This window comes from Nonomuraea sp. NPDC049141 (assembly GCF_040648415.1).
Classification (GTDB): Bacteria; Actinomycetota; Actinomycetes; order Streptosporangiales; family Streptosporangiaceae; genus Nonomuraea.
The window spans coordinates 342,468-455,967 of record NZ_JBEZDR010000002.1 but is presented as its reverse complement, the minus strand read 5'-3'; the positions used below and the strand labels follow the sequence as shown (position 1 = coordinate 455,967).

At 69.7% G+C, this 113,500-nt stretch carries 103 protein-coding genes and 2 pseudogenes (2 of these 105 only partly in view); 52 read left to right on the top strand and 53 right to left on the bottom strand.

Annotation, left to right across the window (positions count from 1 at the left end; genetic code table 11):
- From AB0B91_RS06935 to AB0B91_RS06915, 5 genes are all read left to right on the top strand, one after another.
- Positions 1–396: the 3' portion of a carbohydrate ABC transporter permease gene (locus AB0B91_RS06935; protein WP_219526893.1), read on the top strand. 408 nt of this gene lie to the left of the window's left edge; 396 of the gene's 804 nt are visible here — the last part of the coding sequence; its start codon lies beyond the left edge, outside the window; it ends in the stop codon at positions 394–396.
- Positions 393–1,763 (top strand): GH1 family beta-glucosidase, encoded by a 1,371-nt coding sequence (locus tag AB0B91_RS06930; protein WP_358316850.1) that lies wholly within the window; start codon positions 393–395, stop codon positions 1,761–1,763. Before AB0B91_RS06935 ends, AB0B91_RS06930 begins: the two co-directional genes overlap by 4 nt.
- Before the next feature lie 65 nt (positions 1,764–1,828).
- A complete protein-coding gene (locus tag AB0B91_RS06925; protein WP_358316847.1) occupies positions 1,829–2,824 on the top strand; it encodes a LacI family DNA-binding transcriptional regulator in 996 nt (331 codons plus the stop codon).
- A 296-nt stretch (positions 2,825–3,120) separates the two neighbouring features.
- Entirely contained in the window at positions 3,121–4,359 is a 1,239-nt protein-coding gene (locus AB0B91_RS06920; protein ID WP_358316844.1) for an AAA family ATPase, read from the top strand.
- Positions 4,360–4,400: 41 nt separating this feature from the next.
- Entirely contained in the window at positions 4,401–5,042 is a 642-nt protein-coding gene (locus tag AB0B91_RS06915) for an RloB family protein (protein WP_358316841.1), read from the top strand.
- A 181-nt stretch (positions 5,043–5,223) separates the two neighbouring features.
- On the opposite strand, the gene AB0B91_RS06910 is transcribed toward AB0B91_RS06915, so the two are convergent.
- Together AB0B91_RS06910 and AB0B91_RS06905 are read right to left on the bottom strand one after the other, a co-directional pair.
- Positions 5,224–6,390: an erythromycin esterase family protein gene (locus AB0B91_RS06910; RefSeq protein ID WP_358316839.1), complete on the bottom strand. Its 1,167-nt coding sequence runs from the start codon at positions 6,388–6,390 to the stop codon at positions 5,224–5,226.
- Between the two features lie 104 nt (positions 6,391–6,494).
- Positions 6,495–7,094 (bottom strand): dihydrofolate reductase family protein, encoded by a 600-nt coding sequence (locus AB0B91_RS06905; RefSeq protein ID WP_358316836.1) that lies wholly within the window; start codon positions 7,092–7,094, stop codon positions 6,495–6,497.
- Between the two features lie 175 nt (positions 7,095–7,269).
- Here AB0B91_RS06905 and sigJ (AB0B91_RS06900) point away from each other — a divergent pair, with 175 nt between their 5' ends.
- Both sigJ (AB0B91_RS06900) and AB0B91_RS06895 read left to right on the top strand, forming a co-directional pair.
- Entirely contained in the window at positions 7,270–8,163 is an 894-nt protein-coding gene (gene sigJ / locus AB0B91_RS06900; RefSeq protein WP_358316833.1) for an RNA polymerase sigma factor SigJ, read from the top strand.
- Positions 8,160–8,984 (top strand): NAD(P)H-binding protein, encoded by an 825-nt coding sequence (locus AB0B91_RS06895; protein WP_358316830.1) that lies wholly within the window; start codon positions 8,160–8,162, stop codon positions 8,982–8,984. The genes sigJ (AB0B91_RS06900) and AB0B91_RS06895 overlap by 4 nt, the downstream gene beginning before the upstream one ends.
- Before the next feature lie 15 nt (positions 8,985–8,999).
- Here the strand turns inward: AB0B91_RS06895 and AB0B91_RS06890 are convergent, their stop codons facing one another.
- From AB0B91_RS06890 to AB0B91_RS06850, 9 genes are all read right to left on the bottom strand, one after another.
- The gene (locus AB0B91_RS06890) at positions 9,000–9,776 is read right to left on the bottom strand and encodes a hypothetical protein (RefSeq protein WP_358316827.1); all 777 of its coding nucleotides are present in this window, start codon (positions 9,774–9,776) and stop codon (positions 9,000–9,002) included.
- A 216-nt stretch (positions 9,777–9,992) separates the two neighbouring features.
- Positions 9,993–11,162 carry a hypothetical protein gene (locus tag AB0B91_RS06885; RefSeq protein ID WP_358316824.1) on the bottom strand — a complete coding sequence of 390 codons (1,170 nt, stop codon included), beginning with the start codon at positions 11,160–11,162 and terminating at the stop codon, positions 9,993–9,995.
- Positions 11,163–11,270: 108 nt separating this feature from the next.
- On the bottom strand, positions 11,271–11,615 hold the full coding sequence (locus AB0B91_RS06880) for a hypothetical protein (RefSeq protein ID WP_358316821.1): 345 nt from the start codon (positions 11,613–11,615) through the stop codon (positions 11,271–11,273).
- A 118-nt stretch (positions 11,616–11,733) separates the two neighbouring features.
- Positions 11,734–12,261 carry a carboxymuconolactone decarboxylase family protein gene (locus tag AB0B91_RS06875; protein ID WP_358316818.1) on the bottom strand — a complete coding sequence of 176 codons (528 nt, stop codon included), beginning with the start codon at positions 12,259–12,261 and terminating at the stop codon, positions 11,734–11,736.
- On the bottom strand, positions 12,258–13,772 hold the full coding sequence (locus tag AB0B91_RS06870; RefSeq protein WP_358316815.1) for a glycoside hydrolase family 13 protein: 1,515 nt from the start codon (positions 13,770–13,772) through the stop codon (positions 12,258–12,260). Before AB0B91_RS06870 ends, AB0B91_RS06875 begins: the two co-directional genes overlap by 4 nt.
- Before the next feature lie 3 nt (positions 13,773–13,775).
- On the bottom strand, positions 13,776–14,705 hold the full coding sequence (locus tag AB0B91_RS06865; protein ID WP_358316812.1) for a carbohydrate ABC transporter permease: 930 nt from the start codon (positions 14,703–14,705) through the stop codon (positions 13,776–13,778).
- Entirely contained in the window at positions 14,702–15,568 is an 867-nt protein-coding gene (locus tag AB0B91_RS06860; protein ID WP_358316809.1) for a sugar ABC transporter permease, read from the bottom strand. Before AB0B91_RS06860 ends, AB0B91_RS06865 begins: the two co-directional genes overlap by 4 nt.
- A gap of 5 nt (positions 15,569–15,573) precedes the next feature.
- Positions 15,574–16,923, bottom strand: coding sequence for an extracellular solute-binding protein (locus AB0B91_RS06855; RefSeq protein ID WP_358316806.1), 1,350 nt, complete (start codon positions 16,921–16,923; stop codon positions 15,574–15,576).
- A 143-nt stretch (positions 16,924–17,066) separates the two neighbouring features.
- A complete protein-coding gene (locus tag AB0B91_RS06850; RefSeq protein WP_358316803.1) occupies positions 17,067–18,053 on the bottom strand; it encodes a LacI family DNA-binding transcriptional regulator in 987 nt (328 codons plus the stop codon).
- A gap of 238 nt (positions 18,054–18,291) precedes the next feature.
- On the opposite strand from AB0B91_RS06850, the gene AB0B91_RS06845 reads away from it, so the two are divergent.
- Positions 18,292–21,555: a discoidin domain-containing protein gene (locus tag AB0B91_RS06845; RefSeq protein WP_358316800.1), complete on the top strand. Its 3,264-nt coding sequence runs from the start codon at positions 18,292–18,294 to the stop codon at positions 21,553–21,555.
- Here the strand turns inward: AB0B91_RS06845 and AB0B91_RS06840 are convergent.
- Positions 21,552–22,424, bottom strand: a complete 873-nt coding sequence (locus AB0B91_RS06840; protein ID WP_358316797.1) for a sugar kinase — start codon at positions 22,422–22,424, stop codon at positions 21,552–21,554. The genes AB0B91_RS06845 and AB0B91_RS06840 overlap by 4 nt on opposite strands.
- 192 nt (positions 22,425–22,616) lie before the next feature.
- On the opposite strand from AB0B91_RS06840, the gene AB0B91_RS06835 reads away from it, so the two are divergent.
- Together AB0B91_RS06835 and AB0B91_RS06830 are read left to right on the top strand one after the other, a co-directional pair.
- Positions 22,617–23,354: a hypothetical protein gene (locus AB0B91_RS06835; RefSeq protein ID WP_358316794.1), complete on the top strand. Its 738-nt coding sequence runs from the start codon at positions 22,617–22,619 to the stop codon at positions 23,352–23,354.
- A 134-nt stretch (positions 23,355–23,488) separates the two neighbouring features.
- The gene (locus tag AB0B91_RS06830) at positions 23,489–24,193 is read left to right on the top strand and encodes a maleylpyruvate isomerase family mycothiol-dependent enzyme (protein ID WP_358316791.1); all 705 of its coding nucleotides are present in this window, start codon (positions 23,489–23,491) and stop codon (positions 24,191–24,193) included.
- Between the two features lie 38 nt (positions 24,194–24,231).
- Here AB0B91_RS06830 and AB0B91_RS06825 read toward each other — a convergent pair whose 3' ends face one another.
- The 3 genes from AB0B91_RS06825 to AB0B91_RS06815 all read right to left on the bottom strand — a co-directional run bounded on the left by AB0B91_RS06825 (position 24,232) and on the right by AB0B91_RS06815 (position 25,586).
- Positions 24,232–24,465: a DUF3040 domain-containing protein gene (locus AB0B91_RS06825; protein WP_358316789.1), complete on the bottom strand. Its 234-nt coding sequence runs from the start codon at positions 24,463–24,465 to the stop codon at positions 24,232–24,234.
- Positions 24,466–24,550: 85 nt separating this feature from the next.
- A complete protein-coding gene (locus AB0B91_RS06820) occupies positions 24,551–24,796 on the bottom strand; it encodes a type B 50S ribosomal protein L31 (protein WP_225290234.1) in 246 nt (81 codons plus the stop codon).
- A gap of 28 nt (positions 24,797–24,824) precedes the next feature.
- Entirely contained in the window at positions 24,825–25,586 is a 762-nt protein-coding gene (locus tag AB0B91_RS06815; protein WP_358316786.1) for an SDR family oxidoreductase, read from the bottom strand.
- A 42-nt stretch (positions 25,587–25,628) separates the two neighbouring features.
- On the opposite strand from AB0B91_RS06815, the gene AB0B91_RS06810 reads away from it, so the two are divergent.
- Together AB0B91_RS06810 and recQ are read left to right on the top strand one after the other, a co-directional pair.
- Positions 25,629–26,822, top strand: coding sequence for an MFS transporter (locus tag AB0B91_RS06810; RefSeq protein ID WP_358316783.1), 1,194 nt, complete (start codon positions 25,629–25,631; stop codon positions 26,820–26,822).
- Between the two features lie 4 nt (positions 26,823–26,826).
- Complete coding sequence (gene recQ, locus AB0B91_RS06805; protein ID WP_358316780.1) at positions 26,827–28,626, top strand: DNA helicase RecQ; 1,800 nt, start codon at positions 26,827–26,829, stop codon at positions 28,624–28,626.
- A 242-nt stretch (positions 28,627–28,868) separates the two neighbouring features.
- Here recQ and AB0B91_RS06800 read toward each other — a convergent pair whose 3' ends face one another.
- The 7 genes from AB0B91_RS06800 to AB0B91_RS06770 form a co-directional block, all read right to left on the bottom strand.
- Positions 28,869–30,032 carry an FAD-dependent oxidoreductase gene (locus AB0B91_RS06800; RefSeq protein ID WP_358316777.1) on the bottom strand — a complete coding sequence of 388 codons (1,164 nt, stop codon included), beginning with the start codon at positions 30,030–30,032 and terminating at the stop codon, positions 28,869–28,871.
- A gap of 69 nt (positions 30,033–30,101) precedes the next feature.
- Positions 30,102–30,974, bottom strand: coding sequence for an RNA polymerase sigma factor SigJ (sigJ, locus tag AB0B91_RS06795; RefSeq protein WP_358316774.1), 873 nt, complete (start codon positions 30,972–30,974; stop codon positions 30,102–30,104).
- A 251-nt stretch (positions 30,975–31,225) separates the two neighbouring features.
- Positions 31,226–31,822, bottom strand: coding sequence for a helix-turn-helix domain-containing protein (locus tag AB0B91_RS06790; RefSeq protein ID WP_358316771.1), 597 nt, complete (start codon positions 31,820–31,822; stop codon positions 31,226–31,228).
- Positions 31,823–31,858: 36 nt separating this feature from the next.
- Positions 31,859–32,644 (bottom strand): maleylpyruvate isomerase N-terminal domain-containing protein, encoded by a 786-nt coding sequence (locus tag AB0B91_RS06785; protein WP_358316768.1) that lies wholly within the window; start codon positions 32,642–32,644, stop codon positions 31,859–31,861.
- Between the two features lie 481 nt (positions 32,645–33,125).
- On the bottom strand, positions 33,126–34,139 hold the full coding sequence (locus AB0B91_RS06780; RefSeq protein WP_358316765.1) for an ABC transporter permease: 1,014 nt from the start codon (positions 34,137–34,139) through the stop codon (positions 33,126–33,128).
- Complete coding sequence (locus AB0B91_RS06775) at positions 34,136–35,032, bottom strand: ABC transporter ATP-binding protein (RefSeq protein WP_358316762.1); 897 nt, start codon at positions 35,030–35,032, stop codon at positions 34,136–34,138. Before AB0B91_RS06775 ends, AB0B91_RS06780 begins: the two co-directional genes overlap by 4 nt.
- 46 nt (positions 35,033–35,078) lie before the next feature.
- Positions 35,079–35,471: a GntR family transcriptional regulator gene (locus AB0B91_RS06770; protein WP_358316759.1), complete on the bottom strand. Its 393-nt coding sequence runs from the start codon at positions 35,469–35,471 to the stop codon at positions 35,079–35,081.
- Positions 35,472–35,588: 117 nt separating this feature from the next.
- On the opposite strand from AB0B91_RS06770, the gene AB0B91_RS06765 reads away from it, so the two are divergent.
- On the top strand, positions 35,589–37,217 hold the full coding sequence (locus AB0B91_RS06765; RefSeq protein ID WP_358316757.1) for a CocE/NonD family hydrolase: 1,629 nt from the start codon (positions 35,589–35,591) through the stop codon (positions 37,215–37,217).
- A gap of 71 nt (positions 37,218–37,288) precedes the next feature.
- Positions 37,289–37,435, top strand: a complete 147-nt coding sequence (locus AB0B91_RS06760) for a hypothetical protein (RefSeq protein WP_358040335.1) — start codon at positions 37,289–37,291, stop codon at positions 37,433–37,435.
- Between the two features lie 56 nt (positions 37,436–37,491).
- On the opposite strand, the gene AB0B91_RS06755 is transcribed toward AB0B91_RS06760, so the two are convergent.
- The gene (locus AB0B91_RS06755) at positions 37,492–38,328 is read right to left on the bottom strand and encodes a helix-turn-helix transcriptional regulator (protein WP_358316754.1); all 837 of its coding nucleotides are present in this window, start codon (positions 38,326–38,328) and stop codon (positions 37,492–37,494) included.
- Between the two features lie 102 nt (positions 38,329–38,430).
- Here AB0B91_RS06755 and AB0B91_RS06750 point away from each other — a divergent pair, with 102 nt between their 5' ends.
- The 3 genes from AB0B91_RS06750 (at position 38,431) to AB0B91_RS06740 (ending at position 40,190) form a co-directional block, all read left to right on the top strand.
- On the top strand, positions 38,431–39,153 hold the full coding sequence (locus AB0B91_RS06750) for an SDR family oxidoreductase (protein ID WP_358316751.1): 723 nt from the start codon (positions 38,431–38,433) through the stop codon (positions 39,151–39,153).
- 8 nt (positions 39,154–39,161) lie between these two features.
- Positions 39,162–39,530: a hypothetical protein gene (locus AB0B91_RS06745; RefSeq protein ID WP_358316748.1), complete on the top strand. Its 369-nt coding sequence runs from the start codon at positions 39,162–39,164 to the stop codon at positions 39,528–39,530.
- A 69-nt stretch (positions 39,531–39,599) separates the two neighbouring features.
- On the top strand, positions 39,600–40,190 hold the full coding sequence (locus AB0B91_RS06740; RefSeq protein ID WP_358316745.1) for a hypothetical protein: 591 nt from the start codon (positions 39,600–39,602) through the stop codon (positions 40,188–40,190).
- 14 nt (positions 40,191–40,204) lie between these two features.
- On the opposite strand, the gene AB0B91_RS06735 is transcribed toward AB0B91_RS06740, so the two are convergent.
- Entirely contained in the window at positions 40,205–41,014 is an 810-nt protein-coding gene (locus AB0B91_RS06735) for a lysophospholipase (protein ID WP_358316742.1), read from the bottom strand.
- Between the two features lie 130 nt (positions 41,015–41,144).
- On the opposite strand from AB0B91_RS06735, the gene AB0B91_RS06730 reads away from it, so the two are divergent.
- The 4 genes from AB0B91_RS06730 to AB0B91_RS06715 are packed head-to-tail and all read left to right on the top strand — an operon-like array spanning position 41,145 to position 45,451.
- Positions 41,145–42,224: an NAD-dependent epimerase/dehydratase family protein gene (locus tag AB0B91_RS06730; RefSeq protein WP_358316739.1), complete on the top strand. Its 1,080-nt coding sequence runs from the start codon at positions 41,145–41,147 to the stop codon at positions 42,222–42,224.
- A complete protein-coding gene (locus AB0B91_RS06725) occupies positions 42,211–42,900 on the top strand; it encodes a PIG-L family deacetylase (RefSeq protein ID WP_358316736.1) in 690 nt (229 codons plus the stop codon). Before AB0B91_RS06730 ends, AB0B91_RS06725 begins: the two co-directional genes overlap by 14 nt.
- The gene (locus tag AB0B91_RS06720; protein ID WP_358316733.1) at positions 42,897–43,838 is read left to right on the top strand and encodes a methionyl-tRNA formyltransferase; all 942 of its coding nucleotides are present in this window, start codon (positions 42,897–42,899) and stop codon (positions 43,836–43,838) included. The genes AB0B91_RS06725 and AB0B91_RS06720 overlap by 4 nt, the downstream gene beginning before the upstream one ends.
- Positions 43,823–45,451 (top strand): hypothetical protein, encoded by a 1,629-nt coding sequence (locus AB0B91_RS06715; protein WP_358316730.1) that lies wholly within the window; start codon positions 43,823–43,825, stop codon positions 45,449–45,451. The genes AB0B91_RS06720 and AB0B91_RS06715 overlap by 16 nt, the downstream gene beginning before the upstream one ends.
- On the opposite strand, the gene AB0B91_RS06710 is transcribed toward AB0B91_RS06715, so the two are convergent.
- The 3 genes from AB0B91_RS06710 to AB0B91_RS06700 are packed head-to-tail and all read right to left on the bottom strand — an operon-like array spanning position 45,430 to position 48,798.
- A complete protein-coding gene (locus AB0B91_RS06710) occupies positions 45,430–47,325 on the bottom strand; it encodes a N,N-dimethylformamidase beta subunit family domain-containing protein (protein ID WP_358316727.1) in 1,896 nt (631 codons plus the stop codon). The genes AB0B91_RS06715 and AB0B91_RS06710 overlap by 22 nt on opposite strands.
- Positions 47,322–48,566, bottom strand: coding sequence for a condensation domain-containing protein (locus tag AB0B91_RS06705; protein ID WP_358316724.1), 1,245 nt, complete (start codon positions 48,564–48,566; stop codon positions 47,322–47,324). The genes AB0B91_RS06710 and AB0B91_RS06705 overlap by 4 nt, the downstream gene beginning before the upstream one ends.
- Entirely contained in the window at positions 48,559–48,798 is a 240-nt protein-coding gene (locus tag AB0B91_RS06700) for an acyl carrier protein (RefSeq protein WP_358316721.1), read from the bottom strand. The genes AB0B91_RS06705 and AB0B91_RS06700 overlap by 8 nt, the downstream gene beginning before the upstream one ends.
- Positions 48,799–48,943: 145 nt before the next feature.
- Here AB0B91_RS06700 and AB0B91_RS06695 point away from each other — a divergent pair, with 145 nt between their 5' ends.
- From AB0B91_RS06695 to AB0B91_RS06675, 5 genes are all read left to right on the top strand, one after another.
- On the top strand, positions 48,944–50,353 hold the full coding sequence (locus tag AB0B91_RS06695) for an AMP-binding protein (protein ID WP_358316718.1): 1,410 nt from the start codon (positions 48,944–48,946) through the stop codon (positions 50,351–50,353).
- A 2-nt stretch (positions 50,354–50,355) separates the two neighbouring features.
- Positions 50,356–51,840 carry a condensation domain-containing protein gene (locus AB0B91_RS06690; protein ID WP_358316715.1) on the top strand — a complete coding sequence of 495 codons (1,485 nt, stop codon included), beginning with the start codon at positions 50,356–50,358 and terminating at the stop codon, positions 51,838–51,840.
- Positions 51,837–57,950: an amino acid adenylation domain-containing protein gene (locus AB0B91_RS06685; protein ID WP_358316712.1), complete on the top strand. Its 6,114-nt coding sequence runs from the start codon at positions 51,837–51,839 to the stop codon at positions 57,948–57,950. The genes AB0B91_RS06690 and AB0B91_RS06685 overlap by 4 nt, the downstream gene beginning before the upstream one ends.
- Complete coding sequence (locus tag AB0B91_RS06680; protein WP_358316709.1) at positions 57,947–63,283, top strand: amino acid adenylation domain-containing protein; 5,337 nt, start codon at positions 57,947–57,949, stop codon at positions 63,281–63,283. The genes AB0B91_RS06685 and AB0B91_RS06680 overlap by 4 nt, the downstream gene beginning before the upstream one ends.
- A gap of 177 nt (positions 63,284–63,460) precedes the next feature.
- Positions 63,461–64,357, top strand: a complete 897-nt coding sequence (locus AB0B91_RS06675) for a LysR substrate-binding domain-containing protein (RefSeq protein WP_358316706.1) — start codon at positions 63,461–63,463, stop codon at positions 64,355–64,357.
- A 39-nt stretch (positions 64,358–64,396) separates the two neighbouring features.
- Here the strand turns inward: AB0B91_RS06675 and AB0B91_RS06670 are convergent, their stop codons facing one another.
- The 3 genes from AB0B91_RS06670 to AB0B91_RS06660 form a co-directional block, all read right to left on the bottom strand.
- Positions 64,397–65,668, bottom strand: coding sequence for an FAD-dependent oxidoreductase (locus tag AB0B91_RS06670; RefSeq protein ID WP_358316703.1), 1,272 nt, complete (start codon positions 65,666–65,668; stop codon positions 64,397–64,399).
- A gap of 130 nt (positions 65,669–65,798) precedes the next feature.
- Positions 65,799–66,362 (bottom strand): YceI family protein, encoded by a 564-nt coding sequence (locus AB0B91_RS06665; RefSeq protein WP_358316700.1) that lies wholly within the window; start codon positions 66,360–66,362, stop codon positions 65,799–65,801.
- A gap of 61 nt (positions 66,363–66,423) precedes the next feature.
- A complete protein-coding gene (locus AB0B91_RS06660; protein ID WP_358316697.1) occupies positions 66,424–66,864 on the bottom strand; it encodes a nuclear transport factor 2 family protein in 441 nt (146 codons plus the stop codon).
- Between the two features lie 204 nt (positions 66,865–67,068).
- Between AB0B91_RS06660 and AB0B91_RS06655 the strand changes: the two are divergent.
- The 3 genes and pseudogenes from AB0B91_RS06655 to AB0B91_RS06645 all read left to right on the top strand — a co-directional run.
- Positions 67,069–67,380 (top strand): annotated as a pseudogene (locus tag AB0B91_RS06655) (cytochrome ubiquinol oxidase subunit I); the annotation flags it as partial.
- Positions 67,381–67,391: 11 nt separating this feature from the next.
- Positions 67,392–67,736: a cytochrome d ubiquinol oxidase subunit II gene (locus AB0B91_RS06650; protein WP_358316696.1), complete on the top strand. Its 345-nt coding sequence runs from the start codon at positions 67,392–67,394 to the stop codon at positions 67,734–67,736.
- Entirely contained in the window at positions 67,721–68,014 is a 294-nt protein-coding gene (locus AB0B91_RS06645) for a hypothetical protein (protein WP_358316693.1), read from the top strand. Before AB0B91_RS06650 ends, AB0B91_RS06645 begins: the two co-directional genes overlap by 16 nt.
- A gap of 161 nt (positions 68,015–68,175) precedes the next feature.
- On the opposite strand, the gene AB0B91_RS06640 is transcribed toward AB0B91_RS06645, so the two are convergent.
- From AB0B91_RS06640 to AB0B91_RS06605, 8 genes are all read right to left on the bottom strand, one after another.
- Positions 68,176–68,304: a hypothetical protein gene (locus AB0B91_RS06640; RefSeq protein WP_358316690.1), complete on the bottom strand. Its 129-nt coding sequence runs from the start codon at positions 68,302–68,304 to the stop codon at positions 68,176–68,178.
- A 106-nt stretch (positions 68,305–68,410) separates the two neighbouring features.
- Positions 68,411–69,544, bottom strand: coding sequence for a 2-oxo acid dehydrogenase subunit E2 (locus AB0B91_RS06635; RefSeq protein WP_358316687.1), 1,134 nt, complete (start codon positions 69,542–69,544; stop codon positions 68,411–68,413).
- The gene (locus AB0B91_RS06630; protein WP_358316684.1) at positions 69,537–70,523 is read right to left on the bottom strand and encodes a transketolase C-terminal domain-containing protein; all 987 of its coding nucleotides are present in this window, start codon (positions 70,521–70,523) and stop codon (positions 69,537–69,539) included. Before AB0B91_RS06630 ends, AB0B91_RS06635 begins: the two co-directional genes overlap by 8 nt.
- Positions 70,520–71,398: a thiamine pyrophosphate-dependent dehydrogenase E1 component subunit alpha gene (locus tag AB0B91_RS06625; protein WP_358316681.1), complete on the bottom strand. Its 879-nt coding sequence runs from the start codon at positions 71,396–71,398 to the stop codon at positions 70,520–70,522. Before AB0B91_RS06625 ends, AB0B91_RS06630 begins: the two co-directional genes overlap by 4 nt.
- A 64-nt stretch (positions 71,399–71,462) precedes the next feature.
- A complete protein-coding gene (locus tag AB0B91_RS06620) occupies positions 71,463–71,822 on the bottom strand; it encodes a hypothetical protein (RefSeq protein ID WP_358316679.1) in 360 nt (119 codons plus the stop codon).
- Between the two features lie 22 nt (positions 71,823–71,844).
- A complete protein-coding gene (locus AB0B91_RS06615) occupies positions 71,845–73,017 on the bottom strand; it encodes a dienelactone hydrolase family protein (RefSeq protein WP_358316676.1) in 1,173 nt (390 codons plus the stop codon).
- A gap of 20 nt (positions 73,018–73,037) precedes the next feature.
- Positions 73,038–73,817 carry a hypothetical protein gene (locus tag AB0B91_RS06610; protein WP_358316674.1) on the bottom strand — a complete coding sequence of 260 codons (780 nt, stop codon included), beginning with the start codon at positions 73,815–73,817 and terminating at the stop codon, positions 73,038–73,040.
- Positions 73,814–74,725 (bottom strand): ABC transporter ATP-binding protein, encoded by a 912-nt coding sequence (locus AB0B91_RS06605; protein WP_358316671.1) that lies wholly within the window; start codon positions 74,723–74,725, stop codon positions 73,814–73,816. The genes AB0B91_RS06610 and AB0B91_RS06605 overlap by 4 nt, the downstream gene beginning before the upstream one ends.
- 155 nt (positions 74,726–74,880) lie before the next feature.
- Between AB0B91_RS06605 and AB0B91_RS06600 the strand changes: the two genes are divergently transcribed.
- From AB0B91_RS06600 to AB0B91_RS06575, 6 genes are read left to right on the top strand one after another with little or no spacing between them, the layout of a single operon-like run.
- Positions 74,881–76,014 carry a sensor histidine kinase gene (locus AB0B91_RS06600; protein WP_358316668.1) on the top strand — a complete coding sequence of 378 codons (1,134 nt, stop codon included), beginning with the start codon at positions 74,881–74,883 and terminating at the stop codon, positions 76,012–76,014.
- Positions 76,011–76,688: a response regulator transcription factor gene (locus tag AB0B91_RS06595; RefSeq protein ID WP_358316665.1), complete on the top strand. Its 678-nt coding sequence runs from the start codon at positions 76,011–76,013 to the stop codon at positions 76,686–76,688. The genes AB0B91_RS06600 and AB0B91_RS06595 overlap by 4 nt, the downstream gene beginning before the upstream one ends.
- Before the next feature lie 31 nt (positions 76,689–76,719).
- Positions 76,720–77,196 carry a methylated-DNA--[protein]-cysteine S-methyltransferase gene (locus AB0B91_RS06590; RefSeq protein WP_358316662.1) on the top strand — a complete coding sequence of 159 codons (477 nt, stop codon included), beginning with the start codon at positions 76,720–76,722 and terminating at the stop codon, positions 77,194–77,196.
- A gap of 3 nt (positions 77,197–77,199) precedes the next feature.
- Positions 77,200–77,898: a 2OG-Fe(II) oxygenase gene (locus AB0B91_RS06585; protein ID WP_358316659.1), complete on the top strand. Its 699-nt coding sequence runs from the start codon at positions 77,200–77,202 to the stop codon at positions 77,896–77,898.
- Positions 77,898–78,662 (top strand): Ada metal-binding domain-containing protein, encoded by a 765-nt coding sequence (locus AB0B91_RS06580; RefSeq protein ID WP_358316656.1) that lies wholly within the window; start codon positions 77,898–77,900, stop codon positions 78,660–78,662. The genes AB0B91_RS06585 and AB0B91_RS06580 overlap by 1 nt, the downstream gene beginning before the upstream one ends.
- 11 nt (positions 78,663–78,673) lie before the next feature.
- Positions 78,674–79,297, top strand: a complete 624-nt coding sequence (locus AB0B91_RS06575; RefSeq protein ID WP_358316653.1) for an alpha-ketoglutarate-dependent dioxygenase AlkB — start codon at positions 78,674–78,676, stop codon at positions 79,295–79,297.
- Between the two features lie 138 nt (positions 79,298–79,435).
- Here AB0B91_RS06575 and AB0B91_RS06570 read toward each other — a convergent pair whose 3' ends face one another.
- On the bottom strand, positions 79,436–80,416 hold the full coding sequence (locus tag AB0B91_RS06570; protein ID WP_358316650.1) for a WYL domain-containing protein: 981 nt from the start codon (positions 80,414–80,416) through the stop codon (positions 79,436–79,438).
- A gap of 65 nt (positions 80,417–80,481) precedes the next feature.
- Between AB0B91_RS06570 and AB0B91_RS06565 the strand changes: the two genes are divergently transcribed.
- The 5 genes from AB0B91_RS06565 to AB0B91_RS06545 all read left to right on the top strand — a co-directional run bounded on the left by AB0B91_RS06565 (position 80,482) and on the right by AB0B91_RS06545 (position 89,279).
- Positions 80,482–81,960, top strand: a complete 1,479-nt coding sequence (locus AB0B91_RS06565; RefSeq protein WP_358316647.1) for an MFS transporter — start codon at positions 80,482–80,484, stop codon at positions 81,958–81,960.
- 320 nt (positions 81,961–82,280) lie between these two features.
- Positions 82,281–83,294, top strand: coding sequence for a LacI family DNA-binding transcriptional regulator (locus tag AB0B91_RS06560; RefSeq protein WP_358316644.1), 1,014 nt, complete (start codon positions 82,281–82,283; stop codon positions 83,292–83,294).
- 578 nt (positions 83,295–83,872) lie between these two features.
- Positions 83,873–87,100, top strand: coding sequence for a BTAD domain-containing putative transcriptional regulator (locus tag AB0B91_RS06555; RefSeq protein WP_358316641.1), 3,228 nt, complete (start codon positions 83,873–83,875; stop codon positions 87,098–87,100).
- 971 nt (positions 87,101–88,071) lie between these two features.
- Entirely contained in the window at positions 88,072–88,413 is a 342-nt protein-coding gene (locus tag AB0B91_RS06550) for an Lsr2 family protein (protein WP_358316638.1), read from the top strand.
- Positions 88,414–88,511: 98 nt separating this feature from the next.
- Positions 88,512–89,279 carry a hypothetical protein gene (locus AB0B91_RS06545; protein ID WP_358316635.1) on the top strand — a complete coding sequence of 256 codons (768 nt, stop codon included), beginning with the start codon at positions 88,512–88,514 and terminating at the stop codon, positions 89,277–89,279.
- A gap of 39 nt (positions 89,280–89,318) precedes the next feature.
- On the opposite strand, the gene AB0B91_RS06540 is transcribed toward AB0B91_RS06545, so the two are convergent.
- Entirely contained in the window at positions 89,319–90,011 is a 693-nt protein-coding gene (locus AB0B91_RS06540) for a helix-turn-helix domain-containing protein (RefSeq protein ID WP_358316632.1), read from the bottom strand.
- A gap of 107 nt (positions 90,012–90,118) precedes the next feature.
- Here AB0B91_RS06540 and AB0B91_RS06535 point away from each other — a divergent pair, with 107 nt between their 5' ends.
- Both AB0B91_RS06535 and AB0B91_RS06530 read left to right on the top strand, forming a co-directional pair.
- Positions 90,119–91,153: an alpha/beta hydrolase-fold protein gene (locus AB0B91_RS06535; RefSeq protein WP_358316629.1), complete on the top strand. Its 1,035-nt coding sequence runs from the start codon at positions 90,119–90,121 to the stop codon at positions 91,151–91,153.
- Between the two features lie 103 nt (positions 91,154–91,256).
- Complete coding sequence (locus AB0B91_RS06530; protein ID WP_358316626.1) at positions 91,257–91,460, top strand: hypothetical protein; 204 nt, start codon at positions 91,257–91,259, stop codon at positions 91,458–91,460.
- 15 nt (positions 91,461–91,475) lie between these two features.
- On the opposite strand, the gene AB0B91_RS06525 is transcribed toward AB0B91_RS06530, so the two are convergent.
- A complete protein-coding gene (locus AB0B91_RS06525) occupies positions 91,476–94,772 on the bottom strand; it encodes a BTAD domain-containing putative transcriptional regulator (RefSeq protein ID WP_358316623.1) in 3,297 nt (1,098 codons plus the stop codon).
- A 143-nt stretch (positions 94,773–94,915) separates the two neighbouring features.
- On the opposite strand from AB0B91_RS06525, the gene AB0B91_RS06520 reads away from it, so the two are divergent.
- From AB0B91_RS06520 to AB0B91_RS06505, 4 genes and pseudogenes are all read left to right on the top strand, one after another.
- Entirely contained in the window at positions 94,916–95,146 is a 231-nt protein-coding gene (locus AB0B91_RS06520) for a hypothetical protein (RefSeq protein ID WP_358316620.1), read from the top strand.
- Positions 95,147–95,234: 88 nt separating this feature from the next.
- Positions 95,235–95,762, top strand: a complete 528-nt coding sequence (locus AB0B91_RS06515; RefSeq protein WP_358316617.1) for a MauE/DoxX family redox-associated membrane protein — start codon at positions 95,235–95,237, stop codon at positions 95,760–95,762.
- 16 nt (positions 95,763–95,778) lie between these two features.
- Positions 95,779–96,339 (top strand): redoxin domain-containing protein, encoded by a 561-nt coding sequence (locus AB0B91_RS06510; RefSeq protein WP_358316614.1) that lies wholly within the window; start codon positions 95,779–95,781, stop codon positions 96,337–96,339.
- A pseudogene (locus AB0B91_RS06505) lies at positions 96,336–97,898 on the top strand (ABC transporter ATP-binding protein); the annotation flags it as partial. The gene AB0B91_RS06510 and the pseudogene AB0B91_RS06505, both read left to right, overlap by 4 nt.
- A gap of 233 nt (positions 97,899–98,131) precedes the next feature.
- Here AB0B91_RS06505 and AB0B91_RS06500 read toward each other — a convergent pair.
- Together AB0B91_RS06500 and AB0B91_RS06495 are read right to left on the bottom strand one after the other, a co-directional pair.
- Positions 98,132–98,569 carry a S26 family signal peptidase gene (locus AB0B91_RS06500; protein ID WP_358316611.1) on the bottom strand — a complete coding sequence of 146 codons (438 nt, stop codon included), beginning with the start codon at positions 98,567–98,569 and terminating at the stop codon, positions 98,132–98,134.
- The gene (locus AB0B91_RS06495) at positions 98,569–99,336 is read right to left on the bottom strand and encodes an AfsR/SARP family transcriptional regulator (protein WP_358317507.1); all 768 of its coding nucleotides are present in this window, start codon (positions 99,334–99,336) and stop codon (positions 98,569–98,571) included. The genes AB0B91_RS06500 and AB0B91_RS06495 overlap by 1 nt, the downstream gene beginning before the upstream one ends.
- A 277-nt stretch (positions 99,337–99,613) precedes the next feature.
- On the opposite strand from AB0B91_RS06495, the gene AB0B91_RS06490 reads away from it, so the two are divergent.
- Positions 99,614–101,122, top strand: coding sequence for an MFS transporter (locus AB0B91_RS06490; protein WP_358316608.1), 1,509 nt, complete (start codon positions 99,614–99,616; stop codon positions 101,120–101,122).
- Here AB0B91_RS06490 and AB0B91_RS06485 read toward each other — a convergent pair.
- From AB0B91_RS06485 to AB0B91_RS06450, 8 genes are all read right to left on the bottom strand, one after another.
- The gene (locus AB0B91_RS06485; protein WP_358316605.1) at positions 101,113–102,270 is read right to left on the bottom strand and encodes an alpha/beta hydrolase; all 1,158 of its coding nucleotides are present in this window, start codon (positions 102,268–102,270) and stop codon (positions 101,113–101,115) included. The genes AB0B91_RS06490 and AB0B91_RS06485 overlap by 10 nt on opposite strands.
- A gap of 12 nt (positions 102,271–102,282) precedes the next feature.
- Positions 102,283–103,701 carry a S41 family peptidase gene (locus tag AB0B91_RS06480; RefSeq protein WP_358316603.1) on the bottom strand — a complete coding sequence of 473 codons (1,419 nt, stop codon included), beginning with the start codon at positions 103,699–103,701 and terminating at the stop codon, positions 102,283–102,285.
- A complete protein-coding gene (locus AB0B91_RS06475) occupies positions 103,698–104,750 on the bottom strand; it encodes an ABC transporter permease (RefSeq protein ID WP_358316600.1) in 1,053 nt (350 codons plus the stop codon). The genes AB0B91_RS06480 and AB0B91_RS06475 overlap by 4 nt, the downstream gene beginning before the upstream one ends.
- Positions 104,750–105,637, bottom strand: coding sequence for an ABC transporter ATP-binding protein (locus AB0B91_RS06470; protein WP_358316597.1), 888 nt, complete (start codon positions 105,635–105,637; stop codon positions 104,750–104,752). Before AB0B91_RS06470 ends, AB0B91_RS06475 begins: the two co-directional genes overlap by 1 nt.
- On the bottom strand, positions 105,634–106,026 hold the full coding sequence (locus tag AB0B91_RS06465; protein ID WP_219527009.1) for a GntR family transcriptional regulator: 393 nt from the start codon (positions 106,024–106,026) through the stop codon (positions 105,634–105,636). The genes AB0B91_RS06470 and AB0B91_RS06465 overlap by 4 nt, the downstream gene beginning before the upstream one ends.
- 75 nt (positions 106,027–106,101) lie before the next feature.
- Complete coding sequence (locus tag AB0B91_RS06460; RefSeq protein ID WP_358316594.1) at positions 106,102–106,458, bottom strand: nucleotide pyrophosphohydrolase; 357 nt, start codon at positions 106,456–106,458, stop codon at positions 106,102–106,104.
- Between the two features lie 38 nt (positions 106,459–106,496).
- The gene (locus tag AB0B91_RS06455; RefSeq protein ID WP_358316591.1) at positions 106,497–107,141 is read right to left on the bottom strand and encodes a response regulator transcription factor; all 645 of its coding nucleotides are present in this window, start codon (positions 107,139–107,141) and stop codon (positions 106,497–106,499) included.
- A complete protein-coding gene (locus AB0B91_RS06450) occupies positions 107,138–108,286 on the bottom strand; it encodes a histidine kinase (protein ID WP_358316588.1) in 1,149 nt (382 codons plus the stop codon). The genes AB0B91_RS06455 and AB0B91_RS06450 overlap by 4 nt, the downstream gene beginning before the upstream one ends.
- Positions 108,287–108,419: 133 nt before the next feature.
- Between AB0B91_RS06450 and AB0B91_RS06445 the strand changes: the two genes are divergently transcribed.
- The 4 genes from AB0B91_RS06445 to AB0B91_RS06430 are packed head-to-tail and all read left to right on the top strand — an operon-like array spanning position 108,420 to position 111,646.
- A complete protein-coding gene (locus AB0B91_RS06445) occupies positions 108,420–109,523 on the top strand; it encodes an alpha/beta hydrolase (RefSeq protein WP_358316585.1) in 1,104 nt (367 codons plus the stop codon).
- Positions 109,524–109,549: 26 nt separating this feature from the next.
- A complete protein-coding gene (locus AB0B91_RS06440) occupies positions 109,550–109,993 on the top strand; it encodes a MarR family transcriptional regulator (protein ID WP_358316583.1) in 444 nt (147 codons plus the stop codon).
- 13 nt (positions 109,994–110,006) lie between these two features.
- A complete protein-coding gene (locus AB0B91_RS06435; RefSeq protein WP_358316580.1) occupies positions 110,007–110,804 on the top strand; it encodes an aminotransferase class IV in 798 nt (265 codons plus the stop codon).
- Between the two features lie 32 nt (positions 110,805–110,836).
- Positions 110,837–111,646 (top strand): alpha/beta hydrolase, encoded by an 810-nt coding sequence (locus AB0B91_RS06430; RefSeq protein WP_358316576.1) that lies wholly within the window; start codon positions 110,837–110,839, stop codon positions 111,644–111,646.
- Positions 111,647–111,654: 8 nt separating this feature from the next.
- Here the strand turns inward: AB0B91_RS06430 and AB0B91_RS06425 are convergent, their stop codons facing one another.
- Positions 111,655–112,806, bottom strand: coding sequence for a hypothetical protein (locus AB0B91_RS06425; protein ID WP_358316573.1), 1,152 nt, complete (start codon positions 112,804–112,806; stop codon positions 111,655–111,657).
- Positions 112,807–113,088 (bottom strand): hypothetical protein, encoded by a 282-nt coding sequence (locus tag AB0B91_RS06420; RefSeq protein WP_358316570.1) that lies wholly within the window; start codon positions 113,086–113,088, stop codon positions 112,807–112,809. It lies immediately after the preceding gene.
- A gap of 134 nt (positions 113,089–113,222) precedes the next feature.
- On the opposite strand from AB0B91_RS06420, the gene AB0B91_RS06415 reads away from it, so the two are divergent.
- Positions 113,223–113,500: the 5' portion of a YbaB/EbfC family nucleoid-associated protein gene (locus tag AB0B91_RS06415; protein ID WP_358316567.1), read on the top strand. 145 nt of this gene lie beyond the right edge of the window; the window shows 278 of its 423 coding nt (coding positions 1–278); its start codon is at positions 113,223–113,225; its stop codon lies beyond the right edge, outside the window.

Below are 113,500 nucleotides of genomic sequence, written 5' to 3'. Positions count from 1 at the left end.
CCGGCCCTGGTCAACGCCTTCGGCGTGTTCTTCATGACGCAGTACCTGTCCAGGGCCCTGCCGACCGAACTCCTGGAGGCGGGCCGGGTGGACGGGTGCACGACGTGGGGGCTGTTCTGGCACGTCGTGCTGCCCGTCGCGCGGCCCGCGGCGGCGGTGCTCGGCATGCTGACGTTCATGTCGGCCTGGAACGACTACTTCTGGCCGCTGGTCGTCCTGAACCCGGACAACCCGACGGTGCAGGTCGCCCTGTCGACACTGGCCAGCGGATACGTCAACGACTACGTCCTGGGGCTGGCCGGCACGGCGGTGGGAACCCTGCCGCTGGTGCTGGTCTTCGCCCTGTTCGGCAAGCAGATCATCGGCGGAATCATGCAAGGAGCTGTTAAGGGATGATTTTCCCGGAGAACTTCGTCTGGGGGGCCGCCACCGCCTCCTACCAGATCGAGGGGGCGGTCAAGGAGGACGGGCGCGGCCAGTCCATCTGGGACACCTTCTCCCACAGCCCCGGGAACGTGGCAGACGGCGACACCGGGGATGTGGCCTGTGACCATTACCATCGGTATCGCGATGACGTCTCGCTGATGAGGGAGCTGGGGCTGGCGGCCTACCGGTTCTCGATCGCGTGGCCGCGGATCCAGCCGGACGGTCGCGGGAAGATCAATCCTCAGGGGCTCGGGTTCTACTCCCGGCTGGTGGATTCGCTGCTGGCCGCCGACATTTCGCCTTATGTCACGCTTTATCACTGGGATTTGCCGCAGGCGCTTGAGGATGAGGGCGGTTGGACAAATCGGGATACGGCGTATTATTTCGCCGAATATGCGCAGGCCGTACACGAGAAGCTGGGTGACCGCGTCGCCCACTGGACCACACTGAACGAGCCGTGGGTCGCCGCCTACCTCGGCTACGGCAACGGCGTGCACGCGCCCGGCCGCAGGCGGGCCGCGGACGCCATGCGCTCGGCGCACCACCTGCTCCTGGGCCACGGCCTGGCGGCCAGGCGGCTGCGCTCGCTGGGCGCCGAGAACATCATGCTCGTCGTCAACTCGGCCCCCGTCCTCACCCCCGCCCAGGTCAACGACCCGCAGGCGACCCCCGACGCGGCCGACGCGGTCGCCGTGCACCGCATCCACACGTTGCTGACCAGGCAGTTCCTCGACCCCGTCCGCCACGGCAGCTACCCGGCCGAGGTGTTGGAGGCGGCCGCGCGCAACGGCGGCACCGGCCACATCCTCGACGGCGACCTGGAGATCATCAACGCCCCGATCGACCAGATCGGGATCAACTACTACAACCCCTGCGTCGTGGAGGCGGGCCCCGGCACCCCTGCCGACCCCGCGTGGCCGGGCTCGGAGGACGTGCGCTTCCGTACCGCCGACGCGCCCACCACCGCGATGGGCTGGCCCATCGTGCCGGACGGCCTGTCCCGGTTGCTGGTACGGCTCTCGGGGGACTATCCGGGAGTCGGCCTGATGGTCACCGAGAACGGCGCGGCCTTCGACGACGTCGTGGCGGACGGCCGGGTGCACGACACCGACCGGGTCGCCTACCTGGAGGGACACCTGCGCGAGGTGCACCGGGCGATCGCGGCGGGGGCCGATCTGCGGGGTTATCTGGTGTGGTCGCTGCTGGACAACTTCGAGTGGGCGGAGGGGTATCGGCGCAGGTTCGGGATCGTGCACGTGGATTACGAGACGCTCGCTCGGCTGCCCAAGGACAGTGCGCTGTGGTATCGGGACGTGATCGGCAGGAACGGCCTGTAGATTCCTTCCGTGCTCTCCCACATGGCGCAAGACCATGCGACCGCCCGCCCTGAAGCGGCGCGGCCATGAGGCGGCCGACGCTGGAGGCGGTCGCCGCCCGCGCGGGGGTCTCGCGCGCCACCGCGTCCCGGGTCGTCAACGGACAGCCGACGGTGGCGCCGGACATCCGTGACGCCGTGCTACGCGCCATCGACGAGCTGGGCTACCTGCCCAACCCGGCGGCGCGCAGCCTGGTCACCCAGCGCACCGACTCGATCGCCCTGGTCGTCTCCGAACCGCCGACCAGGGTGTTCTCCGAGGACCCGATGTTCGCCACGGCCATCCGCTCGGCGAGCGTCGAGCTGGAGGCGGCCGACAAGCAGGTCGTCCTCATGCTGGCCTCCTCCGCCAAGAGCCACGCGCGCGTGGAGCGCTACATCGCGGGCGGCCACGTGGACGGCGTCATGCTCATCTCCATGCACGGCGCCGACCCACTCCCCACCGCACTGTCCCGCCTGCGTGTCCCGGTCGTCTCGTACGGCAGACCCGCCGTACCCATCGACATCCCGTACGTCGACAACGACAACGTCGGCGGCGCCGAGTCAGCGGTCCGTCACCTGGTCGAGTCGGGCAGACGCCGCATCGCCACGATCGCCGGCCCCCAGGACATGATCGGCGGCCAGGACCGCCTCACGGGCTACCGCAACATCCTGCGCGACTCCGACCGCCGCTCCATCGTCGCGATAGGCGACTTCACCCGCGAGTCCGGCGCGGTGGCCATGCGCCAACTCCTGGGCGACGACCCCGGGCTGGACGCCGTCTTCGTGGCGAACGACCTGATGGCAGTGGGCGCGTTGCAGTCACTCCGCCTGGCCGGACGGCGGGTACCGGACGACGTGGCGGTGGTGGGCTTCGACGACATAGAAGCCGCCAAGTACACCGAACCACCGCTGACCACCGTGCGACACCCGGTCGCCGAGCAGGCGGCGGCCATGGTGCAACTGCTGCTGGGCCTCTTCACGGGCGGCTCCGCGGAGCCCATCATCCTGCCCACCGAGCTGGTCATCCGCGAATCCGCCTGAAAGCGAGGACCTCCCTCAAGGGTCGGGCTGTGTTGCCGGGCGCTTACGCCCCCCATTTACCAGCATGGTCCTCGCTCTTCGCTCGGGCTGTCTTCCTTGGGGCTCCGCCATCCGGCGGGGGCCTGCCGGCCCCCGTGCCCCCGGCCTGAACCATTTCCATGGGGAATCTTGATCACCTATGGGCTTCATGGCTCCGATCAGGACATGAGCCGGATTCTAAGTCCTCTGTCGTGGGTTTCTAACGCAGAACGGCTTAGAATGATGATGAACACCTCATCGATCTAGGAGGCTCGGGCATGCTGGCAGGGTTCCGAGCAGCGAACGTGCTGTCGTTTCGCGGAGAGTTCGAGCTGTCACTACTGGCTCCAGATGGGGGCGACCGCGTAGCACGCACCGTCCACAGCCTCCGGATCTCCCCGGTAGCCGCCATCTTCGGCGCCAATGCCTCCGGTAAGACGAATGTGCTCGATGCCATGCGGTGGATGCGCCACGCCGTTCTCGATTCGGTGGCTGACTGGGCGCGTCTCAAAGGCGTGCCACGGCGACCGTTCGTCCTGGATCGCGAGGCGATGAACGAAGCCTCATTGTTCGAGGTCGACGTGCTCATCGGAGGGGACAGATACGTCTACGGATTCGAGGCGTCCGACGAGCGAGTCGAAACGGAATGGTTGCACGTCTTCCCGCAAGGCAGCCGCCGTCGGCAGGTCTGGTTCGACCGGGACGCCGACCGGGACGGGGATGAATACCGGTTTCCCAGTGACCGGCTGAAGGGCGCCAAGAAGCCAGTGGTCGAGTACACGCGGCCCAACGCGCTGTTTCTCACGGCTGCCGGATCGCTTCAGATGAAGCAACTGATGCCGCTGCACGACTGGTTCAAGGACAATCTGTGGCTGGTCGGCCCGGGTGACGATCCACATGAGCGCGACGTCTACACCCGCTCAAAGCTCCTGAACCCCGAATTCCGCGACCGTGTCACAGGGCTGATAACCGTCGCGGACCTGGGAGTGACCGGAGTCGAGGTCGAAGACCGGGGCGAGGAAATGCCCGAGGTCTCCCTCGTCCATCACGGCAAGGACGGTCCGGTGCCGTTCGACTTCCTCCACCAGGAGTCCTTCGGCACGCTCGCCTGGTTCGCCCTCTTGGGACCGCTGCTCAAAGCACTCGATGATGGAGCGGTGCTGCTGGTTGACGAGCTCGATTCCAGCTTGCATCCGGTGCTGGTCGCCGAGGTCGTCCGGCTGTTCGAGGATCCTGTCGCCAACCCTCTGGGCGCGCAACTCGTGTTCAACGGGCACGATGCCACGTTGCTGAGCAGGGCCCACGTTGAGCGTCCGCTGAACCGGGAGCAGGTGTGGATCACGGAGAAGCGAAAGACCGGCGAGTCTGAGCTCTACCCGCTCACCTCGGTGGGCGTGCGTGCGGACGAGAGTCTGGAGCGCGGATACTTGCGCGGCAGATATGGCGGGGTGCCACGTATCGGCCTTGGTGGCATGGCCGTAGAAGTCGAGCAGTGGGCCGCCGAGGCGGACACGTGAGCAGAGTCAGGAAGAAGGGCCCACCGACAGGTGCCGCACGAGTGCCGCGCACGGTGACCGAAGGCCGAAAGCGCGAAGTGATCTATGCCGTGGTGGAAGGGGAAAGCACCGAGCGGGATTATCTCGGCTATCTGGAGGAGCGGTTCTGCGGTGATCCACGGACCTTCGAGATCCATGTCCTCTGGAAACGCAAGGGGTTGAAGCCCCATGAAGTAGTGGATTGGGCGCTCGAAAAGCTCGGCGAGTTGGATGATCCTGGGCGCGAGCAGGTGTGGGCGTTCTTCGACCGGGACGACCACAGCCACGTCGAGCGGTCCCACGCGCGAGCCGAGGCGATGGGGGTGAAGGTCGCGTTCTCTCACCCGTGCTTCGAACTCTGGTTGCTGCTTCACTTCGGGTCAGGGGCGGCGGGAGCGCATACGTCCAAGAACGTACAGAACCAGTTGAGAGCTACTCACCGCGCCTTTCGTGACTTCGAAAAGCACCTCAGTGCCACCTGTCGGCAGGCACTGGATGGGAAGGAGAAAGACGCCGTCAGCCGGGCGAAAAATCTGATCACCAACTGTCCGAGCTTGGCCTGCACGGCCAAGAAGGGACATGCGGACGACTGCAAGGTGCTTGACCGTGTTCCTTCGACGGATGTCTGGAGGCTGCTGGTCGAGCTCGGCATCGTGGCCTGCTGAACCGGTAGATGTCAAACCGTGCTACGCCGCGAGCGCCGCCTGAAGCCGTGCGGGCTGGTGACCAACCCGCACGACAGCAATCGACTGGCGATCCCGGACGCCGCCTTCGGTGAGGGGACGAGCGCGAATGGTGTGCTTGATGCGCGTGCGTGCCAGGCAGAGCCTGACACGCACGCGCCTGTCAGCCCAGCTTTTTCAGCCTGACAACCTGCTTGAGGAAGACGACGCCGTCGATCAGGTCGAGCTGGGCCGGGTCCAGCGGGAAATAGGCGAAATCGTGGGAGATGCGCGGGGCGGGTTTCGTGATGGCCTTGGCCAGGCGGCGGGCGTCGACGAGTGAGTGGTCCCACGGGAGCGTGGACAGGATGCCCTCGATGGTGTCCGGGGGTGGGGTGTTGTCGCCGGCCGTGCCGAGGGCCGAGGCCAGGAAGGCGTACTGGTCGCCCAGGTGCGTCCCGGCGATCGCCCCCGCGCTCCACCACTCCAGCGTCTGGTCGCCGAACGACATGAGGCTCTTGTTCCGCTGCAGGTGAAGGTTGCTGGCGAAAACCAGGGCCGGGCCGCGCTCGGCGACGGCACGCAGGTTGGCGGCCATCATCGCGTCCCGCAGGGCCGACAGCCGGGCCCACCGTTCTGGGGACGCGTCGGCCATCCAGTGGTGATAGCGGAGCAGGCCGACGGCGGTGCGCCCGTACAGTTGCGCCCGCTCCCTGTCCTCCGCGCTCAGCCGTGGCGCCTGCGTGTCGAGCAGGGCCACCAGGTCGTCGGCGATCACTCGCAGCCGCTGCGCTTCGGCGGACTGGCCGATCGACACGGACGGATCCATGGCCGTGGCCTCGTTCGACCACCGCTCGTCGGGGCCCAGCAGCGTGTCGAGGGTCTCCATCGTGCACGGGAGCGGGCCGTCGAGGAGAGCGTAGAGGGCGGTCAGCGCCTGACGCGGGCTCGCCGCCCAATACTCCAGGGGGCCGTCGAAGCCGAAGAACCGGAGCTTTTCGTTGTGCTCCTTGTTGTACTCCCGCATCCAGCGTACGAGCTCGCGGTTGGCCGGTGACGTGCCGAAGTTGTGGCTGAAGCCGCGTTCCATGATGTCATCGAGCGTGCCCACGCCCGTCGCGATGTAGTCGTCGACCATGAGGCCCATGAGGCAGTCGCTCTCGATGGCGAACGACCGGTATCCCTCGTGCTCGACCAGATGCCGGAAGAGCTCGTTGCGCAACTCGCCCAGCTCCCCCACGAAGTGCCGGGCTTCGCCCAGGCCGAGCAGGAGGGGCTTGGCGGGAAGCGACCGGAGGAATGCCGAGATGCCCGCGCCATCGAACGGCCAGGCCGTGTCCTTGATGTCCATGCCTTCAACGGTATCGTTGAACATTCGATGTAAACTTTTCACGGGAATCCCGACTCCTACCGCGATAGACCTTCAATCGGCGAGGTATTCATGAGGTCACCGCGCTACCGGATAACGCGGTACCTCAGGTGCGTGACCAGGCCGGTGCCTGACACGTCGCCGACGGGTTCGAGGGTGGTGTCACCTACGCCGTCGAACAGCCGCTCGCCCCTGCCCAGGATCACCGGTGCGACGTGCAGGCGCAGCTCGTCGATCAGCCCCGCCGCCAGGTACTGGTTCACCGTCTGCGCGCCGCCCGCGATGGCGACGTCGCGGCCACCGGCGGCCTCGCGCGCCTGGGCCAGGGCTGCCTCGATCCCCTCAGTGACGAAGGTGAAGGTCGTGCCGCCCTTCATCGGCAGCGGCTCGCGCGGGTGGTGGGTGAGGACGAAGACCGGCGCGTGGTACGGCGGCTCGTCGCCCCACCAGCCGTTCCAGTCCAGGTCCCAGGCGTCCCGGCCGGGGCCGAACATGTTGCGCCCCATGATGAAGGCCCCGGCCGCGGTGATGTCCTCGATGATCGCCGCATGCGCCTCGGGCTCGTCGAACATCCAGCGGTGCAGGCGCTCCTCCGCGCCCTCGCCGATCGGGTTCTCCAGGCTCTGGTTCGGTCCCGCCACGAAGCCGTCGACGGACGTCGCGATGTCACAGGTGACCTTGCTCATCTCACTGCCTCCCACGTTCCGGCGCTCGTCTCGCGCCGCTCACGGAAGAGTCGGAGCCGTCTTCTCCTTCTGTACATCGGTGAGTGTGAGATGCGGGTCACATTTGCCGGGATCAGGTCACACTCCGGGGTGCGGTGCCGCTCTCAGATAGTGACCCTGGAAGGAGGGGCACGCGATGAGCGAGCAGGCGACGAGCGTTTTCACCGGTTATCGGGAGCTGCTGTTCTCGATCGTCTACAACATGCTGGGCAGCGTCGCCGACACCGAGGACGTCCTGCAGGAGACCTGGCTGGCCTGGGCGCCCAGGAGCGCGGCGGGTGAGGAGATCGCCAACCCGCGCGCGTACCTGGTGCGGATCGCGGTCAACCGGGCGCTGGCCCGGCAGGAGAGCATCAGCCGCCGCCGCGAGGACTACGTCGGTCCCTGGCTGCCCGAGCCGCTCATCACCGAGCCGCCCGACGCCGTGGATCCCGCGGTGCGCACCGAATCGCTGTCGATGGCGCTGCTGGTGGTGCTGGAGACGCTCACGCCGCTGGAGCGGGCGGTGTTCGTACTGAACGAGGTCTTCGGGTACGCCCACACCGAGATCGCCGGCATCCTGGACCGCAGTCCGTCGGCGATCCGGCAGCTCGCTCATCGCGCCCGCGAGCACGTGCACGCCCGGCGTCCGCGTTACCAGGCCGATCCGCGGGTTCGGCAGGAGGTGACCGAGCGGTTCATCGCGGCCGTCGCCGGTGGGGACATCGACGCGCTCATGCGGGTGCTGGCGCCGGACGTGATCATGTGGGCCGATGGCGGGGGCAAGGCGCGGGCGGCCGGTCTGCGGCCGGTCCACGGACGGGACAAGATCGCCCGTGTCATCGTCGGCAACGCGACCCGGCGGCCCGTCTCCGATCTCAACATCCGTTTCCGGACCGTCAACGGCGATCCGTCGGCGCTGCTGCTGTCCGGTGACACGCCGTTCGCGGTCATCGTTCTCGATCTCGTTCCCGACGGCGATCAGGTATGCGGCATCTATGCCGTGACCAACCCCGACAAACTCTCTCACTTGGAAAGAGGCATCGCATGATTCTGGTATCCGGAGCAACCGGCAACATCGGCCGGCCGCTCATCGCCGAGCTGGCCGCCAAGGGTGTGAAGGTACGCGCGCTGACTCGTACCCCCGGCAACGCCCGTTTCCCCGAAGGGGTCGAGGCGTGTGACAGCGGCCGTCCCGACTTCGACGGCGTGTCCGCCCTTGTGCTGAACAGCACGGGCGGCTCTGTCGCCCTGCTGGAGGCGGCCAGGGCGGCGGGGGTGCGGCGGGTCGTCACCGTCTCGGCACTGGTCGTCGCCGAGGAGGCGGACCCGGAGGAGGGCGGCAACGCCGCGGTCCACCGGGCGCTGGAGGAGGCGGTGGAGGCAGCCGTCCCGGAATGGACGCATCTGCGCCCCGGTGCCTTCGCCGCGAACTCCTTGCGCTGGGTCCCCCAGCTCCGGGCCGGAGACGTGGTTCGCGGACCGTACGCCCAGGCCCGCACGTCGCCGATCCACGAGGCGGACATCGCCGCCGTCGGCGTGCGGGCGCTGCTCGGGGACGAACTGCTCGGGCAGGCGCCCGCGCTGACCGGGCCGCAGGGGCTGACCTTCGCCGAGCAGGTGGAGATCATCGGCTCGGTGCTGGGCCGGTCGCTGCGGTACGAGGAGATCAGCGCGGACCTGGCGAAGCAGGCGATGATGGCGCAGAACCCGGGGGTGCGCGGCGAGCAGTTCGACTCCATGCTGCGCTACTTCGCGGACAGCGTCGGGAAGCCCGCCCCGATCACCGGCGAGGTGGAACGGATCCTCGGCCGCCCCCCGCGCACCTACGCCGAGTGGGTCACCGACCACGCCGACGCCTTCCGGAACTGACCGTCCAGGACCTGGTTACGAGCCCGTCTCCGTGGACCAGAGCGGGCGGCGGCCGTCGTAGATGACGACGTTGCCGTCGTCCTGCATCTCGAGCCGGGCTCCCGGGTTCTTGCCGGTCTTGGAGTTCCACAGCGGCGTCGTACCCAGGTAGACGACCAGGTTGCCGTCCTTCTGCATCTGGGTGACGGCGCCGGGGTGGCCGCCGGTCTTGGAACTCCACAGGGCCCGGCGGGCGCGGTAGAGCACCAGGTTGCCGTCCTCCTGCTGGACCAGCTGGTAGTCGCCGTTGCGGGAGCGGACGTACTGGTTGGGCTTGAGCGCGTAGCCGGGGGCGAGCACGCTGATCGTGGCATGGCGGTTCCACACCGGCGACTTGCCGTCGTAGATCACCAGGTTGCCGTCGTCCTGCACCGCGAGGCGGGCGCCTGGGCTGTCGCCGGTGTTGGAGGCCCACAGAGGCGTACTCCCCCGGTAGACGACCAGGTTGCCGTCGCTCTGCATGGCGGCGAACGCGCCGGGGCTGTCGCCGGTCTGGCTGCTCCATAGCGGCGTGCTCCCCCGGTACAGCACCAGGTTGCCGTCCTCCTGCTGGTGCAGGGCATAGGCACCGTTGGTCGAGCGTACGGAGTCGCCGGCCTTCAGCGTCTGACCCGGGTTCAGCCACACGGTACGGTCTGCGCTCACCACCACCGTCGAGTGCTTCACCTCCGCCCAGGCCGCCGACGAGACAGAGGCCGTGGCCAGCGCGCCCGCCAGCGCCACCGCACCGACATATCCCAACGTCCTTCTCATTTTTCTCCCCCATAGGTATGGATGATCAAGCGAGAAGGACGCTATCCAGACGTGGTGCGCGATAGGCCCACTTCGAAATGCCTGGAAAGGTCACAGTGCTCCGATCACCACGGCGACCAGGATCAGGGTTGCGAGGGCGAGGCATAACGCCGGGCGCGTCGTCATGCGTCAACCATAGGTTGACGATAGAAGCTACGTCAACCTGGCGTTGACGCGTCAATAGCCGCTGGTGAGTCGTACGCCGGGGCCGGTCGTACGTGGGGTGCCGACGTCATCGACCAGGTTGCCGGTCGAGACGATGGACATCCGGTCGCCCTTGCCCCTCCTGAACAGCAGGCCGGTCTCCTGCCTGGTGCCGTGGCCGAGGATGGTGTTGCCCGTCACGGTGGCGTGGCCGGCGCCGTAGTTCACCGCGTCCAGGGCGAGGTAGACGAAGCGGATGTCCGGCTGCTGGCCGGGCTTCTTGGACTGGGTCAGCGTGTCGGCGCCGAACTTGTGGATCCGGTTGTTGGAGATCGTGGTGCCGGCCTCGCCCTGAAGGTCGCAGCGGATGCCGTAATAGGTCTGCTTCGCGGTGGCCTTCGTACCGAAGTCCTCGATGTAGTTGTTCCGGATGGAGGTGCCGAAGCAGCGGTGGGCGTCGATCGCGTTCTTCGGCGTCGCGTACAGGTGCAGGTCGCTGAACGTCCATCCGGCCGCGTTGTCCGTTTCGATGGCGCTCGCACCGCTGAAGCCGATCCAGGAGCGCTGGAACGTCCAGTCGCTCACGGCGTTGCCGGGATCGACCACCTTGAGCCCGGAACCACCCGACCGCTCGATGTAGACGTCGCTGATCACGCTGTTGACCATGGTGTTGCGGAGCGTGGTGCCGTTCTTGGACGGGTTGCTGATGCGGATGCCGTCGGCGGGCGCGCCGAGGATGTCCACGTCATAGACGCGGGTGTCCCACGAACGCAGCATCAGGCCCACGGTGCCGGTGTTGTGGTCGCGGTTGCCGTCGAGGGTCAGCCGCTCGATGCGTACGGGGTCTGAGCTGTACGGCTGGTTGGTGACCCAGGACTCGGAGGCCAGCATGGCGGGCAGGTTCGCGCCGTCGGCCTGCTTGATCACCGTCCCGGCCTTGGCATCGCCCCGGTACGTCCGGCGGCCGCGCAGGGTGATGGTCTTGTTGATCAGGCACGGGCCTTTGAAGACGACCTCACCGCCCTCCTTGGAGGAGTCGATGGCGGCCTGGATGATCCTGGCGTCGCCGACGGTGTTGGCGCAGGTGGCGTCCACCCGGGTGGCCGTGGCGGGGAGCACCGGCATGATCACTGCCGCGCTGCCGGAGGCGGCCAGTGTCAGGGCGATGGCGCCCCCGATCTGGCGTGGGCATGGTTGAGGCACGTGCCGAGCCTCTTGGAAGGATGCCGACCTGTCCGGTGGACTCCCCGTCCCTGCCCGAAACTTGGTGTCAACCCGAAGCGTTCCAGGCGGGAACGGCCGCTCCTGGCGTCAGAGTGGTGCGAGGTGGATGGTCGCCGACGTCTCGGTGATCGAGGGCACCTTCACGGACAGGGAGTTGACCGACCCGGTGCCGCCCACGCCGAGCGTCGTGGCCGAGGAGGCACCGAGTCCCGTCCCCTGCACCCTCACCGCGCTGGAATCGACTCGGGTGATCGACAGCCAGGTGAAGCCGAACTGGCGGGAGACGCGGAATTTAACCGGAGTAGTGATGGTGATCTTGCAGGTCCCGTCGAAGCATGCCTTGAAGTCCGGCGCCTTCGAGGCCGAAGCCGAAGCCGGAACCGCGGCGACGGACACGGCGGCGAAGGCGACTGCCAGGCAGGTTGTGGCCATCCGATGCATTTTGTCCCTTTCTTGTTCTCTCTCCGTACGACCAGACCCTGCGACGAAGTCTAGGAGTGTCGTTCGAGAGGGCTCCCGAACGACACTTCAAGAGAAGGGACAGTGCTGGCTAAACGCGGAAGACGCGTAGCTGGAGCGCGAGCGTGGCGTAGTAGCCGACCAGCGTGGTCAGCTCGAACACCACGCTCTCCCCCAGCTCCGCGTACTCCGGGTCGTCGAGGTCGGCCCGCGTCACCAGCGCCCTGGTGACGCGGAGCACCGCGTCCTCCCCCGGATCGGCCAGCTCCAGCGGAGCCCCGGTACGCAGGGCCGCGAGCTCGTCCTCGGTCAGCCCGAGGCCGCGCCCGATCTCCTCGTGTACCCGCAGCTCGAAGGCGCTGTCCCAGTGACCGGCCACGACCAGGATCGCGATCTCCCTGGCCCGGGCGCTCAGCCCGGAGCGGTATCGGATCGCCGCCCCGAGCTCCTGCAGCGCGTCGCCCACCGGCGGGCTGAGCAGCATGGCGTTGAACGGGCCCACCAGCCCGCCCTCGTCGTCGAGCATCGAGGTGCCGCGCGGGCCCGCGGTGATCTTCTCGTAGAGGGCCCTGGCGTCGGCGTCGAGGTGGGCAGGGGGCGTGGATGGCAGGCGCTTCATTGCAGCGATGTTAGCCAGACGGTCGTGTCGGACGGCAGGGCGCCGTCATCCAGGGGGCCGCTGGTCAGGAGTACCCGGCCCGCCGGCAGCCGTACGGGAGCGGCGCCGAGGTTGGACACGCAGGTCAGGCCGGACTCCCGGGTGAAGGCCAGGACGTCGGGACCCATCGCCAGCCACGTGAGCGTGCCGTCGCCGAGCAGGTCGCGGCGATGGGCGAGCGCGGTGCGGTAGAGGTTGAGCATCGAGCCGAGGTCGGCCGCCTGGGCCTCGGCCGTGACCTTGCGCCAGCTCTCGGGCTGCGGCAACCAGGTGCGGGTCCCGCCGAAGCCGAACGGCGGCTCGTCGCCCGCCCACGGGAGCGGCACGCGGCAGCCGTCCCTGCCCCGGTTGGTGCCACCGGAGCGGCGGTACATGGGGTCCTGGCGCTGGTCGTCGGGCAGGTCCTCGACCTCCGGCAGGCCGAGCTCCTCGCCCTGGTAGACGTAGACGCTGCCGGGCAGCGCCATCGCCAGCAGGGCCGCCGCCCTGGCCCGGCGGTGGCCGAGCTCCGGGTCGGAGGGCACGCCGTGCAGACGCCCGCCGTGCGCGAACGTCGTGTCCGTCCTGCCGTACCTGGTCACCGGGCGGGTGACGTCGTGGTTGGACAGGACCCAGGTCGGCGGGGCGCCTACCGGCGCGTGCGTGGTCAGCGTGAGGTCGATGACCCGGCGCAGCTCGGCGGGCTCCCAAGGGCAGGACAGGAAGTCGAAGTTGAAGGCGGTGTGCAGCTCGTCGGGGCGCAGGTAGCGGGTGAAGCGTTCCTGGTCGGGCAGCCACACCTCGCCGATCAGCACCCGATCGCCGTACTCGTCGGCGATCTCGCGCCAGCGCCGGTAGACCCCGTGCACCTCGTCGAGATCCTCGTACGAGGTCTCCGACTTGAACAGCAGCGCCGCCGAGTCGATCCGGAACCCGTCGACCCCCCGCTCGAACCAGAAGCGCAGCACGTCCTCGAACTCACGATGGACCTCCGGGTTGTCCCAGTTGAAGTCCGGCTGCTCGGGGGCGAACAGGTGCAGATACCACTGCCCGTCGGAGACCTGCGTCCAGGCGGGCCCGCCGAAGATCGACTGCCAGTCGTTCGGCTCGTCGCGGAACCAGAACCGGTCCCTGGCCCCCCGGTCGGTCAGCGCCTGCTGGAACCAGGCGTTCTCCGTGGAGCTGTGGTTGGGCACCACGTCGATGATGACCTTGATGTCGAGCTCGTGCGCCTCCTCGATGAACCGCTCCGCCTCGGCCAGCGTGCCGAACACCGGCTCGATGCCCCGGTAGTCGGCCACGTCGTAGCCGCCGTCGGCCATCGGCGACGGGTACCACGGGTTCAGCCAGATGGCGTCGATGCCGAGATCCTTCAGGTACGGCAGGCGCGAGCGCAGCCCGGCGAGATCGCCGATGCCGTCACCGTTGCCGTCGGCGAAGCTGCGCAGGTAGACCTGATAGATCGCGGCCCCCCGCCACCACGTTTGCGACATGCGCTATCCCTTAATGCTCCCGGCGGTGAGGCCCGCCATGATGTGCCGTTGGAAGATGAAGAAAACGATGATCATCGGGATGCTGGAGATGACCAGACCACCCATGATCTGGTTCTGGGACACCGCGCCGGCGGTCTGCGACAGGCCCACGCTGACCGTCATGTTCTCGCTGTCGGTCATGACCAGCAGCGGGAGCAGGAAGTCCTTGAAGGCCGTGACGATGGTGAAGATGGAGACGACGCCGAGGATCGGCCTGGAGATCGGCAGGATCACCGACCACAGCACCCGCAGCGGTCCGGCGCCGTCGATCTGGGCCGCCTCGACCAGTTCCCGTGGGATGGAGTCGAAGAAGCGCTTGAGCAGGAAGATGTTGAAGCCGTTCGCCGCCGCGGGGAACCACAGCCCCCAGGCGTTGTTCAGCAGGTGCAGGTCGACGATCGTGACGTACAGCGGGATGATCACCACCATCGGCGGGATCATCAGCGTGGCCAGCATCGCGCCGAGCACCACGTTCCCGAACATCGGCCGGAGCTTCGACAGCGCGTACGCCGCCGCGACGTCCACGGCCATGGAGAACACCCAGGCGCCCAGCGCGTAGAACGCGGTGTTCTTCAGCAGCACGCCGATGTCGAACAGGTCCCACGCCTCGATGAAGGCGTCGAACGTGGGATGGGCCGGGAAGAGGGTCGGCGGCATCTGGGCGATCTCCTCGCCCGTCTTCATGGCGCCGGTGATCATCCAGTAGAGCGGGAAGACGAAGACCAGGGTGGAGCCGGTGACGACCGCGATCAGCACGGTCCAGTAGATGCGCCGTCCCCACCTGCTGTTGAGCTGGTGCGGCGAGACGATGGTACGGAACTGCACCTCGATCCGCTTGGGCGCCCGCTTCTCCCGTCTTCGCCCGGTAGCTGCACGAGCACCGACGGAGATCATGCTTTGTCCTCCCGGGTCAACCGCAGTTGGACGGCGGCGAAGGCGAGCAGCACGATCATGAGCATCATGCCGAGCGCGCCGCCCGCGCCGTAGTCCTGGAGCGTGAACGCGAACTGGTACATCTGGAAGGCGACGGTCATCGTGGCGTCCTCCGGGCCGCCGCCGGTGAGCATGTACGGCTCGATGAACACCTGCATGGTGGCCACGACCTGCAGCATCAGCATGAGCAGCAGGATCAGCCGGGTCTGCGGGATGGTGACGTGCCTGATCCGCTTGAAGATGCCGGCCCCGTCGAGCTCGGCCGCCTCGTACAGCTCGGGCGGGATGTTCTGCAGCGCGGCCAGGTAGATCAGCGTCGCGCTGCCCATGTTCATCCAGGTGGCCACGATGACCAGGGAGATCAGCGCGGTCGACGAGGAGTCCAGCCAGGCCAGCGCGGGCAGGTGGAAGAGGTCGAGCAACTGGTTGAACAGCCCGGGCCCGGGATCGAAGAACCACCTGAACAGCAGCACCGCGACGATCGGCGGCAGCATGACCGGCAGGTAGACCACGAACCGCAGGTAGGCCCGGGCGTGGCGCAACTCGTTGAGCACCAGTGCCATGACGAACGGCACGGCGTAGCCGCAGAGCAGGGCGAGTGCCGTGAACTCCACGGTGTTCAGCCACGCCTTGCCGAACGACGGGTTCTGGACGACGGTCAGGAAGTTGTCCAGCCCCACCCAGGTGGGCGGGTTGACCAGGGTCGTCTTCTGAAAGCTGAGGACGAACTCCCTGATCATCGGATACCACGCGAACACCGCGAAGCACGCAAGCGCCGCGCACAGGAACCCGTAGGCCGTCAGATTGCGCCTGAGGACACGCATGCAGGTCAGCCCTTGGTCGCCAGCATCGAGTTGGCCTTGGTCTCGGCGTCGGAGAGCAGGCTGTCGATGTTGGCGTCCTGGCGGCTCAGCACACCCGACATGGCCACGTCGAGGATGGCGTAGAGCTCCTGGGCGTGCACCGGCTCGGCCTTCGGCGGGACCGTGGCCGCGGCGTCCACGTACGGCTGGTAGTTCGCGACCGGCAGCGTGGCGTTCGCCGTGCGGTCCTGCTGGATCGCCTTGCCGGTGGCCGAGTCGCCGAAGACGTCGTTGTCGGGCACGCCGACGGGGTTGCCGAGCGTCTTGCCGCGGGCGAAGTCGAAGCGGCCCTTGCCTGCGGTGTCGAAGCGGAAGTCGATCCACTCCAGTGCCGCCTTGGCCTCGGCGGGCGTGGCCTTCGGGTTGACCATGAACGCCTCGCCGCCGCTCAGCGACGCCTTGGCCTCGGGGAAGCCGGTGATGCCGTAGTCGGCGACGCTGCCCTTGAACTTGTTGACGACGTCGGTGACGACGTCGGGAGCGCCGAGCATCATGCCGACCTTGCCGCTGCCCATCGCCATCATCAGTGACTCCCAGCCGACCAGGAGCTTGTTGCCCATGCTGTTGTCGACCCAGCGCATGTCGTGCAGGTTCTGCAGCACGGCCTTGCCCTCGGGCGAGTTGAACGCGGCCTTCTTGCCGTCGTCGGTCACCATGCTGCCGCCGCGGCCGTAGATGGCCTGGGTGAAGTGCCAGCCGCCGGTGTTGCCGCCGGAGTACTCGCCGTAGCCGACATAGCCGGCGCCGAGTCCGGCGATCTTCTTGGCCGCCTCGCGGACCTCGGCCCACGTCTTGGGCGGGGTGTTGGGGTCGAGCCCGGCCTTGGTGAACAGCGCGCGGTTGTAGACCAGGCCCACGCCGTAGTGCACGTTGGGCACGCCGTACACCTTGCCGTCCTTGGTGACCAGCTCCCTGACGTCGGAGCGCAGGTCGTTCCAGTTCTTGATCTCGCTGGTGTACGGGGTGATGTCGAGCGCCTGGCCCTGGCCGATCACGTCGTTGTAGTTGGTCACGGGCACCACGAAGACGGTCTCCATCTGGCCACCCGCCAGCTTGGGGCCGAACGTCTTGGGGTCGTAGCACGGCTGCTGGTCCGTGCTCTTCACCGTCACGCCGGGGTGCGCCTTCATGAACGTGGCCACGTCGCCGTCCCAAGCCTGCCGCTCCTTGGGCGCGGACTTCGCCGGCTGGCAGGCCACCGTGATCGACACCGGGGCGGCTCCGCCCGCCGTGGACTTGGCGGGCTCGCCCGAACCACAGGCCGTGGCGGACAGGCCGAGAACAGTGACGACTAACAGTCCTGTGGATCTCTGCATGGGCTGACCCTTCTAAATGCGAGGTGCCCACACCATAGGTTCGCCGACCGATGTCCGCAATATTACGACGGCGGATTGCAAGATAACGACTACGTCACAGTGGGTCGCGTTCAGCGACCCACTGCAGGCTGCGGAGTTTGCGCCTACGTCTTCCTCGCTGTAGAAGCGCGTACGACCAGTTCCGGCTCGAACAGCAGCTCGTCGGCGGGGACCACGGCCTTGTCGATCTGGGCGACCAGCAGGTCCACGGCCGCCCGGCCCATCGCGTCTATCGGCTGGCGGACCGTGGTCAGCGGCGGCTCGGTGCAGTTCATCAGCGCCGAGTCGTCGAAGCCGATGACCGACACGTCGGCCGGCACGGACAGCCCCGCGCGCCGGGCCGCCCTGACCGTGCCGAGCGCGAGCAGGTCGCTGGCGCAGATGACGCCGCTCACCCCCCGCTTGACCAGCCGCGCGGCGGCCGCGTGCCCGCCTTCCAGCGAGAACATCGTGTGCTCGACCAGCCCGGGGTCGCCACCACCGGCCAGGAACGACTCCAGCTTGCGCCGCGACGGCATGTGGTCCTTGGGGCCGAGCACCATGCCGACCTGCTCGTGACCGAGCGCCCGCAGGTGGGCCAGGGCCATCTCGGCGGCCACGATGTCGTCGCACGACACCTGCGGGAAGTCGAGGTGGGCGACGGCCGCGTTGACCAGGACCGTGGGCAGCTTGCGCTCGTGCAGCAGCGCGTAGTGGGCGTGCGAGGCGTCGGCCTGCGCGTAGTGGCCCCCGGCGAAGACCACGCCGCTGACCTGCTGCTGGAGCAGCAGATCGACGTAGTCGGCCTCGGAGACGCCGCCGACCGTCCTGGTGCAGAGCACCGAGGTGAAGCCCTGCTGGGCGAGCGCGCCACCGACCACCTCGGCGAACGCGGGGAAGATCGGGTTCTGCAGCTCGGGCAGCACCAGGCCGACCAGCCGGGCCCGGTCGCCGCGGAGCTGGGTGGGGCGCTCGTAGCCGAGGACGTCGAGCGCGGTGAGCACGGCCTCGCGGGTCGCCTCCGACACCCCGGGCTTGCCGTTGAGCACGCGGCTCACGGTCGCCTCGCTCACTCCGACCTTCTTGGCCACCTCTGCGAGTCGTCGTGTCATGCGCAAACTATAAGGCCGACAGCGCAAATACTTGCAACCGCTTACAGGGATCCGACGTCGCCCCCTTGCGGGTGGTTCTCGCGGATATTCAGCGCACTTGACCCGTCTGACCAGCCAGGGAGACGCTCGTGAGCCGTCACTTGTCAGTCAATTGTTTGCGAAATCTCGTCGAAATATTGCTGACATCTGCTCGGCATCTTATGGTTCGCCCAACGTCTTCCTCGAAGGGCCACCCCCCATGAGAGCTGTCCTAGCCGCCCTTGCGTTAGTCATCGGATTCCTGGCCACCCCCGCGTGGGCGGCCGACACCAATCTCGCCGCGGGCAAGACCGCCACCGCCAGCAGCTACACCGACGTCTACCCCGCGCCCAACGTCACCGACGGCAACCAGGCGACCTACTGGGAGTCGGCCAACAACGCCTTCCCGCAGTGGGTACAGGTGGACCTCGGCTCGACCGCCACCGTGAACCAGCTCACGCTCAAGCTCCCCAGCGGCTGGCCCAGCCGTACGCAGACGCTGACCGTACTGGGCAGCGCGAACGGGACGAGCTTCAGCACGATCAAGGACGCCGCCACCTACACCTTCAACCCCACGGCGACGATCGCCGTCAGCGCGTCCGGCACGCGCTATGTCCGGCTCCAGATCACCGCGAACAGCGCCTGGCCGGCCGGCCAGCTCTCCGAGTTCGAGGTGTACGGCCAGGCGGACCCCGGAAATCCAGGTGACGGGACGAACCTGGCGACCGGCAAACCGATCACCGAGTCATCGCACACCCACACCTACGTGGCGGCGAACGCCAACGACGGCAACGTCCAGACGTACTGGGAAGGCGCCGCCTACCCCGGCACGCTGACCGTGCAGCTCGGCGCGAACGCCGACCTGACCTCCATCGTGCTCAAGCTCAACCCCGACCCCGCCTGGGCCACGCGTACGCAGACCATCCAGGTGCTCGGCCGCGAGCAGAGCGCCACCGGCCTGTCCAACCTGGTGACGCAGGCCGTCTACACCTTCAACCCGGCCACCGGGAACTCGGTGACGATCCCGGTGACGGCCAGGGTCGCGGACGTGCAGCTCAAGTTCACCGCCAACTCGGGGGCGCCCGGGGGGCAGGTCGCCGAGTTCCAGATCTTCGGCACCCCGTCGGCCAATCCCGACCTCACGGTCAGCGGGCTGACCGCGTCGCCGGCGGCTCCGATCGAGACCGACGCGGTCACGCTGTCGGCCACCGTGAAGAACTCCGGCACCGCGCCCTCCGCCGCGACCTCCGTCAACTTCTACCTGGGCACCGTCAAGGCGGGCAGCGCCAACGTGGGCGCGCTGGCCGCCGGGGCCTCGGCCACCGTGTCGAGCGGCATCGGCACGCGTGACGCGGGCACCTACCAGGTGAGCGCCAAGGTCGACGAGGACGACAAGGTCACCGAGCTGAACGAGGGCAACAACACGGCCACCGCGTCGCTGACCGTGAAGCCCGTCGACACCGCCGACCTGATCGCCGCGCCCGTGGCCTGGACGCCGGGCAATCCCGCCCAGGGCGACACCGTGACGTTCTCGGTGGGGATCAAGAACCAGGGCACCATCGCCTCCAGCGGCGGCTCCCACGGCATCACCCTGACCATCGCCGACGAGTCCGGCACGGTCGTCAAGACGCTGACCGGCGCCACCAGCGGCGCGATCGCCCCCGGCGCCACCGCCGGACCGGCCGGGCTCGGCACCTGGACCGCCGCCAACGGCAGGTACACGGTCAAGGTGGTGCTGGCCGACGACGCCAACGAACTGCCGGTCAAGCGGGCCAACAACACCAGCACGCAGCAGTTGTTCGTGGGGCGCGGCGCGCACATGCCGTACGACACCTATGAGGCGGAGGACGCGGCCATCGGCGGCGGCGCCACCCGGATCGGCCCGAACCGGACCGTCGGCGACCTCGCCGGCGAGGCGTCCGGACGCCGGGCGGTGACGCTGGGCACGAACGGCTCGTACGTCGAGTTCACCACCAGGGCGTCCACCAACACGCTGGTCACCAGGTTCTCCATGCCGGACGCGGCGGGCGGCGGCGGGAACAGCTCGACGCTGAACGTCTACGTCGACGGCACCTTCCTCAAGGCGATCGACCTGACCTCCCGCTACGCCTGGCTCTACGGCGCCGAGGCGGGCCCCGGCAACTCCCCCGGCTCCGGGACCCCGAGGCACATCTACGACGAGGCCAACCTGCTGCTCGGCACCACGGTCCAGGCGGGCCACAAGATCAAGCTGCAGAAGGACGCGGCCAACGGCTCGACGTACACGATCGACTTCGTGGACCTGGAGCAGGTGGCGCAGATCCCCAACCCGGACCCGGCGCACTATGCCGTACCAGCCGGTTTCACCCATCAGGACGTGCAGAACGCGCTCGACAAGGCGCGCCAGGACAGCACGCTCGTCGGCGTCTACCTGCCCGCGGGCGACTACCAGACCGCCAGTAAGTTCCAGGTGTACGGCAAGGCGGTCAAGGTCGTCGGGGCAGGGCCATGGTTCACCAGGTTCATCTCACCGTCGGGCCAGGAGAACACCGACACCGGCTTCCGCGCGGACGCCACGGCCAACGGCTCGACGTTCGCGAACTTCGCCTCCTTCGGCAACTACACCTCGCGCAACGACGGCCCCGGCAAGGTGTTCGACCTGGCCGGCGTGGCGAACATGGTGATCGACAACCTCTGGGTGGAGCACCAGATGTGCCTGCTCTGGGGCTCCAACACCGACAACATGACGATCAAGAACTCGCGCATCCGCGACACGTTCGCGGACGGCATCAACATGACCAACGGCAGCACCGGCAACCTGGTCACGAACATCGAGGCCCGCTCGACCGGCGACGACAGCTTCGCGCTGTTCTCCGCCATCGACATCAACAACGGCGAGCAGCGGGACAACGTCTTCGAGAACCTGACGTCGCTGCTCACCTGGCGGGCCGCGGGCGTCGCGGTCTACGGCGGGTACGCCAACACCTTCCGGAACATCTACGTCGCCGACACGCTGGTCTACTCGGGCGTCACGATCAGCTCGCTGGACTTCGGCATCCCGATGCTCGGCTTCGGGGCCAGTCCGCCCACGAGCTTCGAGAACATCTCGCTGGTCAGGACCGGCGGTCACTTCTGGGGCCAGCAGACCTTCCCGGCGATGTGGTTGTTCTCCGCTTCCAAGGTGTTCCAGGGGATCAGGGTCAGCAACCTGGACATCGTCGATCCGACCTACCACGGCATCATGTTCCAGACGAACTACGTGGGCCAGCAGCCGCAGAACCCGATCAAGGACACGATCTTCACGAACGTGTCGATCAGCGGCGCCCAGAAGAGCGGTGACGCCCTCGACGCCAAGTCCGGCTTCGGCCTCTGGGCCAACGAGCTGCCGGAGGACAATCAGGGCCCGGCCGTCGGCTCCGTCACGTTCAACAACCTGAGGTTCAGCAACAACGCTCAGAACATCAAGAACACGACGTCGACCTTTACGATCACGGTAAATCCCTAGATATCAGCCCTGGTGGGCAGGCCCTGCCAGTCGCTCGCGCTGGTCACCGCGGCGGCGCTCAACAGCGTCCCGCGGTGCAGGCGCTCCGGCGGGGTCAGCCCGTCCAGGGCGGCGCTGATGTAACCGGCCACGAACGCGTCGCCCGACCCTGCGGTGTCGACGATCGGCACCTGCAGGGCGGGCGCGTCGTACCGCATGCGGTCCGCCCGCACGCTCGCACCCTTGACGCCGCGGTTCACCACGACCTCGCGCTCGGGCGTGAGCGCGGGCTTGACCAGGTCGAGCTCGTCCTGGCTGAGAAAGAGCAGGTGGGAGGCGCAGGCCAGCTCGCCCAGCACCTCCTCGGCCTCGCGCACCGACGGCCAGAGCTCGGGTACGTACTCGACGGCGAAGGAGATGACCAGCTCGGCGGTCTTGGCCGCGCTCACCGCCGTACGGACCGCCTCCAGGGCGTTCCTGCCGAGCCCCGCCGTCAGGCCGGTGACGTGCAGCATCTTCGAGGACCCGATCCGGTCGATGGGCACGTTGCCCGGCGTCAGGCTCGTACCGGCCGATCCGCTGCGGTAGTGCGTGAGGCGCTGCTCGCGGCCCACGCGTGACTCCCTGAGCAGCAGCCCGGTGTGCGCGCCCTCGATGACCCGGACGTCGGCCGCGTCGACGCCCTCGCCCTTCAGCACGGTGAGGACCCTGGCGCCCAGCTCGTCGTTGCCGACCTTGCCCAGGTAGGCAGCCCGGTGTCCGAGCCGGGACAGGGCGATGGCGAGGTTGAACTCCGGGCCGGTGACGTCCAACCGGGCTTCGGTCTCATGACGTACCCGGCCACTGGACACGACCCCCAGCGCCTCGCCGAGCGTGTAGACGTCGGTCATGCCGCAGACTGTAGCCGGTCATGGGATCACAAATCGGATTTTTCGGTAACGGTCCTGGTCAGGCCCGTGATCAAATATTTTCTGTAACTTTAACGAACATTGTCCCCATCTTGTGCATCAAAGTAGTAGAGGAGGTTGGCGATCCCGAGCCGGCCTCAGCGAAAACGGGGAATGAGAGGAATCAGCACCCTCATGAAGAACATCGCTGTAGGAATCGTCTCAGCCCTTGTGGGCGGGACTCTCCTGATTTCAGGCGCCGGTGCCGCGTCGGCCACGACGAAGGCTCCGACCGTCGACATCAGGGACATCTCACCGAACCCGGTCGTGGTCAAGGCCGGTAGCGAGACGGAGGCCTTCTTCAAGGTCGACGCCAGCTCGGACGTCGAGAAGGTCCAGCTCAGTGTGGAGCCGGTCGACCCGCGCTACCGCACCCTGCGGGCCAAGGACGTCAACAAGGTCGAGAGCTGGCGCTTCTCCGTCCCGTTCAACGAGAACGACCAGGACGGCAAGTGGAAGGCCACCGCCCAGGCCTACGACAAGGACGGCAAGGTCGTCGACACCGACACCGCGTTCTTCGCCGTAGAGATCCAGAAGGGCAAGGCGCAGACGCGCATCTCGCGCTTCAGCGCCGACCCGTCGAAGGTCCGCAAGGGCAGGATCATCGAGTTCTCCGGTCGTCTCCAGGTCAACGACGACGACCGCTGGAAGGGCGTCCGCGGCGAGCGGGTCAGCATCTTCTACAAGGCCAACGGCTCCAGCGGCTGGAAGTGGGTCGCCTCCGACCGTACCGGCTGGAACGGCCGGTTCGAGGCCGACACCCGTGCGTACAAGAGCGGCCTGTTCAAGGCCGTGTACGCGGGTGACGACGAGCTCGAGGCCGCGACGAGCGGCAACGACTACGTGCGGGTCGTCCCGCGCTGGTACCGCTAGTCACAACCGCTAGTCACATCTAAGGCAGCGGCCCGGTCCCCGTACGGGGGGCCGGGCCGCTGTTTTGTCCTGAGCCCGACAGCCCTTCGCCGCGCCGTCCGTGAAAGACACGGGCCGAGGGGTAGCGTCGAAGTATGGCTGAGGACCTGCTGAAAGAGTTCGATCCGTTCGACGTCTTCGATGCCGAGGCGGGCCGGCTGGACCGTTTCTTCGCCGGGCTGGACGACGCCGGATGGGCGCGGCCGTCGCGCTGCGAGGGGTGGTCGGTCCGCGACGTCCTGGGCCATCTGGCGGGCGAGGAGCTCTACAACCACGCCTGTCTCGACGGCAACGTGCAGGACCTGCTGGCCCGCCTCGCCAGGGAAGGAGTCGAGGGCTTCCACGACTTCAACGAGTGGTGTGTACGCCAGCGCCGGAACATGCCCGTGGAGCAGGTGCTCCAGGAGTGGCGGACCGAGAACGCCGACACCCGGCGCCGCATGCGGGAGCTCGGGCGGGACGCGTCGCTCGACACCATGGCCGGCCCGTACCCGGTGGGGATGCAGGCCTTCCACTACGACTCCGAGTACGCCACGCACGCCGACGACGTCGGCGCCCCGGTGCCGAAGGAGGAGGCCGACGCCCGGACGCTTTGGCGGGTGGCGGTGGGCCGGTTCGCCCTGTCGGAGCAGGGGGCCCAGGTCCAGGTGGAGCAGACGGCCGAGCAGATCCGGGTGAACACGGCCGGGTTGACCACGACGCTGTCGTTCCCGGTGTTCGTCGAGGCGACGGTGGGGCGTCTGACGCCCGACGACGATGTCGACCCGCGGGTCGCCTCGGCTCTGAGGTGCCTGGCCTGAGCTCAGGCGGCTCGGTCAGCTCAGGCGGCTCGGTCAGCTCAGGCGGTGATGACCGCCAGCAGGAGCAACAGCACGACGACCACGCCGAGCAGGGCGATCAGCCAGATGTGCGCCGTGGCCCACGACTGCATCCGCTCGCGGTAATATCCCGCGTCGGATCCTGTCTCGATCTTGTTGATTGCGGCTACACGCCGCGCCAGGTCGGGGTCCTCCAGCTCAAGTGCCTGCTCGATTTCCCCGAGGATGCGGCGTTCCCTTCCAGATAGACTCATTGTGACCACCATCACTCCGCGCCGGTGAAAGCCATGTACCCGGAAGTAACCGGCACATACCGCTTCCACCGGGCGGAAGTGGCGATCAGACCTTGCCGTAGCGCTGCTTGAAGCGCTCCACGCGACCGGCGGTGTCGAGGACCCGCCCGCGGCCGGTGTAGAAGGGGTGACTCGCCGAGGAGACGTCGACGTCGACGACCGGGTAGGTGTGGCCGTCCGCCCACTCGACGGTCCTGTCACTCGTCAGGGTCGAGCGGGTGAGGAAGGCGAACCCGACGCTCGGGTCGCGGAAGACGACGGGCTGGTACGAGGGGTGCAGGTTCTTTCTCATGCCCCCTGCAACCGTACGACAATGGTTTTCATTCCCTGGATTCGGGGTCGAGTCCGAGTGCCGCCCGGCCGCCGTCCACGGGGACGGTCGCGCCCGTGACGAAGGCGGCGCCGTCCGAGAGGAGATAGACCACCGCGGCGGCCACCTCGTCCGCTCCCGCGACCCTGCCGAGAGGGTGCAACCTGGCCATCTCCGCCTCGATTCCCGCCGCCACCTCGGCCGGCTGGGCGGCCAGGAACTCGGCGTACCGCTCCGTCGCCACCGAGCCGGGGGCGACCGCGTTGACCCGGATGCCGCGCCTGCCGTATTCGACGGCCAATGCCCTGGTCAGGCCCTCGATGGCGGCCTTCGCGGTGGAGTACGGCAGGCTGCCGGGCACCGCCCTGCGCGCCTGGTGGGAGGTGATGTTGACGATGGCGCCGGGCGTACCGGCCTTGAGGAAACGCCGTACGGCGGTGGCGCAGCCGACGACGGCGAGATCCAGGTTGGCGGCGATCAGGGCGCGGATCTCGGCGGTCGTGGCGGTGTGCACGGACGCGTCCCTGAAGACGGCGGCGTTGTTCACCCAGCCGGACAGCCCGCCCTCGGCCTGCGCGAGGTCGGCGGCGTGCTCGGTGACGCTCTCGTCCGCCGCGTCGCCGACGACCGGGACGACCCGGGGGCCCGCCCAGTCCAGTGCCGCGGCGTCGCGTTCGACGGCGACCACGGTGCCTCCGTCCTTGAGGAGCCGCTCCACCACGGCCCGGCCGATACCCCTGCCTCCACCGGTGACGACGTAGGTGGGAGTCATGTCACAGTGTCCATAGTGGGATGAAGGGGAACGAAACCATTCGTGATCGCCTCGCCTGCTCGCCTGATCGGTGCACTGGCGATCACGCAGACCGCCGGATACGGCATCCTTTACTACGCTTTCTCCGTCTTCATCACCCCGATGGCCCGCGATATGCACGCGGGGGTCGCCGAACTCACCGGTGCGATAACGCTGGCCGTACTCGTCTCGGCGGTCGTGGCGCCGCCCATCGGCCGCTGGCTCGACCGGCATGGCGGGCACGGCCTGATGACGGTGGGCTCGGCGCTCGGCGCGGCGGCCGTGCTCGCCTGGTCGCAGGTGCACACTTTGGTCCAGCTCTACCTGGTGTGCGCGGTGCTCGGCGTCGCCTCCGCGATGGTGCTGTACGAGGCCGCGTTCGCGGTCATCGTCGCCCGGTTCGACGCGGCGCGGCGGGCGCGGGCCCTGCTCGCCGTGACCGTCGTCGCCGGCTTCGCCTCCAGCATCTTCCTGCCCCTGACGGGCTTCCTCGTCGATCGATACGGGTGGCGGCAGGCGCTGGTCATCCTGGCCGCCGGATACGCGGTGACGGCCGTACCCCTGCACTTCCTGGCCGTGCGGAGCCGTCCCTTCTCCGCGGAAACGGACCGGAGTGTCGTCGGGGCGGCGTTGCGGGAACGGCCGTTCTGGCTGCTGGCGGCGGCGTTCCTGACGCAGACGGGCGCCGTGGCGGTCATGGGCGTGCTGCTCGTGACGTACCTGATCACGCTCGGCCACTCCCCCATCTTCGCGGCGACCGTGGCGGGGCTGCTCGGCGTGCTGTCGGTGACCGGCCGGCTGGTGACCACCGGCCTGCAGGGGCGGTGGCCGGTGGCGCTGATCACCGCGGCCGTGTTCGCGCTGCAGGGCGCGGCCGCGCTGCTGCTACCGGTGGCCGGGCGGAGCGTGGCGGGCGCGATCTGCGCCGTGGTGCTGTTCGGGCTGGGGTTCGGGGTGAGCACCATCGCCCGTCCCGCGCTGCTCGCGGACCGGTACGGCACCGCCGCCTACGCGACGCTGAGCGGGGCAGTGGCCCTGCCGATCACCGTGGCCAAGGCCGTCGCGCCCCTGCTCGCGGCCGGTGTGGCGCAGCTGGCCGGATACCCCTCGGTGATGATCGCGGTGGCGGCGGCCTGCGGGCTCGGCGCCCTGTCCCTGGTGGCCTACGATCGCCGTGGGCGAACAGAGCGAGCGACCTCCGGCGAACACGTAAGGTAGCCGCATGGATACCCCCACCGAGGCTCTCCACCGCGTGTTCGGCTACGACTCGTTCCGGGCCGGGCAGCAGGAGATCATCGATCACGTCGTCGAGGGCGGCGACGCGCTGGTGCTCATGCCGACCGGCGGCGGCAAGTCTCTGTGCTACCAGATCCCCGCGCTGGTCCGTCCGGGCGTCGGGGTGGTCGTCTCGCCGCTGATCGCGCTGATGCAGGACCAGGTCGACGCGCTGACCGCGCTCGGCGTGCGCGCGGGGTTCCTCAACTCCACCCAGGACTTCGACGAACGACAACGGGTCGAGGCCGCCTTCCTGGCGGGCGAGCTCGACCTGCTCTACCTCGCGCCGGAGCGGCTGCGGGTCGAGACAACGCTGCGACTGCTGGCCAAGGGCGAGATCTCGCTGTTCGCCATCGACGAGGCGCACTGCGTGTCGCAGTGGGGGCACGACTTCCGCCCCGACTACCTGGCGCTGTCCGAGCTGCACGAGCGCTGGCCGGAGGTGCCGCGCATCGCGCTGACCGCGACCGCCACCCCGGCCACCCATGCCGAGATCGCCTCCCGGCTGCGGCTGGAGAAGGCCCGGCACTTCGTGGCCAGCTTCGACCGGCCCAACATCCACTACCGCATCACCACCAAGAACGAGCCGAAGCGCCAGCTCCTCGACTTCCTGCGCGCGGAGCACCCGGGCGAGGCGGGCATCGTCTACTGCCTGTCGCGCTCCTCGGTCGAGAAGATCGCGGCCTTCCTCGTCGACAACGGCATCGCCGCCGTGCCCTACCACGCGGGCCTCGACAACCGCACCCGCGCCGCGCACCAGTCGCGCTTCCTGCGCGAGGACGGGCTGATCGTGGTGGCGACGATCGCGTTCGGCATGGGCATCGACAAACCCGACGTACGCTTCGTCGCCCACCTCGACCTGCCGAAGTCCGTCGAGGGCTACTACCAGGAGACCGGCCGAGCCGGGCGCGACGGGCTGCCCGCGACCGCCTGGATGGCCTACGGCCTGCACGACGTGGTCCAGCACCGGCGCCTGGCCATGGAGGGCGACGACGCCCACCGCCGCCGCCAGGTGCTCCACCTCGACGCGATGCTGGCGCTGTGCGAGACGGTCGAGTGCCGCCGGGTGATGCTGCTCGACTACTTCGGGCAGCAGGACTCCAAGCCGTGCGGCAACTGCGACACCTGCCAGGCGCCGCCCGAGTCGTGGGACGGCACGGTCCCGGCCCAGAAGGTCCTGTCCACGGTGCTGCGGCTGCGCCGCGAGCGGGGGCAGAAGTTCGGCGTCGGGCAGATCGCCGACATCCTGCTCGGCAAGAAGACGGCCAAGGTGCTGCAGCACGGCCACGACTCGCTGAGCGTGTTCGGGGTGGGCGCCGACCTCGGCAACACCGAATGGCACGGGGTGGTGCGCCAGTTGCTGGCCCAGGGGCTGCTGGCCGTCGAGTCCGACTACGGCGCGCTGGTCCTCACCGACGCCAGCGCCGACGTGCTGCGGGGGCAGCGCGAGGTACGCCTGCGCCGCGACGCCCCGCGGGTCGCCCGGGCGAAGACCGCCGCCAAGGACCGTCCCGTGGTGGAGCTGCCGGCGGCGGCCGAGCCCGTCTTCGAACGGCTGCGGGCGTGGCGGGCGGCTACGGCCAAGGAGCAGGGGGTCCCCGCTTACGTGATCTTCCACGATGCGACGCTGCGGGAGATCGCGACGCTGTCGCCGTCCACGCTGGCCGAGCTCGGGACGGTCAGCGGGGTGGGCGAGAACAAACTGGCCAAGTACGGCGACCAGGTCCTGGAGACGCTCGCGTCCTGAGGTGGGGTGTTAGTGGGGGCGACGGCCGCACGAAGATCGGCCGTCGCCACCACGTTGCTCGCCCTGGGCTCGGCGTTGGGGTTCACCACCGCGCCGACAGGGCCGCACATGCACGCATCGTCTGGTACGGCCCGGGGTACGGGGCCGCCCTCGCACTCATGCGCCGCTATCCGTACCCGCATCTCGGGCGGATCACCCGTCGCCAGCGCCCCGATTAACAACCAGATCTATGACTTTGAGCGCTATAGGGTGCTCGCGGCGGGGGCGGCCGTCTCCTCGTCGCGGGGGAAGAAGGGGAGGTCGATGTAGACGCGGTCGGCGGCGGCGAGGATCTTCGCGGCGTCGTCGACCGGCGGGTGGATCTGCTGGTTGATCCGCTTCTTGATGGCCGCGCCGTCGGCGCCCGAGGCCATCACCCTGCGGTCCCAGCCTCGGGTGAAGAGCCCACCGGCGCCGCCCAGGTCCAGGCAGGTGACGTACGGGCCGGGGGTGAAGTCGCGCAGCGGCAGGTCAAGCAGGTCGGCCGCCGCGTTGTAGCCGGCGACCTTGCCGAGCGGGGTGGCGTGCTGGCAGGCCTGCATGACCGTGTGCTCGGTGTCGAAGGCCGCCGCAGCCGTGTCCCCGGCGACGAACGCCTCGGGAAGGGCGCGCAGCCGCTGGTCCACCGGCACCCGGCCGAGGTGGTCGAGCTCGTCGGAGAGCTGCCGGGTGAGGTCGCTGGCCCTGATCCCTACGGACCAGACCACCGCGTCCGCTACGGCCCTGGTGCCGTCGGAGAGGACGGCGTATCCGTCGCCGACCTCTGTCACTGTTGTCCCGAGGCGGCGTTCGACGCCCAGCTCGTCCAGCGCCGCCTCGATCTCCTCGCGCGGGCCCGGGCCGAGTTGCCGTCCGACCATCTCCGACCGGTCCACCAGCAGCACCCGGCCCCGGGCGGCCAGGGCTGTCGCGGCCTCCAGGCCGGTGAACCCGGCGCCGACGACCACGGCGGAGTAGTCCTCCCGGTCGCGCAGAAGATCGGTGAGCCGGCGGGCCCCGTCCAGGGTGTCGATGTCGAAGAGCCGTTCAGCGCCGGGCAGGCCCTGGGGCCGGACGAGCTTGCTGCCCGCCGCCAGCACCAGGCGGTCATAGCCGACCTCCTCGCCGTCGGCCACCACCACGCGTCGGTCGGTGTCGATCGTGCTCACCCAGGCCCGCAGGTGCTCGACGCCGATCGGCTCAAGGATCCTGCTGAGCTCCACCTTGGCCAGGTCCGGCTCCGGCTCGTACAGGCGTGGCCGCAGTACCAGGTACTCGTTGGGCGCGATGAGGGTGATGCGCAGGTCCGCCTCTCCGCGTGCCAGCGCCGCTCCCGCCGCGCTCCACACACCCGCGAAACCGCCTCCGATGATCACAACGTGTGCCATCGTGTCGTCCTCTCTCAGCCTCGCCCCCGGGGGGATCGGGGGGTTCGGCAGGGAGTCAAGATGGCCGGCTCAGATGTGACCGATGTGGGCGAGCTTTTCGGGATTGGCCAGTCTCCTGAACGCCGTGATCCGCCCGTCGGCGATCTCCATGGTGTCGAGCCAGACCAGCTCGCCGCCGCGGTAGGTCGCCAGGGCCGGGTGCCCGTTCACCTCGATGATCTGGAACGCGTCGGGGCGCCTGATCTCGATCTGCCTGACCGCCAGCAGGGCGATCGTCTCGGCGCCCTGGACCGGCCTGCGCGCTGCGGTCACCTTGCCGCCACCGTCGGCGACGTAGACGGCCTCGGGGTGCAGCAGCTCGACGAGCGCGGCGATGTTCCCCGCGTCGGCCGCCGCTTTGAAGGCCTTGAGCACGCGTTCGGCCTCGGCCCTGGACGCCCGGGGCCGCTCCTCGACCTCGGCGACCCGGGCCCGCGCGCGGGAGGCGAGCTTGCGGCTGGCGGAGGGGGTGCCGCCGAGCACCTCGGCGATCCGGCCGAACGGGAAGTCGAAGACGTCGTGCAGCACCAGCGCGACCCGTTCGGCGGGGGTTAGCCGCTCCATGACCACCAGCATCGCGGTGCTCACCGACTCGCCCATGAGCACCGGAGTGGCGGCGTCGGGCCCGGTCAGCAGCGGTTCGGGCAGCCAGGGGCCGACATAGGACTCGCGCCGGACGCGCGCCGACTTCAGCACGTTGTAGGACGTCCGGGCGGCCAGAGTCACCAGCCAGGCCCGCAGATTCCGCACCTCGGACAGGTCGGCGGCGGCGGCGCGCAACCAGACCTCCTGCGTCACGTCCTCAGCCTCGGCGACGGTGCCGAGAATCCGGTAGGCCGCCCCGAAGACCGCGGGGCGATGCGACTCCCAGTCGGCCTCCGCCAACCTGCCGGCCAGCTCCACCCTCGGTCTCCTCCCCCCTCGGGTCAGTGATCGACCTCCGATTCCAGGCAACCGGTCTCTGACCGCACCGACCGAGGAGCCTTGAGAATCGCCCTTCGGTGTAGACGCCCTCGGGGTGGTAGCCACGCCTCGACGCCTACGAACTGCTCCGACCGGCACCAGGGCAGCAGAGGAGTCTCCCGGCTCAGCCCGAACCACTGGATCGCAGGACGGCAGCGGTGGACATACTGGGCTGCTTGTCGCGCACCAGATCACCTATCTGTGGGCTGTTTCCCCACGGAAGGGTGGATAGCGATGATCAGCCGGTGGGGTCGTCCGTCGTCGGCCTGCTCGTCGTGATACTTGCTGACCAGCGAAGCCACCACTCCGGACAGCTCTTCGGCGAAGGCCGCCCGGTCGGCGGCCGAAGCGAAGCGGACCTCGCCGTCGATCGCGAACGTGGCGACCCGCTTCCTGGCCTTCGCGGCGGCGGTGATGAGGGCGCCCACGTCACGCACCAGGCGAGCGGCCACGGCCAGCAGCCAGCGGGCCGAGAGCTGGTCGGGGGCTCGGGACGGGTCGGGTTCGACCGCCGACAGGGCTGTCGGCGAGATGACGTAAGAGGCGGCCGATGCCTGCATGACGCGTTCGGTGCAGTTGCCCTTGCGCCGCTCTTCGACGAGCTCCACGAGGCCGTGGCGTTCCAGGGCTCTGAGGTGGTAGTTGACCTTCTGCCTGGCCAGACCGACCTTGGCGGCCAGCATCGTGGCCGAGCCCGGCTCGGCGAGCTCGGCCAGCAGCCGGGCGCGTACCGGATCCAGCGACACCTCGGCGGCGGCCGGGTCCTCAATCACCGCGACTTCGTACATGGCTCCACGCTGACACCGACAATTAATGCTGTCAAGCTATCTGCTGTTGTCAGTCCAGTGGGGGTCGCGGCCCAGGTAGGCGAGCAACCGGTCCTGCGCGAGGGCTTGGGGGGCGGCGTCCAACGGTAAGGCGAACCGGGCCGGGCGGTCGGCGTCGGTGGCGAAGAGGCGGGCCAGTGGCAGGAGCTCTGTCGCCATGGGCGCCGGGATGGGACTGGGGTGACCGCAGGATCGGGCCACGTCCCAGGCGTGCACGGTCACCTCGACGGCACCGACGCCGCACACGGTCGCGGCCGTCAACGGGCAGCCGCCGATGGAGACGATGGCTGCCCGGGCGTTCGCCCAGGCGTGGAGCAGGCTGGTGGCGCGGTCCCGCAACGCGACCACAGGATCGACCTCGCCGCCGACCACCACCGGACCTACCGCGGCCGGACCTCCCAACGCCGGACCTCCCGAGGCCGGACCTCCCAGCGCCGGACCTCCCGAGGCCGGACCTCCCGAGGCCGGGCCGCCTGGCACCGGCGGGCCATGGGTGGTGGCATTGGTGGTGTTGGGCTTGTTGTGGCCGTCGCTGATCGGCGGGACGAGGGCGACGTGGCCGAAGGTCGCGGCTTCCGCCAGTGCCGTGAACGAGTCGTTCGCGTGTGCCAGCAATGCCCGCAGGTCCCAGCCGTCGCATGGGGTGGGACGGTCCAGGTCGCCGGGCGTGACCAGGCTCAGGCAGCCCAGCGCGTAGTCGATGGCCTGCCCCAGCAGAGCGACCCCGCCCATCCAGGGATCAGCGGTGGTGTCGGCGTTGGTCGTGGGTGGGGACTTTCGCATTTTTGCCTCCCTCTCTCGCTGTGCAGACAAGGCGGCGGGTGGAAATTCACCGGTACCGCGACCCGGACCCGCCGCGGGCTCGTGGGCGGGAGCGGGGGATCCCCAGGCGGCGGGCGCGTCGTGGCGGACGCGACAGATGCGGACGCCTCGCAAGCAGCGGCGGAGCCGGGCCGGTGCTGCCGTACGGTGTGGGCGCGTTTCGCGGTTCGATGGCATGACGCATGAAGGTGTCTGTCCTTTCGATGGGACTACTGCCGCGCCGTGGCGGCCTGATTTCGGGCAGGGTCGAGTGCCCCCGGAACCTGCGTCAGGCGGTGGGTGCGCCGTTGCGGGGGAGGTACAAGGCCGGGCGTGGCGGAGAGGCGGTCGGCTGAGGCCGCTCCTCTCCGGACTGGCCGGGGTAGGAGGTCGGTCGCCGGACGTGGCGGAATGGCGGGCGGCTAAGGCCGCTCCTCGCCGGAGGGGCCGGGCGGGAGGTCGGTCAGGGTAGGCGGGTGCGGGTCCATCGGACGCAGAGCCAGGTCAACAGGGCGGAGAGGGCGAGGAAGATCGCCGTCTCGATCCCTTGCAAGGCCCAGAAGCGGCCGGCGGGCTGGTAGGTCACGAGTTGCCGGTAGCCGAGGGCGGTGAGCTTCGCGAAGCACTCCTGGCCGGCCACAGGATGGGCGTCGGACATCTGCCGCGGCGGGGCCATGCAGGTGGCCGCCCAGGGCGGCGCCGTGACTACCTGCCCGGCGGCGTCGACGGTCTCGGTGGCCAGGACCCAGGCGCCCCGCGGTCCGGCCACGGCCAGGTCCGCCAGCCCGCCGGAGCCGGTCACGCCCAGCTTCGCGACGTTCGCCGCAGTGATCGGGACGGTGTCCCGCACCGCGGGGATCACGTACGGGCGCACCGCGAAAAGCACGGCGACCTGGACGGCGACGAACACGGCGAGGGTGACGGCCATGGCGAGCACGGTGCGGCGCAGCAGAATCCCGGCGGCGACACCAAGGACGAAGGCGAAGACGGCATAGCCGACGGGCACGATCCCGCGTGCGCCGAACACCAGCGGCGAAACGCGCGGAGCGAAGGACTCGTCCCCGATCACGCCGAAGGCGGTGGAAGGCTGGCTGCCGGCGTCGATGGAACCGGCCCACCAGGTGACCGCGAGGCTGAGCAGCCCGGTCGCGATCGCGGCGGCCAGGCCGGTGATGACGAGTTTGGTGGCCAGCCAGCGGGTGCGGGTGACGGTCTGGTTCCACACCAGGCGGTAGGTGCCGGTCTCCAGTTCCCGGGTGACCAGCGGGGCGCCCCAGAAGATGCCGATGATGGCGGGCAGCCCGTACACCAGCATGATGCCGAGGTCGTACACCTGGTCCTCGGCCGAGGTGAGCCGCGCGACGCCGGAGCCGGCCAGTGGCGGGCCGATGATCACGAGGAGGATGGCGAGAGCGGCGAGGAGTCCGTACACCGCCATGGCCTGTGCGCGGAACTGCCGCCAGGTCAGCCAGATCATCGAAGTACCTCCAGGGCGCGGCGGCGGCCGGAGCCGACGCCGGCGGTCCGGCCCATGTAGGCCAGGACGAGGTCTTCCAAACCGATCGTGCTGACGGTCCAGGCGGGGTCGAGGATCGGCGCCTCGGTGTGGATGATGAGCGTGGTCTGCCGGTCGGTGTGGCTGGCGTAGATGACGTGCTGGTCCGCGGGGAGGGTGGCGAGGTCGCGGCGGGGTCCGACCAGCCGGTGGTGGGTGGCCAGGAGTTCGTCGATCTCGCCGGTGATCGCGACCTGGGAGGCGACCAGCACGATGAGGTGGTCACAGACGCGTTCCAGGTCGGCGACCAGGTGGGAGGAGAGCACGACGCTGAGTCCGTGTTCGGCGACGGCCTCCATGAGGTCCTGCAGGACCTCCCGCCGGGCGAGCGGGTCGAGGGCGGCCACCGGCTCGTCGAGGATCAGTAACTCGGGCCGTTTGGCGAGGCCCAGGGTCAGGGCGAGCTGGGCGCGCTGACCGCCCGACAGCTTCCCGGCCCGCTGGTTCGGGTCCAGGCCGAGCCGCTCGATCCGCCGGCGTGCGAGGGCGTCGTCCCAGCCCGGGTTGAGCTGGGCTCCGAGGCGCAGGTGGTCGGAGACGGTCAGCCCGGCATAGGTGGGGGTGTCCTGGGCGACGAAGCCGACCTTCGCCAGTTGCGCCGGGCCGCTGCCGGGGCGGCCGCCGCACACCTCGATGGTGCCCGCCGTCGGCGTCAGCATCCCGGCGGCGAGGTTCAGCAGCGTCGACTTCCCTGCGCCGTTGGGGCCGACCAGGCCGGTCACGTGCCCGGCCGGGATCTCCAGAGTGCAGTCGGTCAGCGCCCAGCGTCGTCGGTACTTCTTGCCCAGTGCTCGGGCCCGCAGGACCGCGGTCATGAGGTCTCCTCCAGAGCCCCCATATCGATGCCCTCGCTGCGCTCGGTCACGCTATGTCCTCCTGAGCGGCGGTCCGAAAGGTGGTCATGAACAGGGCCTCGATGCTCTCGTCGTCAAGCCCGGCCAGACGGGCCTTGGCCAGCCAGCGCCGCAGGTCCTGCCGCAGCGGGCCGTGCGCGGCCAGCGAGGCGTCGGCCAGCGTCCGGGTCACGAACGTGCCGACACCCGGGCGGGCGGCTACGAGCCCGTCGTGTTCGAGTTCGCGGTATGCCTTGAGCACGGTGTTGGGGTTGATCGCCAACCGCGCCACCACGTCCTTGACCGTCGGAAGCTGGTCACCCTCTCGCAGCAGACCCAGCCTCAGCGCCTGCCGTACCTGCTGGACCACCTGCAAGTACGGCGAGACGCCGGACCGGCCGTCCAGATGGAACTCGATCACGCCTTCCTCCATTTAGCTATTCATATAGCACTTTAGACCTTGGGGAAGGCGGCTCGTCAAACTCCGCGTGGCTCGGCCTTGGAGCTCTACGCTGGGCGGCGAGCGAGAGGATTCCGCATGAGCGTGCTCGGCAGGCTGTTCGACAGGTTCCTCGGGTTGCCGGAGGCGGTGGCCGGTGAGGTCGCGGTCGCGCGTGATCTGCGGGTCACGATGCCCGACGGCGCGGTGCTGCTCGCCGATCGCTATCGGCCTCGTGGCGCCGGACCGCTGCCGGTGGTGTTGATGCGCACGCCGTACGGCAAGCACCGGATCGACTCGACGGCGTTCGCGGGCGCGCTGGCCAGGCACGGGATGCAGGTCGTCGTCCAGAACACCCGGGGCGTCTTCGGCTCCGGCGGCCGCTTCCACCCCTTTCATCAGGAGAAGGACGACGGCCTGGCCACGGCGGCGTGGCTGCGGGCGCGGCCGTGGTGTGACGGGCGGCTGGCCATGGCGGGGAGCAGTTATCTCGGGTACACGCAGTGGGCGGTGGGGCCCTACCTCGATCCGCCGCTGGAGGCGATGGGGCTGGGGGTCACGGCCAGCGAGTTCGTCAGCACGTTCTATCCGGGCGGCGTTCTGGGCCTGCACAACCTGCTGACCTGGTCGTCGCTGATCGGCACCCAGGAGGAGGCGCTGCTGGGCGGGCTGCTGCCCGACCCCCGCAAGGAGCGACGCGTACGGCGGGCCATGGCGCACGTCCCCATCGGCACGTCCGACGTGGCGGCGATCGGCAGGCCGGAACCGTTCCTGCGCGAGGTGGCGACCCACGCGGAGCCGGGCGACGACTTCTGGGCGGCCACCGACCACAGCGCGGCCGCGGCCGAGATGACCACGCCGACCAGCATGGTGACCGGCTGGTGGGACCTGTTCCTGCCCGCGCAGCTACGTGACTTCGCCGCGCTGCGGGCGGCGGGGCGGCGCAGCCGGATCACGATCGGCCCGTGGGGGCACGACCTGGGCGCGATACGCGCCATGATGATCGACCAGGTGTCGTGGCTGTCCGCGCACCTGCTCGGCGACACCGCCCAACTGCATCAGGCACCGGTACGCCTCTACCTGCAGAAGGCCAACCGCTGGATGGACTTCGACCGGTGGCCGCCCGCGGAGTCCATTCCGACGCCGCTGTACCTGCGCGACGGCCGGGGGCTCGGCTGGGAGGCGCCGGGCAAGAACGATTCGGGCACGTTCGTCTACGATCCCGCGCGCCCCACCCGATCGCCGGGCGGCCCGATGCTGTCGGCCAAGGAGCTCGGCCAGCGCGACAACCGGGAGGTGGAGCGCCGTTCCGACGTGCTCGTCCACACCGCCCCGCCGCTCACCCGGGATCTCGACCTGGTCGGACCGGTCTCGGCCGTCGTGCACGTCCGGACTGACACGGGGCATGCCGACCTGTTCGTACGGCTCTGCGACGTCGACCCCTCAGGCGTCTCCCGGAACGTCACCGACGGCATCGTTCGCCTGCCCCCAGGCTCGCAGGGCGTGACCCGGGCCGAGGTCGAGCTGCACCCGACCGGGTACCGCTTCCGCAGGGGGCACCGGCTGCGGGTCCAGATGGCGGGGGGCGCGTTCCCGAGGTTCGCGCGTAACCACGGGACCGGCGAGCCGGCGGCCGGGGCCGTGCGGACGCGGCGCACCTCGTTCGAAATCTTCCATGGCCCGGAATATCCGTCGGCATTGATCCTTCTGCTCCTAGGAAATAGATAAAAGGAACAAATGCCACTTATCGCGAACATGGTCAATTAGCGGCGGCGGGAGGGACGTCGTAGCCTCGGAAGATGGATCCGGATCGCGGTCGTCACGAATGGGGCGATCGAGGTAGAAAACGCACAGTAATCGCAGGCTGCCTGGTGGTCTGCGGCATCGGCGCGATTATCTGGCTGATTGCTCTGGGCGTGATCTGGTATTTCTTTTTACGATCATAATGCCCTTCGGGAACCAGGGCGCCGACGGTATTTCACGGGCGCGCGTCCGTGACGACTCAGAAATGCTGCAGCCCGGTCACCCGGAGCAGGTCGAGTGCCGTGGCCTCGGGGGATCCCGGCTCGGCCGAGTAGACGAGCATGGTCTGGCTGCTGTCCGGGAGCAGGAGGGTGTCGCAGTCGAGCGTGATCGTTCCCAGGCTGGGATGGCCGATGCTCTTGGACGCGGTACGCCATGGGGAGGATCGGCCCTCCCGCCAGAGCTCGTCGAATCGCGGGCTGCCACGGCGGAGTTCCCTGATCAGTTGGGCCAGGTCGGGGTCGTTGGGGTAGCGGGCATGGGCGGCACGTAGGGTGCCGACCGAGGCGCGGGCAGCCGCGTCGTCCTCGTCCGGGCCCGCGGCGACCTGGCAGCGGCTGCTACCGAGAAAGCGCTGCCAGATGAGGTTGCGTTGCCGCCGCGGCCATGCGGACATGTCGCCTTGAAGTGCCGCCGCGAGGGGATTCCAGGCCAGCACGTCGCCCTTGGCCGACAGCACCAGCACGGGCAGATCCGCCATGCGGTCCAGCAGCCGGAACACGCTCGGCCGTACGACCATCGCGATGCGTCCGGCCTGAGGCGGCTCGTGGTCGGCGAGCCGGAATATCAGGTCACGGTCATCGTCGTCGAGCCGCAGGGCCTGGGCCAACGCGGCGATGACCTGGCTCGAGGGCCGTGGCCCGCGCCCCTGCTCGAGCCGGACCACGTAATCGACGCTCAGACCCGCGAGCATGGCCACTTCCTCCCGGCGCAGACCCGGCACCTGGCGGCGCATCCCCATCGGCAGCCCGACGTCCTGCGGTCGTATCCGGGCCCGGGCTGTACGGAGTACTTCGGCGAGTTCAGGGCGGTTCACTCCTCGATGATGCCGCAGCGAGGGCGTCGGCCGGGTGGTACCGCAGGTCCCATGCCTCAGCGGTCCTGGCGAGCCAAGACGCGGGCACTGATGATCGACTCCATGACAGACGTGAAGACGGTGGCACTGGTCACCGGAGCGAACAAAGGGCTGGGCCGGGAGACCGTACGCCGCCTGGCCGAAAGACAATGGCTGGTCCTCCTGGCCGCTCGGGACCGGGAACGGGGCAGGCACGCCGCGGACACGCTGACGGGTGAGGGGCTCGACGTCGAGTTCGTCGAGCTCGACGTGACCTCGGACGAATCCGTGGCGGCGGCCGTGAAGGCCGTCGCCGAGCGCGTGGATCACCTGGATGTGCTGGTCAACAACGCCGGCGTCGGTGGTCCGTTGCTGGATCCGGCCGACATGGACGCCGACACGCTACGGGAGCTGTTCGAGGTCAACGTGTTCGGACAGGTGCGGGTTACCCACGCGTTCCTGCCGTTGCTTCGGAGGTCGGAACAGCCCCGCATCGTCATGGTGTCCAGCGCTCTCGCCTCACTGACACACGCCGGCGACCCCGCCCGCCCCGAGTCCGGCTTCCTGAGCCTCGACTATGCCTCATCGAAGGCGGCGCTCAACATGATCGTGTCCCAATACGCCCGAGCGCTGCCCGGGTTCAAGGTCAACTCTGCGGATCCGGGCAACCCCGCCACCGACATGAACCATCACACGGGTATCCATACCGTCGCCGAGGGGGCCACTGCGATCATCAAGTTGGCCACCTTGGACGCTGACGGGCCGACCGGAGGCTTCTTCGACGCCAACGGTCCCGTCCCCTGGTAGGAGCGAAGATGACCACGATTCTGACCATCGGGCTGCATCCGAGCTCGATCGACTACACCAAGCATCCGGGCCTCGATGAGGTGACACTCACCACACGGATCGAGCAGGGCAATGCGGCCCTGCGAGCGGCGGGCTTCGACGCGGTGTCGTGCCTGATCGGTACCGACCCGGACGAAGCAGAGAAGACCATCCGTGAACGGTTGTCCAAGGGCCCCGTCGGCCTGGCCATGATCGGAGGTGGTCTGCGCATGGCACCCGAGCACACCCTCCTGTTCGAACGGCTGATCAACGTACTGGTGACGACGACACCCGGAATCCGGTTCTGCTTCAACACCACACCTGAGACGACGGTCGACGCCATTCGCCGTTGGATATAACCCTCCGTCCAGGCCTGGGAACCTCTCGCCGCTCGGCGGCGTACGTCACGTGAGAGCAGGGGAGGTTCGATGAGGCGAATGGCAATCGGAGCGGTGCTCATAGTGGCTGTCGGCTGCACCACCAGCGGCCAAGTGGCGCAGCCGAGATCGGCGGCCACAGCGCCCGCCGCCACCGGCGAGGCGGGGTCGCGGACACCGGCCGGGACAGGCAAATCAGCCGGGTCGCAGGCGCCGGCTCTGTCGGAAACGCCGGCCGTGTCGCAGACGATGGCGGTGGAGACGCCGACGCCCGCCACCACCAAGGTGGCGTGTCATGGGACGTCGATGATCACCCAGGGCGGCGGGTTTCCCGAGGTGCGGGGGGTCTCGCGGGATGCCGAGGTGTGGGGGTTGCTGTTCGCTCCGGTTCCGTTCAAGCGGGGCAAGGAGGTCAAGATCGTGTGGCGGATGACCGGCGAGGGGTCGCTGAAGGTCACGGCCGCACTGCCTGACGGCACGCGGGCCAAGCCCACGTTCGGGCCCGACCAGCACGGCGGCTCTTCGTGGCACCGACCGGGGGAGGAGTGGGGCACGGGGTTCGTGTTCCCCAAGGCCGGGTGCTACCGGGTGGACCTGACGCGGACCCGCGGATCCGGCCACCTCTGGCTTCCGGTGAAATGAGCCGGTGGAAGGAGTCAGTGGCCGAGGACTCGGTCGATGAAGGTGGTGACGTCTGTCAGGACTTCGTCCCGGTTCGTCTCGTTGAACACCTCGTGCCGGGCATCCGGATAGATCCGTTCGGTCAGGTCGTCGCCGCGGATCGTCTCGATGCCGGTACGGCTGGAGGTCAGCGGGACGAGCTGGTCGTCGGCGCCGTGGATCCAGAGCGTGGGCAGGCTGCCGAGTGTTCCGCCCTTCGCGATCGAGGCGATCGTCGTGGCGAACGCCTCCAGCGTGGGTCGTTTGAACGGTCCGTGCCAGACCAGCGGATCCTCGGCGTAGGCGACGCCGACGGCCGGGTCACGCGAGAGGGTGGCCGGGTCGATGGGGATGTCGGGGAGCTCTTCGAGGGACAGCAGGACGGGGATCACCTCCCATTCGCCGATCACCGGGCCCGACAGGACGAGCGCGGCCAGCCCGTCGCCGTAGCGCTGGGCGTAGCGGGCCGCGATCATGCCGCCCATCGAGTGGCCGATCAGCACCACCGGTACGCGCGGATGGTCGGCCCTGGCCTGTTCCTCCACGGCATGTACGTCGGACACCACGTCCTCGAAGTCGACGACGAGTGCCCGGTCGCCCGCCGACTTGCCGTGGCCGACGTGGTCGAGTCCGTAGACCGCGGCGCCGTGCCGTACCAGGGTGTCGGCCACGTACTCATAACGGCCGATGTGCTCGCCGTACCCGTGGACCAGGACGGCGATGTAGCGCGGCTCGTCGTGCGGCCATTCCCGCACCACGATCGTGGCGCGCGTGCCGGTGAACGTGCGTTCCCTCGAACTGGCCATGTCACTCCGTGCGTCGGAATGCGGCGAGCGTACGCCCCGCCCGGCCCAGCGGTCCAGCATCCGGACAAGGGGTGAAAAATTACTGCCATGCGTGACAAGTGTGGCGAAAACTGTTTTAATCCCACGCTAGGTGCCACCGGGGCGGCACAGGCCCCGTGTGACCGTTTTTCCTCGAAATCACGGCTTCGTGGGGAAAGGCAGGCCCGTGGGAGCTCCAAGTGGCGAAGTCATCGTCACGGGCGGTCTCGGATTCATCGGCTCACATCTGGTGGACGCGTATCTTACCGCGGGCCACCGAGTAATGATCATCGACTCCAACGCGGGCGCGGTCATCGACGGCGAGGACTACGACGCCGACCCCCGCTGCACGGTCGTCCGGCAGCGGGTGGAGGACTACCTGGCGGCGGGCGGCGACTTCACCGGTGCCGACCGCGTCATCCACGCCGCCTCGTACGTCGGCCCCGCGAGCATCCTGTCCAGAGCCGGCCGGCTCGGGCACGACATCATCGGCAGCACCGCGCCGGTCATCGACGCCTGCATCGGCGCCGGTGCGCCGCTGTGCCTGTTCAGCTCGGCCGAGGTGTACGGCCGCAGCGGCGTGCTCGACGAGAAGGACGACATCCTCGTACCGACGCAGTACAACACCCGCATCGAGTACGCGATCGCCAAGACGCTGGCCGAGGCGATGGTCTCCAACAGCCGTCAGCACGGGCTGCGCGGGGTCGTCATCCGCCCGTTCAACGTGGCGGGGGCGCGGCAGTCGCGGGCGGGCGGGTTCGTCATGCCGACGTTCGTCCAGCAGGCGCTGGCCGAGAAGCCGATCACCGTGTTCGCGGGCGGCGAGCAGGTCAGGGCGTTCATCGCGGCGAGCGACCTGACCAGGTTTCTCATCGGCTACATGGACGCGGCGCTGGACAGCGACGACATCATCATCAACGTCGGCAACCCGGCGAACGCGATCACCATCATGGAGCTGGCCCACCGGGTGAAGGACCTGCTCGGCAGCCCGTCGCCCATCGTCAGCGTCGACGGCAGGAGCGTCCACGGGCCGCACTACGCCGAGGCCGAGTCGTTCCACAAGATCCCGGCGCTGCGGGCGGCGACGGGGCTCGGCTGGCAGCCGCGGATCGCGCTCGACGAGCTGATCCTGAGCACCGCCGAGTACTACCGCGCCCGCGAGGATCGGAGGGCAGTGAATGCGCCGCTTTGACCGGGTGCTGGTGATCTCTCCCCACGCCGACGACGAGGTACTCGGCTGCGGCGGCCTGATCGCCGCCCAGGTCGAGGCGGGGGCCGAGGTCCACGTCCTGTATCTGGCGGTCGACGGGATGCGGCACTACGGCCTCGACGGTGCCACCAGCTATCGGCAGCGGCTGGACGAGATCGAGGCCGTCCGGTCCACGCTGGGCTTCACGTACGACATCGCGTACGGCGACCTGGACCTGACCGAGCGGCTGGACACGCTGCCGCGCCGGGAGCTGGTCGACCTGTTCGAGCGGGCGCTGAACGAGCGGCGGCCCGACCTGCTGCTGCTGCCGAGCTTCGCCGACTACGACCAGGATCACCTGGCGGTGTTCGGCGCCGGGTTCGCGGCGGCCCGGCCCATCGCCCAGCAGTTCGGCAAGTGGCTGGTGCCGACCGTGCTGCTGTACGAGATGTCGAAGATTCAGTGGGCGGCCGAGCCGATGCCACGTTCCACGGCGTTCTGCGACATCAGCTCCCATATGGCACGCAAGCTGGAGGCGCTGCGCGGCTACCAGAGCCAGCACCGGCCCTCGCCGCACATCAGGAGCGAGGAGTCGGTGACGGCACTGGCGACGCTGCGCGGGGCGGAGATCGGAGTCACTCACGCCGAAGCGTTCGGCGTACTTAGGGAGGTCCTGTGAAGAAGTTCGCCTTCTGCACCGGCATGGAATTCGCGGCCCCGGCCGTGGACGTGCTGGCTGCTCAGGGCACTCCCCCGGCGCTGCTCATCGGCTATCCGCCCGAGTTACAGCACCGCTCGGGCTACGCGCCGCTGCGGGAGGCGGCGGAGAAGTACGACATCCCGCTGCTGGAGACCGCCGACATCAACGACGGCCGGGCGCACGAGCTGGTCACCAGCCTGGGCATCGACCTGTTCGTGGTGGCCGGCTGGTCGCAGCTGGTCCGCGAACCGCTGCTGTCGGCGTGCCCGCTCGGCTCCGTCGGGCTGCACCCCACCCGGCTGCCCGAGGGCCGGGGACGGGCGCCGCTGCCCTGGACGATCATCAAGGGCATCCGGTCGAGCGCGGTCAGCGTGTTCTTCCTGAACGAAGGCGCCGACGAGGGCGAGCTGATCGCCCAGCGCGAGTTCGCGGTGAGCCGTCGCGACGACGTCACCGAGGTCTACCGCAAGGTGACCGAGATCAACATCGAACTGCTCGCCAAGTACGTCCCACTGCTGCTCGCCGGCCAGGTGGTGGCCCGCCCGCAGCCGCCGGGCGGCTCCGTGTGGGAACGGCGGCGGCCGGAGGACGGCCTGATCGACTGGACCAAGTCCGCGAGCGAGGTCTACGACTGGGTACGCGCGCTGGCCGCGCCGTACCCGGGAGCCTTCACCTTCGTCGGCGGACGCAAGCTGTTCGTGCACAGCGCCGACCTCATCGAGTGGGGCGACCACCGGGAGCCGCCGGGCACCCTGCTGGCGCCGGTCTGGTCGACCGGCAGCGCCGGAGTCCTGGTGGCGTGCGGCTCCGGGCTGCTCGTCGTCCGCGAGGCGCAGTGGGAGGGGACCGGACGGCGTGACGCGCTGGCCCTCCTGGAGGCGGGCGAACTCGCGGCCGGCACATGCCTGGGGACGTAACGCTCACCGGGGCGGTGATGGCGCATCCCAAGCGCAGGGAGGCGGCCATCAGGCTGGCGGGCGGTGTCCTGGACGTGGTCACCGACCCGGATCCGAGCGGGCGGCCGTCGGCGTTCCGGACGTCACTGCTGGCCTGGTCGAGCATCCCCGAAGGCGCCACGCACCACGTACTGCTGCACGACGACATGGTGCTGTCCGGCACGTTCTTCGAGCGGGCGACGATGGCCGCCCAGGCCATGCCGGACGCGGCGCTGGCGCTGTTCGCGTTCTGGAACTCGCGCAACGGCGCCGCCGTACGGCTGGGCGCGCTCGCCGGGGCACGCTGGGTGCGCGGGGCCGGGGAGTACACGCCCGTCGCGGCGCTGCTGCTCCCCCGCCGGGTCGCCGAGGGGTACGTGGAGTGGGCCCGCGATCGGGGCGACACGTGGCCGGACGACGTGCTGATGGGCCGCTATCTCCGGCAGGCCGGCGTGCCGGTGTACGTCGCGGTGCCCAGCCTGGCCGAGCACGAGGACCTGGCGAGCCTGGTGGAGAACGACTTCCAGGGCCTGCGGCGCTCGCCCTGCTTCTTCGCCGACGATCCGCTCTCCCGTGAGGATCGGCTGCTCGGGTCCTTGGCCGCGATCCCGTTCTTCAAGCGAGGGGTGGCGCAGTGCGCGGTGCCCGGCGCTTCGGGATGGCGGGACATCCGGTGCGAGGACTACCTGGACGGGCGCGGCTTCGACGTCGATGCTCTGCGCGCGCGGTACGAGGGCCCTTGGTGGCAGCTCTGGCTGACGGCCTTCACGATGGGCGTGGTGGGGGAAGGCTCCGGGGATCCTCGGGTGGTGGATCGGGCGCTGGAGACCATGGGGCCCGGGGGGCTCTGTCATGAGCTCGGGTCGCGCGAGCTGGCCCGGCTGTCGGACGAACTGCTCGGCGTTTCGCGGGCCGGGCTCGCGGCGGGGCGCGCGGCGTCTCCGCAGGCTGTGGAACGGCCGACGGTGGCCGTGACCGGGGCTGACACGTGGCTGCGCGAGCAGGTCACGTGGGCGCTCGCCGACCGGGGGTACCTGGGTGCCGATGATCCCGACGCGGTGGTGCACGTCTGCGCGCTGGACGGCGATCCTGATGAGGAGGTACGGCTGGCGCGCGCGGCCTTCTCGGGCTTCGGCGGGCGGAAGGTCTTGGTCGGCTCGCGCGGGATGGAGGTCGAGGACGCGGTGGTGTTGCGTCTCGGCGAGCCGTACGGGCCGGGGATGCCGCAGGGCGGGATCGTGGCGGACTCAGTGCTGCGGTCGTCGCTGAACCGGCCGCTGCGGGCCGGTGACGGGGTCCTGCGACTGGTGCATGTACGGGATGTCGCCGCTGCCGTCATCGCCGCTCTGGCCCGTGGGGCCGGGGTGTTCGACATCGCCGGCCCGGAGCCGGTGAGCGGGTGGGAGTTGGCGAAGGCGGTGGCCAAGGCGGTCCGGCCCGTGCCGATCGAGGGCGCCTGGGGTGTGGCGGCGGCGGGAGCGGTGGTGAGCGTCGAGCGGGCCTTCGGTGAGCTGGGGTGGCGGCCGGAGGTGGAGCTCGACTACGGACTGCACACGTGTGCGCAGTGGCTGGCCTACGAGAGCGACCGCCAGTAGAGCCGTCCGTCGGGGGCCGCGATGACGAGCCGTCCTGAGGCGGCGGCCAGCGCTGAAAGGACCGGGGCTGGGCCGAGGTCGGTCCAGTCGGTGTTGTGGCGGTCGACCGGTCTCGTCAGCACGCGGTCGGCCGCGATGGCGTACAGGCGGCCGTTCATCGCCGTCAGGCTCGTGGCTCCTCCCCCGGTGCCCATTCGGGTCCAGGTGGCGTCCGTGAGGCGGCGGATGGGGAGGTGCCAGAGTTCGTCGTCCGAGGTGACGGCGAACAGGGCCTCGTCGGCGCCGGCCAGGCCCGTGGCGTGCTCCGGGGCTCGGCTGACGTCCGCCCACGGGGCGGAGGTGAGGACGGGGTCGCGGTAGCGGATGGCGCCGTCGGGGGCCAGGCCGTACAGGCCCGCCGGTGGGCCGCCGTGGGCCTCGCGGGGGGCGGCGAGCGCCAGGGCGTCGGTGGTGTCGATCGGGCGCCAGGGCAGGTTCTGGCCGGACAGGTCACGCGCGCTCAGCACCCCGCCGGCCCCGGCCGCGAACAGCCGGTTCTCACACACGACGAGCGCGACCGGCTGCGACTGGACTTCCACAGGAGGGGCCATGGGAGGCCCGGCCGTCGCGGGCCGGGATTCCGGGGCTGGGAGCAGCGGGGTGGCCGAGGCCGGGTGCGCGGGGCCGACTGGGCCGATGTCCTCCCACAGGGGTGGGCCCGGGGGGCGGGAGAGGTGGTTCAGGACGTTGCGGGTGATGTGGGACAGGATCGGGTCGGTGGCCAGGGTGTTGCCCCAGTTGATGGTGCCCGCGTTGAAGATCGTCCCGGCGCCCAGCCGGTGCACCCCCATGGTGGCCGCGCCACCCCTGCCGTACCTGCGCCAGTGCGACAGGTCCGCCGTGGCGAGGACGACGAACGACGGCGGGGTGCCGTCGTGGCCCGTGGCCCGGGGGACGCCGTCCAGCCACTCCAGGTCGGCGGCGTCCGTCTCGTAGCCGAGCGCGCCCCTGCCGAACGTGTCGCCGTCTCGCAGGCCGGTGCCCGCGTAGACCCAGTGGTCGGTGAAGCGCGCCGTGTAGGACTCCTGGGACATCACGCGCGAGTCGACCCAGCAGCCGGCGCCGTTGCGGAAGGTCAGGCCGGTGAGGGTGTTCTCGGGGCGGTTGACGGGGTCGCTGGGCCACTCGACCGTGGTGCGGCCGGGGTCGGTGCGCGAGAGGGGGTCGGCGACGGCGTCGCGGTAGCAGACCATCGTCCGGAGGTCGTCCTCGAAGCGGACCTGCCACCAGCAGGTGTTTCCGGAGAATATGGCGATATTTCCACCGGCCCGCGCGAACGCCTCCACCGCGTCCCGCATCTCCCACGACCAGTACTCGTCGTGCCCGTTGATCACCAGCAGCCGGTAACGGCTCAGCAGGTCGAGACCATCGTGCAGGTCCAGCCCCGAGCAGTAGTCGACGGCGTACCCCGACGGCCCGAGCCAGCGCAGCAGCCCGAGCTCCCACTCCTCGACCTGCGGCCCGGCGCCCGGCCGGTCGAAGCTGACCTTGACCGCGCGATCGGGCTGCTCGGACTGGTAGAGCCCCTCACCGGGCACGCCGGGCCGGTTGTACGCCTCCCAGGTGGGAAAGGGAATCGCCACCATCACCGGCGAAGCAGGAACCTGACCACGTACGACGAAATATGCGGACGAATCGCCCAGGACGGCGCGATAGAGCGAGCTGGGCCAGTCCGTGCCCACCTTGAGCGTCCAGGTGTCGCCCTCGGCCGTGTCCCGGAACACGACCCGCCCCGTCGGCACGTCCTCGACCAGGATCGCGCCCCCGCCCGCGAGCAGGTGGAACCGGAGCGTCTCCCCCTGCGCGCACGACGTGGCCGCCGCGTACAGGCTCACGCGAACGCCGCCTCGACCAGCATCGACTCCATGTCGAACAGGAAGCGCTCGATCCCCGGCGGCGCGAGCAGCCCGGTGTCGGCGTACAGCGACACCTCCATCCGCCCCGGCTCGCCGCCGACGTGCAGCCGGAAGTCGCAGATGTTGCGGTCCATGGTGTCCGTCCAGACCAGTTCGGTCCGGCCCATTGAGGAGCGTACGGCCCGTTCGTCCAGACCTGTCACCCCGTCGCGCTGCACCAGCCGCTGGTCATTGAAGCAGCCGAACGACCTGATCCCCGGCCCCACGGCCGACACCGCCTCCTCCATCGCGTACGGATCGAACTGGGCCTGCCGGTACGCCCGCACGGCCACCTGCCAGCCCTGCCGGACCAGCTCCCCGAAGTCCGGCGTACCGAGGTCGAGCAGCACGAGCCCCTCCTGCGAGATCGTCGAGACCACGTCGCGGCGCTCGGCCGCGAACCGGTTGTTGACGATCACCCGCATGCCGCAGAACCGCTGGCCCGTGAGCCGCCCGGCGAGCTTGACCGCGGCCGTGAGCAGCACCGTCGAGGAACTCACCCGCTCGCGCGCGGCCACGGCCTGCGCCGCCGCGGCGATGGCCGCGGAGGTCATCGTGGCCTCCCAGAACCTCGGGCGCCGCAGGACGTCCGACAGGGCCACGGGATCCATGCGCCGGTATTCGGACAGCCAGAAGGCCAGGGCATCGTCGGACGTACGCTTGCCCTCGGCCGAGCGCTGCCACTCGGCGAGCTCGCGCGGCGTGGCGCTCTCCACCGGTGGCAGCGAGTCGCGCAGCAGGAGCAGCCGGAAGTCCTTCACCAGGAGCTCGGCCGCGTGCCCGTCGGCGGCCAGGTGACAGACCACCAGCACGACATGCCGGACATAGTCGCCAGTCACGAGGAACGCCACCCGCAGCGGCCACTCCTCCCAGTAGTCGAACGGCTCGGCCGACAGCCGGTCGCACACCACCTGAGCGGATTCGTCCGTCACCTCGACGTACGGCCGGGCGATGGGTGAGATCCGCTGCCGGGGGCAGTCGCGGGGGCCGCTGAGCCGGGTGCGCAGCGCCTCGTGCCTGGCCACGAGCTCGTCCAGGGCCTTGATGGCGCGCTCGACGGTGACGGGCCGCTTCGGCGCGGCGAAGATCCGGCCGATGTTGAGATAGTGCTCCTGTGGCCGCGCCGCCACGACGGCCCGCCAGATGTCCTGCTGCCCCCAGGTGAGCGGCGACTCAAGCATGGAGCCGTAAGTAGTCCACCAGCTCGTCCAGGCTGTCGGCCGAGGTCAGGTCCAGCTCGACGCCGAACTCCGCCTCCACCGCGTCGATCAGCCTGAGATAGCCGAGTGAGGTGACGCCGAGATCGGCCAGCCTGGCCTCTCCGGCCAGCACCTCTTCGGCCTCGACCGCGCCGTCGGTGGCCTTGGCGACCATGTCGGCGAGCCGTCCGCGTAGTTCCCCGTCCGTCTGCACCTGGCAAAGCCCTCCCGTTTTCAGGGAAATCCGGGGCGAGTGTGTCACGCGGGGCCAGACGGCGGCAAGCGTCTGCCGGTAAGGGGTTGACGCATTTGTGCATTTTTTCTAGCGTCTTGCGGCAGCCCGATAATAATTTTGGGGGGTGGTTCAGTCGGCTCAGACTGTTCCTGCTCTGCTGAGCTCACGAGCCGCCACCGACCCCGACCACGAGGCCCTCATCGTCGCCGGAACGGGCGGCCTGACACTCGGCGAGTGGGACGAGCGCTCCAACGCCGCCGCCCACGACCTGCTCGACCAGGGCGTACAGCGAGGTGACCGGGTAGCGCTGGTGTTCGGCGGCCGTGACTGGCTCGACTACGCGGTGAACTGGATGGCGGTGCTGAAGGCGGGCGCCGTCGCGGTGCCGCTGTCGGACCGCCTGGCCGCCCCGGAGCTCGCCCACCTGATCGGGCACTGCGGCGCGACCACGACCATCCGAAGCGGCGAAGAACTCAGAGGCCCGTCCGCACCCGTCCCCGTCGAGGTCGATCCGCTCGATCTCGCCCAGATCCTCTACACCTCCGGCACCACCGGGCAGCCCAAGGGCGTGGCGGCGAGCCACGCGAACCTCACCTCCCCGCCCGTCCACCCCAGACGCCGCCCGTTCGCTCACTCCCGGCATCTCGTGCACGCCTTCCCCATCGGCACGAACGCCGGCCAGGTCATGCTGCTCCACGCGCTGACCGCCGCGCCCACCGTGGTCACGCCGCCGCTGTTCACGCCGGCCCGCTTCGCGGCGCTCGTGGAGTCGTACGCGGCCGGGACCGTGTTCGTGGTGCCCGCGATGGCCATCGAACTGCTCGGCGCCCGCGTCCAGGACCACCACGACCTGTCGAGCGTGCTGCTGCTCGGCTCGGCCGCCGCCGCGCTGCCGCCGAAGGTCGCGGCCGAGCTGACCGAGGCGTTCCCGAACGCGACGGTCGCGAACTACTACACCTCGACCGAGGCCGCACCCGCCCAGACCATCATGATCTACGACCCCGACCGGCCGGGCGCGCTCGGGCACGCGGCCGGCAGCCTGAAGATCGCGGACGCCGACGGCGACCCGGCCGCGCCGGGCGAGACCGGTGAGGTATGGCTGCGCGCCGCCGCGCACTCCCGCGCCTACTACGGCGAGCAGCGGCACGACACCTTCCAGGACGGCTGGGTACGCATGGGCGACCTCGGCTACCTCGACGACGACGGCTACCTGCACCTCGTCGACCGGGAGAGCGACGTGATCAAGTCGGGCGCCTTCAAGGTCTCGACGATCCAGGTCGAGGCCGCGCTGCACGAGCATCCGGCCGTGTCCGAGGCGTCGGTGTTCGGGGTGCCGCACCCGGTCATGGGCATGGCGGTCGCGGCGGCGGTCGTGTCCCGCGAGCCGGTGACGCTGGCCGGCATCCGGGCCTTCCTGGCCGAGCGGCTCGCCCAGCACGAACTGCCCACCCGGCTGCTGTGCGTGGACGCGCTGCCCAGGAACGCCGCCGGAAAAGTGATCAAGCGAGAACTGCGCGGTATGGCAGAGGAGTGAGCATGGTCCTGGCATCGCAGGCACAGCACGGGATGTGGATCACCGAGGTGATGCACGGCACCGGCACGGCCTACCACATGCCGTTCGCCATGTGGTTCGACGGGCCGCTGGACCGGGAGGCGATGCTGGCGGCGTGCCGAGCGGTGCTCGCGCGGCACCCGGTGCTGAGCCGCGCCTTCGAGGAGCGCGACGGCTCGCTGCACCTGGTGCCCGCCGAGGCCGAGCCGCCGGTCGCGTTCGTCGTGGAGCCGGACCCGGCAGCGCTGATCGAGCGGGAGATCGCGCGGCCCTTCTCGCTGTCCGCCGGGCCGCTGGCCCGGTTCACGCTGGCGGAGGTCTCGGCGTCGCGGCACCTGCTGCTGTTCGTGGGGCATCACCTCGTCTTCGACGGCATGTCGAAGGACCTGCTCGTACGGGATCTCGCCGCCGCCTACTCCGGGGCGTCCGCTCCGCCGCTGCCCATGCCGTACGGGGCGGCGGAGAAGCCGTCGCCGGAGGCGGAGGCGTACTGGCGGGCCCGCTGGCACGAGGTGCCACAGGTGGTGATCAACGGGGTGGCCAGGACGCCACGGCTGGCCGAGCGCGGCGAGACCGTGCTGCTCGACCTGACCCACGACATGCCGGATTTATCCGGTGTGACGAGATTCGAGGTCTTCCTCGCCGCGGTGCACGCGCTGCTTCACCGGTACGGCAACGCCGACCCGTCCGTGGCGGTGGCCATGTCGACCAGGACCGCTGAGACCCGGGACCACATCGGCCTGTTCGCCACCGAGCTGCCCGTGTTCTCGTCCAGGTCCGGGGGCTCCTTCCGCGAACTGGCCCTGGGCCTCAGGAGCGAGTTACGCGAGCTGAACGCCTTCCGCGAGGTGCCCCTGGCCAGGGCGGTGGGCGGGATCAAGCCCCGGGTGGCGCTGGCCCCGGTGTCCATCAGCTTCCGGCGACGCGCGCCCGAACAGGTCTTTCCCGGGCTGGAGCTGTCGGTGGAGTGGAAGATGTCCAACCACATGGTCAGGAACGTCCTCCACCTCCAGGCGGTGGACGGCGACGACGGGCTGCGGCTGACGCTGCACTACAGCCCGGAGGTCATCGCCCGGCAGGACGTCGAGCTGGCCGGGGAGCACCTCAGGAAGGTGCTGCGGGCGGTCGCCGAGGACCCGGACGTACGGGTCGCCGATCTGCCACTCCCGGTCGCCGCCCAGGTCACCACCGCGGCCACTCCCCTGACCGTGCCGGATGCCGCCCCGGTGGCCGGCGAGGCCGAGGCGGAGTTGGTCGAGCAGGTGCGGCTGATCTGGATGGAGGTCCTGCGGATGGACCACATCGCGCCGGACGAGGACCTCTACGACCTCGGCGGGCATTCGCTGACCATCACCCAGATCAGTGCGCGGATCAGGAAACGGCTCGGGGTGGAGGTGCCGTTCGACGTGTTCCTCGACGATCCGACGATCACCGGGGTGGCGGCGGCCATCGGCGGGCTGCGGTCATGATCTCTCTGGGCCAGGAGCGGCTCTGGTTCCTGCAGCGGCTCGATCCGCTGGACGCGGCCTATCGGGTGGCGGTGGTGCGGCGGTTGCGGGGGGCGCTCGACGTCGAGGCGCTGACGGGGGCGTTCGGGGATGTGGTGGGGCGGCATGAGTCGTTGCGGACGAGGTTCCCCGACCAGGACGGCCTGCCGGTCGCGGTGATCGACCCACCGGGCGCGGTGCCGGTGGAGCTCGTGACCTTTGAGCGACCGGTGCTCGACGAGGTCATGCGGCTGCTCGAAGAGCGGGCCAACACGCCGTTCGACCTCGCCGCCGCGCCGCCCCTGCGGATCACGCTGGTCCGGTTGGCGGACGACGATCACGTGCTGTGCGTGGTGCTGCACCACATCATCGGCGACGGCTGGTCCCTGAACGTGTTGATGGACGACCTGGCCGCCTTCTACCTCGCCCGCACGGAGGGCGTACCGCTCTCGCTGCCCGAGTTGCCCGTCCGCTACGCCGACTACGCCGACGAGCAGCGGGTCTCCGACGCCGACGTCGAGTACTGGACGGGCAGGCTCGCCGGGGCGCGGCCGCTGGAGCTGCCCACGGACCGGCCGCGTCCCGCCCAGCGGAGCAGCGCGGGCGACGAGGTGGGATTCGACCTGTCGCCCGAGGTCGCCGGGGCGCTGTCCCGGCTGGCCAGGGCCGAGCGCTCGACGGTGTTCATGGTGTTGCTGGCCGCGTACCAGGTGCTGCTGGCCAGGCATGCCGGGCAGGACGACATCGTGGTCGGCTCACCTACCGCCGGTCGCGACCGGCCGGAGCTGGAGCCGATGGTCGGGCTGTTCGCCTCCACGCTGGTGCTGCGGGGGGATCTGTCCGGGGATCCGCCGTTCGCCGAGTTGCTGCGCCGTACCCGCCGTACCGTGCTGGAGGCGATGGCACATCGCGAGGTGCCGATCGAGCGGGTGCTGTCGGCGCTCGACATCGAGCGCGATCTGTCGCGGACGCCGCTGTTCCAGGCGATGCTGGCGCTGCACAACTCCGCAGTGGGGTACGCGGAGGCGGAGTCGTTCGCCGGGATGGAGAGCCTGCCGTTCGCCCACGGGGCGCCGCCGGCCATGGTGGACCTGCGGATGGATCTCTGGCCGTCGGGCGGGGGGTGGCACGGTGCGCTCTTCTACAGCACCGAGCTGTTCGACCGGGAGACGGTGACGCGGCTCGCGGCCCGCTTCCAGACGTTGCTCGCCTCGATCCTCGCCGCCCCCGGGGCTCGGCTGTCGGAGCTGCAGCTGCTGCCCGCCGCCGAACGCGAGCTGCTCGACCGGACCTGGAACAGCACCGCCCTCGAAGTGCCTGCTGGGACCGTCGTGGACCTGGTCATGCGGCAGGCCGGGCTGCGGCCGGACGCGGTCGCGGTCTCGTGCGGCGAGAACCACCTCACCTACGCGGCCCTCGCCGCGCAGGCGCTGCGGGTCGCGGGTGAGCTGCGGGCACGGGGGGCTGGGCCCGGATCCGTGGTGGCCGTCCGCCGGCGGCGGTCGGTGGAGCTGCCCGGGATCCTGCTCGGCGTGATGCTGTCGGGCGCCGCCTATCTGCCGATCGACCCCGCGCTTCCGGCTGACCGGGTGGCGTACGTGCTGGCGGATTCGGGAGCCCGGTTCACACTGGACGACCCCTCTGTTGTCGCCCCTGAGTCCGTCGGCCCTGGGCCCGACTGCGGGTCGGCCGCCTACGTGCTCTACACCTCCGGCTCGACCGGTCGCCCGAAGGGGGTGGCCGTGCCGCACTCGGCGCTGGTCAACCTGCTGGCCGGGATGGAGCGGCTGCTCGGCGCCCGGCCGGCGGACGTCTGGCTGGGCAGTACCTCGCTCTCCTTCGACATCGCGGGGCTGGAGCTGTACCTGCCGCTGGTGACCGGTGGGCGGCTGGTGCTGGCCGATGACGAGACCGTGCGTGACGGTGCCGCGCTGGCCGGGCTGATCTCCACAGCGGGCGTCACGCACGTGCAGGCCACCCCGTCGGGCTGGAACATGCTGCTCTCCGCCGGGCTCGACGCCTCCGGGCTGGTGGCGCTGGCGGGTGGCGAGGCACTGCCGCTCGCGCTGGCCAGGCGGCTGCGGCGACGGGTGGCGCGGCTGTTCAACATGTACGGGCCGACGGAGACCACGATCTGGTCCACCGCCTGGGAGGTCCCCGCCGAGCCCGGCCGGGTGAGCATCGGGCGGCCGATCGCCAACACCCACGTCCACGTGCTCGACGGCTCCGGCGCGCCGGTGCCGATCGGGGTGCCCGGTGAGCTGGCGATCGGCGGGGCCGGGCTCGCGCTCGGCTACCTGGGCAGGCCGGACCTGACCGCCGAGCGCTTCGCGAACGGCCTCTACCGGACCGGCGACCGGGTCAGATGGCTGCGCGACGGCACCCTGGAGTTCCTCGGCCGGGGCGACGGCCAGGTGAAGCTGCGCGGGCACCGGATCGAGCTGGGCGAGATCGAGACCGTGCTGGAGTCGCATCCGGACGTCCGGCAGGCGGCTGTCGTCGTCCACAGAGAGGAACTGGTCGCCTATGTGGTGACCAACCGAACCGCTGGGCCGATGGACCGCGCGGCCGACTCGTCCGACCTGCTTGAGCACGCGGCCGGGTGGTTGCCCGCCTACATGGTGCCCGGGGTCGTGGTGACGCTTGACGCGTTGCCGATGACGGCCAACGGCAAGGTCGACCGGCTGGCGCTGCCCGAGCCGGCGGGGCCCGTGGCGGGACGGGGTGGCAAGCCGCGTACCGCCCGGGAGCGGCAGGTGGCCAGGATCTTCGGCGACGTCCTCCGGATCGGTGACCTCGGCGCGGACGACGACTTCTTCGCCTTGGGCGGGCACTCGCTGCTGGCCACGCAGGTGATCGCCCGGCTGGAGGCGGCGGGGACGACGGTGCCGTTGCGGACGCTGTTCGGGCAGCCGACGGTGGCCGGGTTCGCGGCGACGCTGGAGGACCTGCCCGACGAACCGGGCCGCCCGCTCGCACCGCGACCGCCCGGCTCGCTGCCTCCGCTTTCGGCCGCTCAGGAACGGCTGTGGTTCCTCCACCGGCTGGATCCCGGCGATGCCTCGTACAACATGTACATCGTGCGCAGGCTCCGCGGCCCCCTCGACCCGGAGGCGCTGGGACGGGCGCTGACCGCGCTGCTCGCCAGGCACGAGTCGCTGCGCACGCGCTTTCCCGAGGTGGACGGGCGGCCGGTCGCCGTCGTCGGGCGCGCCGCGCCCGCCGCCGTCGAGCGGCTCGACGCGCGGGACGAGGCGGAGGCCCGCGCGCTGGTGGCCGCCCGCACCAATGCCCCACTTGATCTCGGTACGGCGCCGCCACTGCGGATCACGCTGATCCGTCTGGGCGGGGACGACCATGTGCTGTGCCTGGTGCTCCACCACATCGTCGCCGACGGCTGGTCGATCACCGTCCTTCTGAACGACCTCGCCGCGTTGTACGCCGAGTCAGAGGGCTTGGCGCCGCTGGTCGTACAGCATGGGGATGTCGCGCGTTGGCAGCGGGAGCAGGACGGGAGCGCGGCGCTGGAGTACTGGCGGGAACGGCTGGCCGATCCGCCCACGCTGGCGCTGCACACCGACCGGCCGCACACGCCGGGGCCCGCGCGGGGTGACTTCCATCTGCTGGACATCCCCGACGAGCTGGCCAGGGCGCTGGACGCGACGGCGCGGAGGCAGCGCAGCACGTTGTTCATGGTGCTGCTGACGGCGTATCAGGTGCTGCTGGCGCGGCACACCGGACAGACGGACATCCTGGTCGGCTCGCCCACCGCCGGGCGGGGCCGGGTGGAGCTGGAGCCGATCGTCGGGTATCTCAGCACCACGCTGGTGCTGCGCGGCGACCTGTCCGGGGATCCGACGCTGGAGGAACTGCTGGCCAGGACGCGGCGGACCGTGCTGGACGCGATGGCGCATCAGGACGTGCCGTTCGAGCGGCTGCTGGCGGATCTGGATATCGAGCGGGACATCAGTAGGAAGCCGATGTTCCAGACGATGCTCACGTTGAACAGCCAGACGGCCGACGGGGAGCGGGATCGGCTCGGCGACGATCTGGAAATGTCGTACTTTGACGACGGTTATCGGCAGGCCAAGTTCGACCTGGTGGTGGAGGCTTGGCGGGCGCCGGGGCGGCTGCGGATGGCGTTCGGGTACGACGCGAGGCTGTTCGACGCGGGGACGGTGGCGGGGCTGGCGGAACGGTTCGCGGTGCTGTTGCGCGGGATCGCCGACCCGGACAACCGGCACGCCCGCCTGTCCGCCCTGCCGATGCTCACCACCGCCGACGCCGCACTGATCGCTTCGGCGAGCGGCGACGAGAACACCGAGTCGAGCACCCCGGATGTCGACGCGTCGGCCATCGGTGTGCCGGAGATGATCGCGGAGGCCGTCGCCGCCCATCCCGAGGAGACGGCCGTCGTCTGCGGGTCCGAGAGCGTGACCTACGGCGAGCTGGCCGAGCGGGTGTCCCGGCTGGCCGCCGAGCTGGCCGGGCGCGGCGCGGGCCCCGGCGACATCGTCGGCCTCCACCTCGGCCGGTCGATCGACGCGGTGGTGGCGATGCTGGCGATCTGGCGCACCGGAGCCGCGTACCTGCCGCTCGACCCCGCCTACCCCGCCGCCCGCCTCCAGCACATGATCACCACGAGCGGCGCCCGCCTGATCCTCTCGGACGACCTGACCACCACGGACAGCCCGCGCACCGGAGACCCCGGCCTCGCCTATGTCATCTACACCTCCGGCTCCACCGGCGCCCCCAAGGGGGTGGCGGTCGAGCACGCCGGCCTGGCCGCCCGGGTCCGGTGGATGCGCCACGAGTACGGCCTGCGGCCCGGCGACCGGGTCGTCCAGCTCGCCTCCCTCAGCTTCGACACCCACGCCGAGGAGCTCTACCCCGCCCTGACCACCGGCGCCACGGTCGTGCTGGTGCCCGACGGCGGCGCCACCCTGCCCGACCTGCTCGCCGGACGTCCCGACATCACCGTGCTCGACCTCCCGACGGCCTACTTCCACCACCTCGTGGACCTGATCGACGAGATCGCCTGGCCGCCGGCCCTCCGTCTGGTCGTCATCGGCGGCGAACAGGTCCACGCCACCTCCCTGACCCGCTGGCGGCGACGTTTCGGGGATCGGGTACGCCTGGTCAACACGTACGGCCCCACAGAGACCACGATCGTCGCCACCGCCGCCGACCTGACGGGCGAACCGGACCCGCACCCGCCCATCGGCCGCCCCATCCACGCCACCACGGTCCGCGTCCTCGACCCCCACGGCGCGCCCACGCCGCCCGGCGCCCCCGGCGAGCTGTACATCGGCGGCCCCGGCGTCGCCCGTGGTTACCTCGGCCTGCCGGAGCTGACGGCCCAGCGCTTCGTCCGGCTCCCGGACGGCGACCGGTACTCCCGCGCCAGCGACCAAGCGCGGCTCCCTGACGGCGGCCGCTACTTCCGTACCGGCGACCGGGTGCGGCTGCGCCCCGACGGGCTGCTGGAGTTCCTCGGACGCCTCGACGAGCAGGTCAAGGTGCGGGGCTTCCGCATCGAGCCGGGCGAGGTCGAGCACTGCCTGCTCGCGCATCCGGATGTGCGGCAGGCCGCGGTGGTCGCCAGGGACGGCGAGCTGGTCGCCTATGTCGTGGGCGAGGCGGCCGAGCTGTCCGAACACGTGGCCGGGCGGCTCCCGCCGTACCTGGTCCCCGCTCATTGGGTGGTGCTCGACGCGCTGCCGCTGACCGCGAACGGCAAACTCGACCGTGGCGCGCTGCCGGAGCCTGGCCGCGCCACCGGGACGGACGCCACGCCGCCGCGTTCGGACGCGGAGGAGCTGGTCGCCGACGTCTGGGCCGAGGTGCTCGGCGCGGACAAGGTCGGCGCGTTCGACGACTTCTTCGCGCTCGGCGGGCACTCGTTGCTCGCCATCAGGGTGGCGGCCCGGCTGCGGGCGATCGCGGGGGTGGATCTGCCGATCCGTACGCTGTTCGCCCGCCGTACCGTCGCCGAACTGGCGCGCGCCGTCGAGGAGGCGCTGGTGACGGAGGTGGCCGGGCTGTCCGACGAACAGGTGTTGAGCATGCTGGACCCGGAGGGCACGCCGTGACCGAGCTGACCGAGGCCCAGCGGGCGCTGCTGACCCAGCGGTTGCGGCGGCGCAGGAGCGTGCCGACGATTCCGGCGCTGCCGGACGGTCAGGCGCCGCCGCTGTCCTATGCGCAGGAGCGGCTGTGGTTCATGGAGCAGTACGCGCCAGGGAACCCCGCGCACACGATCCCGTTCGTCCGGCGGCTGCGCGGCCCGCTCTTCGCCTCTTTGTTGGGCGACGCGCTGAACCGGATCGCCGCACGGCACCAGCCGTTGCGGACCCGGTTCCCGGTCGGCGACGACGGGCAGCCCAGGGTGACGGTCTCGGCCGACAGCACGGTCCCGCTCACCATCTCCTCCGCCGACGACGCCGCCGAGGCGCGGGTTCTGGTCGACGGCTTCCTCGCCGAGCCGTTCGACCTGGTGACCGGCCCGGTGATCAGAGCTCTGCTGGTACGGCTGGCAGCCGATGACCACGTGCTGGCCATCGCCGTCCACCACATCGCGGCCGACGGCCGGTCCGCGAACGTCCTGCTCCGCGAGATCCTGACCTGCTACGACCGGGATCCCCTGCCCGAACTGCCCGTCACCTACGGCGACTTCGCCGCCTGGCAGCGCGCGCGGCCCGGCGGCGCGGACGACGTCGCCTACTGGCGGGAAAGGCTGGCCGGCCTGCCGCCGCTTGAGCTGCCGACGGACTTCCCCCGGCCGCCGGAGCTGACCTATCTCGGCGCGGCCCACCCTTTCGCGATCGACCCCGATCTGGTCGCGCGGCTGGACCGACTCGGGCGCGAGCACGGCGCCACCCCATACATGGTGCTGCTGGCGGCCTTCGCGGCGCTGCTCGGCCGGTACGCCGGGCAGGAGGACGTGGCGGTCGGTTCGCCCGTGGCCGGGCGGTCGCTGCCGGAGCTGGACGGGCTGGTCGGGTGCTTCATCAACATGCTCGCGATGCGGGTGGATCTGTCGGGCGATCCGTCGTTCCTGGAGTTGCTCCGCCGGGTGCGAGACCTGGGCATGGACGCCTACGAGCATCAGGAGCTCCCGTTCGAGCGGCTGGTGTCGGAGCTGAACGTGCCGCGGGAGGTGTCGCGGTCGCCGCTGTTCCAGGTCCTGTTCGCGATGCAGAACTACGGAGGTGGCGACGAGGCTTCCGGTGAGCTGACCGTCGAGGGATTCTCGCCGGGGGTGTGGGCCACCCGGTTCGATCTGGAGCTGTACACCGGAGGCGATGGTTCCTTCCTGTTCGTGTACAACGTCGCGTTGTTCACCGCTGAGCGGATCACGCGCATGGCCGGGCATCTCAGCACCCTGCTTGAGGGGATCGCGGCTGATCCGTCCGCCCCCTTCTCCACGATCGAACTGCTCACCGGTCCCGAACGCGAGGAACGGGAGCGGTGGAACGACACCGGGCTCGATCTCGGCGAACCCGGCCTGTTGCACCGTCCGTTCGAAGAGCGGGTGCCGTACGCGCCCGATGCCGTCGCGGTGGCCCACCCCGGCGGCGCGATCACGTACGCGGAGCTGGAGCGGCGGGCCGCGCTGCTGGCCGCCGAGCTGACGTCGGCGGGCGTGGGGCGCGGCGAGCTGGTCGCGGTCGTGATGGAGCGGGGGTGGGAGCAGGTCGTCGCGGTGCTGGCCGTCAACAAGGCCGGAGCGGCCTATCTGCCGGTCGACGCGGACCTACCGGAGCAGCGGCGCTTCGAGCTGATCGCCCGCGGTGAGTGCCGGGTCGCGGTGACCCAGCCGTGGCTGGACCTGACCTGGCCCGCCGACGTGACCCGCGTCCCGGTGACTCCGTCGGACGCTCCCATGGCCGCCACCTCCGAGTGCCCGGCGGCACCCCACGACCTCGCGTACGTGATCTTCACCTCGGGCTCGACCGGCACCCCCAAGGGCGTGATGATCGAGCACCAAGCCGCCCTGAACACCATCCGCGACCTCAACCACCGCTTCCACCTCGGCCCGGACGACCGCATCCTCGCCCTGTCGGCCCTCAGCTTCGACCTCTCCGTGTACGACGTCTACGGCGCCCTGGCCACCGGCGCCACCCTCGTCATGGGCGAGCCGTCGGCCGACAAGGACCCCGCCGCCTGGGCCCGCCTGGTCACCGAGCACCGCGTCACCGTCTGGAACTCCGTCCCCGCCCTCATGGAGCTCCTGGTCGACCACGCCGAGCACGAGGGCACCGACCTCAGCTCGCTGCGCCTGGTGCTGATGTCCGGCGACTGGATCCCGCTGACCCTCCCCGACCGGATCCGCGCCCTGGCCCCCGAGGCCGAGATCATCAGCCTGGGCGGCGCCACCGAAGGCTCGATCTGGTCCATCTTCCACCCGATCGGCGAGATCGAGCCGGGCTGGTCGTCGATCCCGTACGGCCGTCCGCTGGCCAACCAGTCCTTCCACATCCTGGACCGCGGCCTGTGCGACGTGCCCATCGGCGTGCCCGGCGACCTGTACATCGGCGGCGTGGGCGTGGCCACCGGCTACTGGCGCGACCCGGAACGAACGGCCGCCGCCTTCATCGTCCACCCCCGCTCCGGCGAGCGCCTCTACCGGACGGGGGATCTGGGCCGCTACAGCCCGGACGGCACGATCGAGTTCCTCGGCCGCGCCGACGCGCAGGTGAAGATCCGCGGTTACCGCATCGAACTGGGCGAGATCGAAACCCACCTCTCCCGCCACCCGGACGTGTCCGAGTGCGTGGTCACCACCTATGGCTCGGGCACCCAGGCCCAGCTGGTGGCGTACGTGGTGGGCCAGGTGGATCCGGTACGCCTGCGCGGCCATCTCGCCGAGACGCTGCCGGCGTACATGATCCCCACTCGTTTCGTCCCCCTCCCCCACCTGCCCCTGACCGCCAACGGCAAGGTGGACCGGCGCCGCCTTCCCGCCCCGACGTCACCTGCGGAGGGCGGGGGTGCGCACACCCCGCCGACCACGGAGGCGGAGCGCCTGGTCGCGGCGGTCTGGGCCGAAGTGCTCGACTCCGGCGCGGCCCTCGGGGTCGATGATGATTTCTTCGACGTCGGCGGCCACTCCCTGCTGGGGATCAAGGTGGTGGCCAGGCTGCGGCGAGTGCTGCCGCCCGGTGCGGCGCCCATCGCCGTGGTGGACCTGTTCAAGCACCCGACCATCCGCGAACTGGCCGCGCTCGTCGACGGCACCACCACCGCGTCGCGCGGGCTGCTGCACGAACTGACGCCGCGCCGGACCTCTCCCCCTGAGCTCACGTACGTCTGCGTCCCGTACGGCGGCGGTGCGGCGGTGGTCTATCAGCCGCTCGCCGACGCCCTGCCCGGCGCGTACGCCCTGTGGTCGCTGGCCATCCCCGGGCATGACGTCGGGCTGGACGAGGAGCGGCTGCCGCTGGACGAGGTGGCCGCCCGGTGCGTGAGCGAGATCCAGGAGAAGGTACGCGGGCCCGTGGCGCTGTACGGGCACTGCGGCGTGGGGTCCGCCCTGATCGTCGAGATCGCGCGGCGGCTGGAGGCGGAGGGGCGCGAGCTCGAAGCGGTGTACATCGGGGCGATCTTCCCCTTCGCCCGCCCGGGTAACGGGCCGATGGCGCTGCTGTCCAAGCTGGCCAGGCGCGAGTTCCTGCGCAGCGACCGGAGCTATGTCAACTGGCTGACGTCCATGGGCCTGGACATGGGCGACCTGGAGCCGGGGCAGGCCCGGCACATCATCAGGAACATGCGGCGCGACAGCGAGGCCGCGGAGGAGTATTTCACCGGGCTGTTCGAGGGCTCGGTGGAGCGGCTGCGGGCGCCGATCATCAGCGTGGCGGGCGAGCACGATCCGGCGACCGAGTTCTTCGAGGAGCGGTATCGCGAGTGGCACTTCCTCGCGCCCACGGCCGCCGTGGTGGAGCTGGACGAGGCCGGACACTTTTTCCTGAAATATCGGGCTGCTGAGCTCGCCGAGATCGTCACCCGTACCCACGTCGCCCTTGAGGATCCTCCTAGCGGTGAAAGCTGGCGGGTGCGGGAGGTGTCGCGGGACCGGGAACGGGCTGTCGCGACCGGGCCGCAGCCGAGTATGAAGCGGTTCATGGCCGTCGCCAGTGGTCAGTTGGTGTCCATCCTGGGGTCGGCGCTGACCGGGTTCGCCATTCCCCTCTGGATCTATCTGGCCACGGGCTCGCTGGCGCAGTTCGCCCTGCTGTCCGTGGTCGGGCTGGTCCCGGGGATGGTGGTGGCGCCGCTGGCGGGTGCGATCGTCGACCGGGGGAACCGGCGGGCCGTCATGCTCGGCGGTGACGCCGCCGCCGTCGGCACCCAACTCGTCTTCGGGGCGCTGCTCTGGACCGGGAACCTGCAGACCTGGCAGATCTACCCCCTCCTCGCGCTGCTGTCCGTGGCGCTCACGTTCCAGCGGCTGGCGTACACCTCGGCCGTGCCGCAGCTCGTCCCCAAGCGGTATCTCGGGCACGCCAACGGCATCGTGCAGATGGCCGGTGGCATGACGCAGTTGCTCGTGCCCCTCGCGGCCGTCGGGCTGATGGCGGTGATCGGGCTGGAGGGGATACTGGCGCTCGACGTGGCCAGCTACGTGTTCGCGATCGGGGTGACGTCGCTCGTGCGCTTCCCCGCCGCGATGGCCTGGCGCCGCAAGGAGCCGGTCCTGACGGAGATGGCGGCCGGGTTCCGCTACTCCTGGGGGAACCTGGGGTTCCGGCAGATGCTCCTCTACTTCGCGCTGCTGAACGTCTTCCTGTCGCCCCTGTTCCTGCTGATCTCGCCGCTGGTGCTCTCCTTCGGCACGCTGGACGACGTGGGCCGGATCTCCTTCGTGTCCGGGCTGGGGGTCTTCCTCGGCGGTCTGACCATGACGGCCTGGGGCGGACCGGGCCGGGGGCGGATGCGGGCGGTGCTGTGGTGCACGCTGGCGCTGGCGGGGTTCTGCCTGGTGACGGGGCTCCGGGCGGATCTGGTGACGATCGGGATCGGGGCGTTCGGGATGTCGCTCTGGGTGACGCTGCTGAACGGCATCTACGCCACGATCGTGCAGGTCAAGGTGCCGCAGCGGTTCCACGGGCGGGTGTTCGCGCTGAACACGCTGATCGCCTGGTCCACACTGCCGCTCGGCTTCGGCCTCGTGGCGCCGTACGGCGCGGCGGTCTTCGACCCACTGCTCGCCCCCGACGGCCCGCTCGCCCCGACCGTCGGAGCCCTCATCGGGACCGGCGCCGGGCGCGGGGTGGGGCTGATGTACGTGCTGTTCGCCGTGGCGATGGCGGTGCTCGCCGCGGTGGCGCTGCGCTCGCGGCTGCCGGGACTGCTCGACGGGAGCGCCGACGCGACTCCGGACGACCTGGTCGGGCTACAGGCTCTCGGGCGAAGTCTCTAGGGTCAAGGGCTCAACCGAACAGGTCCACCAGCACCGCTTGTGCTCTTCACCGGGGAAAAACCGTTGTCCCATGAGGGATCCTCCCCACTCGATGTGCGAACAGATCCAGAAACCATGGCTTACAGGCTATCTTGATTATGGTTAATATCACCGGAGTGCTATATATCTGGAGGCGCGATGGAGTTGAACTCGCTCAGGCAGTTCCTGGTGGTGGCGCGGCTGGAACACCTCAGCGGCGCGGCCGAGGAGCTTCGCGTCGCCCAGCCGTCGCTGAGCCGTACCATCGCCCGGCTGGAGAGCGAGCTGCGCACACCGCTGTTCGACCGGAGCGGCCGGCTGCGGCTGAATGACGCGGGCAAGCTCTTCCGCGATTACGTCGAACGCTCCCTGGGTGAGCTGGATGCGGGGCGGCGAGCCGTCGCCGAGGCCGTCAGCGAGGGTGTGGGCACCGTACGACTTGCGTCTGAGACCTTCCTCACGCTCACCGGGCCGCTGGCGGCCTTCAAACGAGCTCACCCGACCATCGAGGTCGAACTCCGTTGGATGGCGGCCGAGGACATGGGCCGTCACCTGCGGGCCCAGGACGTTGACCTGTGCGTCGCCTCCCAGCCGATCCCCGCTGAGGGCCTGGAGGCGGTCCAACTGCTCGATGAGGCGGTCGGTGTAGCCATGCCGCTCGACCATCCGCTGGCGAGCCGTACGTCGGTGAGCATCGACGAGCTCACCGGCCAGCCCTTCGTCAGCGCCCGCAAAGGGCACTGGCAACGCCGGCTCCTGGACCGGCTTTTCGCCGCACGAGACCATACCCCGAAGATCGTCTGCGAGGTCGACGAGCCCAGTGCCATCGCGGCCCTGATCAGCGCGGGGCTTGGCATCGGTCTCGTCCCCGCCTTCGCCCGGACCGGCTCCACGCGGGTCCCCGCCGCCTGGGTCCCTGTCGGCAGCCCTGACTGCCGACGCGCGGTCACCCTGTACTGGGGCGCCGGCAGCCACCTATCCACCGCCGCCCGCCTGATGCGCACCACGATCGCCAACTGGAACTGGATCACCGGCGAACCACAGGAGAAGCGCTGAGGACGCGCTTCATGATCGTCACATTGTCGGGTGTCCTCCTCACCGGCGTTGCTGAGGTTGGAGACTCCGGTGGGGACTCGGCGCGTTCGGCAGGAGGTTCAGCAAGGGCCTGTCGGGGTCGGCGAGTTGTTGCGGGTCGGCGGGGTGCCCGGTGGCGATGAGGGTGCGCAGGTGATCGGCGGCGCCCCACTGGTCGATGGTCAGGGCGGCCACGGGGATGCGGCGGTCGAGCCAGAACGCGGTGAATCCGTAAGTGGCGTGCCCGCCGCGGGTGATGATGCGGTCCCAGGTGGTGGGGAGTCCGACGTATTCGAGGGTGGAGCCGTACTGGGTGGAGAAGAGGTAGGGGACGTGGTCGATGGTGGTGGGTTCGCCGAGCAGGGTGGCCGCGGCGGCGGTGCCGTGGATCGCGGCGTTGTCCCAGTGTTCGATCCGTACCGGGTTCAGGTAGCGCGGGTGCTGGTGGCGGGCGACGTCGCCGGCGGCCACGGCGGCCGGGTGCGAGGTGCGCAGGTGCTCATCGGTGATGATGCCACCGTCGACGTGCAGTCCCGCTGCCTGGGCGAGTTCGGTGTTGGGGGCGGCGCCGACGCCGACGATGACGAGGTCGGCGGGGATCGTCCGTCCGGTGATGGTCTGGACGGCTTCGACCGAGCGCGTGCCGAGGATGGCCTCGACGCCGTCGCCGAGGAGCAGGTTCACACCGTGGTCGCGGTGGCGGCGGGCGATGAGGCCACCGATCTGGTCGCCCAGCACGTAGTAGAGCGGGGTGGGCAGGGGGTCGATGACGGTGGTGTGGTTGCCGAAAGTACGACTGGCGGCCGCGAGTTCGGAGCCGAGCCAGCCGGCGCCGATGACGACGACATGGCCGGCCGCACGCAGGGCCGCGGCCAGGTGTTCGCTGTCGTCGCGGTTGCGCAGGTAGCAGACGCCGTCGAGATCGGCGCCCGGCACCTGGAGGCGGCGCGGGCGGGCGCCGGTGGCGATCAGCACCCGAGCGAAGGGGAACTCGGTGCCGTCGGCCAGCCATACCCGCCGGGCGTCCAGGTCGAGGGCGGTGGCGGGCGCGCCGAGTGCCAGCGTGACGTCCTGGTCGGCGTAGAACTGCGGCTTCAGGACGTCGAGGTCGCCGGGCCCGGTGGTGCCCAGGAGGTAGCCCTTGGACAGGGCAGGGCGCTGGTACGCCAGATGGGGTTCGTCGCCGATGAGGGTGATCGGACCGTCGTAGCCGTGGTCGAGGCGCAGGGCCTGGGCGGCCTTCGCGCCGGCCAGGCTCGCTCCGATGATGACGATGCCGGCATCGGCGCTCATGGCAATCCTCCTAGCTCGACGAGGCCCTGGACCAGAGCGGCGGTGTCCCGATCCCGCTCGGTCGAACCGCGGAATCGGGACACCACCCGATCGGTGGATGGGGGCCTTGCGGGCTGCCCGTCCAGTCGAGTCACTTCTGGAGAACGGCCTGGATCTCGAGGCTGATCGACACCTTGTCGCCGACTACGACGCCACCGGCCTCCATCGGGGTACTGATGTCAATGCCGAAGTCGCGCCGGTTGATCTCCGCGGTCGCGGAGAAGCCGGCCCGCTGTGCACCCCACTGGTCCGGGCCGAACCCGTTCACCTCGACGGCCAGCGGTAGCTGCCGTGTGACGCCGTGCAACGTCAGCTCACCGTCGATGGCCCAACCGTCGCGGGTCTGGCGGATGCCGGTCGAGCGGTAGCTCATCGTCGGGTACTTGTCGATCTCGAGGTAGTCGGCGGTGCGAAGGTGGTTGTCACGTATGTCGTTGCCGGTGTCGATGGACGCGAGGTCGATCGTCGCGGTCACCGACGAGCCCAGCAGATCCTCGCTCGTGACGATCGTGACGTCGTAGGTGGTGAACCGGCCACGGGTCTTGCTGATCATGAGATGACGGACAGTGAAGGCGATCTCGGAGTGCACCGGGTCGGCTTTCCAGGTGCCGGCCAGATAGCCCGGGATCTCGACGGTCGCGGGGACGGGGGTCATGGCTTCCTCCATGGATGGGGTGCCGCGGCGACGCGGCGCAGGCGGGGGTGGCGTGGCGGGATCAGGGCTCGAGGTCGACAACGCCTTTGCCGGTGGAGATGTCGAGCGGCACCGAGACCTGGTCGTGCACGATCAACCATGTGCCGTCGATCTTCTGGAGGCAGTACGTGACCCTGACCCACATACCGCTCGTCGCCGTCCCGTCCTTCAGCGTGCCGCTGAGACGAGCGAACGCGTGCCCGAACGCCACATCATCGCCCACGGTGAGCGTCAGGTCGCGAACCTTATATGTCACACTCTCGAAGAACGTGAACACGGGCGCCCAGTTCTTGAGCTTCGCCTCGATCCCCACATGCTGGAGCGGCGGCTCGACGTCGAAGGACACGATGTCCGTTGCGTAAAGCCGCTTCAGACCCTCGAGATCCTTGCCTTGAAGCCCTTCGACGATCTTGTCGACCAGCTGGCGGATCTTGGCTTCATCTACCTCGCGTTGCGTGGGCATCGCTACCCCAACCCTTCCCTTTGCAGTGGAATCTTGGCTTCTCACAGCTCCGACGCTATGGCTCAGGAGTTATCTTGTCTAAGATTAATATTGCTATGGCGTTATGCTCTGGGCGGCATGGAGCTGTGCCGAACGCCCTTTTGAGCGAGCTCAATGCGGGGCGGCGAGCTGCCCGACTCCAATCCCGCCAAAGCCGCCGTACGTGAGCGCATGACGCGCTTCTGGGGCCAGCTCTACCTCATCAACTACGCCGTCGGCATCGCCACCGGCATCGTCATGGAGTTCCAGTTCGGGCTCAGCTGGAGCGGGCTGAGCAAGTTCGCCGGCAACGTGTTCGGCGCCCCGCTGGCACTGGAAACCCTCATCGCCTTCTTCGCCGAATCCACCTTCCTCGGCATGTGGATCTTCGGATGGGGGCGGCTGCTCCGCGGCGTGCACGTCACGCTGATCTGGCTGGTTGCTCTGACCGCCTACGCCTCCGGCTACTGGATCCTCGTCGCCAACGGCTTCATGCGGCTCTAGGTGCGATGGCACCGTTCTTCCTGGGCAACGAGGTGTGGCTGGTGGCCTTCACCGGCGTCCTGTTCGGCGCCTTCCCGCACCTGGAGGGCAGCCTGCTGTCCGGGCTGTACCCGCTGGTGGTGGCGATCTTGGTCGGGCTGGTGGTAGGCAACACCGCGGTCCAGCTGCGCCGCCGCACCCGCCTCGGCCGCCGGTGGTGGCAGGCGCTCATCGTGGCGGGCGGCGCGTTGCCGGCCGTGTGCTGGGGACTGGTGGTGGGGTTGTTGCTGCATGGGGTGCCGCGCCTCTCCGACGGCAGCTTCCACATCGGGGCCGGTGAGGTGCCGCCGCCGTCTTGGCGCTGGTGTTGACGCTGCTGGGCGTGGGCGCTTCGATGACCAACCCGCTCACCTCGGCGCTCCTGACCGGGCTGCTGGTGACGGCGCTGGTGACCGCCTGGTGGTCGCTGTCGCGGGGGCGCCGCATTCGCGCCTTCGCCGCCACCTGCTGTGCAACGGTCGCGCTGGTGCTGCTGGTGGGGGCAGGACAGTATCCGTACGTGCTGGCCACCAAAGCCGGCGGCGGAATCAAACATGCCCTGCTACGACCCATCGTGGCGGCCGGGTTGAGACCCCGGCTGCTTCTCTGACAGCACCTGGACGGCCGCGCCGCCACGGTTATGTCGTCGGCTCCGCCCAACCGGTAGTACCGCAGATGTGTCGATCTTTGGAGGTTCCGTGGTCGACCTGCATCAGCCGCGCACGGCCGACCTCATCCCCGGCACTGCCAGGACCGAACGCACCGTGACGTTCACAGCGTACGACGCAGCATGCCCCACTCCTTCAACGCCGCCGCCAGAGTGTTCTGCCGGGAGGCGGCCGACCCCTCGCCCACCACCAACGACGCAGTGGCCTGCCCGTACTTCAGTGGCCCGGCCATGCGATGCTCAGGGTCGAGCGCGATGCTCGCGGCGGCGGCACTGCGGTCACGGCTACCGAGCCTGCTCGGCCAGAGCGCCGACGCGACCCCGGACGACCTGGTCGGGCTACAGGTCCTCGGGCGAGGTCTCCAGGACCTCCTTCAACGCCTGAAGGAACAGGACGACATCCCGGCCATTGACCAGCCGGTGGTCGTAGGCCAGGCCGATCGCCGCCACCGTCCGCTCACCTTCCGGCTGCGGTGAGGTGAGGGCGATGGCGCAGGCCTGACCGGGGAAGACGATCGGGATGGCCATGATGATGTCGGCGTCGTGGTGAAGGGTGACGACGATGTTCCCGCCCGTGAGGTGCGCCTCGGTGAAACCGCCGTGCTGGGCGAGCCCGCGGAATTCGGCCAGGCGTTCGGCGATGTCCGGTACGGTCAGGCGGTCGCGGATCACCGGCACGTAGAGGCCGGTTCCCATGTCGATCGTCAAGCCTATGCGTGGTTGGTCGGGGATGCGGGCGGTTCTGTCGTCGATGAGCTCGGCGAAGAACATCGGGAAGTCGGCGTGCAGCCGGGCGACGGCGGCGATGAGCAGGTCGGGGAGGCCGACCAGCTTGCGGAGGCGTCTGGTCAGGGCTCGGGCGGTCGTCAGGGCGGGGGTTACGTCGACCTTTATCGCGGTGTAGCCGGCGGGGATGGACTGGTGCGACAGGGTCACAGTCCTGCCGACCGCGCGCTGGTGGTTGGACAGCGGGCGGGTCTGTCCGCCGTCGTGATGTGCGCCGCCCTTCTCGGAGGGCTCGCTGCCGCCGGTGGCCGCCGCGAGCCGTTCCACGTCGGTCCGGCGTACCACCTTGACGTCCAGCCCGGCCACCAGCGCGGGACCGAGGCCGAGTTCGTCCAGCAGCGCACGCGCCGGCGCCGTGATGATCGGCCCGCCATCGGCGACGGCGACCGGCTCCGACGGCGGCGGAGTGCCCGCCGAATCGAGAGAGGTCGGCACCCGCTCCGGCCGACCGGCCGGAGCCGGGCCGATCCGGGCGATCAGCTGGCCGGGGGCGCATGACGCGCCGGCCCGTACCAGGTGGGTGAGCACCCCGTCCTGCTCGCTGACCAGCTCCTCCACCGCTTTGGACGTCTCCAGCGTCGCCAGCGGGTCGTCGCGCCCCACCTGCGCGCCGTCCGCCGCCAGCCACTCCAGCAGTGTGTACTCCGAGTCGTTGTTGTTCAGTTTCGGGACCCGGATCTCACCCATCGAGCGCCTCCAGTACGGCCCTGCTGATCGTGCTGTCCTGCAGCACCACGGCACGCTCCAGGTGCGCGGCCGTGGGGATCACGCTGTCGGCCGAGCTGACCAGGCGGATCGGCCGCCGGAGCGAGCCCCACAGCCGGGTGTGCAGGTCGGCGGCGAGGTGGCTGCCCCAGGTGCCGCCCGCGCTGCCGTCCTCCGCCACGCAGACCAGCCCCACCTGGCCGAGCAGCGGCAGCAGCGCGGCAGGGTCGAAGGGGTACAGGCGCGACGGGACGAGCACGGCCCCGGCGAGGTCGTGGGAGAGCAGCAGCGTGCGCATGGCGGCGATGGCCCGGTGCGCCACGCCGCCGGGGGCGATCACCGCGTAGTCGAGGTCGCCGTCGAACCGCACCACGGCCACGTCCTCGACGAGGTCCCAGGTGAACAGCTCGTCCACGTCGTACATCCGGCGGGTGTAGAGGACCTTGTCCTCGAAGAGCAGGCACGGCTCCGCCAGCGCGAGCATGCGGTCGAGGACGGCACGGTTGTCGTGGAACGGCGACATCTCGAACAGCGAGAGGCCGGGCACGCCGATGAAGTGCTTCTGGAGGTTCTGGCTGTGGGTGGGGCCGTAGCCGCGGTTGCCGCCCGAGGGGCAGCGGATGATCAGTGGCATCGGGACGCGCCGGCCGTACATGGAGACGGATTTGCTGGCGAAGTTCACGAGCTGGTCGAAGGCGAGGGCGGCGAAGTCGCCGAACATGATCTCGACGATGGCCTTCTCCCCCGCCAGCGCGAGGCCGGAGGCGGCGCCGACGATCGTGCCCTCGCTGAGCGGCGTGGTCAGGACCCGGTCGGGAAAGCGGGTGGACAGGCCACGGGTGATCTTGAAGGCGCCGCCGTAGGGGTCGAGGAGGTCCTCGCCGAGCACGTACACGCTGGGGTCGTCGCCGAGCAGGCCATGCAGGGCCTGGTTGAGGTCTTCGCCGACCCTTGCCGTCACGCGGTGGTCCAGGTGGCCAGGGGCCGGGCGGCCACCTCTTCGGCGAGCTCGTCCATGCGGGAGCGGGCCTCCGCTTCGAGGCGGGCCGACTGGTCGGGGTGTTCGGCCTGGTAGGAGGCGTACCAGTCGGTGCGTAAGACGTCCGGTGGGCGGGTGTCGTCGCCCTTGCTGTGCGGGCCGAGGCGGTGCGTGGCGAATTCCACCACCAACGGCGCACCGCCCCTGACGGTCCCCACCAAAGGCGCGAGTTGTCGTCTTATTTCGGAGACGTCCAAGCTCGACACCCGCGTGTGCCCGATCCCGAAGGCGGCCGCCCGCCCCGCGATGGTGCCCGCCATCTGGAGCTCCGTCGGCGTGGACTGGGCGATGCCGTTGTGCTCCACAACGACGAGCAGCGGCAGGCGCCAGAGCTGTGCCAGGTTCAACGCCTCGTACACCGCCCCCTCGCCCCACGTGCCGTCACCGATGTACACGCAGGCGAGCCCGCCGGGCTCGTGCCGCTTCAGGTGCAGAGCGACCCCGGTGGCCACCGGCAGGCTCTGCCCCTGCACCCCGGTCGACAGGTAGCGGTCGCGGCGCAGGTGCTGGCTGCCCCCCACCCCGTCGCACACGGCGCCCTTCCGGCCCATGATCTCGGCGAGCAGCCCTTCGGGGTCCTCGAACCTGGCCAGGTAGTGACCGTGACCGCGATGGTTGCTGAACACCCAGTCACCGTGCCGCAGCAGCGGCCGCAGGGACACGGGGACGTACTCCTGCCCGAGGCAGGTGTGGGTGGTGCCGTTGAGCTCGCCCCGCTCGAAGAGCGCGAGCAGCTTCCGTTCGAAGGACCGGATCAGCAACAGCAGCGCCAAGTCCTCGTCAGCCAGCCTGTTCATAGGCCCCTTGAGTCCCGGGAGAACCTCCAGAAAGGCTATACAACACCGACATATCACGTCTACTTCATCGGGAGGCCAGCCACCGCCAGCGCGGCAGCTCCAGCACCACGGTGACCACGGCCAGCACGGACACCAGCACGGCGACGAGCACCTGCCAGGCGACCCACGCCGCCACCACGGCGGCCACGACCTGTAGGAGCACCAGCGCGATCGTCACCCACCCCGGCACCGCGACGATCACGTTCCGCTTGTCGCCCGGGGTCGAGAACAGCGTCGGCAACCCGATCAGCACCACCACCGACAGCACGGCCAACAGCACGGAATGGGCGGCCAGAGCCCACGGAGTCGCGACCCAGGCGACCAGCTCAGTGGCGAACCGGAAGGCGGACGAGACGCGGTCGTCCGGGCGGGGCGTGGAAGACATGCCCGTAACGTACCGTTCCCTGTCAGGGGTTGTGGAAGGCGACTTCGGGGTTGGCCGAGGTCGGGCCGTCGAGCAGCGGTTCCTTCTTGTGCTTCAGGTGCTGGTCGAAGAAGGCGCCGACATAGGCGCGGGTGATCTGCAGGGAGCGCTGTGGGGAGAGGCCGCCGGGGGTGGACATGCCCGCCGCCTTCTCCAGGATGGACAGGTCGGTGAAGCTGCTGTGGCTGGTGCCGGCGACGGTGAGCCAGCGCTTCCAGCCGCTGATGTTCGGCCAGCTGCCGTCCCAGGTGTCGTCCTTGCCGGGGACATGGTCGGCCTGACTGCCCATCAGGAGGAAGGGGCGCTTACCGAGATTGCCGGCGGGGATGGCGGGATGGAAGGTGCCGTCCAGGTTCACACCGGCCTGTACCCGCTTGTCGACCCCCATGGTCGCGGCGGCGGCATCGCCGCCGAGGGAGTGTCCGGCCATGCCGATCTGCTTGGTGGCGATCATGCGGGCCTGCTTCCAGGCCGGGTGCCGGTCGGTCAGCTGGTCGATGACGAAGGAGATGTCCTTGGTCCGGCTCTTGGTGATGGTCGCCTGCCCGCCTTCCGGCGGTTTGGGCTGGTCGCAGAGGGGCGCGCAGGTGCGGACACTGCCGTCGGGGAAGGCCGTGCCGGACGACTCGTAGGCGTGGTCGACCAGCGCGACGACGTACCCGCGACTGCCCAGGTCCTCGGCCAGGGAGGTGAGGCTGGCCCGGTGCAGGCCGAGGCCGGGTGAGAGCACCACCAGCGGATATCGGCCCTTCTTCGGATCGGCGCCGGTGTGGGCGTAGGTGCGGGTGGCGGCGATGGCCTCGGCCGCGAGGGTGGCGCCCGGAGCCTTGCGCTCCAGCAGCGACCGGGCCTCCTCGACGGTCATGTACGGGGCGCTCGCACCGGTCGCGGATCGGGCCGGGTAATACATCGACACCATCAGCTGCCGGGGGCCGTCCTTGGGCACCCAGGGGTCCGTGCGGCTCTTGTCCACCAGGTGCAGAATGTCGCGGCCGACCGGGTACGGGCCGGTGGGGCGAGGCAGTTCCAGCTTGACGGCGGCGGTCGTCGTGGGGCTCGACGTGCTGGCGGCGCTTGTGGTCGCGCAGGACGTCACCAGGAGCGGCAGGGCGAGCGCCAGGAACGGCAGGCGGGCACGGAGGTAGTGCTGCTTCACAGGGTTTCCTCTTTCAGGCGTTACACGTCGCGCCGGCGCACGACGATGAGGGTCACGGCCGCCGCGACGAGCGGCCAGAGCGCGAAGGCGATCCACGACCCGGTGATCGTGGGCAGGGCGGCTTCGTCGCGGGGATGGATGAGGGACAGGCAAGTCCGCCAGGCGTAGAAGGGGAACATGGCGTACAGGTCGTTGGCCCACTGGTGCACGGTCGGCTTGAAGAGGGTGGGCAAGATGACCAGCACGCCGCACACGGCGACGACGGTGGCGGCGGTGTGCCGCAGCAGCGCGCCGATGCCCATGCCGACCAGCGCCGACACGGGCGCGAGCAGGGCGTTCGCCACCAGGACGCGCACGACGCCCGGATCGCCGATCGAGCCCCCGGTGCCGAGGCCCGACAGGACGACCTGGCTCGCGCCGTACGTGGTGAGCGCGACGATCGCGCCGACGGCGAGCATGACCCCCGCCACGACGGCCACCTTGGCCGCCATGACGCGACCACGGGCCGGGACGGCGGTGAAGGTGGTGCGGATCAGGCCGCCGGCGTACTCTCCGGCGACCGTCAGCGCGCCCACGCTCCCCGCGCCGATCATGACCACGATCGCGCTGAACCCGCTGAAGGCCTCCGTCATCGGGTTGAACATGGCCTTCTCCCGCGCCCCGTAGGCCGGCCACTCGGCGTAGGTGTCGAGGCTCGACTGGACGGCGAGCGCGACCAGCACCAGCACACCGACCACGATCACCCAGCGGATGGACCGCAGTGACCACAGCTTGATCCACTCCGCGCCGAGCAGGCTCATCGGCGGCCGCCCACGACGTGGTCGGCGTGGCCGGCGGTCGACTCCATGAACGCCTCTTCCAGCGAGGCGGTGCGCGGGGCGAGCTCGTGCAGCATGATCCGGCGCTCGAAGGCGAGCTCACCGATACGGCCGGCGCTCACCCCCGTCACCATGAGCGCCCCGTCACCGTCGCGCCGTACGGAAGCGCCGTCGAACGTGAGCACGGCGGCGAGTTCGTCCGGATCGGGCGTGCGTACGGTGACGCGGGCGCCGGCGCCCCGGGCCGCGAACTCGGTGAGGCTCTCGTCAGCGATCAGCTCGCCGCGGCCGATCACGATGAGGTGGTCGGCGGTGTTCTCCATCTCGCTCATCAGGTGGCTGGAGACCAGGACGGTACGTCCCTGCTCGGCCAGGCGCCGGAACAGACCTCGCACCCAGCGCACCCCCTCGGGGTCCAGACCGTTGACCGGCTCGTCGAACAGCAGCACCGGCGGATCACCCAGCAGCGCGGTGGCGATGCCGAGCCGCTGGCGCATGCCCAGGGAGAACCCGCCCACCCGCCGGCGGGCCACACCTTCGAGCCCCACCTCCCGCAGGACCTCCGCCACCCGGCGGCGCGGCAGGCCGTTGCTCCGGGCCAGCGCCCACAGGTGCGCCACGGCGCTGCGCCCGGGATGCGCGTCACCCGCGTCCAGCAGCGCGCCGACGTGCCGCAGCCCGTGACGCTGCCGCGCGAACGGACGCCCGTCGATGGTCGCGCTTCCGCTGGTGGGCCGGTTCAGGCCGAGAATCATGCGCATCGTGGTGCTCTTGCCGGCGCCGTTCGGGCCGAGGAACCCGGTGACGTGGCCGGGCCGTACGGTGAACGTCAGGCCGTTCACGGCCGTCAGGCCGCCGTAGCGTTTGGTCAGCTGGTTGACTTCGATCACCCGCTCAACGCTGCCGGAGGCCGTGGCGCACGACATCTGTCCGCAGGCCAGAATCCGCGCCAGGAGACTGGCCTGCGGGCATACGCCTCCAGGCCGATGCTGGTCAGCCTCCAGGCTGATGCTGGTCAGATGGGGTCGCGGCTACGATCGGGGGCGTGCTCGCCGATCCGCCCCGTCCTCCGCTCCTGGAGCGCCTACCGTCGCTCACGCGGGAGCTGCTCACGTGGTGTGTGGTGGCCGCCTTCGCGTTGCTGCAGTTCGCCGCGCTGCTGAGCGGCAGCGACGACGCGGACCCGCGGGTGCCGCCGCTCGCGGGCGTCGCGGTCGCGATGGCGCTGCCCCTGGCATGGGCAAGGCGCCGGCCGCTGCCGGTGCTTGCCGTCGTGCTGGCGGAGCTGGCCGCCGCCACAGCACCGGGGATGTCGGCCGAGCAGCTCTGGCCGCTCATCCTGGCCGCGGACGTTCTGGTCTGCGTCATCGCGGCTTCCCGCTCTGTCCGCGCCGGGCTCAGCGCGGCTCTTGTCACGCTCGCCGTACTGGAAGGGGTGTTGCAGGCCGCCCTGTGGCCGCACGCCCTCGTCCCCGGGTTCCTGGCGCTGACGGCGCTGCTGGCCGGCAGCGTCCTGCTCGCCTGGCTGGCCGGGACCGCGATCCGGCAGCGGCGCGAGTACGGCGAGGCCGTGCGGGTCCACGCGGTCACGGCTGAGCGGCTGCGCATCGCCCGCGACGTGCACGACATGGTCGCCCACAGCATCGGCAGCATCGCCATCCAGGCCGGAGCGGGCCGCAGGGTCATCGACACCCGCCCCGAGCAGGCCCGCGACGCGCTGGACGCCATCGAGATCACCAGCCGGGAAACCCTGAAGGGACTACGGCAGATGCTCGGCGTCCTGCGCCGGCCTGACCCGCCGCCCACCGGGCTGGCCGACCTCGACCGGGTCACGTCGACGGCCATCGCAGCGGGCGTCCAGGTCGACGTCCGCTGGCAGGGCGAACGCTGCCCGTTGCCCGCCGCCGTCGACCACTCCGCGTTCCGCATCGTCCAGGAGGCGGTGACCAATGTGGTACGGCACGCGGATGCCGCCCGTTGCCGGGTGTCGATCGGCTATGCGGGTGAGGAGCTGAGCGTCGAGATCGTCGACGACGGTCGCGGAGACAGCGCGAGCGAGGGCAGCGGCTACGGCATCGCCGGGATGCGCGAGCGGGTGGCGCTGCTGAACGGGCATTTCACCGCCGGGTCGCGACCCGAGGGCGGGTTCAGGGTCGCCGCGAGGCTGCCGATCTCATGACGATCCGCGTGCTGCTGGCAGACGACCAGCCGCTGGTGCGCGCCGGGCTGCGCATGGTCATCGACGGGACCTCGGACGTGGAGGTCGTCGAAGAGGCCGGGACCGGGTCGCAGGCTGTACAACTGGCGAGACAGCTCCGCCCGGACGTTGTGCTGATGGACATCCGTATGCCGGAAATGGACGGCATCACGGCCACCAAGATGATCACAGCTGAGCTGCTGCCCACGCGCGTTCTGGTCCTGACCACGTTCGACGACGACGAGAACGTCTATGGCGCGCTGCGCGCGGGCGCCTCCGGGTTCCTCGTCAAGGACATGGCGCTGGACGACATCCTGACCGCCATCCGCGTGGTCGCCGCCGGAGATGCCCTGCTCGCGCCCAGTGTCACCCGCCGCCTCATCGAGGAGTTCACCACCCGCACCCCGGCTGCCCGGCACCGCGAACTCAACGGCGTCACCGGACGCGAACACGAGATCCTCACCCTCGTCGGCCGCGGCCTGTCCAACGCCGAAATCGCGGCCCACCTGCACATCAGCCCCGGCACCGCCAAGGCACACGTGGCCAGCCTGCTCACCAAGCTCGGCGCCCGCGACCGCGTGCAACTGGTCATCGTGGCCTACGACGCGGGCCTGGTCTCTCCGAATTGGCCTGCCCAGAGGTCCGAAAACCGCTGACTTTCCGGGTGGCGACGGTGTTGTAGAGAGTATGAGCATCTACACGACGATCGACAGCCCACTGGGCGAGATCCTGCTCGTAGGCGACGGCACCGCGCTGACCCGCGTGGCGTTCGGCGGTGCCGTGCGGCCCGAGTGGCGGCGCGACCCTGGCGCGTTCGCCGAGGCCGAGCGCCAGTTCCGCGAGTACTTCGCGGGCGAGCGGACCGCCTTCGACCTGAATCTCGCGACCACCGGCAGGGCCTTCCAGGAGGGGGTCTGGGCCGCCGTGGCCGCCGTACCGTACGGGACCACCACGACGTACGGCGAGCTCGCCGCGAGCGTCGGCGCGCCACGCGACCGCATCCGCGCGGTCGGCGCGGCGCTCGGCGCGAACCCGCTGCTCATCGTCCGCCCCTGCCACCGCGTCGTCGGCGCGAACGGCTCGCTGACCGGGTACGCGGGCGGCGTCGAGCGCAAGCACGCGCTGCTCACGCTCGAAGGCGCGCTGCAGCCACAGCTCATCTGACTGATGGAGGAGATCATGCAGGCCGACTGGACGGCCCTGGCCGAGGAGGTCAACGCGTACGGCTGCGCGCTGACGCCGCCGGTCCTCTCACCGGCCGACTGCAAGGAGATCGCCGCCCTGTACGGCGAGGCCAGCCGGTTCCGTTCCACGATCGACATGGAGCGTTATCGGTTCGGCCGCGGGCAGTACCGCTACTTCCGCGAGCCCTTCCCACCGCTGGTGGCGGAGCTGCGGGCGGCGTTCTACCCGCACCTGCTGCCGATCGCCCGCGACTGGGCCGCCCGGCTGGGCCAACCGGCGCCCTGGCCGGACAGCTTCGACGAGTGGCTGGACATGTGCCACGAAGCCGGGCAGACCAAGCCGACGCCCATCCTGCTGCGGTACCAGGAGGGCGACTGGAACGCCCTGCACCGCGACCTGTACGGGGATCTGGTGTTCCCGCTGCAGGTGGTCATCGGGCTCGACCAGCCGGGCGAGGACTACACCGGGGGCGAGTTCCTGCTGGTGGAGCAGCGTCCACGAGCCCAGTCGCGCGGGACGGTGACCCTGCTGCCGCAGGGCCGGGGACTGATCTTCACCACCCGGGACCGGCCCGTGAAGTCGTCGCGGGGGTGGTCGGCGTCGCCGGTGCGGCACGGCGTGAGCACGGTCCGCTCGGGGCTGCGGCACACGCTGGGCCTCGTCTTCCACGACGCCGCGTGATGTACACGCTGATCGGCGCCGACGGGTGGCCGTACACCAGCGCGGTGCCCGGGACGCTGGGCGGGCACCGGCGGGCGCGGCTGTACGGGCGGCTGGACTGCCCGTCGGCGCTGCGGGCGATCTCGCGCGGCGGGTACGTGGAGGAGCGGGTGTTCTTCGCGGACGAGGTGACGGCCATCGCGGCGGGATACCGGCCGTGCGCGGTGTGTTTGCCACAGGCGTACCAGCTCTGGAAGAGCGAACAGGCGGTGGCTGGGCATACGGCGGCCGAACTGGCCGGACTGCTCGGCCTGCTGGCCGCAGCCCGGCCGCGCGTGGAGACCGTAGTGATCGGTCACGGCCGCGACGCCGGCCCCTCCGCTGAGGCGTTCGCGAACGCCTGGGAGAGCGGCGCGCGGAAAGACGCGCAGGATGGCGGCCGGTGGGAAGGCGGCGTTTGGGACGGTGACATGTGGCAAGGCACCGTGCTGGCGATCGTCGATTGGCCGGAGGAGGCGGCGTCGTGGCTCCGCCAGGCCAGGCGGTTCGCGGCAGGTCCGCCGGACGCCTGGGTGGTGGCGGGGGCGCCGCTGGGCTGGGCGCGGATGAGCGAACGACTCCACCAGAGCACCGACTGGGACCCCGGACGTACGTTCGGCTTCGCCTCCACCGCGCAAGCCGTCGCCCTGGCCGCCCCTGGAACACTGGAGGGCATGCGCGGAGCGGACACCGACGGCACCACCTGGCGAATCACCCGCAACCTGATCCACCGGGACCCGACATGATCCCGCTCCCGATGCGAGAGATCGCCCCAGGCGCCGTCCACGCCCCCGGCTGGCTGACGCTCGACGAGCAACAGCACCTGGTACGCGCGTGCCGCGAGTGGGCGGCGGGCCCGGTCCCGATCCGGCACACCGTGCTGCCCAGAGGCGGCGTCATGTCGGTGCAGACCGTATGCGTCGGCTGGCACTGGCAGCCGTACAAGTACACACGCGTCGCGAACGACGTGAACGGCCTCCAGGTCGCCGACTTCCCCGCCTGGATGGTCGCCCTGGGCCGCCGCGCCCTGACAGCGGCGTACGGCGAGCCCGCCGACGACTACACCCCCGACACAGCGCTGATCAACTTCTACGACGGCCAGGCCAAAATGGGCATGCACCAGGACAAGGACGAACGTTCTGCCGCCCCGGTGGTGTCGCTGAGCATCGGCGACGACTGCCTGTTCCGTTTCGGCAACACGGAGACACGCGGCAAGCCGTACACCGACGTGCGACTCGGCAGCGGCGACCTGTTCGTCTTCGGCGGCCCTTCACGCTTCGCCTACCACGGCGTCCCCAAGGTCTACCCAGGCACCGCGGACCCCGCCACTGGTCTGACCTCGGGCCGCCTCAACATCACCATGCGAGTGACCGGCCTCTGACGTACGTGGACCCTTCACACCTGTCTCCCTCACGAGTCGTCTCGCAAGGGAGGTGCGCGCGATCTACCTCGGTATTCAGAACGGTAGGGAAATGCCGAGAAGACGGCTGATGGGGAACGCGGACGTCGGCTGTGCAGGTCACCCGTGAGGTCGGTCGGGCCCGAGCCCCTTGCTGATTCGGGTGCGCAAGGAGTGCAGGGCTTGCCGGAGTTCGGCCGGTTCGATGTCTGTGATGTCGGCGTCGAAGGTGAGGAGTAGTCCTGCCAGTCCTGGCCATGACCATGCGCCGAGTGTGAGTCGGCACGTGGTCGCGGTGTCGTACCCGACTGTTGATCCGCCGGGGGCGAACCGGGCGACGGTGGAGGCGGGCAGGGCGACGATGGCTGAGCCGCGGCATGGCCATTCGGCAGCAGCGTCTCCGCGGTCGTGTGCGGTCATGACGAAGGCGACGGGGTCGCCGTGCGGAATGTCACGTCGGTCGAAGGGGGTGTGCGTGGGCATGTGTGGTTTGATGCGGTCCACGCGCATCGCGCGCCATCGGTCCGCATCCAGGGCGAAGGCGACCAGGTACCAGCGTGCGGCCCAGACCACGAGGTGGTGCGGTTCCAGCGTGAGCGTGGCGGGTTCGCCGTCACCGGTGTAGTCCACGCGAACGAGGTGCTGCCGGTTGATCGCGCTGCCAACGGCGCGGACGATCTCGGCGTCGATCGGTGGCGCGGGGAACTCCCAGTAGTTGCGGGCCGAAGAGACGGTGAACGCTTCGGCGTGCAGGCGGCTGCGCGCGGGCATCGCCTGGTGCAGCGTGGCGAGAGCGCGGGCCGCGTTCTCGCGGATGCCGGAGAGGATCGTCGGCACGGTCTGGAGCGCGACGGCCGTGGCGACGGCCTGATCTTCATCGAAGACGACCGGCGGCAAACGGGAAGCGCGACCGAGCCGATACCCTCCACCTGCTCCGCGGACGGCCTCGATCTCGTACCCGAGGTCCCGGAGCGTATCGATGTCGCGACGCACGGTTCTCACCGACGCTCCGAGCCGGGCGGCGAGTTCCTCGGCGGTCAGGGTCGCACCGATCCCGAAGATCGACAACAGCTTGAGCGTCCGCGCGGAGGTAGCAGCCATGATTGTCCGACTCTCCCACCGATAGCGGTCACTCGATGGCAACTATCCCGGCGATGGTGGCCGACATGACCGATTCACCGAGCCCCCGAGAGGGCATCCGCACAGCTGCGGCTTCCCCGGCACTCATCGCCAGCGCCGACGCGACCACGGCGCTGTTGGTGGTGCTCTTCGCTTCCTTCATGGACCTTCTCGACGCGACGATCGTCACCGTCGCGGCCCCGGCGATAGCCCAGGACCTGGGTGCCGGCGACGCTCAGATCCAGTGGACGATCACCGCCTACACCCTCGCCCTGGGCGCGGGCCTGATCACCGGCGGACGGCTCGGCGACCAGTACGGCCGCAAACGGCTGTTCATGATCGGGCTGGCCGGGTTCATGGTCACCTCGGCACTGTGCGCGCTGGCCGTCGATCCGGGGATGCTCATCGGCATGCGGGCCGGGCAGGGACTGACCGCCGGCATCATGGTCCCGCAGGTGTTCGGGATCATCCGGGCATCATTCGCTCCGGGCGAGCGTGCCAAGGCGTTTGGCGCCTACGGAGCGGTCCAGGGCCTCGCCTCGGTCGCCGGCCCACTGCTGGGCGGGCTGCTCGTCGACGCCAACCTGTTCGACCTGGGCTGGCGCACGATCTTCTGGATCAACGTGCCCGTCGCGATCCTGGCGCTCATCAGCGGCGCGAAGGTTCTGCCGGAGTCCCGCTCCGCCTCGACCGCGCGACTGGACCTACCGGGCGCGCTCCTCGCGGCCACGGGCCTTCTTCTCCTGCTGCTGCCGATCATCCAGACCGAGACATGGGGATGGACCTGGGTCAGCTACGCCCTCCTCGTAGCCGGAATCATGGTGCTCGCGATCTTCCTCGCCTACGAGCGCCGCCTCACCGGACGCGGAAACGAACCTGTCTTCGACCCGGCTCTGCTGAGAATCCGCGCTTTCGCGGTCGGCCTGAGCGCTTCGGTGCTCTTCTTCGGCGGCATCGGATCGTACTTCCTCACCCTCTCGGTCTACCTCCAGAACGGAACCGGCCGAACCGCGTGGGAGACCGGCCTGGTGATCCTCCCGTACGCGCTCGGCTCGATCATCACCTCCGGCCTCGGCGTCGCTCTCGCCGCCAAAGCGGGCAGAACGCTCCTGATCACGGGCTCGCTCACCATCGCGGCATCTCAGGTCGTCCTGTGGTACATCGTCAAGGACGGCAACGATCCCGGATACTGGCTCCTCTCCCTCGCACTCTTCATCGGTGGCCTCGGGCTCGGTCTCGCCGCACCCATTCTCGTCAACGTCGTCCTCGCAGGCGTCCCCGAACGCAACGCAGGCGCCGCAGGCGGAGTGCTCTCCACCGTCAACCAGATCGGCGGCGCCGTCGGCATCGCCGTTCTCGGCACGATCTTCTTCACCGCCGTCACCGGTTCAGCCACCGGAGCACCGGTGCTGCCCGACTACAGTCACGCGCTCAGCATCGTCCTGATCGTCTCCGCCGCGCTCTACCTGATCACGGCACTCGTGATGCTCGCACTCCCAAAAGCCGCAGTCGAGCGCTCCGAGTAGAGAACCCATGCCGGGGCTCCGGTCTCAGCGCTGGAGCCATCCCCGGCTTGAGGAGGTCTGCCGAAAGTCGACGACTGGAGCGGAGGTCGCCATCGCGGGAATGCTGCCGGAGGTGTACGGCATGCACGAAAACCAGGAAGCTCTGAAGGCCAGCATATTTGGCTCGGCTCTCCAGAACACTCGCTCGCCGTCCCCATGGAACTTCGGTGAGTGGCCAAAGTCGGTCGACCACTGAATGGCCGGCGGAAGTGATCGCTAATTCAGAGGCGTCCCGGCTGGTCGCAGCTTAAAGTAGGTGTCGCGCGTTAGAGAGGGGATCGATGCCGAGCAATCCCGGGCGTACCACGCTGGCCACCGTCGCCGCCTCGGCCGGCGTGTCCGTGGCCACAGTGTCCAAGGTGCTCAACGGCCGCTCCGACGTCGCACCGGCCACTCGTTCGCTGGTGCAGTCCCTCCTGCTGGAACAGGGCTACGTGCCGCTCTCGTCACGCCGGGACCAACCACAGCTGACGGCCACGGTCGAGCTGGGCGTGGACGATCTGTGTGCCTACTCCACCGAAGTCATCAAGGGCGCGGTCGAGGCCGGAGCCGAGTTGGGCGTCGCGGTCATCGTCACCTATACGAAAGACATGGCCGGCGTGGGCGTCTCCTGGGCTCGCGACCTGGTCGCCGCCGGGCGTCGGGCGATGATCACCCTTATGAGCGCGCCGACTTCGGCCCAGCTCGTCGCGCTGTCTCAAGCCCATCTCCCGGTGGTTGTCATCGACCCGCTGAACCTGCCGGACACCGGTGTGACCAGCGTCGGCTCCACCAACTTCGCCGGCGGTCTGTCCGCCACCCAGCATTTACTGGACCTCGGCCATCGCCGCATCGCCTATCTCGGCGGCCCCGCGACTTCGACCACCAACCAAGCACGCATGCATGGCTACCGCGCCGCCATGGAGGCCGCGGGCGTGCCCGTACCCCCCGAATATGTCCGCACTCCGGGCTTCTGCTATCCCTCCGGCATAGAAGAAGGAGCCGTCCTGCTCGACCTGCACCCCGCCCCGACGGCCATCTTCGCCGCCGGCGACGAGAGCGCCATGGGCGCCATTCAGGCCGCCAGGGCCCGCGGTCTGCGCATCCCCGAAGACCTCAGCGTCGTCGGCTTCGACGACACCGAGATCGCCACCATGACCTCGCCGCAGCTGACCACCGTACGCCAGCCGCTGCGCGAGATGGGCGCGGTCGCCCTGCGCACAGCGCTGCGCCTGGCCGCGGGCGAGAAAATCGAATTCAACCACATCGAACTCGCCACCAAACTTGTCGTACGCGGTTCGACCCTCGCCGCCTGACTCTGGAAACGCCCGCGTGGATACCTCATTCCCTGGATGCGGAATGTTCGACTCACCGGCTAGCCGGCGGGCAGAACGACCCTTTTGGCCACGATGGCGCGCGACACCTCAGGTCGTTGTGACGCCGTCTGAGGGTCCACCGGGCTTCGTTCGGGACGAAGAGGTCGTGGGTTCATGTCCCCCCCACCAGCGGGTTTTCCGCCGACGTCCTATCTGCCTGCTCATGGCGACCAGCGCCGTCATCGAGCGGACCCGCCAGCGCTCGACGCTCTAGCCCCATGGTTGGTACTTCTTGCGCGGGCTCGCAGGGCGGGTGTACAAAGTTCTCGAGAATGATCGGGAACTGCCGCCGCCCAGGCACTGCCAACCGGGATGTCTCAGCGATGAACTCGTTCGTCCGCCACGTGAATACGGCCAGTGGGGCGCCGCGCGCGTTTCGATGCAACGCGCGAGACTTCCCATCGCTCCTCCCCGCGACACAGCCACCCTCCTTCCGCCGTCTATGAATTCTGCGGGCTAAAGAAGGCGCCACAACGTCGCCACGATCTCTCCGTGATGCAGGAAGGCTCGACGTAGCCGTGTTCGGCATTCTCGGCCCTGTGCAAGCTCTCCGCGCAGGCCGTCCCGTCCACCTTTCACCAAAACAGCGGTCCATACTCAGCGTGTTTCTGCTCTACCCCAATGTGACCGTCTCCATCGAGCACTTGATCGAGTGTGTGTGGGACGACCCGCCCTCGTCCGCGGTGTCGAATCTCCAAAGCTACGTCACCCAACTCCGGCGATCCGTCATCCCTGACCTCATCACCCGAGACCAGGGCTATCTCCTGCGCCTCGAACCGGACCAGCTCGACCTGCTCAGCTTCGAGAACACGGTACGTGAGGCGCGCCGCCACGCGGACGCCGGCGACCTCGCTGTCGCCAACGACGAGTACCGCTCCGCTCTGTCGCTGTGGCGGGGCCGCCCGGCCGAGGACGCGGCGCTCAGTTCCTCGGTGACGTCCCGAACCGGTGCTCTGGAGGAGTTGGCGCACACCGTACGAGTCGAATGGAGCGACATTCGCCTTGAGCTGGGGCTGCACGCGGAAATGATCGGGGAGCTACGAGCACTTGCCGACAGCCACCCCCTTCACGAGCGCGTCTGGCGTCAGCTCATTCTGGCGCTCCATCGATCGGGAAGGCGGGGTGAGGCGCTGGAGGCGTACCGCCGAGTCCATGCGGTGCTCGCGAGCGAGCTGGGCGTGGAACCAGGATCCGACCTCCAGCACCTGCACCTGGCGATTCTCCGGAACGACGCATCGCTGGCCTCGCCAGAGCGCAAAGCCGTGCGACGTCTCGTTCCCCGGCAGCTTCCGCCGGCGGTGGGCCGGCTCGTCGGAAGGCATGCCGAGCTCGACCGGCTGGAGGAGTTCTCCGCTGGAGGCCGGCACGCGATTCTGGTGGTCGGAGCCGCGGGAGTGGGCAAGACCACGCTCGCCCTCCACTGGGCACATCGCCTGGCCGATCGGTTTCCCGATGGCCAGTTGTTCCTCGACATGCGGGGGTTCGACCAGACGCCACCGATGACCACAGCCGAGGCTCTACCGCGCCTGCTGCAAGCGCTTGGCCAACCCGCCGAGGACATCCCCGTGGAAGTGGATGCTCAGATCGGTTTGTACCGATCGATCCTTGCGAAACGGCGAGTTCTCGTGGTGCTGGACAATGTCGCCGCGCCGGAGCAGCTGCGTCCCCTTATGCCGGGAGAGCCCGGGTGCCTGCTGCTGGCAACCAGCCGAGACCGGCTGAGTGGGCTTGTCGCGTTGGAGTCGGCCAGACGGATCACGCTGGAGGTGCTCGATCCAGCCGAAGCCGTCGATCTGCTGGCCGACCTCGTGGGGCCGGACAGAATACGTAGAGAACCACATGCTGCCGCTCGTCTGGCCGAACTCTGCGCGCGGCTGCCTCTAGCCCTGCGTGTCGCGAGTGCCCGGCTCGCGGATCGTCCCCACCAAACGCTCGCCCAGTACGTCAAAGAGCTCAGCGATCATGGTCTGCTCAGCCAGCTCGAGGTCGCCGGTGACCAGCGAACAGCGGTACGCGGGGCGGTCGACCGATCGGTTGAGACGCTTTCTCCGGCGGGGCGGAGACTGTTTCGGCTGATCGGACTGGTGCCGAACTCGGGAATCACCGTCGCGGGAGCGGCGGCCCTGTCGGGCAATCCCCTGTCTGAAATAGCAAAGCTCCTGGACGACCTGGCGCGGGTTCATTTGGTCAGCGCCGGGCCGAACAGCTACTCCTGTCATGACCTGCTGGTCACGTATGCCGCCGCGCGGAGTGAGACAGAGGACCTGCCCGGCGAACGGGAGGCGGCGATCCGCCGGTACATGGATTTCTACCTGCAGACGATCACCAACGCGGCCGAACACGTAGTCGACGTACGGCTGGTGGAACCAGTACCGGCTGCGGGACCAGCGACAGACGTGACGCCACTGTCCTTCGGCAGTGCGGCCGATGCGCAGAGCTGGCTCGATCGGGAGTGGGACACCATTGCCGTCCTGATCGCCCGAGCGGCGGAGCACGGCCCTCGCTCTCTGGTGTGGCGGCTGGCCGATGCCCTGCGGGACATCCTGACATGGAGACGGCCCATCGCCGAGTGCCTGCGCATCGCCGAACTCGGGCTCGACGCCGCTCGAACGGATCAGGACGGCGTGGGACAGGGCGCGATGCTGCTGTCCATCGGCTATGCCCGGTGGCGGATCGCCGACCTGGACGCCGCCCTCGATGCCTACGATCAGGCCATGCCCTTTCTGCGCCGGGCCGGTTTCCGCGCGGGTGAATCGGCGGTCCTACGGGCCAGCGGTGTGGTGTTAGCACAGAGCGGGGCATCTGAGCAGGCCATCGACCGATTCGAGCAGGCCCTGGTCATCGACCGGGATCTCGGCAATCGGGTGGCCGAAACATCCAGTCTCGGCAACCTGGCGGCGCTGTATCTCGATCTCGGACGCCTCCGCGACGCGGAAGAGCGGCAACGGCAGGTGCTCGCGGCCGCCGGCGAAAATGGCCAGCGCCAGCTCGAAGCCGTCATGCTCACCAACCTCGGAGTGATCCAGCGAGAGCTGGGACTGCTCGACAGCGCCCTGGCCACGCTCAACAAGTCGAGGTCTGTCGGACGCGAGATCGGATCCGCTTATGCGGAGACCAATGCGCTCGAATGCCTCGGAAAGGTGCATCTGGAGGCTGGCCGCTATGACTCCGCACGCCAGGTCCTGTCCGACACGATCTCCCTGGCCAGGAGCACCGAGAACCCTGAGGTTGAGGGGCGCGCACTGACCTGCTTGGCCCTGGCGAACCTCCGGCTTGGTCATCTCGGAGAAGTCGACGGCCACCTCACGGCGGCGTCGATCATCGCGGAACGGGTCAGTCACCTGCAGAATCACGTCGAGCTGTGGCTTGCACGATCAGAGCTGGCGCGTGTCCATGGCCGGCACGCGGAGGCTCTTGAACACGCCGACCGCGCCCGCCACCTGGCCGGCAAAGGATTCACCCTGGCGCTGGGGAAGGCGCACAGCGCCACAGCCGCCGCACATCTCGGGCTAGGCAACATAAATCCCTGCAGAGATCACTGTGAAGAAGCCCTGCGAATCTGCCGACAAACGGGTCAGCGACTCTCCCAGGCCCGAACGATGATCATTCTAGGCCATATTCATCGGAGAACGGGAAATGAGATCGAGGCTCAGTCACTATGGCGGCACGCACTCGCCATAGTGACTGAGGCCGGTGCGCCAGAACAGCAAGACATCTCAGCACTGCTGCGACAAGTAACGCGATGACCGAAAGAACCTTCGTTGGAACTGATTTCACCTCTCCCTCGAAAACGAGTTCACCGGACGTGGAGGCTCATCGGGGAGAACCAACCGGAGAAGGATGGTGTCGTCCCGGCGGGATCGGCGCACCATAACCCGTACAGTCGGTACTCAGCTGGAACATGGCCGCAGTTCTGGAACCCGTGTTGATCGCCGACTTGGCCCGTTGACCCCAGCACTGACGAGGTCGTCGCAGGTCGGCTCGGTATGTCGGTACGGGCCTGCCGTCGGCACGTCGCGGCGCTGCTGCGCAATCTCGACTCGGTCAGCAGATTCCAGGCGGGAGTACATGCCGCGTCGGTGGGTCTGCTCTCGCGGGAGGTCTGAGCTCGGGGCCCGATGAGGCGACCGGCCGGCAAATTGCCGTGACGTCCGACTCGTCGTCATCATCTCTACCGAGCATCGGACGGGCCGACCGCTCCACGCCGCATGGCGGAACTGCCTGCGAGGCGGTTCAGCAACGCCGTCATGGAGCCTGTCGTGTCATCGGCCGGAGAATTTCGGCGGGCGGCGTTCCCGTAACGCGCGCGCAGACCCTCATGCGGGTCGTCCGTCGTCTGGGCGAGCGCCCCGGGCGGTGGTGGCGCGGATCGTCATAGACGACATCACATTATGTCTTCCCAATCTCCCGAAGACATTTGCCCAGTGATCCAGAGCCACCGAATTCCGCCACCCAGCACTCGCCCTGTGAGACCGATAGCCGAAGCTGGATATTTCCCCTACCACAAGATGTCCGAGCTGGGCTCAAAGGGCGCCTGTCGGCGCAAGTACCGCTGGAACACTGGCAAGATGGGGAGACGTCGCGGCCCCGGTGAATGTGGAGCGGTCCCGTTTGGGCCTCCTTCTCTGGGAATAGCAATCTTTCGGGTATGTGGTTGACGCGCCCCTGCAAGGCGATACAGTACCCGAAACCTCATAACACATATTGGAGCGCCGGCATGGCCAAGCAGATCGTTGAGTCTTTCATTGACGACATCGACGGAAGCGAAGCGGAGAAGACCACCACCTTCGCCATCGATGGCACCAGCTACGAGATCGACCTGTCGGGCAAGAACAGGGAAGATCTGGAAAAGGCGCTCGCACCCTACATCACCGTCGCTCGCCCCGTCCGGGCCGAGCGCTCCGGGCGTGGCGGCCACGGGGCCGACTCCACCTCCCGGGCCATGAACCGTGAGAAGTCCTCCGAGATCCGCAACTGGGCCAAGGCTCACGGCTTGCCGGTGAGCGAGCGAGGCCGCATCGCCGCGACCATCGTGGAGAAGTACAAGGCGGCTCAATAGCCGATGCCGGTCAGAGCCCTCTCCACGATGGAGGGGGCTTTCAAGCGTGGCTTCCTGCCCTTGCACCTTCAGATGATTAAGCGAGAGAGATGGGATCGTTGGCGGCGGAGCTGGCCGACTTCAAGGTTGCGCACCTGTATCAGGAAAGGCGCGTCGTCAGGGTTTGCGGCGTGGACGACCTGCGGGAAGAGGCTCTGGAGGCCGTGGCGGACAGCACCGCGCCAGTGACCTACCAATCCCTCCATGGCGACCTTATTACGGCGACGGGCGAGATTTTCCGGCTGCTCGACACCCTTCTTGAAAAGCGACTGCCGGAGGCGTTCGCGCCGCTGGCGGAGCGCGAGCATTGGGAAGACGACGACGAAGACGCCGGGCCCCTGCCGGCCGGGCCCGGACCCTACGGTTCGGGTGTGCGGGCCCTGGGGTCCACCGGCGAGCGGATAACCCTGATCCCCGACGGGAATCTTGCCTTGCCCCAAGCCAGGTTCGGGGACGAAGACGATCAGCCAGACGACGATGCCCCGCATCGTCGAGAGCCTTGGCAGGAGGTGACCGGTGCCCCCGACCTCCTGCGGGCCTGGCTGATCGGCCGGATGCGCTGGACGATGAACGACGGCGACTACAGCGAATCCCCGCGGACCGAGCAGGAGCGAATCCAGCTTGCCGAGACACAAGCCGGCCGAACAGAGCTGGCAGACCGCTTTCTCACCGCGTTCCCGCCGGAGCGGAGTCGCTATTTTGCCGGTGCGCATGCCGGTTGGGACCGTTGGTCTGAGGACTACCTGTCCCGCGACGAGGTGATCGCATTCGCCTCCGAAGACCACGTGGCGGTTCTCTGGATCGCCCTGTATCGCTTTTACGGGTGAACCGCGTCGACTCTGATAGCCGGAGCGTCGTGGAAAGGATCACCCAACGGAGGTGTCGAAGCCTGACGGGCCGAGTTTCCTCTCCAAGATCCTGATGATCTTGCCGGATTCGTCGTTCGGGCCCGGGACGTAGTACGGCTTCCCGTCGCGGCCGAAAGTGATCGCCGACGACTCGCCCTCCCACTTGCCCAGGACGTGGGAGGCCGAGTCGAAGGTCACGAACGGCTCCAGGTCCATCGTGCGGGCATAGTCGATCGCGCCGAACACGAGATGCTGAGCCAGCTCGATCGGCGCCTCCTGCCAGCCCACGTAGTCGCTGAAGAAGTATTCGCGGAACCGGCTGAGCTGCCGGTCGTCGATGACATCCGGCCCGATCAGGTCCTTGACGCCGGTGCAGTAGACGTCGGCCAGGTAGCCGCAGACCGTCATCCGGTCCCAGGTGTGGCGCCGGGCCACCAGCACGGACACCCTGCCGTCCAGTCCTTCGGCCGACGGCTTCTCGTCGACCCAGCCGCGGGCGGGGTCGACGGTGAGGCCGGTGCTCCAGCCGACGTTGATCCAGCAGCCGGCCACCTCGGGCTCCCCCGCCGCCGCGCTGCCCTCGGCCGCCACCGCGCGTACGAGCGGGGCCACCACCGACGGCGACACGCCCAGCGTGCGGGCGATCTCCTTCGGAGACCTGCCTTCGGCTCGCAGCTCGCGTACCCGATTCTTCAGTTCTGCGCTGTCCACGGAGGAAGCCTAGCGACTCCCGACGCCCCGGACGGCCGCACGCCGCCGAGGCGGAGATGGCAGGCTGATCCCAAGAGCCCATATGGGGTCGAGAACGGGAGAAAACCATGCTGCCCTGGTACGACGAGCTCGCCGGCCGCCTCGACCACAACGTCATCGACAGCGAACTGCTGCGCGGCAACCCCCTCGGGGATCCGCACGAGCGGCCCCTGTACGTGTACGTCCCTCCGGGGTACGACGACCACCCCGACCGGCGCTACCCGTCCATCTACGTGCTGCAGGGCTACACCGGTCATGTCGCCATGTGGTTCAACCGGACCCCGTTCCGCCGGACGTACCCGGAGCTGGCGGACGGCGTGTTCGCGGCCGGTGACGTGCCGCCCGCGATCATCGTGTACGTCGACGCGTGGACCTCGCTGGCCGGCAGCCAGTACCTCGACTCGCCCGCGACCGGCCGCTACCACTCCTACCTGTGCGACGAGGTCGTGCCGTGGGTGGACGCCCGTTACCGCACGCTGGCCGGCCGCGACCACCGCGCGGTCACCGGCAAGTCCAGCGGGGGCGGCGGGGCGATGGTCACCGCCATGCTGCGGCCGGACGTGTTCGGCGCGCTGGCCACTCATGCGGGCGACTCGCTGTTCGACGTCAGCGTCCGTGCCATGCTGCCGCCGATCGTGCGGCGGTTGCGTGACATGTACGGCGGTTCGTACGACAAGTTCCTGGCCGACTTCCGCAGCAGGATCGCCGGGACCAGGGAAGACGACCTCGACCTGCTGGAGATCTACGCCTACGCGGCGGCGTACTCGGCCGACGAGGACGGCACGGTACGCCTGCCGTTCGACGACACAGGCGCCGTCATACCCGAGGTGTGGGAGCGCTGGCTGGCGCGCGACCCGGTGGTGATGGCGGCGCGGCCCGAGTACACCGCGGCGTTGCGGTCGATGCGGGCGATCTGGGTCGACGCGGGCACCAAGGACGAGTACTACCTGGACTTCGGCGCCACGGCGTTCCGGCGGGCGCTGGAGGCGGCGGGGGTGCCGGACGAGCGGATCTATTTCGAGCTGTTCGACGCCGGGCATGGCGCCATCGAATACCGCTACCCGCTCGCCCTGGCCTGGCTGAGCCGCCGCCTCTCGCCTTAACCTCGAGCCGGTCGTCGACAACAGCGGTATCACCCCCAGGTGACGACGTTAAGTGCCATTGTTATTACACACAGTGGCATTTAGTGGACAGGGGGATATTTCAATGCCCTTCGATGACTTCGACAGAAGCCGCCAGCGCGGGTTGGATGATCATCTCCGGCGGCTCCAGCGGTCAAGCGACGACTCGGAAAGAAGACGCAAGAGTTGGGACAGGCAGAACACCTGGGAAGGCATGGGCGCGGTTGAGATCTTCCTCTCCGTCGTGGGCGTCATCATCCTCTTGATCATTATGGCGAGCCATCGGTAAGCGCTGCGGAAGCCGTCAGGCCAGGTCGGCCGCGTCGTCGAGCTTCAGTCTGCCGCCCCGCTCGTACGCGGCCCCGAACTCCGTCTCACCCAGCGCCTCCATGGCCGCCCCGGTGACCCGCGCGATCTCGGCCAGCTCCGACGGAGCGGCGGGCGTCTGGTTGTGCTCGCGGACTCCCGCCGCCAGCCCCAGCAGCCGGGCCGCCCGCTCGTGGTCGCCCCCGGCGGCCGCTGCGGAGGCCAAGCCCTCCACGGCCCACGTCGCCGAGCGCGGGTCGCCGATGCGTTGCGCGGCCGTCAGGGCCTCCAGGTGCAGGTTCCTGGCGGTCGCGGCGTCGCCGCGCAGCTCGATCAGGTAGCCGAGCTCGGCGAGCGTGTCCGGCAGGTGCAGGGCCGGCTCGACGCCGGGGCCCCGGGAGATCCCTTCGAGCAGGTGGTTCAGGTGCTCCTCCGCCAGGTCGAGGTGGCCACCACGGCGCTCGGCGTAGGCGAGCCCCATCTCGGACATGATCGAGATCTCCCAATGGCCCTGCCCGGAGGCGATGTGCAGGGCCCGCCCGCACAGCTCCACGGCCCGCTCGAACTCCCCCGCGTGGAGCGCCATCCAGCCCAGCCAGGCGGTGCGCCCAGCCACCTCCGGCCAGAGCCCGAGGTCCTCCGCCATCCGCAGCCCGTCGGCGAACAGCCGCCTGGCCCGCTCCACGTCGCCCCCCATCTCGGCCAGCCCGCCGAGCCACTCCGTGGCCTGGAGCACTCCCCACCGGTCGCCGAGCTGCCGGAACAGCCGCGCGCTCTCCTCACCGTCGCGTTCCAGGGCGACGAAGTCCCGTTGCGTGAAGGCGTCCCGCGCCCGCCGGCTCAGCGCCGCCGCGATCCCCCACTGGTCGCCCATGGCCCTGAACCTGGCCAGCGCGCCCGACACCAGCTCCTGCCCGGTCAGCATGTCGGGCACCGCCCACCCGAGGAACCACTCGGCCCTGGCCCGCCCACCCGGGTCCTCGATCCGATCGAGAGCGGATCGCCAGTCGACGTCCTCCCCCAGCTTGAGAGCGAACCCCGCCCGCCACGCCCCCGCCCTTGCCCGAGCGGCCACCGCACCGCCTTCAACAGCCGCGCTGTCCGCGATGGCCAGCGCCGACTCCAGCGACCGTCGCCCTTCGGCCAGCCGGCCGCGCAGCACCCAGTACCAGGCCAGCGCGTTCACCAGCGCCAGCGCACCGGCCGCGTCGCCGGCCCCGGCCGCCGTGTCGAGCGCCGCCCGCATGTTCGCGGCCTCCGCGTCCAGCCGCAGCAGCCACTCCCGCTGGGAGTGCCCATACAGGAACGGCTCAGCCTGTACGGCCAGCGCCGTGTAGTAGGCCGAGTGCGCCTGCCGTACCCGATCCAGCTCGCCCGCCTCCGACAACCGCTGCAGGCAATACTCCGCCACCGACTCCAGCAGCCGGTACCGCATGCCCCCCGTACCGTCGGCCACGACCACCAGGGAGCGGTCGACCAGCCGCGCGAGCAGGTCGAGCACGTCGAGCCCGTCCTCCGCGCAGGTCTCCTCGGCGGCCTCCAGCGTGCAGCCGTCGGCGTGGACGGCCAGGCGGCGCAGGACGGCGCGTTCGGGCTCGGTCAGCAGTTGCCAGCTCCAGTCGATCACCGCCATCAGCGTCTGCTGGCGCGGCGGCGCGCCGCGCTGCCCGGAGGCGAGCAGCCGGAACCGGTCGTCCAGCCGGGCCACCACCCCTTGTACGCCGAGCGCGCGCACCCGGGTCGCCGCCAGCTCCAGGGCCAGCGGGATCCCGTCGAGCCGCCGGCAGAGCTGCGCGACCGCCCCGGCGTTGCCCGCGTCGAGGGCGAAGCCGGGCGCCGAGGCGGCGGCCCGCGTCACGAACAGCCGGACCGCGTCGGCCCGCGCCACCTCGCCGGGGTCGGTGCCGGCGGGCACGTCCAGCGGCGGCACGCTCCACAGCACCTCGCCGGCCACCGCCAGCGGTTCCCTGCTGGTGGCCAGCACCCGCAGCCCGGGTGCGGCCCGCAGCAGCCGGCCGGCCAGCTCGGCGACCTGCTCGATCACGTGCTCGCAGTTGTCGAGGACGAGCAGGAGCTGCCGGGAGCCCAGCGCACCGGCCAGCCGGTCGGCGAGCGGCTTCCCGTCGGAGTCCTCGCGGATGTCGAGCGCCGCCGCGACGGTCTCCGCCACCACCCGCCCATCGACACCGGCCGACCGCACTCGCTCGTCGACGCCGGCCGACCGCGCTCGCCCAGCGAGATCCGGCGCCCGGTCGTCGACGCCGGCCGGCCGTGCGCGATCGCCCACCCGTTCGTCGGCGTCCGGCGAGCGGGTTGCCCGGTCGAGGGGGGCGAGTTCGACCAGCCAGGCGCCGTCGGCGTACGCGTCGGTGAGCCGGGTGGCGGTCTCCAGGGCCAGCCGCGTCTTGCCGACGCCGCCGCTGCCGGTCAGGGTGACGAGCCTGCTGTGCTCCAGGAGCGTACGGACCTCGGCCAGCGCGCCGTCGCGCCCGATCAGGTCGCTGAGTGAGGCGGGCAGGTTCGTGGCGGGCCGGGCGGCGGGGCCGCTCAGAGCCGGATCCTGTCCGAGGATCGCCTGGTGCAGGGCGGCCAGCTCGGGCGCCGGATCGAGGCCGAGCTCGTCGGCCAGCCGCTCGCGCAGGTCGGCGTAGCTCGCGAGCGCCTCGCTCTGCCGTCCCGCCCGGTACAGCGCTCGCATGTGCACGGCCCGCAGCCGCTCTCGGAGCGGGTGCCGGTCCACCAGGTCGCCGAGCTCGCCCACGAGCAGGCCGTGCTCGCCCAGCTCCAGGCGCGCCTCGGCGTGCTGTTCGAGGGCGGAGAGCCGCTGCTCCTCCAGCCGGAGGATCGCGGACCTGGTGTACTCCTCGTCGGCGAAGTCGGCGAACGCCGGGCCGCGCCACAGCGCGAGCGCGTCGGACAGGAGCTCCGCCCTGGTCCGCGGGCTCTCGGCCGTCTCGGCCCGGGCCAGCAGCTCGGCGAACCGCGCGGCGTCGACCGTACCGTCAGCGGCTCGCAGCAGGTAGCCGGGCGCGCGCGAGACCACCAGGTTCTTGCCGCCCGGCTCGGCGTCCTCCAGCGCGCGCCGCAACTGTGAGACCCGCACCTGGAGCGCGCCCGCGGAGTTGACCGGCGGCTCACCGGCCCACAGGTCGTCCACGAGTCTGTCGGACGACACCGGCCGTCCCTCGTCCACCAGCAGGTCGGCGAGCAGCGCGCGGACCTTCAACCCGGGGATCGTGACGGGCTCCCCCTGGTCGGTCCATACGGCCAGCGGCCCGAGCACCCCAAAGCGCATAAAGGCCACCTTAAGCGCGCGAGAAAGGTGCTTCCAAGATCCGAGTCGGCGCCCGGGCTTCAATACCGCGACCACACCGGCGGCACACCCGGCAGTGCCAGAGTCGGACAGGGAGAAGATCGCTCTCTGTCTCGGGAGAAACCATGGTCCAAACACTCCAGCGGCTCGCCGGACGACTCGCCGACACCACGGTGAACGCCCTGCTGCCGAAGGCGACCGCCAACGCGGCAGCCTGTGTCAACTGCCCGTCGGTCGCGAACCGGTGCAACTACTTCTGCTGTGGTACCACCGCCTCGCGCATCCACCTGTACAGCTGCTGCATGAACAGCAGTCTTCACTGCACCTGCCAAGTAGAGATCTACGACTACTGCTGATCCGCTCACTTCCAGACGGACCGGGCCGGCGGCGCGATGCTCGTCCATCGGCCCGGTCACGTCAGTGACCCGCGGACCAGGAGGGATCATGCACTATCTCGCACTGCTGTCCCGCTGCTTGATCGCCGGCGTCCTGGTGCTGGCCGTGGTATCGAAGCTGCGCGGGCCGACGGACGTCGAGTCCGCCGTCAGCGAGCTGCTGAAGGTCGCACGGCAACCGGTCGGCCGCCGGCTGGTCCGGCTCCTCATTGCCGCCGAACTGGGTGTGGCGGCCCTCGTGATCGCGCCGGGTACGGCACCGGCCGGACTTGCCGCAGCCACCGTCCTCATGTGGGGCTTCGCCGCCTTCGTGGCGATGATCGTACGTCAGCGCCGACGGATCCCGTGCCCTTGTTTCGGACCGTCGCGGACCCCGCTGGGACCGGTGCACGTCGTGCGTAACGTCGCGCTGGGGGCGGTCGCGGCCGCGGGCGCGGCGGCCCTGGCGTACGCGCCCGCGACCGCGCTCCAGCCCGGAGAGGTCGTGGTGACGCTGATCGCGGCCGCGCTCGGAGTGTGTCTGGCCGCATTCTCCGACGACGTACACGCACTGTTCTCCGATCCGACCCGGACCTGACGAGAAAGGGGTTCTCGTGACCCTTCCTGAGGCCGTTCTGGCCGTGATTCTGGTGGCCAATCTGTTCCTGACCTTCGGCGTCGTCCGTCGGCTTCGCGACCACACCACGCGATTCGCAGCGTTGGAGAACCCGTTGGAGGGCGGCCTCGGCGTCGGCGAAACCGTGGCGGACTTTCACGCCGTCGCGACGGAGGGTTCCGCCGTCTCCGCCGCCGACCTGCACGACTCGGTCACCGTCGTGTCCTTCGTGGCCACCGGTTGCCACAGCTGCGAGGAGCAACTGCCAACGATCCGCTCCAAGGCCGACGACGCGGTGGCGGGCGGCGCGCAGTCGATGATCGTCGTGGTGAACGTACGGGCCGAGCGCGAGGAGGCCGACCAGCTCATCGCTGCCGTGGAAGGTCCCGGCACCGTGGTCGAGGAACCGCTCGGCGGGTCGATGCAGACGGCGTTCGGCGTCAAGCGGTACCCGAGCTTCTTCCTCGTCGGACCGGACAGGACGGTCATGGCCACGCCCGGGGCCGCGGACGCGCTGCCGACCGTGGAACTGCGGAGAACCGCAGAGCTCCGTTCATGATCGACGACGGAGCCCCCAGACGGTTCGCCACCGCGGCGGGCCTCGCCTGGCGGGCCGCCCCAGTGACGACGATCGTGGTGCTCGGCGCGACACTCGCGCTCGGTGCGAGCCCGGTGGGGGCCGCGCTCTGCGGCAAGCTGCTGATCGACCAACTGAGCTCCGGCGTCACGGGCCCTCCGACCACCCTGATCCTCCTCGCCGTGGGACTGGGTGGCGCGTTGCTGGTGAGCTATGTCGGCAACGCCGCCGTCAGCTACCTCGAGGACCAGCACGCGCGACGGCTTGAGATGATCGTGCAGGACCGGCTGTTCGGCAAGCTCAACAGCCTGCACGGGCTGGAACTGTTCGAGCGGCCCAATTTCCATGACCGGATTCAGCTGGCGCTGCGCGCCGGTCAGGGCGCTCCGCACCAGTTGGTCTGCTCGGCCCGCTCTCTGCTGCAGGGCACGATCCAGCTGATCGGGTTCGTAGGCGTCCTGCTGGCAGTCAGCAGGACCGCGGCGCTGCTCCTGGCCGCGGCCGCGATTCCGCGGCTGGCGGCCGAGCGGCGGCTGGCGAAGGACCGCGTCGGTCTGCTGGCGGCTCTGAGCCCGGTGCAGCGGCGCCAATACTTCTACAGCCGCTTGCAGTACGAGCCGCGGGCGGCCAAGGAGTTGCGCGTGTTCGGGCTGGGCGGGTTCTTCCAGGAGCGCATGCGGGCCGAGCTCGCGGCCATCCACGTTTCCCAGCGCGGGCTCGACCTGCGGATCCTGCGTGTACAGGTGATTCTGGACGCCGCGACGGTGGCGGCCATGGCGCTCGCGGTCTGGATCGTCGTCGCGGATGTGTCCGCCGCACGCGCAACGCCGGGCGACATCGCGATCATCCTCACCGCCCTGCCGGTAACGGCCAGCGCCGCCACGGCAGTGGTACACCAGTTGTCCGTCGGGTCGGAGGCCCTGCTGTCCATCGGCCATTACCTCGACATCATGGCCACGGACAACCACCGGCCGACCGCTGGTGGGGTCGCCGCACCCGAGCTCCGAAAGGAGATCGTCTTCGACGACGTGTGGTTCCGCTACGGCGACGATCTACCCTGGGTGCTCAACGGCGTGAGCTTCCGCATCCCCCTGCACCAGTCGGTGGCTCTCGTCGGCGTGAACGGGGCGGGGAAGAGCACCATCGTCAAGCTCCTGGCCGGGCTGTACCAGCCGACGAAGGGCCGCATCCTGTGGGACGGCGTCGAGGTGAGCCGGCTCGACCCGGCGTCGCTGCGCCGGCGGATCGGCATGGTGTTCCAGGACTACATGACGTACGACCTGAGCGCGCTGGAGAACATCGGCGTAGGCGACCTGGAGACGCGCTTCGATCTGGCACGGATCAGGGATGCGGCCCGGCTGGCAGGAGTCGACGGCGCCGTCGAGCGGCTCCCTCGCGGATACGACACCATGCTCAGCCTCGTGCACTTCAGCATGGGGGAAGAGGACGACAGCCCGGGAGTTCAACTGTCCGGCGGCCAGTGGCAGCGGATGGCGCTGGCACGGATGCTGCTCAGGAGCGACCGCGACCTTCTGATCCTCGACGAGCCGAGCTCGGGGCTGGATCCCGAGGCCGAGCATCAGGTCCATCAGGTGGTGCACGAACACGGCGCCGGCGTGACCCGCTTGCTGGTGTCGCATCGGCTCAGCGCCGTACGCATGGCAGATCACATTGTCGTGGTGGAGGACGGCAGGGTCTCGCAGACGGGCTCGCACGCTGACCTGCTTCGCACCGGCGGTCGCTACGCCGAGCTCTTCCGTATGCAGGCGGCCGGCTATCGAGACGAGGACGGGAGACCGGGAGCCTTCCCGACCATCGAGCCGACGACCGAGACGATCGGGACGGGGCCGAACTCCCTGGAGTCCAGGTCGGCACCCGCATCACCAAGCAGGTAAATGTGGCCGGCAGGCACGATTCTCCCATCCGGTTGGAGGTCACCGGCGACAGCGGAGACACGTTTGACGAGAAGCGCGGGGTTGGCGGCAGTGGTGGGCGGCATCCCGGGGAGGACCAGGCCGTCGGGCGCCCGGCACACCACGACGGCGTCCCGCTGGATTCGCCGGCGGCGCCACCGGGCGACGATCACTCGGTCCCCGTCGCGCAGCGTCGGCTCCATGCTGCCGCCGCGGACGGTGACGACCACGAGCGCCGCCCGTGCCACGACGATCGCGACTCCGGCCGAGATCACGACGCCGAACAAGACAGCCCACATCACAGCACCACCTCCGGCCGCATGGGCTTTGCCTCGGTCAGTTCGCAGTCATTGTCGAGAATACGAAGAAGGAGCCGCTGCAGCCACGGACTCGGTTCCACGCCGAGCTCCGCCACCAAATACGATCGCAGTTTGTAGAACACCTCGAGCGCCTCCGCCTGCCGATGGCTCCGATAAAGCGAGAGCATGAGCTGCGCGTGGAATTCCTCATTGAACGGATATTCGCTCACCATGACGCTGAGCTCGGGCGTGATCGCCCGATGCCGGCCCATTTCCAAATCTATGTCGAACCGCGCCGCCAACGCGCTGAGCCGCAACTCCTCGAGCCTGGTGCGCGAAACGACGATCTGCGGGGTCGCCGGTACGTTCGTCAACGCCTGCCCGCGCCACAGCGCCAGTGCCTCACCCAGCAACCGCCCCGCCGACGGCAGGTCACCGGCGGCCGAGGCCTTCCTTCCTGCGCAGATCAGTTGTTCGAACTGCGAGAGGTCGACATCACCCGCCTGCAGGCGGTACCCGTGGTCCACGGTCTCGATGTGCCGGTGGTGAGAGCGATCGAGCAGGCCACGCAGGCGCCAGACGTACCCGTGGACGGTCTTGCGCGCGCTCGGCGGCGGCCGATCGCCCCATAACTCCTCCATCATTCGCGTCACGCTCACCGGCCGACCGGCATTGATCAGAAGGACGGCGAGCACTATTCGCTGCATGGAAGCGGTTATTCTTATCGGCTCTTTCTGATCGACGATTTCCAGCGGGCCGAGCACCATGAAACGCACTGAAGCCTCCTTTGATCCCGAGGTGGTCTTGCCGACGCGAGCAACGGTGGCATCGTGGCGATCCTTTCTGGCAGATCTCTGGCAAACAGCCGCCGCATGAGACGTGAGATCAGAAGCGGCAGGCCCGCGGCCGGGTCGCCTGCGGTCACCCACTCCATGTTGACCGGCGGCCCCAGCACCCCAAAGCGCAAGGGAGCCACCTTAAGCGCACGAGAAGTGGATCTGAAGGCCGCTCCAGCACGGTGGACGCAACGGAAAGGGGACCATCATGAACACCCTCGCTGGACGCCGGGAATGGATCGGGCTGGGCGTCCTGGCCTCGGTCGCGCTGCTTCTCTCGCTCGACGTGAGCGTCCTGTACCTGGCGCTGCCGCACCTGAGCGCCGACCTGGGCGCGACCGCGCCGCAGCAGCTGTGGATCCTGGACATCTACTCGTTCATGCTGGCCGGGTTCCTGGTCACCATGGGAACGCTGGGCGACAGGATCGGCCGCCGCAGGCTCCTGCTGATCGGCGCCGCCTGCTTCGGCGTCGCGTCGGTCCTGGCCGCCTTCTCGGTCAGCGCCGAGATGCTCATCGCCACCCGTGCCCTGCTGGGCATCGCGGGGGCCACGCTGATGCCGTCGTCGATGGCGTTGCTGCGCAACATGTTCCGGGATCCGAAGCAGATGGGGACCGCGATCGGGATCTGGTTCAGCTGCTTCATGGTCGGCATGGCTCTCGGCCCCCTGGTGGGCGGCCTGCTGCTGGAGCACTTCCGGTGGGGGTCGGCGTTCCTGCTCGGCGTGCCGTTCATGGTGCTGGTGCTGGCCACCGGGCGGACGCTGCTGCCGGAGTATCGCGACCCGTCCGCCGGGCGGCTCGACCTGTCCAGCGTCGCGCTGTCGCTGTCCGCCATCCTGCCGGTCATCTACGGGCTCAAGGACGTCGCCAGGAACGGTGTCAACCCCACTGCCCTCGCCGCCGTCGTGTTCGGTGTGGCCGCGGGCGTGGTGTTCGTCCGCCGCCAGCGCCGCCTGGTCAGTCCGCTGCTCGACCTGCGTCTGTTCGGCAACCGCGCGTTCTCCGCCACGCTGGCGATCCTGTCGCTCGGTGGTGTGGTGATGTCGGGCACCACGCTGATGTCCACGACGTACCTGCAGACGGTCGCCGGGCTGTCGCCCCTGGCCGCCGGGCTCTGGCTAGTGCCGCAGAACCTCGTGATGATCGCCGCGCTGACCCTCGCCCCGGCCGTCGCCAACCGGTTCGGGACGGCGTATGTGATGGCGGCCGGGCTCGTGGTCAGCGCGGCGGGGCAGTTCCTGCACACCCAGGTGCCCAGCGTCGGCGGAACCTGGATGGTCGTGGCCGGGCTGATCCTGGCCTCCGGCGGGATCGCGCTGCCGATGGGCGCGGGCAACAGCGTGATCATGGCCGCCACCCCGGTGGAGAGGGCCGGTTCGGCGGCGGCGCTCTCCGAGACCTCGGGCGAGTTCGGGGTGGCCGTGGGCGTGGCCGTGCTGGGCAGCCTCGGGACCGCCGTCTACCGCGGCCAGTTGCCGGACACGCTGCCGGTGGAGGGTGCCCGCGAGAGCATCACCGCCGCCGTGACCGTCGCGAAGGATCTGCCCGGCGTACTGGAGATCGCCAGGGCCGCCTTCACCACCGGGCTGAACACGGTCGCCGCGGTCGGCGCGGTCGTCTTCCTCGTCCTCGCCGCCGTCACGATCGCGGTGCTCCGCCGGCACGACAGCCCCGCGCGGGAGGCATCGGCACTAGTGACGGGGCCTCACGACTGAGCGCAGGTCGCGGGGCAGAACTTGACCTCGGGGTAGCGCGAAGACGGCTTGTCCAGAAGGGGCTGCCGCTGCGACTTCAGGTGCTGGTCGAGGAAGGCCGCCACGTAGGTGCGGGTGAGCTCGGCGCCGCGCGCCGCGCCCAGGACGTCGGGGAGGGGTTTGATGCCGAGGATGCCGGACAGCAGCGGGCCGTCGGTGAAGGACTGGTGTTCCGCGCCTGTCAGCACGAGCCAGCGCTTCCACCCGGTCAGCAGCTTCCAGTCGCGGTCCCACGAATTGTCGGAGCCTCCGGAGACGTGCGGCGCCGAACCCAGGAACATGAACGGCCGGGTGAACCCGCTCTTGGGGATCCGGGCGTAAGTGGTGCCGTCCATGTCGATTCCGGCGCGCACTCGGGAGTCCTTCACCATGGCCGCCATGGCGGCGGCCCCGCCGATCGACTGGCCCACCATCGCGATTCTGGAGCGGTCGATCAGCTGAGAACCATCCCATTTCTTCGGCAACTGGTCGAGCACGAAGGAGACGTCGGCCGCCCGGCCCTGGGCCACCCCCGTGCCGAAACCCGGGTCCGTGTCACTGTCGCACGCGAGGCACTCCGCGACCCGACCGCCGGGGAAGGTCGTGGCGTAGCTCTCGTAGGTGTGGTCGATCCCGGCCACGACGTACCCTCGGCTGGCCAGGTCCTCGGCCAAGGACGTGAGGGTGCTCATCGGCTTGGTGAAGCCAGGGGAGAGCACCACCAGCGGCAACGTCTTCCCTGCGGGTTCGGCGTCTTTGATGGCGTTCGTCCGTGTCTTGCTCAGCGTGTCGGACGGCACACCCGCGATCCTCAAGCCCTTCAAGGTGAGCTCTGATTCCTTCGGCGTCATGTACGGCGCCCGCGGTCCGTCCCGTTGCTCGGTCGGATACCAGAGGGTGACCTTGAGCTCCCTGGCATCCACGTCGAGGTTCCAAGGATCGGGGCGGGAGGTGTCTTTCAGGTACAGGGCGGTGGTGCCGACCGGGTGGGCGCCGGTCGGGGCGGGCAGGGTGACGGGGCCGGTCGGGATGGGCGACGGGTTGGCGGCGGCCCGGGGCGGCGCGGGTGCGGAGCAGGCGGACGCGGCGAGGACGGCCAGTCCCGCGGCGACGGCCAGGAGCAGTCTCATGGAGAGGTCCGTTCACTTGTGCAACAAGGTCAGGGCCTTGGCCAGGGCGGGGTCGCGCCCGGCGGCCGCGTCCTTCGGGGTCAGGGGTACGTAGTGGTCGGGCGGCACGCCGATCCGGTCGATCACCTCGCGGTTGGGCCCCAGGTGATGCCTGGCCGGGAAGCCCAGCGCGGTGTTGTTACGCAGCAGGTACGACTGCGCCGGCCCGGAGATCACGCCGGCGGTTCTGGTGCCGACCAACTGGCCCAGGCGCAGGTCCTTGACCGCGGAGCTGAAGTGCTCGCAGGCCGAGGCGCAGCTGCGGTCGGTGAGCACCATCAGGGGCAGGCCGAGCAGCTCGACGGTGTCGTCGGTCCACGAAGTCTCGCACTTGCCGTCCACGGTGCACTGGTAGGCGGTGACCTTGCCGTGGCCGAACGCGCTCAGCAGCCGGATCGCCTCCGTGGGGCTACCGCCGCCGTTGCCGCGCAGGTCCAGCACGACGCCGGTGAGCGTCCGGCCGGTGCGCAGCCTGGAGATCGCCTTGAACACCCTGGTCGCGGAGTCGGGAGCGAACCCACGCAACCGCACATAGGCGATGCCGTCATCCAGCAGCTTCGACTGCACCACTTGCAGGGCGGCCAGGTCCCGCTGAAAGAGGCCGGGTTTGAGCGTTACGCTCCAGCGGCGGCTGGTGCTCTGCCGTAGGAGCCGCAGCCGGACGGGGTGCGCTTCCGGATATTGCGGGTAGAGGGCGGCGATCGCGGGGGTGGCCTTCGCGTCGATGAAGGGCGCCGATCCGTTGATCGATTCGATGATGTCGCCCGCGCGCAGTCCGGCGGCCTGCGCCGCGCCGCCCTGCACGGTGGTGACGAACAGTGGGGGGACCGCGACGCCGGGGTTGCCGTTCACCTGCGGGCCGTTGATGTTCGCCTGCAGACCCAGGCCGTAGCCGTCACCGTCGTAGTAGTCGGGCGGCCGCTTGGCGTCGTGCGACCAGCGGGCGTGGTTGTCGCCGAGGCCGGCCACCATCGCCTCAAGGGTGACGACGGCCAGCTTGTCACGCAGGTCCGGCACCTGATCGGTGACCTTCCGATAGACCCCCTCGAAGGCGGCCCAGTCGGCTTTGCGGTCGCCGGTCAGCGCGGGCATGCCGGCCTCGGGTACATCGCGCCCGTCGCGGTTGACCTCCTGGGTCAGGGCGACGAATCCGGCGGTCAGCAGTGAGCGGGCGTCCAGGGTGGCGCCGCTGTAGTAGTTGCCGAGGATGCAGAAGTACGCCTGCTCGATCACGTCGATCGTGGTGGGAGTCTCCGCCCCGGGCGCTCGCTGTGGCCGCGCGCAGACCGTACTGCCCGCCGTGCTCGCCTCGCCGCGCGGTGGCGCCGGTGCCGTGCAGGCCGCCGCCAAGAGGAGGGCGAGCCCGGCGGCCACGGTCCTGATGACGGTCATGACAGGCGCTTCCGGATCCACCAGAAGCACAACCAGGTGAGGCCGAGGGTGAGCAGGGCGTAGATCCCGGTCTCGATCCACTGGAAGGGCCAGAAGCGGTTAAGGGGCTGGTACGTCGCCTGCTGCCGGTAGCCGAGCCGGTTGATCTCCGCCGGGCACGCGCCCATGCCCTGCTGTCCCGACGGTGAGCAGGGTCCCGACGTCGTCGAGATCTGGACGAGCCCGACTCCGGGTTCGGGGCCGGCGACCGGACGTCCGGACGGATCGAGGATACCGCTGGACAGGACCCAGGCGCCCGCGTCGCCGGGAACAGAATTATTCAGGCGAACCTCCACATATCCGCCTCGCTCCCGGTTTATACCGAGGCCGTCCACGTTCGCCTCGCTGAGCTCGAAGGTCGAGGTGACCGGGGCCATCAGATGGGGCCGGACCAGCATCGGCATGGCGAGCTGGATCGCGACGAAGACTGCCAGGGTGATGGCCATGGCGGGCACCGTGCGGCGCACCATCATGCCCACGGTCACGCCCAGGACGAAGGCGAAGGCCGCGTACCCCAGCGGGGCGATGCCGCGCGCGCCGAACACCAGGGGAGCCATCAAGGCCAGGTCGCCCGGGGCCGACTTGTCCAGGGGACCGGACCACCAGGTCACCACGAGGCCGCACAGTCCGGCGGCGGCCGCGGCGACCAGGCCGGTGAGCCCGAGCTTGACCGCCAGCCAGCGGCCGCGGGTGATGCCCTGGTTCCACACCAGCAGGTGCGTGCCCGCCTCCAGCTCACGGGTGATCAACGGTGCTCCCCAGAAGAGCCCGGCGAGGGCGGGCAGGAGCAGCACGACCAGGGATAGGGCCATGAAGGGCGTGTCGTACTCACCGAAGAAGCGGTCGTAGAAGCGGCCGCAGGAGTCGTCCTGGACACAGCCGGCGATCCCGGTGGAATAGTCGGCCGCCAGTTTCGGGCCGGTCAGGGCCAGGACGACGGCGAGGATGACGAGCAGGCCGGCCATCATCACGGCCGCACCACGGAACTGGCGCCAGGTCAGCCAGATCATCACCGCACCTCCAGGGCGATTCGCCGGTCGTCGGCGGTGTGCTTCTCCATGTAGGCCAGGACGAGGTCTTCCAGGCTGAGCTGGCTGACCGTCCAGGCGGGGTCGTGAATCGGGGCGTCGGTACGGATCACGAACGTGCTCTGCCGGTCGGTGTGGCGCGCGGAGACGACCTGCTGGTCATCGGGGAGCCGGTCGGGATCGCGGCGCGGGCCGGTGAGCCGGTGATGGGTGGCCAGGAGCTTGTCGACCTCTCCCGCCACCTCGACGCGCGAGTCGACGAGCACGACCAGGAAGTCACAGACCCGTTCCAGGTCGGCGACCAGGTGGGAGGAGAGGACCACACTGAACTCGTGCTCGACGACCGCCTCCATCAGGCTCTGCAGGAACTCGCGGCGGGCCAGCGGGTCGAGCGAGGCGACGGGCTCGTCCAGGATCAGCAGTTCGGGCCGTTTGGCCAGGCCCAGGGTGAGGGCGAGCTGGGCGCGCTGGCCGCCGGACAGCTTTCCCGCCCGCTGGTTGGGATCGAGACCGAGCAGTCTGATCCGCTCCCGTGCCAGCGCGGCGTCCCAACGGAGATTGAGCCGGGCCCCCAACTGCAGGTGGTCGGCGACGCTCAGCCCGGCGTAGACGGGGGTGTCCTGGGCGACGAATCCGACCTTGGCCAACTGCGCGGGACCGCCGGCGGGACGGCCGCCCAGCACCTTGATGCCGCCCGTCGTGGGCTCCAGCTGGCCGCTGGCCAGCTTCAGCAGCGTGGTCTTGCCGGCTCCGTTGGGACCCACCAATCCCACGACGTGCCCGGCGGGGATGTCGATGGTGCAGTCGCGCAGCGCCCAGCGCCTGCCGTATCTCTTGCCCAGGCCCTGGGCTTCCAGGACGGTCTTCACGCTATGTCCTCCTGAGCGGTGGTCCGAAAGGTGGTCATGAAGAGGGCCTCGATGCTCTCGTCGTCGAGACCGGCTCGGCGGGCCTTGGCCAGCCAGCGCCGTAGTTCGAGCCGCAGCGGACCGTGCGCGGCCAGGGAGGTGTCGGTGAGCGTCGCCGTCACGAACGTCCCCACCCCTGGCCTGGCTGCGGCCAGGCCCTCGTGTTCGAGCTCCCGGTAGGCCTTCAGGACGGTGTTGGGGTTGATCGCCAGTTGCGCCACGGCCTCCTTGACGGTCGGCAGCTGATCGCCTTCGCGCAGCAGGCCGAGCCGTAGCGCGTGCCGTACCTGCTGGACGAGCTGCAGGTACGGCGAGACTCCTGACTTCGTATCCAGATGAAACTCGATCACCGGCTACTCCATTTATCTAGTGCTCTAGTACTTTAGGCACCTGTATGTATGGAGTCGGTAAAGAGCCGGGGCGCGTTACAGGTCGAGGGGCGGGGCCTTTCTGGCGGAGCCGCGATAGAGGTCGGCGTCGTAGCGCTTCTCGCCCTCGTCGAGCTTGGCGTAGGCGGCCGCCACCAGGTCGACGCCGAGCACGTCCGCGAGCCGCACCAGGTATTGCGTCACGTCGGCGAGCTCCGAACGCACCCTGGCCAGGGTCTCGGGGTCGAGGTCGGCGGATTCGGCGGGGGTGAGCCACTGGAACTCGGCCAGCAACTCCCCCGCCTCCCCGGCCAGCGCCATGGCGAGGTTCTTCGGCGTGTGGAACTGCTCCCAGTCGCGCGCCCGCGCGAACTCCCGCAGCCGTTCGGCAAGTGGTCCCAACTCGTTCGTCACGCCTGACGACCTTATCGGGGCGGCCCCATCGGGGCGGGTCAGAGATCGGCGTCGTGGACGAGGATGGCGGCCTGGACGCGGTTGGTCAGGCCGAGCTTGGCCAGCACCCGGCTGACGTGCGCCTTGACCGTCGCCTCCGAGAGGCGGAGGTCGCGGCCGATCTCGGCGTTCGACAGGCCGCGGGCCAGGGCTCTGATCACGTCCTCCTCCCGGCCGGTGAGCGAGGCGAGCCGCCTGCGGGCCGACTCCGATCGCGAGGGCGCCTTGTCGACGAACGCGTCGATCAGCCGCCTGGTGACCGACGGGGAGAGCATGGCCTGGCCGGCGGCCACCGTACGGACGGCGGCGGTCAGGTCTCTGGGCGGGGTGTCCTTGAGCAGGAAGCCGACCGCGCCGAGCCGCAACGCCTCGTGGACGTACTCGTCCAGGTCGAACGTGGTCAGCATGACCAGCTTGGGCGGGTCCGGGGTGGCCAGCACGCGGGCGGCGGCGGTCAGGCCGTCGGTGCCGGGCATGCGCACGTCCATGAGCACCACGTGCGGCCTCAGCCGGGCCGCCGCTCCGACGGCCTCCTCGCCGTCCCTGGCCTCGCCCACCACCACGATGTCGTCGGCCGTCTCCAGGATCATCCGCAGCCCGGACCTGACCAGGGCCTCGTCGTCCACGACCAGCACCCGGATCATGCCGTGGCCCGTACGGGGATGGCGGCCGTGACGCCGTAGCCGCCCTCCTGCCGGGGGCCCGCCTGGAGCGACCCGCCGAGGAGCTCGACCCGCTCACGCAGCCCCGCCAGCCCCCAGCCCGCTCCGGGCAGGGCCTGCTCCGCGCCCGGCGCATCGGCGGTTCCGCGGTTCAGCACCTCGACCTGGAGAGTGCCGTTCAGGAAGCGGACATGGACGTCGGTGTGCGCGTCGCGGGCGTGTTTGTGCACGTTGGTGAGCGCCTCCTGCACCACGCGGTAGGCGGTCCGTTCGACCGTCAGGCCCAGCGCGCGCGGTTCGCCGTGGTCGTGCCTGCGCACCGAGATGCCCAGTTCGCGCGACTGGTCGAGGAGCCGGTCGAGGTCGGCCAGCGTGGGCTGCGGGCTCAGCTCGGCGGGCTGCTGGTTCGAGCGCAGTACGCCGAGCAGCTCACGCAGGTTGGCCAGCGCCTCCCGGCCGATGCCGCCGATCATGGACGCCGTACGGGCCGTCGGCTCGTCGGCGGTCCGTACCTCCAGCGCCCCGGCGTGCAGCACCATCAGCGAGACCCGGTGCGCGACGACGTCGTGCATCTCCCTGGCGATGCGCGCCCGCTCCTGGGCCCTGGCCTGCTCGGCCCGCATCACCTGCTCGCGTTCGAGCCGGTCGGCCCGCTCTCTGGCGGCGGCCAGCACGTCGCGCTTCGCCCGGGTCCAGAGCCCGTACATGAACGGCAGCCCTACCAGGGCCATGGCCATCAGCGCCACGTTGGCGCCGGTCGCGGTGACCATCTCCCGGCGCCCGCCGATCAGGTCGCCGACGATGACGGCCGAGGCGAACGCCACGGCGGTCCCGCCCAGGTAGATCGTGACGCCACGGGTGCCGCGCAGCGTCGTACCCGCGTAATAGGAGGCGACCATCAGCGGCGGCCACATCACCAGCCACACGTAGAAGACGGCACCGAGCAGGGCGAGCGGCCACCATGCCCGCCGCGCGAACCACGCCGCCACGCCCGCCGCGGCCGCCGTCACGACGAACACCGGGGACGTCATCCCGCCCGTCTGGTCGAACGGCACCGCGGACGACACGAACACGCCCACCCCGAGCACCACGGGCAAGCCGCCCTCGATCCGTCTGCTCACCTGCATGTTCTTCAGCGTAGGGCCCGGCGCCGGGCCGCCACCCGAGTCGATCGTCGATCCGGACCGCTACGAAAGGAGGGGGTGCGGGTCGACTTCCAGGTCAAGCCGGGCCGGTGGGTCCGGGCCCAGGCTGGCCCACATGAAACGACACCTCTTCGTCGCCCTCGGCGTGGCCGGCGCCCTGCTGGCGACGCCGTCCGTACAGGCGCGGGCCGCGACCGGCACCGCGTTGCCCGCGCCCACCGGGAAGTATCCCGTAGGGCTGGCCTCCCTGCATCTGGTCGACGCCGATCGTCCCGATCCGTGGGTGCCGCAGGACGGGTCGCGGCAGCTCATGGTCTCCCTGTGGTATCCGGCCGCCAAGGCGGGCACACGGGCGGCCCCCTACGTGACGCCGCAGGAGTCGGCGCTGATCGTCAAGGACTATCCGAACGTCCCGGCCGACGCGCTGGCCAAGACCCGGACGTACGCCACGCTGGACGCGAAGCCGCTCACCCGCCGCCAGGGCCTGCCGCTCGTGCTCGTGTCGCCCGGCTTCTCCTTCCCCCGCGCGACGATGACCTCGCTGGCGGAGGACCTGGCCAGCAAGGGGTACCTGGTCGCGGCCGTCGAGCACACCTACGAGTCGGCGGCCACCACGTTCCCCGACGGGCGGACCACCACCTGCGCGGCATGCGTGGGAGAGAACAACGAGGAGAAGGGGATCGCGGTCGCCAAGAGCCGGGTGAAGGATCTGTCGTTCGTGCTCGACCGGCTCACCGCGAAGTCCGGGTGGGGACGGCTGGTCGACAGGTCGCGGATCGGCATGGTCGGCTTCTCGGCGGGCGGCAACGCGACCCCGCAGCTCATGGCCGCGGACAAGCGGGTGCGGGCCGGGGTGAACCTCGACGGGAGCTACAACCCGAAGCAGCCGACAACGGCGATACGCGGGCCGCTCCTCATGATGGGCACCGAGCAGAACCACACGCCGACCGGTGACCAGTCGTGGGCCGGCTGGTGGCCGAAGGTGCAGGGCTGGAAGCGCTGGCTGTCGGTCGCGGGCACGGATCACGGCTCGTTCACCGACTACGCGGTGATCAGGCCGCAGGTGGGGCTGCCCGCCCCGGCGCTCGACGGTGAGCGCTCGGTGTCGATCACCCGGACGTACGTCGGCGCCTTCCTCGACCGGCACCTGCGCCAGGAGCGGGAGCCGCTGCTGGACAAGCCGTCGAAGGACTTGCCCGAAGTGAAGTTCTGGCCCTAGATCGGTTCGGCGGTATCGTGCCTGAGGTGAACGGGGTCGAGTTGTTCCTGCTCGGGCGGACGCTGATGAAGATCGGCGAGGAGGCCATGCCCACCGAGGGCATCGGCGAGCATTCCACCAGCATCCGGACGGTCCTCATCGTGGTGAGCGACATCCGGGAGCATCCCGACACCTCCGTGGGCGAGGTCGCGGCCCGTACCGGTCTGCCGCAGAGCGCCGTCTCCGCCGCCGTCGCCCGGCTGAAGACCGTGGGCGCCCTGGAGACCATGACCGATCCCCGGGACCGGCGGCGCTCTCTGATCAGGGAGTCGCCGCAGGTTTCGGACCGGGTCTCGGAGGTACGTGCCGCGCCTGTGGACGACGCCGTGGCCGCGGCCCTCGACACCGACGACCGGCAGGACATCGCCGAGACCGTCGCCCTGCTCGAGGAGCTCGCCCGGCGCCTCATCCCCAGGACGCTCAACCGCTAGCCGGAACAGGGAGTTGATCGACATCGAACGCACCGTGATCGACGGCAAGCTCGCCGAGGCGCCGGAAGTGACGCTGGCCGTCTCGGCGAGATACGGACACTTCACCGCGATGCAGGTCAGGCAGGGCCGGGTACGCGGCCTCGACCGCCACCTCGACCGGCTCGACCGGGCCACCGAGGAGTTGTTCGGCCGTCCGCTCGACCGCGCGCTCGTCGTCGACTCCATCAGATCGGCCCTGGGCCTGGACAGCGGGCTCGGGGCCGGGCCTGACGCGTCCGTGCGGGTGTACGTGTGCGAGGTGGCCCAGTTGCACGTGCTGGTGACCGCCACGGCTCCCGTCGAGATCGCCACCACTCCGCAGAGCCTCAGATCGGTCCGCTACCAGCGTTTCCTGCCGCACATCAAGCACACGGGCGGCTTCCCGCAGGGCTACCTCGGGCGGCGGGTGGAGGCCGAGGGCTTCGACGAGGCGCTGCTCACCACGGACGACGGGGTGATCTCCGAGGGTTCGATCACCAATCTGGGGTGTTACGACGGCAACCGGGTGATCTGGCCGGACGCGCCCATGCTGCACGGCATCACGATGCAGCTCATGGAGGCGGGGCTGACGCGGGCGGGCGTGCCGTACGAGAGCCGGGTGCTGCGGGTGGAGGACCTGCGGGACTTCCCTGCGGTGTTCCTGACGAACTCGCGCGGCGTCGTGCCCGTGGGGCGGGTCGACGACGTGACGCTGAAGGTGGACGAGAGGGCGGTGGGCCGCCTGATCGGCTACTTCGAGGGAATGCCCTGGGAGAAGATACATCATTCTTGATGCATCAAATTTGATGCGTTATGGTGGTGGTCATGAACTCAGGCATGTTGCGGGTGGACGGCGCGAACCTCTACTTCGAAGTGCGGGGCACCGGTCCTGTCCTGCTGATCTCCCAGAGCGGCGAGGGTGACGCCGGACGCAGCGTGGACCTCGTGGACCAGCTCGTCGCCGACCACACAGTGATCACGTACGACCGGCGCGGGCTCTCGCGCAGCATCCCGGACGACCCGGCCGGGGGCGCGACCGTCGAGCAGCACGTCGACGACGTCCGCCGCCTGCTCGATCACCTGACCGGCGAGCCGGTGACGATGCTGGGCCTGAGCTTCGGCGCCACCATCGGGCTCCACCTGGTCGCGAGCGGCCGGTTGAGCAGGCTGATCGCGCACGAGCCCGTCTCGCCGTGGCTGCTGCCCGCCGACGAGTGCCTCGGCCACCAGCGGGAGCTCGCCGACGGTCAGGAGATCTACCGGCGCGACGGCCTGCCCGCCCTGCTCAAGGAGATCGGCAGGGCGCTCGGCATCGACCTCGCCGCCCGGGACGTCGAGCCGGACCTGACCCCGCAGCCGATGACCGAGCAGCGGGCCGCCAACTTCCACTATTTCGTGGAGCACGACTGGACGGCGGCCATCGCCGACCGGCTGGACCCGGCCACGTTGAAGGGCGCCCCGATCGTGCCCGTCGCCGGTCGCACCACCCCGCACACGGTCTTCGACTACCGGTGCGCGGAGGAGCTGGCGCGGCTGCTCGGCACCGACCTCGTGCACTTTCCGGGCGGGCACAACGGCAACACCTCGCACCCCAGGGCGTACGCGGCCCGGCTCCGCGAGGTCCTCGCTCAGTGAATCCCCGGCTACTTCCCGCCGGGTAGATCCGGTGGGTCGGGAACGCGCAGGGGCGGGGCCGAGGGGGCGAAGGGGACCGCGAGCCTGAGGCCCACGCTGGGCGCGAAGCCCAGTAGCGAGCTCTGCGCCATCGGCGGCAGGTTCCTGAACCACTGGGGTGACGGCACGCCCCGCTGCCCCGCCGCCGGGTTGAACGCCCGCCCCACGGCCCCGTTGAAGCCGCCCGCGATGCCGGAGAACAGCGCCACGTCACTGAACGTCTGCCCCCAGGACTTGCCCTCGATCCTGGCGTTCCAGAAGGCGGGCACGCCGCCCGCGATCGCGCCCATCGTCACGTTGTTGAGCAACGGCCGCCTGGCGGCCAGGCCGGTGAAGTAGTTCGTGGCGCCGAGGGGGCCGGTGAGGCCGGCGATCGTCGAGGCGTTGGCGGTCTGGGCGAGCGAGAGGATGGAGATGTCCAGCGGGTTCTGGCCGAAGACGCCTCTGGCCACGCCGCCGGCCAGCAGGTTGCCGCCGAAGGACCAGCCGTAGATCTGCCCGTACTTCCCGAGGGTCTTCAGCGCGACCGCCTTGAAGCCGCCGCCGCCGTACATGCTGAGACCGCGTACCAGCCCCGACTTCCCGACGGCCTCAAGCGTGCGCATGATCGCGGTGGCGGCGTTGCGCAGCGAGAAGAACCTGCTCAGGATGCCCGTCGCCACGGTGGCGCCGCGGGCCGCGATCCCGGCGGAGGCCGCCCACGCGGCGTAGCCGCTGAGGGCCGCGGCGGCGACCGAGACGGCCGCGCCCGCGGCCATCGAGATCACCAGGGACTCGATGAGGTCGTTGAGCGCCTTCCGGGTCTTGCGGGTCGCCTCGACCGACTGTTTCAGCACCTCGGCCGCGGTGCCGAGATGGTCGATGGCCGCCGTCCTGAACCGCTGGTCCAGGTGATGGGCCCATTTGTCGTGGAAGGTGGCGGCGTCGTCGCCCACCCAGCCGTCGAGCGACTTGGGGATGGGGCCGAGCTTCGGGTCGATCTCCTTGAGCGCCGTCTGGAATCCCAGGCAGGCGTCGGCCATGAGCAGCAGGCGTTGTTCCTGCTCCTCTCCGCCCAGGGAGGCGATCGCGTTCCGCAGGGTCCGGACGAGGTCGGTGATCGGGTCGAACGGTCCTGCCATTCAGCCACTTCCCAGTCGGGTCGCGCTCTCACGCAGGCCGACGGCGGTCTCCCCCAGCTTGGCGGTGAGGTCGTCGGCGAAGCCGCACAGTTCGTCGTAGAACGCCTGGTAGGACGCGGCCAGCTCTTCCGAGCCCCGCTCGATCAGGCCGAAGCAGTCAGGGGTCGGCGCCGCCGAGGTGCGGAACGTGTCGACCGCCGGTCGCAGGAGAGCCGCGGCCTCGTCGCACGCCTGGCCGCCGGCGATCAGCACGGCGGGCTCGATCCTGATCCCCTTGCCCATCGGGAAACGTCCCTTCTTTTTAACCTGCTGGCCACCTTGCCGCAACAAACCACCCGAATCAACGAATCCTTTTACACTTCGACTTTTCCCGAAATATCGCCGTGTTGGGTGAACTGTCGGCGATTATCCCTGGCATGGATGCTGCGGAATTCCGCCCCGAAGACCTCGAACGGGTCACCGCTCAGGCGGAGGAGATGCTGCTCCGCGTCGAAGAGAGCCGTAAGGAGATCGACGCGGTCGTCGGCCGGGGCACCGGTGCGGACGGGCAGGTCCAGGTGGCGGCCGGCGCCACCGGACGGCTCACCGAGCTGGTCATAGCCCCCCGCGCGATGCGCCTGGACAGCCATCGGCTCGCCGGGGAGCTGCTGCGGGCCGTCCAGCAGGCGCAGGACGAGGCCGACCGGATGGTCAG

Excerpts from the sequence above, each read along its gene's own strand:
- recQ (WP_358316780.1), top strand. The coding sequence starts at position 26,827 with ATGGATACCCCCACCGAGGCTCTCCACCGCGTGTTCGGCTACGACTCG.
- AB0B91_RS06515 (WP_358316617.1), top strand. The coding sequence starts at position 95,235 with ATGCACTATCTCGCACTGCTGTCCCGCTGCTTGATCGCCGGCGTCCTG.
- AB0B91_RS06620 (WP_358316679.1), bottom strand. The coding sequence starts at position 71,822 with ATGTCTTCCACGCCCCGCCCGGACGACCGCGTCTCGTCCGCCTTCCGG.
- AB0B91_RS06830 (WP_358316791.1), top strand. The coding sequence starts at position 23,489 with ATGGCTGAGGACCTGCTGAAAGAGTTCGATCCGTTCGACGTCTTCGAT.
- AB0B91_RS06820 (WP_225290234.1), bottom strand. The coding sequence starts at position 24,796 with ATGAGAAAGAACCTGCACCCCTCGTACCAGCCCGTCGTCTTCCGCGAC.
- AB0B91_RS06860 (WP_358316809.1), bottom strand. The coding sequence starts at position 15,568 with ATGCGTGTCCTCAGGCGCAATCTGACGGCCTACGGGTTCCTGTGCGCG.
- AB0B91_RS06585 (WP_358316659.1), top strand. The coding sequence starts at position 77,200 with ATGGAGGAGATCATGCAGGCCGACTGGACGGCCCTGGCCGAGGAGGTC.
- AB0B91_RS06650 (WP_358316696.1), top strand. The coding sequence starts at position 67,392 with ATGGCACCGTTCTTCCTGGGCAACGAGGTGTGGCTGGTGGCCTTCACC.
- AB0B91_RS06475 (WP_358316600.1), bottom strand. The coding sequence starts at position 104,750 with ATGATCTGGCTGACCTGGCGCCAGTTCCGTGGTGCGGCCGTGATGATG.
- AB0B91_RS06840 (WP_358316797.1), bottom strand. The coding sequence starts at position 22,424 with ATGACCGACGTCTACACGCTCGGCGAGGCGCTGGGGGTCGTGTCCAGT.
- AB0B91_RS06660 (WP_358316697.1), bottom strand. The coding sequence starts at position 66,864 with ATGCCCACGCAACGCGAGGTAGATGAAGCCAAGATCCGCCAGCTGGTC.
- AB0B91_RS06785 (WP_358316768.1), bottom strand. The coding sequence starts at position 32,644 with ATGCGAAAGTCCCCACCCACGACCAACGCCGACACCACCGCTGATCCC.
- AB0B91_RS06850 (WP_358316803.1), bottom strand. The coding sequence starts at position 18,053 with ATGACACGACGACTCGCAGAGGTGGCCAAGAAGGTCGGAGTGAGCGAG.
- AB0B91_RS06560 (WP_358316644.1), top strand. The coding sequence starts at position 82,281 with ATGCCGAGCAATCCCGGGCGTACCACGCTGGCCACCGTCGCCGCCTCG.
- AB0B91_RS06495 (WP_358317507.1), bottom strand. The coding sequence starts at position 99,336 with ATGGTGCTCGGCCCGCTGGAAATCGTCGATCAGAAAGAGCCGATAAGA.
- AB0B91_RS06855 (WP_358316806.1), bottom strand. The coding sequence starts at position 16,923 with ATGCAGAGATCCACAGGACTGTTAGTCGTCACTGTTCTCGGCCTGTCC.
- AB0B91_RS06610 (WP_358316674.1), bottom strand. The coding sequence starts at position 73,817 with ATGAGCCTGCTCGGCGCGGAGTGGATCAAGCTGTGGTCACTGCGGTCC.
- AB0B91_RS06815 (WP_358316786.1), bottom strand. The coding sequence starts at position 25,586 with ATGACTCCCACCTACGTCGTCACCGGTGGAGGCAGGGGTATCGGCCGG.
- AB0B91_RS06420 (WP_358316570.1), bottom strand. The coding sequence starts at position 113,088 with ATGGGCAAGGGGATCAGGATCGAGCCCGCCGTGCTGATCGCCGGCGGC.
- AB0B91_RS06905 (WP_358316836.1), bottom strand. The coding sequence starts at position 7,094 with ATGAGCAAGGTCACCTGTGACATCGCGACGTCCGTCGACGGCTTCGTG.
- AB0B91_RS06535 (WP_358316629.1), top strand. The coding sequence starts at position 90,119 with ATGCTGCCCTGGTACGACGAGCTCGCCGGCCGCCTCGACCACAACGTC.
- AB0B91_RS06875 (WP_358316818.1), bottom strand. The coding sequence starts at position 12,261 with ATGAAGCGCCTGCCATCCACGCCCCCTGCCCACCTCGACGCCGACGCC.
- AB0B91_RS06590 (WP_358316662.1), top strand. The coding sequence starts at position 76,720 with ATGAGCATCTACACGACGATCGACAGCCCACTGGGCGAGATCCTGCTC.
- AB0B91_RS06745 (WP_358316748.1), top strand. The coding sequence starts at position 39,162 with ATGACCACGATTCTGACCATCGGGCTGCATCCGAGCTCGATCGACTAC.
- AB0B91_RS06845 (WP_358316800.1), top strand. The coding sequence starts at position 18,292 with ATGAGAGCTGTCCTAGCCGCCCTTGCGTTAGTCATCGGATTCCTGGCC.
- AB0B91_RS06880 (WP_358316821.1), bottom strand. The coding sequence starts at position 11,615 with ATGGCCACAACCTGCCTGGCAGTCGCCTTCGCCGCCGTGTCCGTCGCC.
- AB0B91_RS06800 (WP_358316777.1), bottom strand. The coding sequence starts at position 30,032 with ATGGCACACGTTGTGATCATCGGAGGCGGTTTCGCGGGTGTGTGGAGC.
- AB0B91_RS06715 (WP_358316730.1), top strand. The coding sequence starts at position 43,823 with ATGCCTGGGGACGTAACGCTCACCGGGGCGGTGATGGCGCATCCCAAG.
- AB0B91_RS06565 (WP_358316647.1), top strand. The coding sequence starts at position 80,482 with ATGACCGATTCACCGAGCCCCCGAGAGGGCATCCGCACAGCTGCGGCT.
- AB0B91_RS06760 (WP_358040335.1), top strand. The coding sequence starts at position 37,289 with ATGGATCCGGATCGCGGTCGTCACGAATGGGGCGATCGAGGTAGAAAA.
- AB0B91_RS06640 (WP_358316690.1), bottom strand. The coding sequence starts at position 68,304 with ATGGCCGGGCCACTGAAGTACGGGCAGGCCACTGCGTCGTTGGTGGTG.
- AB0B91_RS06675 (WP_358316706.1), top strand. The coding sequence starts at position 63,461 with ATGGAGTTGAACTCGCTCAGGCAGTTCCTGGTGGTGGCGCGGCTGGAA.
- AB0B91_RS06920 (WP_358316844.1), top strand. The coding sequence starts at position 3,121 with ATGCTGGCAGGGTTCCGAGCAGCGAACGTGCTGTCGTTTCGCGGAGAG.
- AB0B91_RS06635 (WP_358316687.1), bottom strand. The coding sequence starts at position 69,544 with ATGGGTGAGATCCGGGTCCCGAAACTGAACAACAACGACTCGGAGTAC.
- AB0B91_RS06750 (WP_358316751.1), top strand. The coding sequence starts at position 38,431 with ATGACAGACGTGAAGACGGTGGCACTGGTCACCGGAGCGAACAAAGGG.
- AB0B91_RS06890 (WP_358316827.1), bottom strand. The coding sequence starts at position 9,776 with ATGAGAAGGACGTTGGGATATGTCGGTGCGGTGGCGCTGGCGGGCGCG.
- AB0B91_RS06925 (WP_358316847.1), top strand. The coding sequence starts at position 1,829 with ATGAGGCGGCCGACGCTGGAGGCGGTCGCCGCCCGCGCGGGGGTCTCG.
- AB0B91_RS06425 (WP_358316573.1), bottom strand. The coding sequence starts at position 112,806 with ATGGCAGGACCGTTCGACCCGATCACCGACCTCGTCCGGACCCTGCGG.
- AB0B91_RS06500 (WP_358316611.1), bottom strand. The coding sequence starts at position 98,569 with ATGTGGGCTGTCTTGTTCGGCGTCGTGATCTCGGCCGGAGTCGCGATC.
- AB0B91_RS06835 (WP_358316794.1), top strand. The coding sequence starts at position 22,617 with ATGAAGAACATCGCTGTAGGAATCGTCTCAGCCCTTGTGGGCGGGACT.
- AB0B91_RS06595 (WP_358316665.1), top strand. The coding sequence starts at position 76,011 with ATGACGATCCGCGTGCTGCTGGCAGACGACCAGCCGCTGGTGCGCGCC.
- AB0B91_RS06910 (WP_358316839.1), bottom strand. The coding sequence starts at position 6,390 with ATGGACATCAAGGACACGGCCTGGCCGTTCGATGGCGCGGGCATCTCG.
- AB0B91_RS06740 (WP_358316745.1), top strand. The coding sequence starts at position 39,600 with ATGAGGCGAATGGCAATCGGAGCGGTGCTCATAGTGGCTGTCGGCTGC.
- AB0B91_RS06930 (WP_358316850.1), top strand. The coding sequence starts at position 393 with ATGATTTTCCCGGAGAACTTCGTCTGGGGGGCCGCCACCGCCTCCTAC.
- AB0B91_RS06575 (WP_358316653.1), top strand. The coding sequence starts at position 78,674 with ATGCGAGAGATCGCCCCAGGCGCCGTCCACGCCCCCGGCTGGCTGACG.
- AB0B91_RS06485 (WP_358316605.1), bottom strand. The coding sequence starts at position 102,270 with ATGAGACTGCTCCTGGCCGTCGCCGCGGGACTGGCCGTCCTCGCCGCG.
- AB0B91_RS06480 (WP_358316603.1), bottom strand. The coding sequence starts at position 103,701 with ATGACCGTCATCAGGACCGTGGCCGCCGGGCTCGCCCTCCTCTTGGCG.
- AB0B91_RS06895 (WP_358316830.1), top strand. The coding sequence starts at position 8,160 with ATGATTCTGGTATCCGGAGCAACCGGCAACATCGGCCGGCCGCTCATC.
- AB0B91_RS06725 (WP_358316736.1), top strand. The coding sequence starts at position 42,211 with ATGCGCCGCTTTGACCGGGTGCTGGTGATCTCTCCCCACGCCGACGAC.
- AB0B91_RS06865 (WP_358316812.1), bottom strand. The coding sequence starts at position 14,705 with ATGATCTCCGTCGGTGCTCGTGCAGCTACCGGGCGAAGACGGGAGAAG.
- AB0B91_RS06775 (WP_358316762.1), bottom strand. The coding sequence starts at position 35,032 with ATGACCGCGGTCCTGCGGGCCCGAGCACTGGGCAAGAAGTACCGACGA.
- AB0B91_RS06870 (WP_358316815.1), bottom strand. The coding sequence starts at position 13,772 with ATGTCGCAAACGTGGTGGCGGGGGGCCGCGATCTATCAGGTCTACCTG.
- AB0B91_RS06490 (WP_358316608.1), top strand. The coding sequence starts at position 99,614 with ATGAACACCCTCGCTGGACGCCGGGAATGGATCGGGCTGGGCGTCCTG.
- AB0B91_RS06790 (WP_358316771.1), bottom strand. The coding sequence starts at position 31,822 with ATGTACGAAGTCGCGGTGATTGAGGACCCGGCCGCCGCCGAGGTGTCG.
- AB0B91_RS06670 (WP_358316703.1), bottom strand. The coding sequence starts at position 65,668 with ATGAGCGCCGATGCCGGCATCGTCATCATCGGAGCGAGCCTGGCCGGC.
- AB0B91_RS06765 (WP_358316757.1), top strand. The coding sequence starts at position 35,589 with ATGAGCGTGCTCGGCAGGCTGTTCGACAGGTTCCTCGGGTTGCCGGAG.
- AB0B91_RS06525 (WP_358316623.1), bottom strand. The coding sequence starts at position 94,772 with ATGCGCTTTGGGGTGCTCGGGCCGCTGGCCGTATGGACCGACCAGGGG.
- AB0B91_RS06455 (WP_358316591.1), bottom strand. The coding sequence starts at position 107,141 with ATGATCCGGGTGCTGGTCGTGGACGACGAGGCCCTGGTCAGGTCCGGG.
- AB0B91_RS06735 (WP_358316742.1), bottom strand. The coding sequence starts at position 41,014 with ATGGCCAGTTCGAGGGAACGCACGTTCACCGGCACGCGCGCCACGATC.
- AB0B91_RS06690 (WP_358316715.1), top strand. The coding sequence starts at position 50,356 with ATGGTCCTGGCATCGCAGGCACAGCACGGGATGTGGATCACCGAGGTG.
- AB0B91_RS06665 (WP_358316700.1), bottom strand. The coding sequence starts at position 66,362 with ATGACCCCCGTCCCCGCGACCGTCGAGATCCCGGGCTATCTGGCCGGC.
- AB0B91_RS06580 (WP_358316656.1), top strand. The coding sequence starts at position 77,898 with ATGTACACGCTGATCGGCGCCGACGGGTGGCCGTACACCAGCGCGGTG.
- AB0B91_RS06570 (WP_358316650.1), bottom strand. The coding sequence starts at position 80,416 with ATGGCTGCTACCTCCGCGCGGACGCTCAAGCTGTTGTCGATCTTCGGG.
- AB0B91_RS06445 (WP_358316585.1), top strand. The coding sequence starts at position 108,420 with ATGAAACGACACCTCTTCGTCGCCCTCGGCGTGGCCGGCGCCCTGCTG.
- AB0B91_RS06430 (WP_358316576.1), top strand. The coding sequence starts at position 110,837 with ATGAACTCAGGCATGTTGCGGGTGGACGGCGCGAACCTCTACTTCGAA.
- AB0B91_RS06705 (WP_358316724.1), bottom strand. The coding sequence starts at position 48,566 with ATGCTTGAGTCGCCGCTCACCTGGGGGCAGCAGGACATCTGGCGGGCC.
- AB0B91_RS06685 (WP_358316712.1), top strand. The coding sequence starts at position 51,837 with ATGATCTCTCTGGGCCAGGAGCGGCTCTGGTTCCTGCAGCGGCTCGAT.
- AB0B91_RS06530 (WP_358316626.1), top strand. The coding sequence starts at position 91,257 with ATGCCCTTCGATGACTTCGACAGAAGCCGCCAGCGCGGGTTGGATGAT.
- sigJ (WP_358316833.1), top strand. The coding sequence starts at position 7,270 with ATGAGCGAGCAGGCGACGAGCGTTTTCACCGGTTATCGGGAGCTGCTG.
- AB0B91_RS06450 (WP_358316588.1), bottom strand. The coding sequence starts at position 108,286 with ATGCAGGTGAGCAGACGGATCGAGGGCGGCTTGCCCGTGGTGCTCGGG.
- AB0B91_RS06520 (WP_358316620.1), top strand. The coding sequence starts at position 94,916 with ATGGTCCAAACACTCCAGCGGCTCGCCGGACGACTCGCCGACACCACG.
- AB0B91_RS06780 (WP_358316765.1), bottom strand. The coding sequence starts at position 34,139 with ATGATCTGGCTGACCTGGCGGCAGTTCCGCGCACAGGCCATGGCGGTG.
- AB0B91_RS06625 (WP_358316681.1), bottom strand. The coding sequence starts at position 71,398 with ATGAACAGGCTGGCTGACGAGGACTTGGCGCTGCTGTTGCTGATCCGG.
- AB0B91_RS06550 (WP_358316638.1), top strand. The coding sequence starts at position 88,072 with ATGGCCAAGCAGATCGTTGAGTCTTTCATTGACGACATCGACGGAAGC.
- AB0B91_RS06825 (WP_358316789.1), bottom strand. The coding sequence starts at position 24,465 with ATGAGTCTATCTGGAAGGGAACGCCGCATCCTCGGGGAAATCGAGCAG.